The sequence below is a fragment of the Hallella multisaccharivorax DSM 17128 genome, from assembly GCF_000218235.1.
Taxonomy (GTDB): Bacteria; Bacteroidota; Bacteroidia; order Bacteroidales; family Bacteroidaceae; genus Prevotella; species Prevotella multisaccharivorax.
This window is the reverse complement of the sequence record NZ_GL945017.1, coordinates 1,361,269-1,476,611: the sequence shown is the minus strand read 5'-3', so window position 1 is coordinate 1,476,611 and position 115,343 is coordinate 1,361,269. Positions and strand designations below refer to the sequence as shown.

109 protein-coding genes and 1 other RNA gene (2 of these 110 only partly in view) are annotated in these 115,343 nt (G+C 46.7%); 52 read left to right on the top strand and 58 right to left on the bottom strand.

Features of this window, described 5'->3' with window-relative positions; genetic code table 11:
* A protein-coding gene (pheT, locus tag PREMU_RS06410; RefSeq protein ID WP_007574020.1) for a phenylalanine--tRNA ligase subunit beta crosses the window boundary here: on the top strand, positions 1-916 show its 3' portion. Its footprint begins 1,553 nt before the window's first position; 916 of the gene's 2,469 nt are visible here — the last part of the coding sequence; the start codon falls outside the window, past its left edge; its stop codon occupies positions 914-916.
* Between the two features lie 23 nt (positions 917-939).
* Complete coding sequence (locus PREMU_RS06405) at positions 940-1,683, top strand: YebC/PmpR family DNA-binding transcriptional regulator (protein ID WP_007574019.1); 744 nt, start codon at positions 940-942, stop codon at positions 1,681-1,683.
* A 63-nt stretch (positions 1,684-1,746) separates the two neighbouring features.
* Here PREMU_RS06405 and truA read toward each other — a convergent pair whose 3' ends face one another.
* From truA to PREMU_RS06370, 6 genes are all read right to left on the bottom strand, one after another.
* Complete coding sequence (gene truA / locus PREMU_RS15330) at positions 1,747-2,535, bottom strand: tRNA pseudouridine(38-40) synthase TruA (RefSeq protein WP_050796461.1); 789 nt, start codon at positions 2,533-2,535, stop codon at positions 1,747-1,749.
* 773 nt (positions 2,536-3,308) lie between these two features.
* Positions 3,309-5,276 carry a YgiQ family radical SAM protein gene (locus tag PREMU_RS06390; RefSeq protein WP_007574017.1) on the bottom strand — a complete coding sequence of 656 codons (1,968 nt, stop codon included), beginning with the start codon at positions 5,274-5,276 and terminating at the stop codon, positions 3,309-3,311.
* A gap of 5 nt (positions 5,277-5,281) precedes the next feature.
* Positions 5,282-5,620: a hypothetical protein gene (locus PREMU_RS06385; RefSeq protein ID WP_007574016.1), complete on the bottom strand. Its 339-nt coding sequence runs from the start codon at positions 5,618-5,620 to the stop codon at positions 5,282-5,284.
* Between the two features lie 100 nt (positions 5,621-5,720).
* Positions 5,721-8,690: a golvesin C-terminal-like domain-containing protein gene (locus tag PREMU_RS06380; protein WP_040558705.1), complete on the bottom strand. Its 2,970-nt coding sequence runs from the start codon at positions 8,688-8,690 to the stop codon at positions 5,721-5,723.
* Positions 8,691-8,740: 50 nt separating this feature from the next.
* Positions 8,741-9,295: a 1-acyl-sn-glycerol-3-phosphate acyltransferase gene (locus tag PREMU_RS06375; protein WP_007574014.1), complete on the bottom strand. Its 555-nt coding sequence runs from the start codon at positions 9,293-9,295 to the stop codon at positions 8,741-8,743.
* A gap of 10 nt (positions 9,296-9,305) precedes the next feature.
* The gene (locus tag PREMU_RS06370) at positions 9,306-9,578 is read right to left on the bottom strand and encodes a hypothetical protein (protein WP_007574013.1); all 273 of its coding nucleotides are present in this window, start codon (positions 9,576-9,578) and stop codon (positions 9,306-9,308) included.
* A gap of 185 nt (positions 9,579-9,763) precedes the next feature.
* Between PREMU_RS06370 and PREMU_RS06365 the strand changes: the two genes are divergently transcribed.
* Together PREMU_RS06365 and PREMU_RS06360 are read left to right on the top strand one after the other, a co-directional pair.
* Positions 9,764-11,413: a diphosphate--fructose-6-phosphate 1-phosphotransferase gene (locus PREMU_RS06365; RefSeq protein WP_007574011.1), complete on the top strand. Its 1,650-nt coding sequence runs from the start codon at positions 9,764-9,766 to the stop codon at positions 11,411-11,413.
* Positions 11,414-11,421: 8 nt separating this feature from the next.
* Positions 11,422-12,297 carry a glycoside hydrolase family 25 protein gene (locus PREMU_RS06360; RefSeq protein ID WP_007574009.1) on the top strand — a complete coding sequence of 292 codons (876 nt, stop codon included), beginning with the start codon at positions 11,422-11,424 and terminating at the stop codon, positions 12,295-12,297.
* Between the two features lie 19 nt (positions 12,298-12,316).
* Here the strand turns inward: PREMU_RS06360 and hisB are convergent, their stop codons facing one another.
* The 5 genes from hisB to PREMU_RS06335 all read right to left on the bottom strand — a co-directional run bounded on the left by hisB (position 12,317) and on the right by PREMU_RS06335 (position 17,378).
* Positions 12,317-13,390 (bottom strand): bifunctional histidinol-phosphatase/imidazoleglycerol-phosphate dehydratase HisB, encoded by a 1,074-nt coding sequence (hisB, locus tag PREMU_RS06355; RefSeq protein WP_007574007.1) that lies wholly within the window; start codon positions 13,388-13,390, stop codon positions 12,317-12,319.
* A 27-nt stretch (positions 13,391-13,417) separates the two neighbouring features.
* Complete coding sequence (locus PREMU_RS14115; RefSeq protein ID WP_156803972.1) at positions 13,418-14,047, bottom strand: hypothetical protein; 630 nt, start codon at positions 14,045-14,047, stop codon at positions 13,418-13,420.
* A 328-nt stretch (positions 14,048-14,375) separates the two neighbouring features.
* Positions 14,376-15,143: a radical SAM protein gene (locus PREMU_RS06345; protein WP_007574005.1), complete on the bottom strand. Its 768-nt coding sequence runs from the start codon at positions 15,141-15,143 to the stop codon at positions 14,376-14,378.
* 121 nt (positions 15,144-15,264) lie between these two features.
* On the bottom strand, positions 15,265-16,641 hold the full coding sequence (locus PREMU_RS06340) for an LUD domain-containing protein (RefSeq protein ID WP_007574004.1): 1,377 nt from the start codon (positions 16,639-16,641) through the stop codon (positions 15,265-15,267).
* Positions 16,638-17,378: a (Fe-S)-binding protein gene (locus PREMU_RS06335; RefSeq protein WP_007574003.1), complete on the bottom strand. Its 741-nt coding sequence runs from the start codon at positions 17,376-17,378 to the stop codon at positions 16,638-16,640. The genes PREMU_RS06340 and PREMU_RS06335 overlap by 4 nt, the downstream gene beginning before the upstream one ends.
* A 145-nt stretch (positions 17,379-17,523) precedes the next feature.
* Between PREMU_RS06335 and PREMU_RS06330 the strand changes: the two genes are divergently transcribed.
* Both PREMU_RS06330 and PREMU_RS06325 read left to right on the top strand, forming a co-directional pair.
* Positions 17,524-19,515 carry a DNA topoisomerase 3 gene (locus PREMU_RS06330; RefSeq protein WP_007574002.1) on the top strand — a complete coding sequence of 664 codons (1,992 nt, stop codon included), beginning with the start codon at positions 17,524-17,526 and terminating at the stop codon, positions 19,513-19,515.
* A gap of 184 nt (positions 19,516-19,699) precedes the next feature.
* Positions 19,700-20,086, top strand: coding sequence for a fluoride efflux transporter FluC (locus tag PREMU_RS06325; protein ID WP_007574001.1), 387 nt, complete (start codon positions 19,700-19,702; stop codon positions 20,084-20,086).
* A 10-nt stretch (positions 20,087-20,096) separates the two neighbouring features.
* Here the strand turns inward: PREMU_RS06325 and PREMU_RS06320 are convergent, their stop codons facing one another.
* Genes PREMU_RS06320 through PREMU_RS06300 form a run of 5 tightly spaced genes read right to left on the bottom strand, consistent with a single transcriptional unit; the run spans position 20,097 to position 26,037 of the window.
* Positions 20,097-21,380: an ABC transporter permease gene (locus tag PREMU_RS06320; RefSeq protein ID WP_007574000.1), complete on the bottom strand. Its 1,284-nt coding sequence runs from the start codon at positions 21,378-21,380 to the stop codon at positions 20,097-20,099.
* Positions 21,381-21,383: 3 nt separating this feature from the next.
* A complete protein-coding gene (locus tag PREMU_RS06315) occupies positions 21,384-22,502 on the bottom strand; it encodes an ABC transporter permease (RefSeq protein ID WP_050796459.1) in 1,119 nt (372 codons plus the stop codon).
* A gap of 56 nt (positions 22,503-22,558) precedes the next feature.
* Positions 22,559-23,548: an HlyD family secretion protein gene (locus PREMU_RS06310; RefSeq protein ID WP_007573998.1), complete on the bottom strand. Its 990-nt coding sequence runs from the start codon at positions 23,546-23,548 to the stop codon at positions 22,559-22,561.
* 55 nt (positions 23,549-23,603) lie between these two features.
* Positions 23,604-25,133 (bottom strand): TolC family protein, encoded by a 1,530-nt coding sequence (locus PREMU_RS06305; protein WP_007573997.1) that lies wholly within the window; start codon positions 25,131-25,133, stop codon positions 23,604-23,606.
* Between the two features lie 31 nt (positions 25,134-25,164).
* Positions 25,165-26,037, bottom strand: coding sequence for a hypothetical protein (locus PREMU_RS06300; protein WP_007573995.1), 873 nt, complete (start codon positions 26,035-26,037; stop codon positions 25,165-25,167).
* Between the two features lie 204 nt (positions 26,038-26,241).
* Here PREMU_RS06300 and PREMU_RS06295 point away from each other — a divergent pair, with 204 nt between their 5' ends.
* Genes PREMU_RS06295 through PREMU_RS06285 form a run of 3 tightly spaced genes read left to right on the top strand, consistent with a single transcriptional unit; the run spans position 26,242 to position 28,459 of the window.
* Positions 26,242-26,952 (top strand): peptidylprolyl isomerase, encoded by a 711-nt coding sequence (locus PREMU_RS06295; RefSeq protein WP_007573992.1) that lies wholly within the window; start codon positions 26,242-26,244, stop codon positions 26,950-26,952.
* A 22-nt stretch (positions 26,953-26,974) separates the two neighbouring features.
* Positions 26,975-27,802, top strand: coding sequence for a TPM domain-containing protein (locus PREMU_RS06290; protein ID WP_007573991.1), 828 nt, complete (start codon positions 26,975-26,977; stop codon positions 27,800-27,802).
* 60 nt (positions 27,803-27,862) lie between these two features.
* A complete protein-coding gene (locus PREMU_RS06285) occupies positions 27,863-28,459 on the top strand; it encodes a LemA family protein (RefSeq protein ID WP_007573990.1) in 597 nt (198 codons plus the stop codon).
* 186 nt (positions 28,460-28,645) lie between these two features.
* On the opposite strand, the gene carB is transcribed toward PREMU_RS06285, so the two are convergent.
* The 4 genes from carB to PREMU_RS06265 are packed head-to-tail and all read right to left on the bottom strand — an operon-like array spanning position 28,646 to position 35,691.
* Positions 28,646-31,870 carry a carbamoyl-phosphate synthase (glutamine-hydrolyzing) large subunit gene (gene carB / locus PREMU_RS06280; protein WP_007573988.1) on the bottom strand — a complete coding sequence of 1,075 codons (3,225 nt, stop codon included), beginning with the start codon at positions 31,868-31,870 and terminating at the stop codon, positions 28,646-28,648.
* 4 nt (positions 31,871-31,874) lie between these two features.
* Entirely contained in the window at positions 31,875-32,954 is a 1,080-nt protein-coding gene (gene carA / locus PREMU_RS06275) for a glutamine-hydrolyzing carbamoyl-phosphate synthase small subunit (protein ID WP_007573987.1), read from the bottom strand.
* 12 nt (positions 32,955-32,966) lie between these two features.
* Complete coding sequence (locus tag PREMU_RS06270) at positions 32,967-34,865, bottom strand: amidophosphoribosyltransferase (protein ID WP_007573985.1); 1,899 nt, start codon at positions 34,863-34,865, stop codon at positions 32,967-32,969.
* A 46-nt stretch (positions 34,866-34,911) separates the two neighbouring features.
* Entirely contained in the window at positions 34,912-35,691 is a 780-nt protein-coding gene (locus tag PREMU_RS06265) for a polysaccharide biosynthesis/export family protein (RefSeq protein ID WP_007573984.1), read from the bottom strand.
* 434 nt (positions 35,692-36,125) lie between these two features.
* On the opposite strand from PREMU_RS06265, the gene PREMU_RS06255 reads away from it, so the two are divergent.
* Positions 36,126-37,154: an asparaginase gene (locus PREMU_RS06255; RefSeq protein WP_007573980.1), complete on the top strand. Its 1,029-nt coding sequence runs from the start codon at positions 36,126-36,128 to the stop codon at positions 37,152-37,154.
* A 407-nt stretch (positions 37,155-37,561) separates the two neighbouring features.
* Here PREMU_RS06255 and PREMU_RS06245 read toward each other — a convergent pair whose 3' ends face one another.
* The 4 genes from PREMU_RS06245 to PREMU_RS06230 form a co-directional block, all read right to left on the bottom strand.
* On the bottom strand, positions 37,562-38,671 hold the full coding sequence (locus PREMU_RS06245; protein WP_007573977.1) for a UDP-N-acetyl glucosamine 2-epimerase: 1,110 nt from the start codon (positions 38,669-38,671) through the stop codon (positions 37,562-37,564).
* Between the two features lie 9 nt (positions 38,672-38,680).
* A complete protein-coding gene (locus PREMU_RS06240; RefSeq protein WP_007573976.1) occupies positions 38,681-39,625 on the bottom strand; it encodes an SPFH domain-containing protein in 945 nt (314 codons plus the stop codon).
* 75 nt (positions 39,626-39,700) lie between these two features.
* Positions 39,701-40,144, bottom strand: coding sequence for an NfeD family protein (locus PREMU_RS06235; RefSeq protein ID WP_007573975.1), 444 nt, complete (start codon positions 40,142-40,144; stop codon positions 39,701-39,703).
* A 121-nt stretch (positions 40,145-40,265) separates the two neighbouring features.
* A complete protein-coding gene (locus PREMU_RS06230; protein ID WP_007573974.1) occupies positions 40,266-41,156 on the bottom strand; it encodes a M48 family metallopeptidase in 891 nt (296 codons plus the stop codon).
* A gap of 91 nt (positions 41,157-41,247) precedes the next feature.
* Here PREMU_RS06230 and PREMU_RS15840 point away from each other — a divergent pair, with 91 nt between their 5' ends.
* Positions 41,248-41,370 (top strand): hypothetical protein, encoded by a 123-nt coding sequence (locus tag PREMU_RS15840; RefSeq protein WP_262502453.1) that lies wholly within the window; start codon positions 41,248-41,250, stop codon positions 41,368-41,370.
* A 29-nt stretch (positions 41,371-41,399) separates the two neighbouring features.
* Here the strand turns inward: PREMU_RS15840 and PREMU_RS06225 are convergent, their stop codons facing one another.
* The 7 genes from PREMU_RS06225 to PREMU_RS06195 all read right to left on the bottom strand — a co-directional run bounded on the left by PREMU_RS06225 (position 41,400) and on the right by PREMU_RS06195 (position 51,266).
* Complete coding sequence (locus tag PREMU_RS06225; protein ID WP_007573973.1) at positions 41,400-42,638, bottom strand: ABC transporter permease; 1,239 nt, start codon at positions 42,636-42,638, stop codon at positions 41,400-41,402.
* A 19-nt stretch (positions 42,639-42,657) separates the two neighbouring features.
* Positions 42,658-43,413, bottom strand: a complete 756-nt coding sequence (locus PREMU_RS06220) for an ABC transporter ATP-binding protein (protein ID WP_007573972.1) — start codon at positions 43,411-43,413, stop codon at positions 42,658-42,660.
* Between the two features lie 5 nt (positions 43,414-43,418).
* Positions 43,419-44,654, bottom strand: a complete 1,236-nt coding sequence (locus tag PREMU_RS06215) for an efflux RND transporter periplasmic adaptor subunit (RefSeq protein WP_007573970.1) — start codon at positions 44,652-44,654, stop codon at positions 43,419-43,421.
* A 23-nt stretch (positions 44,655-44,677) separates the two neighbouring features.
* On the bottom strand, positions 44,678-46,024 hold the full coding sequence (locus tag PREMU_RS06210) for a TolC family protein (RefSeq protein WP_007573968.1): 1,347 nt from the start codon (positions 46,022-46,024) through the stop codon (positions 44,678-44,680).
* A 219-nt stretch (positions 46,025-46,243) separates the two neighbouring features.
* Positions 46,244-46,849: a riboflavin synthase gene (locus PREMU_RS06205; RefSeq protein WP_007573965.1), complete on the bottom strand. Its 606-nt coding sequence runs from the start codon at positions 46,847-46,849 to the stop codon at positions 46,244-46,246.
* 285 nt (positions 46,850-47,134) lie between these two features.
* Positions 47,135-49,651 (bottom strand): ferrous iron transport protein B, encoded by a 2,517-nt coding sequence (gene feoB / locus PREMU_RS06200; protein ID WP_040558697.1) that lies wholly within the window; start codon positions 49,649-49,651, stop codon positions 47,135-47,137.
* Positions 49,652-49,793: 142 nt separating this feature from the next.
* A complete protein-coding gene (locus PREMU_RS06195) occupies positions 49,794-51,266 on the bottom strand; it encodes a Do family serine endopeptidase (protein WP_040558074.1) in 1,473 nt (490 codons plus the stop codon).
* Positions 51,267-51,538: 272 nt separating this feature from the next.
* On the opposite strand from PREMU_RS06195, the gene rnpB reads away from it, so the two are divergent.
* From rnpB to PREMU_RS06175, 5 genes are all read left to right on the top strand, one after another.
* Positions 51,539-51,956, top strand: an RNA gene (gene rnpB, locus PREMU_RS14320) — RNase P RNA component class A.
* A 41-nt stretch (positions 51,957-51,997) separates the two neighbouring features.
* Entirely contained in the window at positions 51,998-52,429 is a 432-nt protein-coding gene (locus tag PREMU_RS06190; protein WP_007573961.1) for a hypothetical protein, read from the top strand.
* Position 52,430: 1 nt separating this feature from the next.
* The gene (locus PREMU_RS06185) at positions 52,431-52,835 is read left to right on the top strand and encodes a YkvA family protein (protein ID WP_007573960.1); all 405 of its coding nucleotides are present in this window, start codon (positions 52,431-52,433) and stop codon (positions 52,833-52,835) included.
* Positions 52,828-53,979 (top strand): DNA polymerase IV, encoded by a 1,152-nt coding sequence (dinB, locus tag PREMU_RS06180; RefSeq protein ID WP_007573959.1) that lies wholly within the window; start codon positions 52,828-52,830, stop codon positions 53,977-53,979. Before PREMU_RS06185 ends, dinB begins: the two co-directional genes overlap by 8 nt.
* A 21-nt stretch (positions 53,980-54,000) precedes the next feature.
* Entirely contained in the window at positions 54,001-56,205 is a 2,205-nt protein-coding gene (locus PREMU_RS06175; RefSeq protein WP_040558070.1) for a S9 family peptidase, read from the top strand.
* A 99-nt stretch (positions 56,206-56,304) separates the two neighbouring features.
* On the opposite strand, the gene PREMU_RS06170 is transcribed toward PREMU_RS06175, so the two are convergent.
* The 4 genes from PREMU_RS06170 to PREMU_RS06155 are packed head-to-tail and all read right to left on the bottom strand — an operon-like array spanning position 56,305 to position 58,438.
* Positions 56,305-56,592 carry a PqqD family protein gene (locus PREMU_RS06170; protein WP_007573957.1) on the bottom strand — a complete coding sequence of 96 codons (288 nt, stop codon included), beginning with the start codon at positions 56,590-56,592 and terminating at the stop codon, positions 56,305-56,307.
* Positions 56,593-56,639: 47 nt separating this feature from the next.
* The gene (locus PREMU_RS06165) at positions 56,640-57,104 is read right to left on the bottom strand and encodes a hypothetical protein (RefSeq protein ID WP_007573956.1); all 465 of its coding nucleotides are present in this window, start codon (positions 57,102-57,104) and stop codon (positions 56,640-56,642) included.
* A complete protein-coding gene (locus PREMU_RS06160; RefSeq protein ID WP_040558694.1) occupies positions 57,101-58,009 on the bottom strand; it encodes a hypothetical protein in 909 nt (302 codons plus the stop codon). The genes PREMU_RS06165 and PREMU_RS06160 overlap by 4 nt, the downstream gene beginning before the upstream one ends.
* 33 nt (positions 58,010-58,042) lie before the next feature.
* Positions 58,043-58,438, bottom strand: coding sequence for a hypothetical protein (locus PREMU_RS06155; protein ID WP_007573954.1), 396 nt, complete (start codon positions 58,436-58,438; stop codon positions 58,043-58,045).
* A 178-nt stretch (positions 58,439-58,616) separates the two neighbouring features.
* Here PREMU_RS06155 and hisH point away from each other — a divergent pair, with 178 nt between their 5' ends.
* The 16 genes from hisH to folK all read left to right on the top strand — a co-directional run bounded on the left by hisH (position 58,617) and on the right by folK (position 73,667).
* On the top strand, positions 58,617-59,231 hold the full coding sequence (gene hisH, locus PREMU_RS06150) for an imidazole glycerol phosphate synthase subunit HisH (RefSeq protein WP_007573951.1): 615 nt from the start codon (positions 58,617-58,619) through the stop codon (positions 59,229-59,231).
* Complete coding sequence (gene hisA / locus PREMU_RS06145; RefSeq protein ID WP_007573948.1) at positions 59,228-59,959, top strand: 1-(5-phosphoribosyl)-5-[(5-phosphoribosylamino)methylideneamino]imidazole-4-carboxamide isomerase; 732 nt, start codon at positions 59,228-59,230, stop codon at positions 59,957-59,959. Before hisH ends, hisA begins: the two co-directional genes overlap by 4 nt.
* Positions 59,941-60,708: an imidazole glycerol phosphate synthase subunit HisF gene (hisF, locus tag PREMU_RS06140; RefSeq protein ID WP_007573947.1), complete on the top strand. Its 768-nt coding sequence runs from the start codon at positions 59,941-59,943 to the stop codon at positions 60,706-60,708. Before hisA ends, hisF begins: the two co-directional genes overlap by 19 nt.
* Positions 60,705-61,343, top strand: coding sequence for a bifunctional phosphoribosyl-AMP cyclohydrolase/phosphoribosyl-ATP diphosphatase HisIE (gene hisIE, locus PREMU_RS06135; RefSeq protein WP_007573945.1), 639 nt, complete (start codon positions 60,705-60,707; stop codon positions 61,341-61,343). The genes hisF and hisIE overlap by 4 nt, the downstream gene beginning before the upstream one ends.
* Positions 61,344-61,378: 35 nt before the next feature.
* The gene (locus PREMU_RS06130) at positions 61,379-62,059 is read left to right on the top strand and encodes a cell division ATP-binding protein FtsE (protein WP_007573942.1); all 681 of its coding nucleotides are present in this window, start codon (positions 61,379-61,381) and stop codon (positions 62,057-62,059) included.
* 18 nt (positions 62,060-62,077) lie between these two features.
* Positions 62,078-63,394: an aspartate kinase gene (locus tag PREMU_RS06125; protein ID WP_007573940.1), complete on the top strand. Its 1,317-nt coding sequence runs from the start codon at positions 62,078-62,080 to the stop codon at positions 63,392-63,394.
* 44 nt (positions 63,395-63,438) lie between these two features.
* Complete coding sequence (gene lysA / locus PREMU_RS06120) at positions 63,439-64,596, top strand: diaminopimelate decarboxylase (RefSeq protein ID WP_040558691.1); 1,158 nt, start codon at positions 63,439-63,441, stop codon at positions 64,594-64,596.
* Between the two features lie 31 nt (positions 64,597-64,627).
* Complete coding sequence (locus PREMU_RS06115; protein WP_007573937.1) at positions 64,628-65,809, top strand: glycosyltransferase; 1,182 nt, start codon at positions 64,628-64,630, stop codon at positions 65,807-65,809.
* Between the two features lie 21 nt (positions 65,810-65,830).
* Entirely contained in the window at positions 65,831-67,006 is a 1,176-nt protein-coding gene (locus PREMU_RS06110) for a glycosyltransferase family protein (protein ID WP_007573935.1), read from the top strand.
* Positions 67,007-67,018: 12 nt separating this feature from the next.
* Entirely contained in the window at positions 67,019-69,019 is a 2,001-nt protein-coding gene (locus tag PREMU_RS06105) for a fructose-bisphosphatase class III (RefSeq protein WP_007573932.1), read from the top strand.
* 264 nt (positions 69,020-69,283) lie between these two features.
* Positions 69,284-70,168, top strand: a complete 885-nt coding sequence (locus tag PREMU_RS06100; RefSeq protein ID WP_007573930.1) for a cell division protein FtsX — start codon at positions 69,284-69,286, stop codon at positions 70,166-70,168.
* A 27-nt stretch (positions 70,169-70,195) separates the two neighbouring features.
* A complete protein-coding gene (locus PREMU_RS06095) occupies positions 70,196-70,474 on the top strand; it encodes a DUF3098 domain-containing protein (protein WP_007573928.1) in 279 nt (92 codons plus the stop codon).
* On the top strand, positions 70,474-71,349 hold the full coding sequence (locus PREMU_RS06090) for an undecaprenyl-diphosphate phosphatase (protein WP_007573926.1): 876 nt from the start codon (positions 70,474-70,476) through the stop codon (positions 71,347-71,349). The genes PREMU_RS06095 and PREMU_RS06090 overlap by 1 nt, the downstream gene beginning before the upstream one ends.
* A gap of 12 nt (positions 71,350-71,361) precedes the next feature.
* On the top strand, positions 71,362-72,051 hold the full coding sequence (gene truB / locus PREMU_RS06085) for a tRNA pseudouridine(55) synthase TruB (RefSeq protein WP_007573925.1): 690 nt from the start codon (positions 71,362-71,364) through the stop codon (positions 72,049-72,051).
* On the top strand, positions 72,048-73,241 hold the full coding sequence (queA, locus tag PREMU_RS06080) for a tRNA preQ1(34) S-adenosylmethionine ribosyltransferase-isomerase QueA (RefSeq protein WP_007573923.1): 1,194 nt from the start codon (positions 72,048-72,050) through the stop codon (positions 73,239-73,241). Before truB ends, queA begins: the two co-directional genes overlap by 4 nt.
* Positions 73,242-73,256: 15 nt before the next feature.
* Positions 73,257-73,667 (top strand): 2-amino-4-hydroxy-6-hydroxymethyldihydropteridine diphosphokinase, encoded by a 411-nt coding sequence (gene folK / locus PREMU_RS06075; protein WP_007573920.1) that lies wholly within the window; start codon positions 73,257-73,259, stop codon positions 73,665-73,667.
* Between the two features lie 127 nt (positions 73,668-73,794).
* Here folK and PREMU_RS06070 read toward each other — a convergent pair whose 3' ends face one another.
* From PREMU_RS06070 to aspS, 5 genes are all read right to left on the bottom strand, one after another.
* Positions 73,795-74,859 (bottom strand): mannose-1-phosphate guanylyltransferase, encoded by a 1,065-nt coding sequence (locus tag PREMU_RS06070; protein ID WP_007573918.1) that lies wholly within the window; start codon positions 74,857-74,859, stop codon positions 73,795-73,797.
* A 326-nt stretch (positions 74,860-75,185) separates the two neighbouring features.
* On the bottom strand, positions 75,186-75,605 hold the full coding sequence (locus tag PREMU_RS06065) for a hypothetical protein (RefSeq protein WP_007573916.1): 420 nt from the start codon (positions 75,603-75,605) through the stop codon (positions 75,186-75,188).
* 12 nt (positions 75,606-75,617) lie between these two features.
* On the bottom strand, positions 75,618-75,998 hold the full coding sequence (locus PREMU_RS14955; RefSeq protein ID WP_007573914.1) for a hypothetical protein: 381 nt from the start codon (positions 75,996-75,998) through the stop codon (positions 75,618-75,620).
* A gap of 149 nt (positions 75,999-76,147) precedes the next feature.
* Complete coding sequence (locus tag PREMU_RS06060; protein WP_007573911.1) at positions 76,148-76,438, bottom strand: winged helix-turn-helix domain-containing protein; 291 nt, start codon at positions 76,436-76,438, stop codon at positions 76,148-76,150.
* Positions 76,439-76,681: 243 nt separating this feature from the next.
* A complete protein-coding gene (aspS, locus tag PREMU_RS06055) occupies positions 76,682-78,451 on the bottom strand; it encodes an aspartate--tRNA ligase (RefSeq protein ID WP_007573910.1) in 1,770 nt (589 codons plus the stop codon).
* A 190-nt stretch (positions 78,452-78,641) separates the two neighbouring features.
* Between aspS and PREMU_RS06050 the strand changes: the two genes are divergently transcribed.
* Together PREMU_RS06050 and PREMU_RS06045 are read left to right on the top strand one after the other, a co-directional pair.
* Positions 78,642-79,034 carry a DUF1573 domain-containing protein gene (locus PREMU_RS06050; RefSeq protein ID WP_007573908.1) on the top strand — a complete coding sequence of 131 codons (393 nt, stop codon included), beginning with the start codon at positions 78,642-78,644 and terminating at the stop codon, positions 79,032-79,034.
* Between the two features lie 68 nt (positions 79,035-79,102).
* Complete coding sequence (locus PREMU_RS06045; RefSeq protein ID WP_007573907.1) at positions 79,103-80,569, top strand: SLC13 family permease; 1,467 nt, start codon at positions 79,103-79,105, stop codon at positions 80,567-80,569.
* A 60-nt stretch (positions 80,570-80,629) separates the two neighbouring features.
* On the opposite strand, the gene PREMU_RS06040 is transcribed toward PREMU_RS06045, so the two are convergent.
* Positions 80,630-81,490 (bottom strand): patatin-like phospholipase family protein, encoded by an 861-nt coding sequence (locus tag PREMU_RS06040; protein ID WP_007573906.1) that lies wholly within the window; start codon positions 81,488-81,490, stop codon positions 80,630-80,632.
* Positions 81,491-81,582: 92 nt separating this feature from the next.
* Between PREMU_RS06040 and PREMU_RS06035 the strand changes: the two genes are divergently transcribed.
* Complete coding sequence (locus PREMU_RS06035; protein WP_007573905.1) at positions 81,583-82,986, top strand: aminopeptidase P family protein; 1,404 nt, start codon at positions 81,583-81,585, stop codon at positions 82,984-82,986.
* Between the two features lie 26 nt (positions 82,987-83,012).
* Here the strand turns inward: PREMU_RS06035 and nspC are convergent, their stop codons facing one another.
* The gene (nspC, locus tag PREMU_RS06030) at positions 83,013-84,170 is read right to left on the bottom strand and encodes a carboxynorspermidine decarboxylase (RefSeq protein ID WP_007573904.1); all 1,158 of its coding nucleotides are present in this window, start codon (positions 84,168-84,170) and stop codon (positions 83,013-83,015) included.
* A gap of 117 nt (positions 84,171-84,287) precedes the next feature.
* Between nspC and PREMU_RS06025 the strand changes: the two genes are divergently transcribed.
* Positions 84,288-85,229 carry a ribose-phosphate pyrophosphokinase gene (locus tag PREMU_RS06025; RefSeq protein WP_007573903.1) on the top strand — a complete coding sequence of 314 codons (942 nt, stop codon included), beginning with the start codon at positions 84,288-84,290 and terminating at the stop codon, positions 85,227-85,229.
* A 60-nt stretch (positions 85,230-85,289) separates the two neighbouring features.
* On the opposite strand, the gene PREMU_RS06020 is transcribed toward PREMU_RS06025, so the two are convergent.
* From PREMU_RS06020 to rfbC, 5 genes are read right to left on the bottom strand one after another with little or no spacing between them, the layout of a single operon-like run.
* Complete coding sequence (locus tag PREMU_RS06020) at positions 85,290-85,835, bottom strand: RNA polymerase sigma factor (protein ID WP_040558689.1); 546 nt, start codon at positions 85,833-85,835, stop codon at positions 85,290-85,292.
* Positions 85,836-85,853: 18 nt separating this feature from the next.
* Positions 85,854-87,449, bottom strand: a complete 1,596-nt coding sequence (locus tag PREMU_RS06015; RefSeq protein WP_007573901.1) for a L,D-transpeptidase family protein — start codon at positions 87,447-87,449, stop codon at positions 85,854-85,856.
* The gene (locus PREMU_RS06010; RefSeq protein ID WP_007573899.1) at positions 87,421-87,729 is read right to left on the bottom strand and encodes a hypothetical protein; all 309 of its coding nucleotides are present in this window, start codon (positions 87,727-87,729) and stop codon (positions 87,421-87,423) included. The genes PREMU_RS06015 and PREMU_RS06010 overlap by 29 nt, the downstream gene beginning before the upstream one ends.
* Before the next feature lie 21 nt (positions 87,730-87,750).
* Positions 87,751-88,551 (bottom strand): DUF4738 domain-containing protein, encoded by an 801-nt coding sequence (locus PREMU_RS06005; protein ID WP_007573898.1) that lies wholly within the window; start codon positions 88,549-88,551, stop codon positions 87,751-87,753.
* A gap of 19 nt (positions 88,552-88,570) precedes the next feature.
* The gene (rfbC, locus tag PREMU_RS06000) at positions 88,571-89,122 is read right to left on the bottom strand and encodes a dTDP-4-dehydrorhamnose 3,5-epimerase (RefSeq protein ID WP_007573897.1); all 552 of its coding nucleotides are present in this window, start codon (positions 89,120-89,122) and stop codon (positions 88,571-88,573) included.
* Between the two features lie 123 nt (positions 89,123-89,245).
* On the opposite strand from rfbC, the gene PREMU_RS05995 reads away from it, so the two are divergent.
* From PREMU_RS05995 to PREMU_RS05985, 3 genes are read left to right on the top strand one after another with little or no spacing between them, the layout of a single operon-like run.
* Positions 89,246-90,313, top strand: a complete 1,068-nt coding sequence (locus PREMU_RS05995; RefSeq protein ID WP_083819221.1) for an HU domain-containing protein — start codon at positions 89,246-89,248, stop codon at positions 90,311-90,313.
* A 31-nt stretch (positions 90,314-90,344) separates the two neighbouring features.
* Positions 90,345-90,881: an FHA domain-containing protein gene (locus tag PREMU_RS05990; RefSeq protein WP_007573895.1), complete on the top strand. Its 537-nt coding sequence runs from the start codon at positions 90,345-90,347 to the stop codon at positions 90,879-90,881.
* Between the two features lie 3 nt (positions 90,882-90,884).
* Entirely contained in the window at positions 90,885-91,451 is a 567-nt protein-coding gene (locus PREMU_RS05985) for an AraC family transcriptional regulator (protein WP_007573894.1), read from the top strand.
* 131 nt (positions 91,452-91,582) lie between these two features.
* On the opposite strand, the gene cdd is transcribed toward PREMU_RS05985, so the two are convergent.
* Genes cdd through PREMU_RS05970 form a run of 3 tightly spaced genes read right to left on the bottom strand, consistent with a single transcriptional unit; the run spans position 91,583 to position 94,209 of the window.
* On the bottom strand, positions 91,583-92,071 hold the full coding sequence (gene cdd / locus PREMU_RS05980) for a cytidine deaminase (RefSeq protein ID WP_007573893.1): 489 nt from the start codon (positions 92,069-92,071) through the stop codon (positions 91,583-91,585).
* Positions 92,068-93,501: a choice-of-anchor Q domain-containing protein gene (locus tag PREMU_RS05975; RefSeq protein ID WP_040558062.1), complete on the bottom strand. Its 1,434-nt coding sequence runs from the start codon at positions 93,499-93,501 to the stop codon at positions 92,068-92,070. The genes cdd and PREMU_RS05975 overlap by 4 nt, the downstream gene beginning before the upstream one ends.
* A 45-nt stretch (positions 93,502-93,546) precedes the next feature.
* Positions 93,547-94,209, bottom strand: coding sequence for an HAD family hydrolase (locus PREMU_RS05970; RefSeq protein ID WP_007573890.1), 663 nt, complete (start codon positions 94,207-94,209; stop codon positions 93,547-93,549).
* 112 nt (positions 94,210-94,321) lie between these two features.
* On the opposite strand from PREMU_RS05970, the gene rsmG reads away from it, so the two are divergent.
* The 7 genes from rsmG (at position 94,322) to PREMU_RS05935 (ending at position 102,185) form a co-directional block, all read left to right on the top strand.
* Positions 94,322-94,948 carry a 16S rRNA (guanine(527)-N(7))-methyltransferase RsmG gene (rsmG, locus tag PREMU_RS05965; protein WP_007573889.1) on the top strand — a complete coding sequence of 209 codons (627 nt, stop codon included), beginning with the start codon at positions 94,322-94,324 and terminating at the stop codon, positions 94,946-94,948.
* A gap of 24 nt (positions 94,949-94,972) precedes the next feature.
* Positions 94,973-95,623 carry an MBL fold metallo-hydrolase gene (locus PREMU_RS05960; RefSeq protein WP_007573888.1) on the top strand — a complete coding sequence of 217 codons (651 nt, stop codon included), beginning with the start codon at positions 94,973-94,975 and terminating at the stop codon, positions 95,621-95,623.
* 53 nt (positions 95,624-95,676) lie between these two features.
* Positions 95,677-96,264 carry a crossover junction endodeoxyribonuclease RuvC gene (gene ruvC / locus PREMU_RS05955; protein WP_040558685.1) on the top strand — a complete coding sequence of 196 codons (588 nt, stop codon included), beginning with the start codon at positions 95,677-95,679 and terminating at the stop codon, positions 96,262-96,264.
* Between the two features lie 39 nt (positions 96,265-96,303).
* Positions 96,304-97,788, top strand: coding sequence for an ATP-binding cassette domain-containing protein (locus PREMU_RS05950; RefSeq protein WP_007573886.1), 1,485 nt, complete (start codon positions 96,304-96,306; stop codon positions 97,786-97,788).
* 21 nt (positions 97,789-97,809) lie between these two features.
* On the top strand, positions 97,810-99,546 hold the full coding sequence (locus PREMU_RS05945; protein ID WP_007573885.1) for a bifunctional metallophosphatase/5'-nucleotidase: 1,737 nt from the start codon (positions 97,810-97,812) through the stop codon (positions 99,544-99,546).
* Positions 99,547-99,549: 3 nt separating this feature from the next.
* Positions 99,550-100,365, top strand: coding sequence for an NAD(+) diphosphatase (gene nudC, locus PREMU_RS05940; RefSeq protein ID WP_007573884.1), 816 nt, complete (start codon positions 99,550-99,552; stop codon positions 100,363-100,365).
* A 128-nt stretch (positions 100,366-100,493) separates the two neighbouring features.
* On the top strand, positions 100,494-102,185 hold the full coding sequence (locus PREMU_RS05935; protein ID WP_007573882.1) for a putative transporter: 1,692 nt from the start codon (positions 100,494-100,496) through the stop codon (positions 102,183-102,185).
* A 265-nt stretch (positions 102,186-102,450) separates the two neighbouring features.
* Here PREMU_RS05935 and PREMU_RS05930 read toward each other — a convergent pair whose 3' ends face one another.
* From PREMU_RS05930 to tamL, 5 genes are all read right to left on the bottom strand, one after another.
* On the bottom strand, positions 102,451-103,182 hold the full coding sequence (locus PREMU_RS05930) for a helix-turn-helix domain-containing protein (RefSeq protein WP_007573880.1): 732 nt from the start codon (positions 103,180-103,182) through the stop codon (positions 102,451-102,453).
* 113 nt (positions 103,183-103,295) lie between these two features.
* Positions 103,296-104,099 (bottom strand): hypothetical protein, encoded by an 804-nt coding sequence (locus tag PREMU_RS05925; RefSeq protein ID WP_007573878.1) that lies wholly within the window; start codon positions 104,097-104,099, stop codon positions 103,296-103,298.
* A gap of 15 nt (positions 104,100-104,114) precedes the next feature.
* Positions 104,115-105,389, bottom strand: a complete 1,275-nt coding sequence (locus PREMU_RS05920) for a Na+/H+ antiporter NhaC family protein (protein ID WP_007573877.1) — start codon at positions 105,387-105,389, stop codon at positions 104,115-104,117.
* The gene (locus PREMU_RS05915; RefSeq protein WP_007573876.1) at positions 105,386-106,450 is read right to left on the bottom strand and encodes a LacI family DNA-binding transcriptional regulator; all 1,065 of its coding nucleotides are present in this window, start codon (positions 106,448-106,450) and stop codon (positions 105,386-105,388) included. Before PREMU_RS05915 ends, PREMU_RS05920 begins: the two co-directional genes overlap by 4 nt.
* A gap of 76 nt (positions 106,451-106,526) precedes the next feature.
* Positions 106,527-108,719 (bottom strand): translocation and assembly module lipoprotein TamL, encoded by a 2,193-nt coding sequence (gene tamL, locus PREMU_RS05910; RefSeq protein WP_040558060.1) that lies wholly within the window; start codon positions 108,717-108,719, stop codon positions 106,527-106,529.
* Between the two features lie 428 nt (positions 108,720-109,147).
* On the opposite strand from tamL, the gene PREMU_RS05905 reads away from it, so the two are divergent.
* Positions 109,148-109,420, top strand: coding sequence for an ACT domain-containing protein (locus tag PREMU_RS05905; RefSeq protein WP_040558059.1), 273 nt, complete (start codon positions 109,148-109,150; stop codon positions 109,418-109,420).
* A 40-nt stretch (positions 109,421-109,460) separates the two neighbouring features.
* Complete coding sequence (locus PREMU_RS05900) at positions 109,461-110,861, top strand: PFL family protein (protein ID WP_007573872.1); 1,401 nt, start codon at positions 109,461-109,463, stop codon at positions 110,859-110,861.
* A gap of 17 nt (positions 110,862-110,878) precedes the next feature.
* Here PREMU_RS05900 and PREMU_RS05895 read toward each other — a convergent pair whose 3' ends face one another.
* A complete protein-coding gene (locus PREMU_RS05895; protein ID WP_007573870.1) occupies positions 110,879-111,169 on the bottom strand; it encodes a DciA family protein in 291 nt (96 codons plus the stop codon).
* Between the two features lie 11 nt (positions 111,170-111,180).
* Complete coding sequence (gene recF / locus PREMU_RS05890; protein WP_007573868.1) at positions 111,181-112,284, bottom strand: DNA replication/repair protein RecF; 1,104 nt, start codon at positions 112,282-112,284, stop codon at positions 111,181-111,183.
* A 196-nt stretch (positions 112,285-112,480) separates the two neighbouring features.
* On the opposite strand from recF, the gene PREMU_RS05885 reads away from it, so the two are divergent.
* From PREMU_RS05885 to PREMU_RS05875, 3 genes are read left to right on the top strand one after another with little or no spacing between them, the layout of a single operon-like run.
* Entirely contained in the window at positions 112,481-113,173 is a 693-nt protein-coding gene (locus PREMU_RS05885) for a tetratricopeptide repeat protein (protein WP_007573866.1), read from the top strand.
* 2 nt (positions 113,174-113,175) lie between these two features.
* On the top strand, positions 113,176-113,649 hold the full coding sequence (ribH, locus tag PREMU_RS05880) for a 6,7-dimethyl-8-ribityllumazine synthase (RefSeq protein ID WP_007573864.1): 474 nt from the start codon (positions 113,176-113,178) through the stop codon (positions 113,647-113,649).
* Between the two features lie 22 nt (positions 113,650-113,671).
* Positions 113,672-114,061: a hypothetical protein gene (locus PREMU_RS05875; RefSeq protein ID WP_007573862.1), complete on the top strand. Its 390-nt coding sequence runs from the start codon at positions 113,672-113,674 to the stop codon at positions 114,059-114,061.
* A gap of 18 nt (positions 114,062-114,079) precedes the next feature.
* Here PREMU_RS05875 and PREMU_RS05870 read toward each other — a convergent pair whose 3' ends face one another.
* A complete protein-coding gene (locus PREMU_RS05870) occupies positions 114,080-114,613 on the bottom strand; it encodes a DUF4738 domain-containing protein (protein WP_007573860.1) in 534 nt (177 codons plus the stop codon).
* Positions 114,614-114,709: 96 nt separating this feature from the next.
* Between PREMU_RS05870 and PREMU_RS14950 the strand changes: the two genes are divergently transcribed.
* A protein-coding gene (locus tag PREMU_RS14950) for a DUF4230 domain-containing protein (RefSeq protein ID WP_007573859.1) crosses the window boundary here: on the top strand, positions 114,710-115,343 show its 5' portion. Its footprint extends 41 nt past the window's final position; the window shows 634 of its 675 coding nt (coding positions 1-634); it begins with the start codon at positions 114,710-114,712; its stop codon lies beyond the right edge, outside the window.

Below are 115,343 nucleotides of genomic sequence, written 5' to 3'. Positions count from 1 at the left end.
AGGCTGTGGCTTCAATGAGATTCTGAACAACTCTCTGACAAAAGAAGCTTACTACACGAAGGACGAGTTGAACGCTTATCCTTGGGCTAATACTGTCAAGGTGATGAACCCGCTCTCGGCGGACTTAGGTGTGATGCGTCAGACACTGGTCTTTGGAGGACTGGAGTCACTTGCGCGCAATATCAACCGTAAGCGCGAGAATCTTCGCTTCTTCGAGGTAGGCAATGTTTATCGCTATGATCCAGAGAAAGACGACCACATTACCCCCATCCCTGCCTATACTCAGCAGTATCATATCGCCTTGTGGTTGACAGGAAAGCGTGTGGAAGGATCATGGGCACATCCTGATGAGGATTCCTCTTTTTATGAGTTGAAGGCATACGTTAGCAATGTGCTGCAGCGAGCCGGTCTGGCACAAAGCCTCGCCATGGAGCAGGGGACCGACAATAATCTCTTTGCCTATGGGCTTTCACTGAAGACAAGACAAGGTTTAACTCTTGCTGAGTATGGAAAACTTTCAAAGAAGGTCGCCCATGAATGTGGTATAGACAAGGATGTCTTCTATGCGGAGCTCAATTGGAGTGCCATTGTGAAAGCTACCAAGAAGAATAAGATTGAGTTTAGAGAACTCTCTAAGTTCCCGTCAGTGAGTCGAGACCTCGCTCTGCTTGTCGACGACAATGTGGAGTTTGCACAGATAGAGCAGATCGCACGGAAGGCTGAGAAAAAGCTGCTGAAAAGCGTCACGCTCTTCGATGTCTATCAAGGCAAGAACCTGCCAGCCGGCAAGAAGAGCTATGCAGTTAACTTTGTGTTTGAAGATGAAGAGAAGACTCTGTCCGAGAAGCAGATAGAGTCTATGATGCAGAAGCTTATCACAAGTTTGAAGAAGCAGCTCAATGCAGAATTAAGATAAAACAGATAAAATGAACCAAACCAATGGGAAGAGCATTTGAATATCGTAAAGCTACAAAGCTGAAGAGGTGGGGTCATATGGCCCGTACATTTACGAAATTAGGTAAAGAGATTGCCATCGCTGTGAAAGCAGGTGGTCCAGAGCCTGAGAATAATCCGCGCCTGCGTGCTATCATCGCCACCTGCAAGCGCGAGAATATGCCGAAGGATAATATCCAGCGTGCCATCAAAAACGCTATGGGGAAGGACCAGAGCGAATATAAGGAGGTGACTTATGAAGGATATGGCCCTCACGGAGTGGCTATCCTCGTTGACACGCTAACCGATAATACAACACGCACAGTTGCAGATGTGAGATCAGTATTCAACAAGTTTAGTGGAAACCTCGGCACGACAGGATCATTATCTTTTCTTTTTGACCACAAGGCAGTATTCTCTTTCAAACCGAAGGCGGATACGGCGATGGACGAGCTGATCCTCGACTTGATTGACTATGGTGTCGAGGATGAGTATGATACCGATGAGGAGTCGGGTGAAGTAACGATCTATGGTGAGCCGACAAGTTTTGGTGATATTCAGAAGTATCTTGAGGACAATGGCTATGAGATCACTTCCGCTGAGTTTACTTATATCCCGAATGACCTTACGGATATCCCCGCTGACCAGCGCGAAACCATCGAGAAGATGGTTGAGAAGCTTGATGATTTTGATGACGTGCAGAATGTCTACACCAATCTCAAGCCTTCAGAAGACACTACTGAAGAATAACTCTTCTAAATAAAAATCGAGTAGGAGATAAGCAATCAGTGTTTACCTCCTACTTGATTTTTCTTAATATTCTATCTCCCAAAGGAAGAGCCCTTTAGCGGGCATAGACTCACCGGAGTCTGATCGGCTGCCATGGGCCACTACATCGGCGAAGTCTTCAAGGTTGATACGGTGACGCCCTACATCAAAAAGGGTACCGACAACAGCTCGAACCATATTTCTTAAGAATCGGTCTGCACTGATTTCAAAATACCACTCACTTGGTGATGTCTGAATCCACTGGGCACGGGTGACGTGGCAGGTCGTAGTTCGGCTGTCGTTGTCAGCTTTGCAAAAGGCTTTAAAGTCTGTGGTCTTCACTAACAGCTCTGCCGCATGATTCATCAGAGGGAAGTCGAGCTGATAATGAGTCTCCACCGAGAAATGGCGGTTGAAGGGATTCTTGTCGATGTGGATGAAATAACGGTAAGTACGCCGTGTAGCAGAAAAGCGCGCATGAAGCGTAGAAGGCACAGGAATGAGACGCTGGCAGGCAATATCCTTTGGGAGCAGTTGGTTGAGCCTGTAAATCATCTGTTTATCGTCGTACCCAGCCACATCGTCAAAGTGGCAGACCATGGTTTTCGCATGTACGCCAGCATCTGTCCTTCCCGCACCGGTCACTTCTATTTTATGCCGCAGTATTTTGGAGAGAGCATTTTGTAACTGCTCTTGTACGGATACCCCATTGGGTTGTATCTGCCATCCATGATACCCCGTGCCGTCGAAGCTCAACGTAAGGAAATAGCGTTGCTCATCAGCCGGAGAGAAGCGGACATAAGCACGGTCGTCAAAAGATACATTGCCTGTCATAAGCCCTTTGGTGGCCTTAAACGAGTGAATGTTGAAAGGATCTTCTTTCAGTTGTTTTCTTAGCTTCCGTTCACTCTTTTCCAAGGTCCTGCAGAGAAAAGGATAGCCATCAGTGGCCAATATGATATTCTTCCCTGCTTCTGAACCGTTGACATCAATCACTTTTATGCCATTCCTATAAATGGGATAGCCGTCAATGACGGCATAAGTTATGTTCTCTCCGTCCATAGACGAGATGAGGGCAGGAAGCACGGCATCGCGCGCATAATCGTGGACAATGTGTCCGTTGGAAATCATGTCAGGGTGGCTTGTGACCTGCGTTGCGAAGATCTCGGCACGCTCAGCTGCAATCTCAGCTTCTGACGGTTTACTGTTTGTGAACAGTTCGCCATCGACCATGCACTGACAGTCTCCAATCATCCAGATTTCCTTCCGATGATGACTGTAGATAACCGCAGAAGCACATAACCGGTCAATCGGGGCAATGGACCTTTGGAGAGAGGAATCAAGGACCCCGCTCTTTTCATAAATAGCATGAATAGTGGCGGTGATGCCTTCGCAAAATTGAGCAAGACTGATTGTTGCAGACATTTGTTGAATATAATGAGCGACGGCTAACATACAATATCTGCCATTGCTCATATTGGGATCCATCCGCTTGAGACCTTTACTTGTGCTCCCGTCGATGACTGCCACGAAATCCTTGTTGATTACGATTCCGTCTTCACAACTCTCTGCATCATGCTTACCTTGAATAAACTGCTCTGCGATAATCATCTTCTTTTCTTATTCTCTGGGTAGAAATTAGAATTGAAAGAGGTGTGTTTCTTTCTCTTTGGAATGTCCGGCGAACTACCAACCGCTTTGCTATCATACTTCACGCGTCCTTGATGGGGGCGTCCGTCATAGAGTTTGTTGATGAGATCAGGTCTTCCAATACGACGTAGCTCTCGCTCGATAGCCTGCCTCTCCTCGGGCTTATACCAGAAGAAAAACATGCGTTGCGCCAATTTCTCCTTTTGCGTCTTCGCACAGAAGACAGACTCCAACGTGTAGGGATCATAACCTGTATAGAAAGCGGTGGTAGAGACTGTCATCGGAGTCGGTGTAAAATCCTGAACCTGCTCCAAATGGAAGTCAAGCCCTTTTGTGATCACTGCAAGTTCCGCCATGTCCTCCTCCCTGCATGCAGGGTGAGAGCTGATAAAGTAAGGAATGATTTGCTGATGCAATCCTGCTTCCTTATTTATCTTGTCAAACAACTGTTTAAAGTCATAAAAGAGTTTGAACGACGGCTTTCTCATGAACTTGAGTACACGGTCCGATGTATTTTCCGGAGCCACTTTCAGCCGTCCACTAACATGCTTTATAATCAGCTCTCGCGCGTATTGTATTGCAGCCTTATTTGATTTTTCGTCTCTCGACTTGTGCAAAATAAGGTCGTAGCGCACACCGCTACCCACAAAACTTTTCTTTACTCCAGGCAGAGCATCAACGGCATGGTAGATCTCTAATAGTTTGGAATGGTCCGTGAAAAGATTAGGGCATACTTCAGGGTTGACACACGATGGACGCCGACAATACTCGCAGGCCTTCAGATTGCGCCCATGCATGCCATACATATTGGCAGACGGGCCACCTAAATCTGAAATATAACCTTTAAAGTCGGGCATAGCAATGATTTTCTTTGCTTCTTTGAGGATGCTTTCTTTGGAACGGCATACTACAAACTTGCCTTGATGAGCGGAGATCGTACAGAAGGCACACCCACCAAAACACCCTCGGTGCATGTTGATGGAGAACTTGATCATCTCATACGCCGGTATGGTCTTGCCTCTGTATTTGGGATGTGGCAGCCTCGTATATGGCAAATCAAAGGCAGCATCCAACTCTTCGGTTGTTAAAGGCGGATACATAGGGTTTTGCACGACATATTCGTTTCCAACCTTCTGTAGCATGCGCTGACCGTGCATGCGGTTGCACTCTTCCTCAATATGCCGGAAATTCTCCGCATGTGCCTTTTTGTCCCGCAGACATTCCTCATAAGAATGAAGCATAATATCATCTTCATGAATGCCTCCAGGAATCTCATCTTCTTTGCGCATAAAGGATGTTTGTGGGATGTCGCCAATCTCACAAATCTTTTTCCCGGCTGCCATCTCATTACAGAGTGCCACCGTGTTTTTTTCACCCATACCATATAGCAAGAAATCGGCCCCGCTAAGACAGAGAATTGGCTTGAGTAGTTTGTCTTGCCAATAGTCGTAATGTGTGAAACGCCTCATAGAAGCTTCAATGCCACCCAGCACCACTGGGATATCTGGAAAGAGCTGCTTGAGGATTTTAGTATAGACAACACTTGGATAATCGGGCCGCATATCGTGGCGCGAGTCTGGACTGTAGGCATCGTCATGACGCATACGGCGATTGGCAGTATAGCGATTGACCATACTGTCCATATTACCTGGCGATATGGCGAAAAAAAGTCTTGGTCGCCCAAGTTTCTTGAAGTCGCGATAATCGCCATGCCAGTCAGGCTGAGGTACAATAGCCACCTTATAACCGGCAGCCTCCATGATACGACCAATAACTGCAGCTCCAAAAGCCGGATGGTCTACATAAGCATCACCTGAAAAGATGATGACATCAAGCTGTATCCAACCTCGAAGCTCGCACTCTTTCTTCGTTGTCGGAAGGAAATCAGTAAGTATGGGTTGGGAATGTGGGTATGGATGCTGCATCATAATTAGTCGGTCACTTCGCCTGGATCATCGTTTTCTCTGGCTTTGGGTTGGATGGAATTCTTCCACTTAATGTAAAGCAGTACGAGCTCATGCAAACCAAATGCCTTCATATTGTTGTTGTAAACCACATCAAGGCACAGGTCGAGAAGGTCACGGTCAGATCCGGCTGTACCTTCCAGTAGCGAACGGACATTAAACTTGAGTTTGTCAAGCACCGCCTCGTCAATGATGCCATTGCTGTCGATAAGATTGCGAAGAAGAGAATATTTATCGATAGTTGCAAGGTGCTTCTCTGTTACTTCGATGCTTCTCGTTCCGGATGGATTGGCTTGAATTTTCATAGTATTTGAAGTTAATCGTTATTTGTAAATGAAGTTATTATTATCGGATGATGGAAGAGTAATTCTCAATTTCGGATAGCCTGGTAGTTTCGCTTTACCACTAATTACGAAAAAGGAAAGCAAGGATTCCTTTCATGATGACTGCACGAATTGGCTTATCCATGATACTTTCGAAAGGGAATCCCATCACGAAAGTTCGCGAGACTTGTCTTGATGCCCTTGATGTCTGATGTCCATCAAAAGCAACGGCAGCTGGACTGCCATCACCGTATTGCATTGCGCAGAAAGCATCAGAGGTAGGGGAGAGCTTATCCGCAAACTGCACACAATAGTGGTCAGCATTGGGTGTCTTATATATATGTAAGTTATCCAGCCCAAGTCCATTGATATCTTGAATAGTGTCTGTCTTAATAGTCCCACTCCAACTGACGTGCAGGGTCTGACTGAGCCATTGACTGTTATCAGATCGAGGCTTTGTGGTACCTTCCTCGTCATCCATTGAAGGAAGAATGCAATTATCTGATCCGATGTAGGCGCCACTGACAAGCAACTTTCCACCCTTTGCAGTATATTCCGTCAACTTTTGCATCATCTCTGGTGGGAATGTCTTGTAATATCGTGTCTGATTTGGAGTAAACTTTTCTAAACCTAAGATGAGATCGACAGCATCGTAATTGTTGAGATTGACAATACCTGTCTCAACAGCTTTAGACGAACAACTAACTACATTATATTGGTGGGCAGAAGCGATAGCTTCACAATGATCAATGATATAGTTAAAATCATTGCCAGCAACAAAGTGCCCGGCAAGCTCGTTTCCACTGTAGCCAAGACCGGAACTCGTTTCTTTGCCCATCTGCGTCATGTCAAATGAATATTGCTTGCTGCTCCATCCTGCTGTCAGCCCATAAGAAACACCTATGTCTGAATCCAAATCGAATCCCTGTTGTTTTCCATCATTAATAACGGCGGGTGCTGACAATCGATGGAAACCGTTGATGACCAATATCGTTTTTAAGGCTTTTGGCTCATATACGGCCGATACTGTCTCTGATGGGAAGCTCTCCCCGCCTCGGTTTCCTGCCGTGACTTTAAAATGATAGGGAATGCCGGGCTCAAGATCTATATGAAAGGTAGTACGATTGGTTTTAACACCATTATCAAAGCCACCATTACCTACTGCCGTATACACAATAAAGTATGTAGGGGTTGCAGTGGACTCCTGTGAGTCTTTTTGAGGAGACCAACTTAATGTGGCTTGGTCGCCTTTGAGGCTGATGGCCACATTCAGAGGCTGTAAAGGCTCAATAACAGTAGGATGACCATGCATGCCGTTAATAAAACGCGCTATGGTTTTGTAGAGCGAACGAGCAAAGTCAAACTTGAAATTGGGATCTTGTCCCAATAGCATATCTGGGAAATTCTGATGCGACATTGTCTCGATAATAGCAGAAGGAAAACCAGGGAGACGTGTCTCAGAATAGTTACGATCCCACAAATACCTTTTTGGCCATACGTCATATTTATTACTCAAATCTCTGACGGCGTTATTGAGAAGATTACCGGCAAATATCTTTGAAGCTTGCCGTGTGACACCACTTGCGAGTTGCCCATCATTGAAGTCGGTGGTGCAAATGGCCAGACTGCCCCAACGTGTTTTTCCATCTGAAGCATAGCCTGCATCACTGTGGACAGCGAGAGATAGTTCAATAGGAACACCTTTACCATCTTGCACGGGGTTATATACGGAGCCTCCCGACAACCAGTTAGACATCAAAGAGCGCGTATTGATGTCGTCTGAGTAATCATCTAACCCCTTCTTTCCTCCATAAATATCATAAGGAGCTCCAGCCCATTGCGCTGCGTATCTTGCACCCTCCAGCGTACGTGGATATCCGCTTATAGAGCCGCCCCTCTCAATATTTCCCATTCCACCGCCAAAGCGTACAGCATCCGCTGTAACGATGCCTTTAGTATGACTTTGGTTGGTCAACATGACACAGTTGTCAATACTGCTCCCTGCATCGAATGTAAATGTTCCAAGGTAGACCCAGGTACTTCCACCCATACGCTGATTAACTCTGAACTCTGTTGCGATCCCCTGATGAAACACGGTGTAATGGGCATCATCAATACTGTTGTCAAGTGTCGTGTAACTTACATAAACAGCATAGTTGCCACGCTTAATGAAATAAGGTTGCCATTTAATAAACGCTTTACCTGCTTTCTTTGTAGTTTTTATTTGTTTTGAGGAACCTGCAGCAAAAGGGTTCTCATTATCTTGATACGGACCATTGTGCGCTGCGAAACCTTGCTGTTGGGTCGACTCCCATTTGTTTATCCTGGAATATTCGCTGTAGCATGAGTTGGAAGTATTAAGTCCTCCATCCGGATCAACAATATATTCCATCTCCTGCCAGTCTCGTTCCCGTGGAGTGAAGACAACGGCTCCTGCATTTTGAAGCATAGGAATGAGATACGGGATAACAATAGTCTGCGTAAAGAGATCCTCTGTAGTACAGAAAAGGAAGGGACGTTGCCATTTCCACAGTTTGTGCTCGTTGTCGTAATATCTGCCATGAGAAGCCCATAATGAGATATGTCGCCCTCGCAAACCTTTGGAAGTATTAGCAGGAGAAGATATGTTAGCAGCCCATGGAGCGCCTTTATAATCAAGAGCTCCCCATAGATTCCAACTTTCATTTGGACTTAGCTTTGAGTCAGGAACATATTGCTCAAGCTGAATTCCATTAATGAATATACTGATCTTGAATTTATTAAGTGGCCGAGGGAGGACCTTCTGCACTCTATTATAGACTTTCCTCACGAGACTTGAGGTGAAGTCTTGTTGCGCAAAACTACTGGAGGCCGTAATGGTAACAGATTGACTATTGGTGTCAATAAATAGTTTTTCAAGTCTGGGTGGCTGAGACATACTTTCAATATGGGGATAAGTTGCAAAATACGCGTCCATCGCGTTTTTGGCCCTTGCCTCCAGGCTCGTCTTTTGTGCCTGCAAACCTTCTAAAGACAGAAAGAAACAGGTGCATATAGCAATAAAGTATCTCATTCGCTCACGAATTCTTGAGTCCAGCAGCTCATAGTTAAAAATTATTTTAGTCACACCTCACCAATTGTAAATTTCTCGGGGTGCTTTCCCTTGAAATCCTTGAAATAGAGTTTTACATCTTTCATTTCCCTATCAATGTCTCCGGTCGGGATGAAGCTCTTGGTACATTGAATGAGCTTCTTTTCGTAATCGATCCCATACAGAAGAATGGGGATGTTAGCCTTAAGAGCTATATAGTAAAAGCCATGTTTCCAGTCCGGATTAATTGATCTTGTGCCTTCTGGTGTGATACACAGACGAAACGCATCGTGCGAGCGCGCCTCTTCTGTCAAAAGATCTGTCAGGCTTGAATGCCTCGACCTGATGACAGGAATACCACCCAATCTGGTGAAAAGTGGATTCAATGGCCCGCAAAACCACTCTTTCTTCATTAAAAAGTTTATCTTGATTCCTTGAGAATACATATAGAGTACTCCCAGCACAAAATCCCAATTGCTGGTGTGTGGAGCAAGAGCAATGATAAACTTTTCTGGAAAGCCTACAGTGACATTGAGCTTCCATCCAAATAGTTTGAATAGAAGCCAACTGCAAATCTTTTTTATCATGCTAAGAATGTTAACCTAAATTATTGATTCTATCGATGATTTCCGACATGCTATTATTAAAGTCCTTAATGAGGGTCTTGAAATATTTATTGGGTGCCAAGCCTGGCTCAGGGTGTGAGACACGCTTAATAAAGTCATCGCGTGTAAGGATGATAGAAGCCAGAAGGTTATCTCCTGCCTCTTTATTGGTCTTGTCATTGTAAATCACAGCAGCCATTGTCTCTGCGAAAAGCTCACTGGTTATGTAATTAATAGTGCGCTTTAGATATCTTTTATTTGCCATAATTGAAAAGGTGGTGATTAATGTACTTTTATCAAGCCCAAAGATAGATAAAAAAAACGTAACCACAATGCGATGGGCTCTAAAAAAGATAAAAATAATGTTTTATTGCCTATTTCTTTTCTTATCTCATCAGAAAACGTTACTTTTGCAACATAGATTCATTCATTACATTCAATTTCAAATCAATGAAAACAAGTCTTTTGCAGAAAGCACGTGCACAGTACCAACCCAAACTCCCCAAGGGACTGCAGAGTGCCGTTAAAGTCAAGGAAGGCGAGCCTACTCAGAGTGTAGGAGACCAGGAGAAAATCAAGAAGCTTTTCCCCAATACGTATGGGATGCCGTTGATAGAGTTCGTGCCTGGTGACAAGAAAGCTAAAAATGAAATGAACGTCGGTATTATTCTTTCTGGCGGACAAGCTCCTGGCGGACACAACGTTATCTGCGGTATCTTTGATGCCGTAAGAAAGATGAATTCCAACAACAAAGTCTATGGGTTCTTGATGGGTCCGGGCGGACTTGTTGACCATAACTATATGGAGCTGACAGAGGACTTCGTGGATCAATACCGTAACACGGGCGGCTTTGATATGATTGGCTCAGGCCGTACCAAGTTGGAGAAGGAAGATCAGTTCGAAAAAGGATTGGAGATCATTCGCCAGCTTAACATCAAGGCTATCGTCATTATTGGTGGAGATGATTCCAATACGAATGCATGCGTTCTGGCCGAGTACTATGCAGCCAAGAACTATGGCGTTCAGGTCATTGGCTGTCCCAAGACCATTGATGGTGACCTCAAGAATGACCAGATTGAGACCAGCTTTGGTTTCGATACAGCTACCAAGGTCTATTCAGAGCTTATCGGTAACATTGAGCGTGATGCCAACTCTGCCCGTAAGTACTGGCACTTTATCAAGCTCATGGGACGCTCAGCATCACATATCGCTTTGGAATGTGCTCTTCAGACACAACCCAATATCTGTCTCATCTCAGAGGAAATCCAAGCAAAGGACATGACTCTCAATCAGATAATAGAACAAATTGCCTCTGCGGTTGCAAAACGTGCAGAAGACGGAAACAACTTTGGCGTGGTCCTTATACCTGAGGGTCTCATTGAGTTTATTCCTGCTATTGGTCGCTTAATAGATGAGCTCAACGACCTGCTTGCTGCTCATGGCAATGACTATAAGAATTTGGATAAGGACGCTCAGCGTGAATATATTCTTGCTCATCTCAGCAAGAAAAACGCAGAGACCTTCTCTACACTTCCTGAAGGTGTCGCCCGTCAGCTTTCCCTTGATCGTGATCCTCATGGAAACGTTCAGGTATCGCTTATTGAGACTGAAAAGCTGATCTCAGATATGGTTGGTACCAAGCTTGATGAATGGAAGAAGGCAGGCAAATACAATGGTAAGTTCGCCGCACAACACCATTTCTTTGGCTATGAGGGCCGCTGTGCGGCTCCTTCCAACTTTGATGCAGACTATTGCTATGCGCTTGGTGTGAGTGCTGCCAACCTGATTGCCAATGGTAAAACAGGCTATATGGCCATTGTTAAGAATCTGTCCGCTCCAACAGACGAGTGGAAGGCGGGTGGCGTGCCTATCACTATGATGATGAACATGGAACGCCGCAATGGTGAGATGAAGCCGGTGATCCGTAAGGCTCTTGTTGAGCTTAATGGAGCTCCATTCCAGGCCTTCGAAGCACATCGTGACGAATGGGCAAACAAGACCTGCTTTGTTTATCCAGGTCCTATCCAGTATTGGGGACCTGCAGAGGTTTGTGATCGTGATACCAGGACCCTATCTTTGGAAAATAAGACTAAGAAATAAGAGTATTAATGCGTAAAAAGAAGCCAGTACGTAGGCGAGCTGTATCTTCTCGACAGGTTCATAGAAGAGGCGGCTATCACCGGCACGGACTGGCTTCTCTTCAGTTTATCAAGAAGAAATACGGTAAGGCCTGGATTTTCGGCGGCATTACGGTGACAGTCCTCTATATATGGGCTTTTTGGTATTTCTTCGTAGGCCCCACTGGATTTCGGTGGCGTGCTTTTTATGGTGATGTCAAGTACCCAGAAGGATATGAGATACATGGGATTGACATTTCAAGGTATCAGGGGAAAATTGATTGGGACAGATTACGTTCCAATGCTCTGATAGACGGTTGTCCACTCCGGTTCATTATTATCAAGGCGACAGAAGGCTCTTCGAAGGTCGATCCTAATTTCAATGATAACTTTTATCAAGCACGCGAATATGGCTTTGTGCGGGGAGCATACCATTTCTGGAGTACGAAATCTCCGGCTCGGTCTCAGGCATATTTCTTCTTGAAAGAGGTACACCTTAAAGATGGGGATCTGCCACCAGTACTTGACATTGAGCATAAGCCCTCCGATCAAAGTATAGAAGATTTCCAAACCGATGTGCTTTCATGGCTCCACATTGTTGAAGACAAATATCATGTTAAGCCAATTATCTACACCTATCATAATTTCAAGGAAAAATATCTGTCAGATCCTGTCTTTGATGACTATCCTTATTGGATTGCTCACTATTATGTTGATAAAGTAGAGTATAAAGGCAAATGGAAATTCTGGCAACACACTGATACAGGTGTGCTGCCAGGAATCAATGGGCATGTTGACCTGAATATCTACAATGGCTCTTATTATGATTTATTACAATTGACTATTGGCCACGATGAGGAAGAATAGCTTCAAAGGAAGATTTCCCTTACAACATACCCTTTGATGAGGGTAAGTAAAAGTGATTGATGTCCCGTCTGACTGCCATTTTCAAACTATGTGCCAATGCCTTAAAGATACCTTCAATCTTATGATGTTCATTGGTCCCTTCAGCCTTGATATTAAGATTCATCTTCGCAGCATCACTCAGGCTCTTGAAGAAATGAAAGAACATCTCGGTGGGCATTTCTCCTATCTTCTCTCGTTTGAACTCTGCATCCCATACGAGCCATGGACGGCCACCAAAGTCCAATGCAATCCGGCAAAGGCAATCGTCCATTGGAAGACAAAAGCCATACCGTTCGATACCGCGCTTGTCTCCAAGCGCTTTAAGAATGCATTCGCCTAAAGCAAGTCCGGTGTCTTCTATGGTATGGTGCTCGTCCACATACAAATCACCTTTTGTGTGAACAGTGATGTCAATCATTCCATGATGGCCTATCTGCTCCAGCATGTGGTCAAAGAAACCGATCCCCGTAGAAACATCACTTTTCCCAGAGCCGTCAAGATTAAGTCGCACATAAACATCCGTTTCTTTTGTCGTTCTGCGAATTTCTGCAATGCGTTCGCCAGCAAATAGAATCTCTGCAATTTTGTCCCATGTCATGCCGTCCTTTCTTAGGATAAGTGACTTACACCCCATATTATTCGCAAGTTGCGCGTCGCTCTCCCTGTCTCCGATAACATAGCTATGAGCCATGTCGACAGCCGCATCTTTTATATATTTCTCCACCATTCCCGTTTCTGGCTTACGCATAGGCGAACCGTCTCTTGGGAAGTGACGGTCGATAAGGATATCGTCAAAAGCGATGCCTTCACCCTTCAGGGTTTCAATGACAAAATTTTGAACTGGCCAGAAATGTTCCTCGGGGAATGCTGAAGTCCCCAAGCCATCTTGATTGGATACCATAACAAGCTTAAAGTCGAGATGACGCTGAATGAAGCTTAAGTTGCGGAAGACAGAAGGCACAAACCTCAGCTTGGCAAAACTATCTATTTGCTCATCGAGAGGCTCCTCTATAAGGGTTCCGTCACGGTCAATAAAAAGGTATCGCTGTTTCATGTACAAAGGGCTATTGTTCTTTCCTTATTATCTTACTTCCTCGAAATCTACGTTATCCACCTGGAGAATCTTCGTCTCCTTTTGTTTTTTTCTTGCTTTCTCCTTTTCCTCTATACAGCCATAGGCATAATAGTATGAGAATAGCATCCAAGGCCTGACGAAGAGAGATAAAAACATACTGCCTGTACCGATGATAAAGGCGAGGATGCCAAGAGCTCCGGGCAATCCAGACGGATCACCTATTGCGATGCCACTGTCATTGAGAAAGTAGCAGAGAAAAATAATGCAGAGTGGCAGATAGAAGAACATGTTGAAAACCATGGCAATAAGTTCTGTCAGCAACACAATGAGAAAAAGGAATCCCCAATGACGAAAACCAACAATATATGGTCGCTTAAATATGGAAGCCACTTTTCTATCAGGCTCGATGCAATATTTCATACTGGAGAAGACAAGAGGCAGAAACGCCACTATGATCACAATAGTGAAAAGAGCAGAACTGAGCAGCAACTTCATGTTGGCATTCTTTAATTGCTCAGGTCCCTTAATGCTTGAATAATTAGCATAGATGCCCAACCCTGAAAGCACACAAACGACTACCGCAACACCTATCAGCAATAGAAAAAGCCGTGCTATACGTGGAAGGTTTACCTTCATGCTTTTTCCATTGAGTAAGCTGACAATAATTGAGACGATCCAAATACTGACAGCTATAGACGCAATGTAAAATACAAACGAAAATAAGGATGTCCCCCAAGAAATACTCAGATTTGAAGGGGATGACATATTCGGATGAGACAGTTCTATCATCATGACAGAGGAAAGAAGCAGGGACATCACAAGCACAGGCAACCATAACCTACGGAAGATAGTCCTGAAATTAGTTCTGTATAGGTCGAGGGCATCTTTAAGGCAACTGCCCAAACTGCGGTTATGAAACAGCTCTGAATCCATATGCTAAGGTTTATGATTGTACATCTTATTATTAATATGACGCGGTACAGGAAATCCCTGCATCGATGACAAGAGCCTTGATGCGGTCAAGCTCCTCGTGCGAGGCTTTGAGCAACTTTCGGTCTGGTGTCTCACGGTCAATCGTATAGACCATTACTTCCTGTGGCTTGATAGCTTTAACAGCCTCCAGCCATGGTAAAACATATTCGTCGCCGGTATTGTCTGTGCCGTCACCCTTCATGAACATGGTCTGGATGATGATATGACCATTGAACCACTTCATGTTCTCTATGATTTTATGCACGTCGTAGGTAGGCTGAGTAGGACGATCCACCCTTCGGATGTATTCGGCATTGACAGTGTCAAGCTTTAGAATGTTATTGTCCACCTTCATCAATGCCTGTCTTACCTTCTCACGTCCAATAAATGTAGAATTACTAAGTACACTGATTTTTGCCTGTGGACACCACTTGTCACGTAAGCGGACAGTATCATCAATGATTTCAGGGAAATAAGGGTTTCCCGTAGGCTCACCATTACCCGCGAAGGTGAGCACGTCAGGATGCTCATTGTTATTGTGCATCTTGATCAGTTGATATTCCAATGCCTCTGTAACGGCTTCACGAGTCGGATAGGCGCTGTGCGTGCGGCGGTCGGCATTAAAGCCACATTCACAATAGAGGCAATCAAACGTACAAATCTTACCATCTGCCGGCATAAGATTGATGCCAAGGCTCAAGCCTAAACGCCGACTGTGCACAGGACCATAAATAGGACTTGGATATATCACGGTACTCATAAAAATGTATTCGATTTACTTTTCTGCAAAGTTAAGGTGTTTCGTAGAATATCGATAATAAAAATCGCAAAAAGGTATCAATAAAGGCTTACATTCATTGAAATGCAAGCCTTCTTGTAGTCTATTTGCTTTTTTTCAATGTTTTCCATAATTGATGGAAGCTCTTCTCGGCGAACTCTGGTTTAGTGTGCCCTATTCCCCATGGATTGAGATTTGAGAAGTGGGTCATTGCGTCAGGAACATAATTGGCAAGTGGCGCAAACCATACAGCTGTATTATAGAGAGGAGGATGGCTGAACAGCAGGCTCATGCCTTCCGACATTGCTTTTTTGAGCTTATCAGCTTTGCCTAAGTTGTCAAGCTGTTGCCGCCACAGATAGATTTGTGAGCCTGGCGCAACCTCTGCAGGACACACGTTGTCGCAGCTCATGCAAAGCGAGCACGCGGAGACATTGTCGGAATACCGCCGTGGATTATTGAGCATGCCAAGGTCTATACCAATGGGACCGGGGATAAAATAAGTGTAACTTGCACCTGTGGAGCGGCGGTAGACAGGACAAGTGTTCATACAGGCGCCGCAGCGGATACATTTAAGTGTCTGCCAGTGTTCTGGATCGGCGAGGGCGTCACTTCTCCATCCATCGAGCAGCACGACATGCATTTCGCCTCCCGGACGTGCCTGACGGAAATGGGATGTAAAGGATGTGGTAGGCTGTCCCGTGCCACAACGGCATAGTAATCGCTGGAAGACGGCAAGTGAGTCATAGTCAGGCACCAGTTTCTCAATGCCCATGGTGACAATGTGCAACTTTGGCATTGAGGTGGTCATGTCTGCGTTACCCTCATTAGTGCATACCACGATGTCGCCTGTTTTCGCCACACCGAAGTTACATCCAGTGAGGCCAGCTTGTGCTTCATCAAACTCGTGGCGAAGGCTCTTACGTGCGCAGTAAGTGAGATAAGTCGGATCTGTGTTGCCCTTGTCTGCGCTGATGCCTTTCTCCTCGAAACATACCGCCACCTCCTCTTTGGTGATGTGGCAGGCTGGCACAACGATATGGGCCGGTTTGCGGTCCATCAGCTGAAGTATGCGCTCGCCAAGGTCGGTTTCCACAACATCAATGCCATGGCTTAAAAGGTAGTTATTGAGACCGCATTCCTCGGTGAGCATTGACTTCGACTTCACCATCTTTTTGACTTTATGGCTGTCAAGGATGCCGTAGACAGTCTCATTAAGTTCCTGTGCATCTTTAGCCCAATGCACGATGACCCCACGACTTTCCAACTGGGCAGTAAACGCCTCAAGATAGTCTGCGAGGTGGGTGATGGTATGCCGCTTGATTTGTGAAGCATGGTCACGCAATTGTTCCCACTCAGGCAAGCTATGCATCATGTTGTCGTGCCCTTGGCGGATGCCCCAGAAGGTTTGGTCGTGGCGCGTTACCTTGTCACGGCTTTTCAGTATTTCTTTTGCTCTTCTTGAATGCTCTGTACTCATAGTCCTGCTGCTAAAATTTCTGCTACGTGAATAAACTTGATATTCTTGTGCTCTTTTCTGGCTATGCCCTGCATGTGCATCAGGCAGGAAGAATCGGGGCCGGTGATGTATTCAGCTCCCGTAGCCATATGCCGCATGATCTTGTCCTCACCCATACGGATAGAGACATCGGGTTCCTCGACAGCAAACATACCTCCGAAGCCGCAGCATTCATCTTTCCGCTCCGGCTCAAAGACCTTAATGCCATCCTTAAGCTGCAGCAAGTCGATGATCTTATTATAAGAAGGGATATTCCTCTCCGAGGGTGCTGACAGTCCCAACTCGCGCACACCATGACAACTGTTGTGCACACTGACAGCATGTGGAAAGGCACCTGGCAGCTCCTTGACTTTAAGGATATCATGAAGAAACTCCACAATGTCTACGGTCCTTCCAGCCACAGTACAGGGATGGTTATCGCCCTTCAGCAAGCGTGGATAGTAAAAACGTACGTAAGCAGCACACGATGCTGACGGCGCGACAACATAATCGAAACCCTTGAACAGTGTCTCAAACTTGTCAGCGAGGGGTATCGCCATATTCTCGAAGCCCGCATTGCCCATCGGCTGTCCACAGCAGGTTTGCTTTTCCGGGTAGTCAATGTCGAGGCCGAAATGCTTTAACAACTTATATGTTGCCATGCCAACCTCTGGATAGAGAGCATCTACATAGCAAGGTATGAAAAGACCAACTTTCATAAATATACATGTGTTTCTTTTGCCAACAAAGTTACAAAAAATGTCAATATGAGGGCACTATTTCGCGATGTTTTTCTCAAAAATCGTTTTTTGTGCAATTTTGCCCGATAAATTGGGTAACTTTGCACAAAAGGAGACATCAAGCATGATAGTTTGCATAGCGGAAAAACCCAGTGTGGCACGTGACATAGCTCGCATCCTTGGTGCCACGTCGGCACGCGATGGCTACATGGAAGGCAACGGCTACCAGGTGACCTGGACGTTTGGCCATCTGTGTGAATTGAAGGAGCCTAACGATTATGAACAGAATTGGCGCTACTGGACGCTGGCTGCTCTGCCGATGGTGCCTCGCCGCTTCGGCTTAAAACTTATCCCTGACCGTGGAATTGAGAAACAGTTTCAGACGATAGCCTCGCTTTATGCAAGCGCTGACGAGATTATCAATTGTGGCGATGCTGGGCAGGAAGGAGAGTTGATACAGCGTTGGGTCATGCAGATGGCCCACGTCAAGTGTCCCGTCAAACGGCTGTGGATATCGTCGATGACGGATGAAGCCATCCGTGAGGGTTTTGCTAATCTCAAGGAGGAGAAGCAATATGAGCGGCTCTATCTCGCGGGACTAAGCCGTGCTATAGGCGACTGGCTTCTCGGAATGAACTGTACACGCCTCTATACACTTATGTATCGGCAGCAGCGAGGACAGGTGCTCTCAATTGGCAGGGTGCAAACCCCAACATTGGCACTGCTCGTCAAGCGACAGAAGGAAATAGACAACTTCAAACCGGAACCATATTGGATGCTTTCCACCATCTATCGCGACACGCTTTTTACAGCTACTTCGGGGAAGTTCACATCGAAAGAGGAAGGAGAGAAAGCCTTTACACTGATTGAGGGTAAGCCATTTGAAATTGTTTCCGTACAGAAGAAGCAAGGTCGGGAACCAGCTAAGCAGCTTTACGACCTCACATCGATGCAGGTGGACCTCAACCGCAAATACGGATTTTCAGCCGAAATGTCGCTTAACCTCATACAAAGCCTTTATGAGAAGAAGCTGACTACTTATCCGCGTGTAGACACCCAGTATCTTTCCGACGACATCTATCCCAAATGTCCTGCTATCCTTAATGGTGTAAGCCAATATGCCGTGACAGGACACAAACCTTACCTGGGCATGATTAAAGATCTGGCAGCTCTTGGCAAGACGCTGCCGAAATCGAAGCGCGTGTTCGACACTTCGAAAGTGACTGACCACCATGCTATCATACCTACCGGGCAGGTACCTGTCGGGTTGACAGATGTGGAAAAGAAAGTCTACGACTTGATTGCCCGCCGGTTTATTGCCGTGTTTTATCCTGACTGCAAGTTCTCCACCACTTCGGTCACAGGAAAGGTAGGCAAGGTAGAGTTTAAGGCTTCCGGCAAGGAGATTCTGTCGCCAGGTTGGCGCGCAGTATATTCTAAGGAGGAGCAACGGGCAGATGAAGGAAAGAGCTCTGCTGACGACAAGCTATTGCCGACTTTTGTAAAAGGAGAGTCGGGTACACACAAACCCACTCTCGCTGAGAAAATGACAATGCCTCCAAAGCACTACACAGAGGCATCGCTGCTTCGCGCCATGGAGACGGCAGGAAAACTCGTAGACGATGAGGAGCTGTCGGCTGCTATGAAGGAAAACGGTATTGGGCGCCCTTCGTCACGCGCAGGCATCATAGAGACTCTCTTTAAACGGCACTATATCAGAAGGGAGAAAAAGAATCTTGTAGCTACGCCAACAGGTATTCAACTGATCGACACAATACATGAAAGGCTACTCACAAGTGTAGAGCTGACAGGCATTTGGGAGAAGAAGCTTCGAGAGATTGAGCAGGGTAAGTATGACGCCGCGACATTCATCAATGAATTAAAAGAACAGGTGGCGAGAATCGTGAACGATGTGCTGCACGATAACTCAGGCCGGAGTATTGTTCTGAGTGATGCCAAAGCTCCCAAGAGAGAGTCAGGGAGGGCGAAGACGTTGCAGAAAGTGAAAGCGGGCGACGTCTGTCCTAAATGTCAACAAGGGCATATTATCAAGGGGAAGACGGCTTATGGATGCTCCCGATGGAAAGAAGGTTGCGATTTCCGTGCACCGCTTTGATCATACTGCACTGCAATCATATTGCCTTTACGGCGTAATCGCATTGCCTTTACAGCGTAGACGCATTGCCTTTACACCGTAGACGCGTTGCCTTTACGGCGTAATCGCATTGCCTTTACGGCGTAGACGTAATGGCTTTCTGAACAGTAAAATGAGATGATGGGGCACTAATTAATAATCAAGAATGCATTTATTCAAGGATTTCTTAATCGTAGGACTTGGCAGTTTTCTCGGTGGAGGAAGCCGTTTCCTGTTTTCAAAACTTGCGGGTGTACTGTTTATCTCTACGTTTCCACTCGGTACTTTTTTCGTGAACCTGTTAGGTTGCTTTCTGATAGGTTTCTTCTCAGGTTTGTCCTCCGTGCGTCTCGCGCTGTCACCTCAGACAAAACTCTTCCTTACCACAGGATTCTGCGGGGGACTTACCACATTCTCTACGTTTATGAACGAGAGTCTCTCTCTGGCAAAAAACAGCAACAGCGTGCTCTATCTATATCTGATAGGAAGCTTTGCCCTCGGTCTCTTATTCGTTTGGGCAGGTGGAGCCCTTGCCAAGACGGTGACAGTGTAATGGACGCAAATTAAGCTGAGGGCAGGGCTGCAGACTCTGTATTCTGTGATGTTTCCCTATCTTTAGTCTCCTCCATTCGTTTCAGTCTTGCGCGGGCACGCTTATGTGAGAGGATTATCTGATAGCGATAGACAAGGCATGCCGTAAAGAAATAGACAAGGGCCTGTATCCATAGTGCTTGGTACTCTATCTGAATATCCGGCAATGTGGCGCCCATGGAGGAGATGCGCAGGAAGCCTCGTATGCCAAAAGTAGAAGGGAAAAAATATGAGAATACTTCCCAGAACCATGGAATATTTGTTTGAGGCCAACTGATGCCTGTCATAAAAAGCAGTGGCACAGACGTAAAGACAACGAGCAGCATCACATTCTCACGATAGCGAACAAAGCATGATAAGGTCATACCAAAGAAAATGACAGCAAGCAGATAGGGAATCATCAGACCGATGAGTGTCTGTGCGGTTACCAGCGAGACAAAGTGGAACATACGTGGCACGCAAAGCGTGATGTAAGTGCCCATGACCATGTAAAGTGCGAAATAGGCGGAGCTCTTGCCCAAAACGATACGGAAGATGCCGTTGTAATGTTTCTCTATCGGCACCAAGTTTTGAAATTTATTCTTTTCGCGCGCTGTACCTGCGGAAAGACCAATACCCAAAAGTAAAGTCTGCTGAAGGATAAGAATCAGTACGCCCGGAAGAATGGCGTTGCCATAACCGACAGGGGTATTGAAAATAGGAACCTCATCAAAGTCGAGAGGCTTTGCTGTTATCTCATCATCACGGTCGGTAAAGCCATTCCCCTTACTGATCTGAATGCCTGAACTCATTTTTAAGGCGACTGCTTGAGCTGTCTGATAGATAGCCTTATAGGTAAGCATCAGACTCATGTCACAGTAAACACTAACAGTGGCCTGCTCACCTCGTCCAAGACGTTCATCGAAGTCCTTTGGAAAGAAGAGAGTGCCATGAACCTGCTGCTTTCCCGTAAGTTCTTTGGCCTCATCGAGGGATGTACAATAGTAGGCAACCTTTGTGTCAGCGCTGCCATCGAACATCCGAATAAACTCGCGGGAAGAATGGCTATGACTCATATCAATAACGGCTACAGGAACATCCCGAACTACTTCATTATTATATATCCATGAATAGAGGAGAGGATAGAACAGGGGTACCAGCACGCAAAAAATGAGTAGACCCTCATCGCGAAACTCGTTCTTCACCTCTTCCACCATGATATAGCAGGTGTCACAGATGCCTTCGTGTATTCTAAAAAGGAGACCGTCTCTCTTCATGTCTTAGGGAATATATACGTAGAGGAGCATGGCTTTCTTGATATTCCGGATGGAAAATATCGGAAGGAAAGCAAAGATAAGCAACGCCATGAAGTTGAACCATGCATAACTCATCGGATAACCGTTGAAAATACACATCTGGTAGATCATGTAATAGTGGCGCAAAGGAAAGAGCTGTGCTAAAGACTGGATCATCGGGTCCATGGCGAAAACGGGGAATGTGGCTCCGCAGGTTGAGAAGCTGACTACTGACCACAGTGAGCATACGGACATGGACATTCGGAGAGAAGGCATGAGCCCAAAAATGAAAATGCCAAAGCATTGACAGGCAAAGACAGAGAGGAAGCCCAATAACAGGATGGGAACCACACCACCAGGATGAGGGAAGTTGAGCCCATAAAAAATATAAAACTCAAAGCACCACATCACCAATGTGAAAAAAATGGTTTGTGGCAGTATTTTTCCCGCAATGGCTATATGAATATTGTTGTTGGCCAGCTTCATCCATTGTTTGGAGCGATGAAATTTCAGCTCAGTGCCGATAGAGTAGGGGGTAAGCAGAAATACGAAAATCATCAAGACTCCAGGCACCATTGCAGTGCTGAGATAGACATTGTAGTTAGACCATGGATTACCTATCATGTGCAAGTCTATATTGATAGGCTGCAGGAAGGAGCTTATCTCCTTTGAGGTCTTGCCAAGCGCAGACAACTTTGCTGCACCGACGGCTGCAGATCCTAAGGTTGAAACCGTCTTTAGATCACGGAAAAGCAATGAGCCGGCCAAGAGCGTGACATTGCTATAGTAAAATGAGATTTTGGGCTGATCAGAGCTGAGTAGCTTATCAGTTGTGCCTTTAGGTATGAGCAGGAAGGCGTAGATCTTGTTTTTTTGAATGGCTTCGCGTGCGTCATTCATATTGGCGTAATGACCGACTACATCCGTTGTCTGGAAGCTGTCAAGTTGCCGGATAATAGATCGGCTCACATGAGTATTGTCCTGATCAACAACACCCACAGGCATTTCCACCGGTTCGCCGCCGTTCATCAGCGTCGTAAAGAACGTTACAACCATCAGTGGAAACACTATAGTGCAGAAGCCGAAGATGGGATTCCGCCACATAATGACCAACTCACGGACGAAAATGTGGTAAGTACGTTGTATGATTTCCGTCAGATTCACTTCTTTTTGACTATCAATGACATTCCAGGTCTCAGTCCTTCAAATGGGTTGATGGGACGTGCTTTGACTTCAAAAGTCTTGAGGTCATACTGACCATTGGTCTTTGTGGCTTTCCAAGCAGCATAAGAACCTTCATCTTTGATCTCGTAGACTTTCATCTTCAACGTCTTGTTGAATGCAGGCGAGAAGGCTGTAAAGGTATCACCGATCTTCAGACCATTAAGCTGATCCTCTCGGACATTGAAGGTGCCCCACATGTCCTGCATCATAGAAATGCTCATAATGGGAGAGCCCATGCCCACAAGTTCACCTTCTTTCGGATAGATATCGCTTATCTCGCCGTCGACAGCAGCCACTTGCACCGTCTCCTTAAGCACAGAACGCACTACGTCTACAGCATGTTTGGCAGCATTGGCTTGATTCTGCGAGATCTCTTTCTGTTTCTCTCTTGCGCCATTCTTTGCCATCTCATACTGGCTCTTCATGGCGTTCTCGTGTGCCTGCGCCACTTCCCATGCGGCCTTCGCCTCATCACGCTTCTGCTGACTCATTACTCCCTCAGTGAATAAGTTCTGCATGCGGTCATAAGTCTTCTTCGCTACGTCGGTTGCAGCTTGGGCTTGAATGACCAATTGATAAGCGCTTTGGATGGCTTCGCGGCGAGTACCTTCCTCGGTGAGATCGCTTAAAGCCTGCGTGGCAGCCTCTGTTGACTGTGCAACCTTTTCTTGAGCGTTTATTTCAGGAATCTCTAAGATGGCAAGAGTATCTCCTTTATGGACAAAATCACCTTCTTTGACACGTATCTCAACTACGCGCGCAGGCAGTTTGCAACTGACCCTGTATTCGCCGACTTCCACTTCTCCCTGGATGATTTCATCGGTCTTTCCTAATGTAAAGAAACCTATTATAGCTACGATGAATACGGCAATGGCAAATCCCAAAACCGCAAGCAATATGTTTTGATGCTGACTCTTTGCGCTCATTTCTAAGTGTTGTATTAACGTTATTACGTATTAAATAAACGTTTCTTGAAATATATTATTGCAAAATACCCAATGCTTTCTCAAGGTTTACTTGCGCGAGTTTCACCTCCACTTGTGCATCGATCTTTTGGCTTTGTGCCTTTTCCCAGGCTGTTTGTGCAGCGAGTACATCGGTTGACTCCATCACACCTTCCTTGAAACCGACTTGGGCACAGCGGAGGTTTTCTTCGGCACTTGCAATATTCTTCTCAGCCATAGCGAGGCGTTTGCGCGCTTCCTTCACCTTGAAACGGCTCTGGGTGATTTGGAGATTTATTTTCTCCTGTGCGTCGGCAAGCTCAAGGCGTGCCATCCCAGTGGCAGCCTCAGAAGCCCGCACTTTGTAGCGTGCCTCAAACCAATTCCAAACAGGCACTTGAAGCATCACCCCTACATTCCATACGCCAGAGAAAGTCTTTTGGAAACCATTGAAGACGTTGGGGTTGGCGATAGAGTAGCCTCCCGTAAGCGCCAGATGGGGCAGAAATGCAGACCGCACGAGTTTGGTGTTTTGTTCGCCCAATGCTACCGATTGCTGCAACAGCCTCACTTCCGGACGACTGCTGACATCTTTGTCAGGAGTATAATTCTCTGCGGTAACAGATTCATCAATGTCAATTTGGCTTTTGTTTTCATCAGCAAGCGTAATGTTGTCGTCCATCGGTAATCCGCACAGTTGGCAGAGAAGCATCTTTGAGAGTACCAGTCCATCATCGACCTGCGTGATCTGCATATCGGCCTCATTGACACGCACTTGTACTTTCAGTCCGTCAGCACGTGTTGCCACCCCTTGCCTGATCATCTTTTGCACGTCGTCATCGAGCTTCTTCACCAAGTCGCGGAAGCTATAGGCAAGCTTCTGCTTCTGTCTGAGAGAAACGACCATCCAATAGGCTTGGTCTATATTAAACAAGGTGGACTGATCCTTCAATGTAATATTGTCGTCAGCCATCTGTGTAGCAATGTCAGCCATACGGTTGGCAGCGGTGATGGCACCACCCATAAAGATTGGCTGGCGTACGAAAATGGAGCCAGCAAAAATATTGTGCGTGTCGGTACGAAAAGCATCTACAACTTTCTTACCGATGGTATTGCCGAGTCCTTCCACATATTGCGTGACAGGACCATTAGCAAACTGCTGCATCAGCCCACCGACCTGCTGAGCTTGTTGTGGCGTGATGAGCCCTTGCTTAACCATATTGGTAAGATGATTACCAATGTCAGCAGAAAGGTCACTATTGAGTTGGCTCACCCCTGTTGTGCCTATATTGCTCAGAGCATTCTTTTGGCCTTTACTCAACAAGCTGATTTCACGGCTAAAATATGAGTAACCCGCCATGGCGTCAACTTTTGGCAAGTACTGTGTCCTGGCCGATTTCCTCGCATACTCCGTCATTTCCCTGTTGATGCGCGACACTTGGAGCTGCTTGTTGTTTCTCAACGCCAAAGCGCGGCAACTGTCAAGCGTGAGCACCTGCTGAGCAATGGCTGGCGGAAAGTAGCCTGAGAAGCAGACAAAAAGTATGGCTATCGTTGATTTCCTCATTTCTATTAATATTTGTTTGACAGCAGTCCTTTCAATTGAATGAGAAGCTGCGGCTGCCAATCATATTGCCATCTGCAAAGACACTGACATTAAAAGTTCCTCCTTCAAGCGACTGGTCAATATCGAGGTAAAGGCTCATTGGGGTTTCATTGCCTGTATATTCCACTGAGCGTTTAGCGGAGCAGGTCAGCGAGCGGTTCTCATAGTTGAAGTTGCCTGCGCCACCAAGAAGTGCACCCGTAGGAGTCGTCACCCTAATATAGATTGTCTTCATGCCACTCTGTGCAGTTACATTACGTGCAATGGCAAAACTTACCATGAAGCGTTTAGCCTTTTTCAACTTGTCCGTACTCTTGCCCCGCTTGTTGAGTGCGGTCATTTGAATACCGGTGGCATCGAGTTGGGCAGCAATTGCTACTTTTTCCGACAGACTTGCCCTTTCAGTATTCAGCCCTTCAATCTGCCGGTTAGCCTCTGCATATTGTCCACGAATGCGGGAGTTCTCTGCTGTAAGGTGTTGATTGGCGCGGTTCAGTGAGTCAATCTGAATGACATAGCTTCGCAGCACCGCTCTGACAGTAGTGAGCTCTCTCCTCAGACGGGCTATTTCTCTGGCATCAGTACTTTTAGTGTTCCGGAGTTCAGACAGCAGACGTTGTGTCTTCTTCTGTTCTGCAGTGAGTTGAGCCACGATGGAGTCATTGTTGATCTGTGTCTTCATCTCGCTGTATTGGTTGGCAAACTGCTGATACTCATTCTCCATCTCTTTCTTGTCGAGGGCGGCAAGCTGCTCCATATCAGCATTTTCCTTACGCTGTTGATGCAGGCTATGGTAAAGTAATCCAATACCGCCTAAAAGCAGGACGATGGCGACAATCAATGGAATCAGAATTTTTTTATTCATCTTTTGTATAGTTCGTTTTTGAATAATCCGTTTTTAAAAGCCTAAGTAACACAAGTCCCAGACGATAATTACTGCAAAAGTAATCAATTTTTCTTATACCGCCATAACTTTATACTTACGTAAAACTTATTAATATTTAAATTAACTACTTTTGGGAATAAAAAGAGCAGTACTTTAATGAATAATTAGTAACTTTGGCATGCCATGAAAAAGTATATTCTGTTTTTTTTAGGCATGATTGCCCAGCTGTCCTATGCCGCTACTCAGGATTTCCTGGTTGTCAAAACCGATTCTTCAGCCGTGCGTCATCAGGTACTTCTGCAAACCACTATGGGTGACATCACTGTTGAGCTCTATAATGAGACTCCCCGCCACCGTGATAACTTCCTTAAATTGGTGCGACAGGGCTATTATGACGGCAATCTGTGGCACCGTGTCATCAGCGATTTCATGATCCAAACTGGCGATTCCACGACACGCCATTCCGTTGCAGGCTCAGCTGTGGGTGAGTATGATCCAGGCTATCGCATTCCCGCAGAGATTCATTTCCCCAAGTACTTTCATAAGCGTGGAGCGTTAGGAGCCGCGCGTGAGGGAGACGCTGAAAATCCCAAGCACGAGTCATCGGCGTCACAGTTTTACATTGTTTGGGGTTTCCCTTATGGTCCCAAAAGCATGGCAAAATTTCAGTCCAGACTTGACTCCGCAACTCATGGAACCGTGAAGTATCCACCCGAGATGTGTGATTATTACTGGTCTCATGGAGGCACTCCATGGTTAGACGGACAATACACTGTCTTCGGTGAGGTTGTGAAAGGACTGTCTGTTGTCGGCGACATTGATGCTGTGGCAACAGATGATCACGCACGCCCGTTGAAAGATGTGCGCATCATCAAGGCCATTGTCATTAAATAGCCTTATGTCAGCCTTATAGTCCATGAAAGCAAGAAGCTCCATTCGGCAATGGTTGTTGCTGCTCATAATGTGTGCCGCAACACTCTGTCTGCAGGCCAAAACCTGGTCGGCCGATGATATTCCCATGGTGCATCTGCAAGACCGTAACCGGTACGTGTGCGATCCTGAGAATCTCATCAGTCCTGCCGATCTCGACTCAGCGGATGCCGGTCTGCGCCGACTTCAAACAGAGTGTGGCATACAGACAGTGTTCGTGGTGGTGAGTCATGTCAAGAATGGAGATTGTTTCAGAGTAGCTGAGGATATTGGCAACAAATACGGTGTAGGTGACAAAAAGACTCGAAGAGGGCTTGTCATCGTTATCGCTGTAGAGGACCGTAAGTATTTCATTGCGCCAGGCAAAGGGTTGGAAGGTGACCTTACCGATGTAGAATGCGATGACATCGCCCGCACGTGTATCGTGCGCAACATGAAAGAAAACAATCTTGATGCGGCAGTGCTGTACACTGTCAGAGCGCTATACAGTAAGTTCAAGACAGGGCATGCTACCGTAAACGGTGAGGAAATTGACACAGAAGGCGACGATGCAGGATCCTTGATAATGGGGATTGCAATACTCCTTTTTTGTTTTGGCTATCCTGTCTGGCGATTACTGTTGGCAATTCTCTCAAAGTTAGGTCTTTACCATGCCAAGCCGACATCCAGGCGCAAGCGTCGCAACGATGATGATTGGTTTCCGCCATTCATCTTTGGTGGTGGCGGTGGATTTGGGTCTTCCGGTGGCGGATTCAGCGGCGGCAGCTTTGGAGGTGGTAGTTTTGGCGGTGGCGGCGCCGGAGGAGGATGGTGATGAATGAATAAAGAGATAGGAAAAATGATATAACATGTTAAGAAAACTCCATTTTCACTTATGAAGAAAAGCAACATTATTATTTTGGCCGCCGTTGTAGTCGTCGTTCTCGCCTGCTTTGGTGGATGCAGTGCCTACAATGGGATGGTTGACAAGCAAGAGGCCGCTACGACAGCCCTCGCTGATGTACAGGCAACTTACCAGCGTCGTGCCGACCTTATCCCCAATCTTGCCAAGACCGTACAGGCTTATGCTAAACATGAGAAAGAGACCTTTGAGGCGGTGACTAAAGCGCGTGCATCGGTAGGACAAATCAAGCTTGATGCGGGAAACCTCACTCCTGAAAAGCTGCATCAGTATGAGGCCGCACAGGGAGAACTGTCTGCTGCATTAGGTAAGCTTATGGTTGTGGCAGAGCGCTATCCTGAATTAAAAGCGAATGAAAATTTCCACAGCCTGCAGATTCAGCTTGAAGGTACCGAAAACCGTATCAATGAGGCTCGGCAGAATTACAATGCAGCCGTACAGGATTACAACCAAACAGTACGCCGGTTCCCCAATGTCCTTTTCTCGGGAATGTTTGGTTTTGATCGAATGGAAAAGTTCGAGGCAGCAACCGGGGCCGAGAAAGCTCCAGCGCTGAATTTCAACGAATAATACCTGTCTTAGAAGACGCATCACGTTTACAGTGTAAAGGCGATACGTTTACAGTGTAGAGGCGTTGCCTTTACAGTGTAAAGGCGATGCGTTTACAGTGTAGAGGCGATACGCTTACAGCGTTAAGTGACTTAAGGGCGACCATACGGCCACCCTTAAGTCTTATGTAATAGTTAATAAGAGGCATCAATATTCTCCCCAAGCCTTAATATCAATGTCGGCAGGCTTAAGCGTGGTGAAGGAATTGATGAACGCTGAAGCAAGACGGCTATTGGTGATCAGCGGCACATTGAGGTCAATGGCAGCACGGCGAATCTTATAACCGTTGGTAAGCTCACCGGCTGTAAGGTCCTTAGGAATGTTAACCACCATATCAATTTTTCTCTCATGCAGTAAGTTCAGAGCCTGTGGTTTCTTCTCTGGTTCCGATGGCCAGTTGACAAGTGTGTTGGCCACACCGTTCTCAGTGAGGTAGCGTGAGGTGCCTGGCGTAGCATAGAGTTCATACCCATGCTCCACAAGCCTGCGTGCGGAATCGAGCATGTCAGCTTTCTGCTTGGCTCCACCCGTAGAGAGCAGCACGGTGTGCTTGGGAATGCGCTGGCCCACAGCAAGCTCCGCTTTGAGCAGTGCCTGATTGGTGTCATCGCCTAAGCATCCTACCTCTCCAGTGGAACTCATATCCACGCCGAGCACAGGATCGGCCTTCTGTAAGCGGTTGAACGAGAACTGCGAGGCCTTGATACCCACATAGTCGAGGTCAAAAAGACTCTTAGCCGGCTTCTCTACTGGCACTCCAAGCATAATCTTTGTAGCGAGCTCAATAAAGTTGAGCTTAAGCACTTTGCTCACAAAGGGGAAAGAGCGGGAACTGCGCAGGTTGCACTCGATGACAAGAATATCATTTTCCCGCGCCATGTACTGGATGTTAAAAGGACCGTTAATGTGCAGTGCCGCAGCGATTTTGCGACTGATGCGTTTGATACGTCGCACGGTCTCAACGTATAGTTTCTGAGGTGGCAGCTGCAACGTAGCATCGCCGGAGTGCACACCAGCAAACTCAATGTGCTCAGAGATAGCATAAGCCGTAACCTCGCCATTGCGTGCGACAGCGTCAAAGTCAATCTCCTTGGCATGCTCAATGAATTTTGATACGACCACAGGATGATCCTCGCTCACGTTAGCAGCCAGTTGCAGGAAACGGTGTAGTTCATCGTCATTGGAGCACACATTCATTGCTGCGCCAGAGAGCACGTAAGATGGCCTGACAAGTACGGGAAAGCCAACTCGACGCACAAAGTCGTCAATGTCGTCCATGGTCTTCAACGCACTCCATTCAGGCTGGTTGATACCCAACTCGTTAAGCATTTGTGAGAACTTGGCACGGTCTTCTGCGCGGTCAATGTCTTTTGCCTGAGTACCGAGAATAGGCACATTCTGCTCATCGAGATACATGGCAAGATTATTGGGTATCTGGCCGCCCGTGGACACGATGACACCATAAGGCTGCTCCGTATCAATGACATCCATTACGCGCTCAAAAGTGAGTTCATCGAAATAGAGGCGGTCACACATATCGTAGTCAGTCGATACGGTCTCTGGATTATAATTGATCATAATGGACCGATATCCTTGCTTGCGAATTGTTTGCAATGCCTGAACTCCACACCAGTCGAACTCCACCGAGGAGCCGATGCGATAGGCACCTGAACCCAACACAATGACCGAACGGTGATCACGCGCAAAATCAATGTCACTTTGCACTCCGGCATAAGTGATATAGAGGTAGTTGGTCTGTGCGGGATATTCTGCTGCAAGCGTATCTATCTGTTTCACTACTGGCACGATACCGTAGTTCTTGCGGAGACTCCGTATCACGAGCATGGCTTTGTGCATGTTGTCAATTTCCTTCTCCAGGCCAACGGCGCGTGCTATCTGGAAGTCAGTGAATCCGTAGACTTTCGCCTCACGCAACAATGCCTTGTCAAGAGTGTTGACATTGCATTTCTTCAGCCGCTCATCAATGTCGATGATGTGCTTGAGTTTATAGAGGAACCACCGGTCAATCTTTGTCAGATCGTGAATCTCGTCGACGGTGTAGCCTTTATGCATGGCCTTGGAAATGACAAATACGCGCTTGTCGGTGGGTTCCCTGAGTGATTTATCGATGTCTGGAATTTCCAATTCCTTGTTTTCCACAAAGCCATGCATGCCCTGTCCGATCATACGAAGACCTTTCTGAATGGCCTCTTCAAAGTTACGGCCAATGGCCATTACCTCACCTACAGATTTCATGCTGGAACCAAGCTCCTTGTCTACGCCACGGAATTTGCTCAGATCCCAACGCGGTATTTTACAGACCACATAGTCGAGAGCAGGCTCAAAAAATGCAGAAGTAGTCTTGGTGACCGAGTTTTTCAGCTCGAAAAGACCGTAACCCAGACCAAGCTTGGCGGCAACGAAGGCGAGAGGATAGCCTGTAGCCTTGGAGGCAAGGGCAGAAGAGCGCGAGAGACGCGCATTAACTTCGATGACACGATAGTCTTCAGAATTAGGATCGAAAGCGTATTGCACGTTGCATTCGCCGACAATACCAATATGTCGTACAATCTTGATGGACAGTGCACGGAGCTTATGATATTCGGAGTTGGTAAGTGTCTGCGAAGGCGCAATAACGATGCTCTCGCCAGTGTGAATGCCGAGAGGATCAAAATTCTCCATGTTGCAGACAGTGATGCAGTTGTCGTATCTGTCACGCACAACTTCGTATTCTATCTCTTTCCAACCTTTAAGGCTTTTCTCCACAAGCACTTGCGGGGAAAAAGAGAAAGCTTTCTCGCAGATCTTTCTAAGCTCGTCATCGTTATTGGCAAAGCCTGATCCCAGTCCGCCAAGCGCATAGGCGGCACGGATGATGACAGGGTAACCCAAGTCCTTGGCAGCCGTGAGAGCTTGCTCCATGCTCTTGCATGCCTCGCTCTTGATGGTCTTTACGCTGATTTCATCGAGTTTCACCACGAAGCGTTCGCGGTCTTCAGTGTCCATAATGGCACGCACGGGAGTGCCAAGTACCTTTACTTTGTACTTCTTGAGTACACCGCTCTCTTCGAGTTCTACGCCACAGTTGAGCGCCGTCTGTCCACCAAAAGAGAGCAGAATGCCATCGGGATGCTCCTTGGCAATGACCCGCTCCACGAAATAAGGTTGTATGGGAAGAAAATATATTTGGTCTGCTACACCCTCCGATGTCTGCACCGTAGCAATGTTAGGGTTGATGAGGACAGTCTTGATCCCTTCTTCACGAAGTGCCTTAAGTGCCTGTGAACCGGAGTAGTCAAATTCTCCGGCTTCTCCAATCTTCAGTGCTCCGGAACCTAACAGAAGGACTTTCTTGATATCTTGATTTTTCATTTTATCAACCTTTCAATGTTTCAATGAATTTGTCAAACATAAACTCTGTGTCCACTGGGCCGGAACAGGCCTCAGGATGGAATTGGGAGGAAAACCAAGGATTGGTCTTGTGGCGGATACCTTCATTGGAACCATCATTCATATTGACAAAGAGCTCTTCCCAATCATTGCTCAATGTGGTCGCGTCAACCGCATAACCGTGATTCTGTGAAGTGATGTAGCAGTGGTTGGTGCCCACAAGGCGTACTGGCTGGTTATGGGAGCGATGACCATACTTAAGTTTATAGATGGTGGCTCCTGCCGCTTTACCAAGAAGCTGGTTGCCCATACAGATGCCACAGATAGGCTTGCGGCTTGTGCTGATTTGCTTCTTGATAACGTCCACTGCGGCTTGACAAGTATCAGGATCGCCAGGTCCGTTGGCGAGGAAAAGGCCATCAAAATCCATCGAGGTGTAGTCATAGTCCCAAGGCACTCGGATGACTTCAACACCTCTGTGAATAAGGCACCGGATGATGTTAGCTTTCACGCCGCAGTCCACAAGCACGACTTTCTTGCCTGCACCCTCATGATAACGGATAATCTCCTTGCATGAGACTTTATCCACGAAGTTCACGCCAGAATAGTCAGCATGAGTGATCTTATCCGGCTCATCATCGAAAACAATAGACCCCATCATCACGCCATGTTCGCGCAACACCTTTGTCAGCTGCCGCGTATCGATGCCTGTGATCCCGGGAATGTGCTCTCGTTGAAGCCATGAAGCCAGCGATTCAGTTGCGTTCCAGTGGCTGTATTGCTCGCTGTAATCGGAGCAGATCATGGCAGCAACATAGATCTTACCACTCTCCATGAAAGTCGGAAGACCATTAGGCTCCATAGTAAATGGGGGAACGCCGTAGTTGCCTATGAGTGGATAGGTAAACGTTAATATTTGTCCGGCATAGGAGGGATCGGTCAGTGACTCAGGATAGCCCATCATAGCTGTGTTGAAAACAACCTCGCCGGCTACTGGCGCCTCATAACCGAAAGAACGGCCATGAAACTTAGAACCATCGGATAATATCAAGGTAACATTCTTCATCTGATGCTGTTTTTAGATGCCTAAATTCATTTTCCCATAGACGTTTTCATAATAGTTAATGAACGCCTGAATACACATTTTCTTACCACCTGGAGTGGGGTAGTGTCCGGAGAAATACCAATCGCCACGGTTCTCAGGTATAGCGCGATGCAGTCCGTCAAGGGACTGGAAGACAATGTTCACGGGCGTAGTCATGTCTTTGGGCTTTAACATCTCTACGATTTTACAGTTGATCTCGTCCACCGTAAAAGGTTGGTAGATATCGCGTACACGATTGTGCATATCCTCAGCAGGTTTTCTCAACTCTTCTTTACAAGCTTTGTAGATGTCGTGGATTAGATACTCCTTTCCCTTCTCGCGTATGAGAGCTATCGTCGCCCTGAACGCACAAAACTCCTCCAGGCTTGGCATGTCAATGCCATAGTAGTCTGGGTAGCGTATCTGGGGTGCAGAGCTTACAATGACAATCTTCTTCGGATGGAGCCGGTCAAGGATGTGCAGGATACTCTCTTTGAGTGTGGTGCCGCGGACAATGCTGTCATCAATGATGACAAGGTTGTCCTTGTAGGGCTCAATGGAGCCATAAGTGACATCATAAACATGCGCGGCGAGGTCATTGCGCGCCTTGCCCTCAGTGATGAAGGTGCGCAGTTTGATGTCTTTCCAAGCCACTTTCTCTGACCTAACGTCCCTGTTCAGAACGGCTTTCACTTCATCGTAAGACGGCTTGTGATCTAATCCTATCAGGTCTCTGATATTCTGCTCCCGTTGATAGCCCTTAAAGCCATCAAGCAGCCCGTAATATGCTACTTCCGCAGTATTGGGAATGAAAGAGATGACCGTGTGCTCCGTGTCACCACCAACTGATTCAAGAACTTGAGGAGTGAGTTGCTCTCCGAGTTTTTTGCGCTCACGATAGATATCTCTGTCAGAACCGCGTGAGAAATAGATATGCTCGAAAGAGCACTTGAAATTCTCTTCCTCTGGCAAGATCTGCTTTTCGAGTGTCTCACCATCGGCCCTGACAAGAAGTGCCGCTCCTGGCGTCAGTTCATGGATGTCATCATACTCTAAATCAAATGTGGTCTGCAGGACGGGACGCTCCGAGGCGAGCACTACGACCTCATCATTCTTATACCAAAAAGCGGGACGAATGCCATGGGTGTCTCTCATAGCAAACATCTCGCCGCTTCCAGTAATGCCACACATGACATATCCTCCGTCGAAATGACTCATTGTAGTCTTGAGGACATGCTCCATGCGCACATGACTATCGATATATTTAGTGATTTCCGTATCTTGGAGACCTCGCTTTTGTGCCTCAGCAAAGTTGCGTTCAACTTCGCGATCCAACCGATGCCCCATCAGCTCAAGGGTGATATAGGTATCGCTGTAGATGCGTGGACACTGTCCTTGGGTGGTTAATGCTTTGAAAACCTCCTCAACATTCGTCATATTGAAATTACCGCAAATGCAAAGGTTTTTTGCTTTCCAGTTGTTTCGTCTGAGGAAGGGGTGAACATATTTCACACCGCTCTTCCCTGTTGTGGAGTAACGTAGATGCCCCATATAGAGTTCACCGGCAAAAGGCAACTCATCATAAGACTCTGTGTTCACATCCTCTTCTTTCATCACTTGCTTAATCTGCCGGTGTGCCTCACCGAAGATTCCAGTGATGGCATTGGCTCCTTCTGCCCTTTCCCTGAACATATACTCGTGGCCAGGTTTGCTATTGAGCTTTACCGATGCGATGCCCGCGCCTTCCTGGCCGCGATTGTGCTCTTTCTCCATCATCAGGTAAAGCTTGCCTAACCCCCATTTCCAGGAACCGTATTTCTTCTGGTAATAACTCAAGGGCTTCAGCAGACGTACCAATGCCACACCGCAGTCCTCGTGGATGCTGTTTTCCATTTATAATATTGTTAAACTTCGCCTAAGAATAAAGATCCGTGATACCTTATTTTAAGATCGTCAAAACCAGGGAAGCAACCGACGTGACCCAACCCAATACGGTCACCCAAAGCGTGGTCCATGAGCCTGTAGAGGCCTGAACAGTCTTCTGCTTAGTAGGCTGGACATAGACAATGTCATTTTGCTTGAGGTAATAATAGGGATCATTGAAGATATTTGCGTCGTTCATATTATAACGGTGAGTGTGCTTTTCACCCGTGGAATCTTCGCGTACAAGAAGGACATTGGTGCGCTTGCCATACATTGACATATCACCCGCCTGAGCCAACGCCTCTATAATGTTAATTTTTTCATTAGGTACATCGATGACTTTTGATCCTAACTCACCAATCATTGTAACCCGAAAGCTCTTCAAACGGCAGATCACAACAGGTTTCTCATTCTGTGCAAGATAAGGCTTCAGCTTCTTGGTAATAGTGTCCTCCACTTCTGGTCGGGTAAGGCCACCCACATGGATCCGTCCCAAGACAGGAAAATTGATGGCGCCTTCATTGTCAACGAGATATCCACGCACATTTTCATACCCATTGTTATATCCACTTTTGGTACCGAAGAGATTGAAAGGCTCTGACGCATCTGGATTCGTGGTCTTTACAATGATAGTGAGTTCATCATTGGGCATCACCTTCGTTTCAGGAAGACCCTTTGACGGTGACAGATCAACAGAGTCGATGTTCTGGAAATAGGTGAAATGTCGCATACTCGTGCAACTCCCAATAAGCAAAAGAATCGCACACACAAACGGGAAAAAGAGGATTTTTTTCATCTCTTAAGATAATGATACTTTATATTTGCAAAGGTAAGACTTATTTTTCAAAGTATAAAGGATTCAATGAAAAATAATTGCCTCTCAAGCTAAAATGGTCATAGAAAATAACTAATTTTGCACGGAAGAACTGACATTCGTACATCGATACTCATCATTTTAAATGATTTTTCAACGATGACATTCAAGGAGCATTGGCTGATGGTGTGGCACGGATACATGTCCTATCTTGAAGAGCATAAACGATGCCTATCCAAATGTCACCTTGATAACAAGGAACTGGTCAAACTGGTTGAAGTACAATCAGAAGTTGGCCAACAAAGGGAAACTCTGTGCTGAAAGAGCTGAGAAACTACACTTCCTTCTCCTTGAGACAGAAAAATATAGGCGTAAAAACCAACACATGTATTTCTATTTAAAGCAAAGCTCTGAGCATGAATAAAGTATTATTGATCTATACCGGAGGCACCATCGGGATGGGGCAGAATCCTCAGACGGGGACTTTGGAGCCACTCAACTTCAACCACCTCGAAGACTCTATGCCGGAGTTTAATTTGATACGTGCCAATGTAGACGTGGACGTATACCAGTTTACGCCTCCTATTGATTCCAGTGACATGATACCGAAAAACTGGGCACAAATTGTACGTATCATTGCACGCAACTATGACCAGTACGACGGCTTCGTTATCCTCCATGGTACCGATACCATGGCCTATACGGCCTCTGCTTTGTCGTTTATGTTGGAGAATCTTACGAAGCCTGTTATCTTAACGGGATCGCAACTGCCTATTGGCCAGCTCCGTACCGATGGTAAGGAAAACCTCATCACGAGCATTGAACTGGCGGCGATGAAAGATGAGAACGGGCATGCACATGTGCCGGAGGTCTGTATCTACTTTAGCGGCAGGCTGCTGCGCGGTAACCGTTCAACGAAGATCAATGCTGATGGCTTTTATGCGTTCGATAGTTTCAACTATCCGCATCTGTGCGATGCTGGAGTGAACTTCACGTTTGCCGACCATCATATTCTGAAGCCCGACTTTTCCAAACGCATGATGCCACACTATGCCATGGACGAAAACGTATTAGTGTTCAGCATCTTCCCCGGCATTCAGGAACGTATCTTCAGAAACATTTTGAGTTCGAATGCTTTGCGTGGCATCGTTATGCGTACATATGGAAGTGGTAACGCGCCTCATATCCACTGGCTCATGCCGCTGCTTAAAGAGGCTGCACAACGGGGTGTCGTCATCGTGAATATTTCTCAGTGTGTGGCAGGCAGTGTGGTGATGAACCGCTACGACACCGGGTATCAGTTGATGGATATTGGGGTAGTATCAGGCCATGACGGTACGGTGGAGTCAGCCATCACCAAGCTCATGTTCCTGCAAGGGATGTATTCGGATGCGAATATTATCCGTGGACTGATGAACCAGTCTTTGGCTGGAGAGATCTCTTGAAGGAAATCGTTGCTGATTTAAGGCTATTTTGTCTTTGGGAGAACCTTCACATCTTTGTTAGATACAAAGACGTGGGGGAGCTCAATGCTCGTTGTCGCGTTGCCGGCTAAATCACTCGTTTTATACTCTAGAATACAGTGTCGAGAAGGTGCTTTTTTATGCTATAAAAGTTTACAAATCCGCATCATGAACTTTGCCTCACATGGTATTGCACTCTCCCGTATGTCCGTGGGGAAAGTTGGGGATGAAAAAAAAACGATTGCTCCCGTTGAGATAGAACATAAAGCCGTGAGTTTTTCGGCACAGGTCGCAAACACACGGCAAGTAAAAATATGGCCTAAATATGGGAAGGTTACGCAAACTCTTGTGATACATCCTTGACAGGGGTTAGGGACTTATCTGCTAACTTAATCTTTCTCCCCCCTGAGTATCCTAAGCATACGCTCGGCACTGCGTCCGTCCCATCGGTCGGGGAGTGCTCCTTCTTTCCAGTTGCCGACAACAACATCAGCCACTGCCTTGCCTAACAACTGTGCGTCTTCACCTACGAGGATATTGGTACCGATCTTTATGGTCTCGATGTGCTCCGTATAAGAATTGAGCGTGATGCAAGGCACATGGTTGAATGTCGCTTCCTCAGCTACGTTTCCCGAATCGGTGATAATAGCTTTCGCATTTGCCGTAAGCCATGAAAAGCTCAGATAGGGCAGGGAGTCCACGACAAGAAATGTCTTCAGATGGTCTTCGTTCAGACATTCGCTGACTACCTGTGAAGCCGACTGACGCAAAGGTGCGATGACAGGAATGGGCCCTGCGTTGCTAATGATGGCTCGTATCATACGGCTCAGGTTCTCTTTGTTTGCGATGAGCTTCCTGCGATTCAGTGTGAAAACGATATAATCGTTGCCTTTGAGACCTGATTTCTCAATGATTGCCGGCTTTTGCAACTTATCGTGAATGAACCTTAGGTTGTCCATGAGGATATTTCCTACCATATAGATCTTGGAAAGCTCGGCTCCCTCGCGGTTCGCGATGGAGCTGTTGCTTGCTCCGGCAGTGAAGAGTATGTCCGACAGTCCATCGATAACGAGGCGATTCACTTCTTTAGGCATATTGATGTCGAACGACCGTGTCCCTGCTGCGATGTGAGCGAGCCTGATGCCATGCTTCTTCGTCACGATAGCCACAGCCATTGTTGAAGCGAGGTCGTCCACAACCACCACTGTATCAACCGGATGCTGTTGGAGATAGATCTCAAACTTTTGCATCACCTGACCTGTAATATCACTGAGGTTGGTTGCTGTAACCCCAAGAAACGTGTCGGGATGGGGAATATCCAGATCCCTAAAAAGTGTCTTGTCAAGAGTGGGGTCGTCTTCCGCACCTGTGTAAACGAACTGCATGTCAACTGCCGTCTCAGCAGATGGTTGGCACTCCTTATCGGTCTTGATAGCTCTGATAAGCGGTGCCACCTTGATGAAGTTGGGGCGTGCACCACATACAATACATAATTCCATTCTTTTCTTCTATTTGAACAGCTCTCTTATTCCTCCCAGGCTCCCCATGAGGTTGCTTGCTTCGTAAGGCAGGAAAACCGTCTTCGATTTGTCACCCGAAGCCACTTGCTGGAGCATCTGGATGTAGTTTTTGGCGAGTAGATAATTGGCAGGATTTGTCGATTGTCCCACTGCCTGTGTAATCTTCTCGATAGCTGTTGCCTCCGCCTCCGCTTTGCGGATACGTGCCGTGGCTTCACCCTCAGCTCGAAGAATTGCCTGCTGCTTGTCGGCTTCGGCACGGTTGATCGTCGCGGCTTTCTCACCTTCCGACTGCAGAATCTGGGCTTGCTTCTGACCTTCAGAGGTGAGGATGGTGGCACGTTTGTCACGCTCAGCCTGCATCTGTTTCTCCATGGCCTGAAGCACACTCTGCGGAGGAGTAATATCTTGAAGCTCTACTCGGTTCACTTTGATACCCCATTTGTTGGTGGCATCGTCAAGCACACCGCGCAGCTTGGTGTTGATGACGTCACGTGAGGTGAGCGTCTGGTCAAGCTCCATTTCGCCGATAATGTTTCGCAGTGTAGTCTGGGTCAGCTTCTCAATGGCATTGGGAAGATTATTGATTTCATAGACAGCCTTGAATGGATCCACGATCTGAAAGTAGAGCAGGGCGTTGATCTGCATCTGGATATTATCCTTTGTGATGACATTCTGCTTGTCAAAGTCATACACTTGTTCTCTCAGGTCGATATGGTTACTGTAGGTATAGCGTCCACGTTGGTAGGTGACGATAACCTTAGCCCTGTCGATAAAGGGGATAATGATGTTGATGCCAGGCTTAAGTGTTGCATAATACTTGCCGAGTCGTTCAATGATTCGGGTCTCACTCTGAGGGATAATGACAATGGCCATCTTAGCAAAGAGGAGCACGAGGACAACGATAAACGTCAATACATAGAATCCAATCATATGTGTCTGGGTTTGAATGTGAAAAGATGTTTCTTTAATTTTATGGCATGAGTCAAGAGAGGCTTCGATAGTTCTTTAAGCTTTAACCACTCTCATGATGATACTCTCCCGCGAAATAATGCGCACCTCAGTACCAACGGCAACAGGCTCGTCAGATATCGCCTTCCATTCGTCACCGTCAACTTTCACGTATCCCGGCTTTCCTGGAGCTATTGCCTCAATGACGACCCCCTTGCGTCCAATGAGCGCATCAGCATTACTTGGGCGGTCGTCATGATGCGAATGCAGGTATCTGACTGCAAACGGACGAACGCAGAACACACAGACAGCTGATATACCGGCAAAGACTAAGACTTGCAGCCAAAGGGGAGTGCCAAAGAGCGAGACGACGATAGAGGCTGCTGCACCCAATGCAAAACACATCAGGTAAAAAGTGCCTGAAGACACTTCAAGAATCAAGGCCAGTACACAAACTGCCGTCCAAACAAGCCAAAGGTTGGAGGAAAAATATTCAATCATTGAGTCAAAGGCGTATAATAAATTGATGAACTGCGAGTTGGAAGGTAGAAGGCAAACCACACGGGGCTACATATCACGAGCCTTCCGTGTGGTTGTTGTTCTCAATAGGAGAGCCGTGGGGTTACTTCCTGCGCTTGGTGGACGTGCGTTTCGTTGATGTCCGCTTTGTAATGGTCTTGCTGCTCATCGTCTTAGGAGCGTAGCCGGAAGCCTCGTAGTATTTCATAGCTTCTGGAATTTCCTTCCGCAAGGCAGCAATGCGTTTGGCATCGGAAGGGTGGTCGGAGAGGAAATCACTCTGGTTACTGTTGCTCTGCGACATACGCTGCCAGAAAGGTATGGCGGCTTCCGGATTGTAACCTGCCATAGCTGCAAAGATCAGTCCCATGTGATCGGCCTCGCTCTCATCGTTACGGCTGTACTTTAGGTTTGCAAGACTGAAGCCGGTCTGTGCTATCTGCGTGGCGATAGATGCTGCGTTACTGCCAACGACCTGTCCCAAGAGCGCGCCGCCGATTTGTGTACCATATTGCTGACGGATCTTTTTCGATATCTGCTCTGCTGAATGCTTTGCAACAGCATGAGCTATCTCATGACCAAGAACGATAGCAAGCGATGCTTCGTCTTTCGTGATAGGCAGCAAGCCCTCATAGACCACAATCTTACCGCCGGGCATGCAGAAGGCATTAGCCTCCTGGTTTTGTATAAGGTTGAACTCCCATGCGTAGTTCCGGATCTCAGAGGACATGCCGTTATTCCTCAAGAAGGTCTCTACAGCATTGGCAAGCCGTTGCCCTACACGCTTTACCATAGCCGTGTTTTGGGCATTGGTGGATACCTTAGCCGACTTCATGAATTCCGAGTACTGCTGATTACTCAGACTGAGTACTTCTGCATCAGATAGGAGAAGAGTGTGCTTGCGTCCTGTAATAGGTACTGTCGATGTTGTACCGCATGCTGCAAACAACAGGGCGGTAACGGCTGACATAAGAATTAACTTGAGATGTCTCATTTCCTTTAATCTATATATTACTTAAATCTTTTGCAAAGATAGAGAATAAAGACATTCCATCATACTGTTTTAGTGTTTTTAACGCATATAAATGATGCGGGCAATTGGCACTGAAAGCATCATCCACACACGCTTCAGCCTGTTGGCTGGGCGCGTGTGGATGAATCGGGTCCATCAGAAGACTGGCTGTCGAGAGTGTGGCAAGAAGCATTAGCTGTCTTGCCTCTGTGCGGCATGGCCGATTTATTCGTATCGAATGGCCTCTATCGGGTCGAGCATGGCTGCTTTCTTTGCAGGATACCATCCAAAGAAGACTCCAGTAAAGGTGCAGACCGCAAACGACATGAGGATCGTCCAAGGCTCAATATAGATAGGCCACCCTGCAATGAACCTCACGACATAGCTTGAGCCAATGCCGATGAGAATGCCGATGAGGCCACCTGTAACCGACATCATGATGGCCTCAATGAGGAACTGATTAAGAATGTCAACTCCACGTGCGCCGACACTCATGCGCAAACCTATCTCACGTGTGCGCTCCGTGACACTGACATACATGATATTCATAATTCCGATACCACCGACGACAAGCGAGATGCCAGCCACACAACCGAGCAGGATGGTCAGCATATTGGTGGTGGAGTTCATCATCGTGGACAGTTCTTCCTGAGACCGGATGTTGAAGTCATCGTCATCAGCCTGTTGGGTGTCGGTGGAATCCTTTAGCTTGTGGGTGCGGCGGAGGATGGAGGTCATCTCATCCACAGCCTGATCTGTCACTCCCTCGGTGATGGCTGAAGCTTGAATCTCGGAGAGATAAGTCTGGGCAAGGATACGCTTCATCACCGTGGTATAAGGGGCGAGCACAAGGTTGTCCTGGTCCATACCCATGGAGTTGTAACCTTTTTTCTTTAATACACCCACGACACGGAAAGGTGTGGAGTTGAACCTGATAACTTTCCCGATAGGGTCGCCCCCATTGGGGAAGAGGTAGTCAACGACGGTCTGTCCAAGGATGCAGACTTTGGCGTTCGCCTTGATGTCCTGGTCGGTGAAGCACTCGCCATCGGAGACTGAGAGCTGGCGGATGTCGAGATACTCACGGTTGACACCGTAGATAGTCGACTGTGTGTTGTTGTTCCCGTAGATAAACTGTCCCGAACTGCTCACCACGGGAGAGATGCCTTTGATGTAGCTGCACTCGTTTTTCAACGTCTCATAGTCGGAGAGTTTGAGCGTCTCCATTGAGGAAGCGTCTTGACGTACTCCGCCTCGCATGTCCTGACCCGGATGGATCATGATCATGTTGGAACCCATCTCTGCGATGTTCGCCTGGATGCTTCGCTTAGAGCCTTGACCGATGGCGAGCATTGTGATGATGGAGGCCACACCGATGATGATGCCGAGGGCCGTAAGGAACGACCGCATCTTGTTGGCACCGATGGCGCGAAGGGCTATCTTGAATAAGTTTGTATAGTTCATGAAAATAATCTAATATGTGTCATTCATCCGTGTCGGCAGGCAATTCAGCAAGAGCTTTTGCCGCATCCTTGATGTTGTCGTTGTAGTCGTTGCTGATAACTCTTCCGTCACGAATCTCGATGTTGCGTGAGGAGTAGTTGGCGATGTCGGGGTTGTGGGTGACGAAGATGATGGTGTGCCCTTCAGCATAGAGCTTTTGGAAAAGTACGAGGATCTGGAAGCTCGTGCGGGTGTCAAGGTTACCCGTGGCCTCATCAGCGAGAATGACGGCTGGGTCGTTGACCAAGGCACGTGCTATGGCGACGCGTTGCATCTGTCCACCCGACATCTGGTTCGACTTATGGTAGAGCCGGTCGCCAAGCCCCACAGCCTCCAACGCGTCGATAGCGCGCTGGTGCCGCTCCTTGGCTGACACGTCCGGGTTGTACATCAGGGGAAGTTCTACGTTCTCTACGGCAGTGGTCTTCGGCAGAAGGTTGTAGTTCTGGAAGATGAAACCTATCTTACGGTTGCGGAGAATGGCACGCTGTGAGTGTGTCATCTCTCTGACAGGCACCCCATCGAGAAAATACTCGCCGCTCGTTGGTGTATCGAGACATCCAAGCTGGTTGAGGAGCGTTGACTTGCCGGAACCGGACTTTCCCATGATGGTTACGAACTCACCCTCAAATATCTTGAAGGAGACTCCGTGCAGGGCATGCACTGTCTCGTCACCAACCTGGAAATCGCGCTTGATATCCTGGAGTTCGATAACGACTTTCTTGTCCTTATCCATAGTCTTTACTTCTTTTTGTTGTTTCCCTTCGGTCCAGGTGCAAACGGGCTTTGCTCGTTGTCCGAAGAATTGTTTGCATCGGTGTCATCCGTCACGGGCGTAGCAATGCCTGTGATCACTTTCTGACCTTTCTTGATACCGCTGAAAATTTGTGTATGAGTGCCGTCGGTAGAGCCAATCGTCACCCTGTGAGCTACAAGCGTGTTGCCTTCCAGCGTCCATACCTTGTTCTTGGCATTAGAGATGTCCTTGATCTTCCTTCCTCCAACAGCATCCTTCTCTGGTGTGAAACGCAGTGCCTTGGAAGGAACGCTCAGCACACCTTTTGTCTCTTGCGTATAGATGTTGACGTTGGCAGTGAGGCCTGGCTTCAGTTTCAGGTCCTGATTTGGAGCGCTGATCACCACCTCATAGGTCACAACATTGTTTGTGGTCGTAGCCTCTTGGCGTACCTGCGTGACCGATCCCTCAAAGGTGTCATCAGGATAGGCATCAACCGTGAAGGTCACGCGTTGTCCCACTTTCACACCGCCGATGTCAGCCTCGTCCACATCCGCAATGACACGCATGTCTTTCAAGTCTTTAGCGATGGTGAAAAGGGTAGGAGTAGAATAGCTTGCCGCTACGGTCTGTCCCTCCTCAACGCTCTTGGAGATGACGATGCCATCAATAGGCGACGTAATGACGGCATAGCTGAGGTTCGTCTGAGCACGGTTGACCTCTTCCTTGGCAGAAGCTTTGGTATCACGACGCTGAGCCACAGTGGCAACAGCCGTCTGCCAGTTCAGGCGTGCCTGTTCATAGTCGTTGGCAGAGATCAAGCCTTTGTTGTAGAGCGTTCTGTAGCGCTGGTAGTTGGCTTTCTGATAGGCAAGGTCACTGAGCGCGCTTGCCAATGCAGCCTGTGCCTGTGAAAGGGTAGCCTTGGCGGAGTTGAGCTGACTCTGGAGGTTCTGCTTGTCGAGCTCCGCGATGACCTGACCTTTCTTCACAACACTATTGTAGTCGACGTAGAGCTTGTCAATGATACCGGAGACCTGGGTGCCCACAGTGACAGTCTTCACAGCTTCGATTGTACCTGTAGCTGTGACACTGTTTTCAATATTGGCGGGAGCCGCAGCTTCTGTGGTGAAGTTGACGGTGTCGTTCTTCTTACTGCGTGAAAGCAACCATGCTATCACGGTGATGGCGACAACCACTCCGACGATAATCCAAACCCCGCTAATTTTTCTCTTCTTCATTGTATATATTATTTCTCTGTTTCTTATTTTTTGAGTGTGCCATCCTTGTAGAAGTTCAGCAGGTCGATGTTGAGGATAGCGAGATACTTAGCTTGAAGCTCACTCTGCTTGGCTTTGAGGAGCTGGTCCTTTCCATTGAGCAGTTCGATGACGTTCTTCAGATTCTGTTTGAACTGTTCCTGCAAGAGGCCATAGCTCTCCTGAGCACTCGCCGTAGTGACCTTCGCGCTCTTGTATTGAGCCTGATTGTTATAAGCCTGCAACCAATAGTTCTCAATAGTAGAATAAAGTTGCGTCTGTTTGTCTTTTAAATCAAGCTGATAGCTCTGTTTTGAGAGGACAGCCTTGTTAATGGCCGTCTTAGCTTGGCGGTTATCAAAAATAGGAATACTCACCGTAAAGCCTGCACCACCGATAAGATTGTTTTTCATCTGCAATGACCAGGCATTGTTATTCATGGAGGTGGTGTTCGTACTGATACTTGCGTTCAGGCCAATGGTCGGCATGCGCTGACCTTTGGCAATCTTGATCTGTACATCGCTGCTCTGAATACCCAACATCGCGTTCTTGATCTCAGGGCGATACTGAAGGGCGGAGTCGTAGACGGAAGTGACAGAAGGTATAGAGGCTGTTGCCATGACATCTGTCGGCTCATCAGCGGTCACATCAAACTCCTCCTGATCAGTGATCTGAAGCAGTTGTTTCAACTGACGCTTATATTCTGCAAGCGAGCTTTGTGCCGACACGACACTGTATTCGTCCTGTGCCCGCTGAGCTGTGAGCTGTGCGAGTTCAGCCTTGCTCATGGGGCCAACTTCCATAAACTCTTTGCCGCGCTCTTCTGTCTTCCTGGAAGTCGTGAGTGTCTCCTCGTTGACCTTTACAGCTTCCTTGGAATAAAGGATCTGCACGAAGAGCTGGGCTATCTGCTCCTGGAGCGTGTTTGCGGTCTGTGCTGAGTCGAGTGCGGCCTGCTCTACAGTGAGCTTGTTGAGCGCGATCTTGTTGTGGTTCTGATTGCCGTTCCACACCGTCCAGTTGGCATTAATGCCATAGGAGCCATTGTAGTAGGTCTTATCCACTTGGGTCTGAACCCGTGAGCCTTGCACGGAGTAAGTGCCTTGCTCAGGCCATGGGTTGTAAGCGACATTCTGCGAAGTGGAAGCAGAGAGAGTAGGCAGTAAAGCGGCCTGGCTCTGCTTGATGTCCTCAACAGCGGTGAGTTTGGAAATACGGTTCTTCTGAAGTGTGATGTTGTTGGCCAGCGCATAATCGATGCATTCCTGCAAGGTCCATTGCCGGGCAGAGGCATGCAGGGAGAACAATGCGAGGCTTGCCACAATGAGGGTGGCAGATGCTTTGTTCGTCATAAACACTTGTATAAACTAATTTATTTCTCGTTTTATCTACGTTTAGTGATTTGATGAAAGAATGAACAAAAGGTTTATCCAGACTTCAGATTGTTAACAATAATTGACTGCAACTTTGCAATTAATTACAAAAAGAGGCAATCCACTTACGGATTGCCATCATAACTGTTTAGCCATAAAGGAAGCAGACAAACTTTAACAAATCTCTAACTGTCCCAACTAATTATCAAAATGTCTGAGTCGCGCGATATATTTTCCAAGGATATCAAACTCGATGTTGACCTTTGAACCAATTGTGATGTCGTGGAAGTTGGTATGCTCGCGTGTGTAAGGAATAATGGCAACCGTGAAGGAGTCATCGGTCGGAGAAATGACGGTGAGTGATACACCATTGACTGTCACCGACCCTTTGTCAACACAGAAATACCCCCTGCGAGCCATCTCTTTATCGGTACGGTAGCGGAATGTAAAGTAGGTGCTTCCATCGGCGTCTTTCATGTCCACACATTCTGCGGTTTCATCGATGTGTCCCTGTACGATATGTCCATCGAGCCTGCCGTTCATCAGTATGGACCGCTCCACATTGACCTTATCGCCTACAATGAGCATGCCGAGGTTAGAGCGGTCGAGAGTCTCTTCCATGGCCGTGACCGTATAGCAATCCTCGTCAATACTGACAACAGTGAGACATACACCATTGTGACTGATGCTCTGGTCTATTTTCAACTCCCCTGTAAAAGAGCAAGTGAGCGTAAAGTCCATATTACCACCATACTGCTTCACAGCAACAACTGTCGCCATATCTTCAACAATTCCGCTAAACATAATATCAATGAAAAGAATGAAAAGAAAGGGGTTGCCCTGAGGATGTGATGAAAACTCCAGCTATAAAAGTTGTGAGCGCTCTCCGTCTTTGTAATCCACCGGCCTTACGGCTTAGGCTGCTTTCGCAGGCTTATGTGGCCCGCCATTGGCAAGAGAAGCTACTCGGTTTTCAACGTAATTTGATGAGTATCCCGATCGAATCAGGACAACCCCCGATATTTACTCTCCTTTATATTTGCAAAAATACGATGTTTTCATGAGTCCACAAAATATTTTGCGAATAATTTACAGGAAAAGACATCCAATTTGAAATACGACCGCAGAGACGATCCATGCCAACACTGTTGTGTAGCCTGCGGCGAAGAGTGCCCATTTCCAGGAACCTGTCTCACCCTTGATGGCTGCGATTGTAGCGATGCAAGGGAAGTAGAGCAACACGAAGAGCAGGTAACTATAGGCTGTGAGATTGGCTGTCGGTCCAATCTCACTCACTGGCTTCTGATGCAGCTCGGCAAAATCCTGACACATGTCGTTGTGTATGCGTTCGTATTTGCCGCCCTCATCATTGTACCCTGTATCATCGCCGAAGCTGTCGTCACCCGAATAGAGGATACCCATTGTGGAGGCCACGATCTCTTTGGCACCTACACCGGCGATAAGACCTACGTCAAGTTTCCAGGTGAAGCCTTGCGGATAGAACACAGGTTCCACGGTCTTACCGATAGTAGCGAGATAGCTCTGCTGCTGTTGCTCCTGCTGGGCCATGCCCTGCGGATGGGGGAAGTAGCTCAGCGCCCACACAATGATGGAAGCCACGAGGATGATACCACCCATTTTCTTCAGATACATCTTACCTTTCTCCCATGTATGACGGCCCAGCGCCTTGGCTGTCGGGAAACGGTAAGGTGGAAGCTCCATTACGAACGGTGTGTCTTCGCCTTTGAATAGTGTCTTGGTGAAGATACGGCTGATGATGACTGCGAGGAACATACCGATGAAATAAAGTGACATCATGATGAACGGCGCCGCATTGCGGGAGAAGAACGTCGCGATGATCATAATATAAATAGGTATACGTGCCTCACAACTCATGAGCGGGATGATAAGCATCGTCACGATGCGGGAGCGACGGCTCTCAATGGTACGTGTTGACATCACGGCAGGCACGTTACAGCCGAAGCCCATGATGAGTGGGATGAACGACTTACCGTGGAGACCCATCATGTGCATGATCTTATCCATGATGAATGCGGCACGTGCCATATAGCCTGAATCCTCCATGAATGAGATGAAGAGATAGAGGATCAGAATCTGCGGGAGGAACGAAGCTACACTGCCCACACCTCCGATGACACCATCCACAAGCATGGCTTTCACGGGTCCGTCGGGGAGCGTATTGCCAATGATGTTACCAAGCCAGCCGAAGAACGCATCGAGCCAGTCCTGGGGATAAGCTCCAAGCCAGAACGTTGCCATGAACATGATGGCAAGGACAAGAATAAAAATGGGGAAGCCGACAAAGCGGTTGGTAAGAATCTTATCAAGCAGATGCGTGATCTGATAGGTGTCCTCCTTGTTGCCTTCTTTGTATTCAGCTTCTTTGAGTGCACCGTGGATGAATCCATATTTGGCATCCATGATAGCGGTCTCGGAATCGACCTTCGTCTCTTCCATCACACGCTTTGCAGCCTCGTCACGGTGCTTGAAAATCTCATCGGCATCGGGGAGCTGACGGATATAGTTCTCCACTTCTTTATCACGCTCCAGAAGTTTAATAGCGAGATAACGGGTGGAGAAACGCTCGCGCAGAGCGGGCTCTTTCTTCAAGTGCTCCTGAATCTCCTTGATGCCATGCTCCAGTTCATGTCCATGGTTGATATGGATATGCCGGTAGTGGGAATCGGAGTCCTCTGTGCCTTCATAAATCTCAATGACTTTATCGTAGAGGTCATTCACACCTTTACCCGACTTGAAGACTGTTGGTACCATCGGGAGACCGAAGAGCTCTGAGAGCTTGTCGATATCCACATTGTCGCCGCGTTTTACCGTCTCGTCGAACATATTGAGAGCTACGACGACACGGAGGTGCATGTCGATGAGCTGTGTCGTCAGGTAGAGGTTACGCTCGAGGTTACTGGTATCAATGACATTGATGACCACATCCGGAGTCTTCTCCACGAGTTGTTTGCGCACATAGAGCTCTTCGGGAGAATAAGCTGAGAGTGAATAGGTACCCGGGAGGTCAACAAGGTTGAAAGTGTAACCTTTGTACTGTGCGTGTCCTTCCTTGGCATCTACCGTCACGCCGGAGTAGTTGCCAACACGTTCGTGAGAGCCGGAGGCAAAGTTGAAGAATGAGGTCTTGCCACAGTTAGGGTTACCTACGAGAGCCACATTGATAACTTTACGCTTCTCTTCAGCAGCCTCTTTCAGCTGTTCATCCGAGATACGGGGCAACGGCTGATCGTCGGAATCTTTCGATTCGATGGTCTTGCCCGCAGGTTCAGCCTCATTTGGTTGCTTTTCTGCTTCTTGTGCTTTTTGCGCAGCATTTTCTTCTCTTAATTGTCTTGCCTCTTCCTCTGTCACGACCTCAATCATGTCAGCTTCTGAGTGCCGGAGGCTCACCTCGTAGCCCATGACACGGTATTTCACGGGGTCTTTGAGCGGAGCGTTGAGCATGACCTCCACTTTCTGTCCTTTGATAAAGCCCATCTCAATGATACGCTTGCGGAATCCGCCATGGCCAGTTACCTTGACGATGACACCACTCTCACCGGTATGCAGTTCTGATAACTTCATCTTTACAATCTTTGTGTTTTTCACGTGCAAAGGTACAAAAAATCCTTTGCAATGAGATTGCAAAGGATTCATATCTTAAGAATATACCTACAAATAGGGATAGCAGTGGACAGTCCAGGAGGCTGTCCCTGCAGCAGGTGCCTTATTCTCCGACCTTGATAGCCTTGTAGTCAGTCTTTCCAGATGGCCAGACACCTGTGATAAAGAGCACAGGGTTCTTGCTCAGTGAAGCCTCCTTAACAGCCTCCTGCAGATCAGAGATGGTCTTCATGGGTTTGTCATTGGCGGTAATGATGATGAAGCCATCCTCAATACCACCATCCTTGAAGGCACCCTTCTTGACGTTCTTCACCTGCAAGCCATAACTGATACCGAGCTGTTTCTTCAAACTCTCGCTCACCGGCAATACGTTAGCTCCGAGCACCGCGAAATCGGCCGTCTTCATGAGTTTGGTGTTGCCCTGCTTGTTTTTCAACTCTACGGTCTTGGTCATCTCTCTCTTGTTACGTAACCACGTGATAGTGGTTTTGTCGCCAGGTTTCTTATTATTGATAATCTCTTGAAGTTCAGCCATCTTTGAGATGCCTCTGCCGTCAATCTTCGTGATAACGTCGCCTTCTTTTAGTCCTGCTGCTGCAGCAGCTCCATCATCTTCAACCGAAGCGACATACACACCGGTGTTGGTACCATAATCAGGTACATCTTTATTTTGCTCCTTCAGATTATCAATTTGATTATGAAGATCTGTGCCGCGGATACCGATGTATGCGCGCTGCACGGTACCGTATTTCTTCAGGTCGCTGATTACTTTATTCATAATGGCCGTAGGAATAGCGAAGCCATAACCGGCATAGGAACCTGTTTCGGAATAAAGCATGGCATTAATACCCACAAGCTCTCCGTCTGCAGTTACCAGGGCACCACCTGAATTACCGCGGTTGATAGCAGCATCCGTCTGGATAAAGCTCTCCACGCCATTAGCTCCCATAGAACGTGCCTTGGCTGAGACGATACCGGCTGTCACCGTATTGTTAAGGCCGAAAGGGTTACCTACGGCAATGACCCATTGACCCACTTTCAACTTGTCGGAATCGCCGATAGGAAGGGTAGGGAAGTCCTTGCCCTCGATTTTGATGAGTGCCAGATCAGTAGTAGGATCGGTCCCGATGAGCTTGGCATTAAACTCGCGATTGTCCTCTAGGGTAACTGTCAATTCGTCAGCGCCCTGCACCACATGATTGTTAGTTACGATATATCCATCGGGGCTGATGATGACTCCCGATCCTAAACCCTCCTGCTTAGGGGTGCGCACCTGTCGTTTCTGCTTCCCACCATTGTCCTGTCCCGGATTGCCGAAGAAACCAAAAGGGTCAGAGAAGAAATCATCAAAAGGGCTGCTGTCCACCTCCACAGTCTTTGTCTTTGAATTTTGGACAGTTTTCACACTAACTACTGCAGCTAATGCCTTCTTAGAAGCGTAAGTCAAGTCAACAGGCTGACCAGCCTGCTCGACAGCCGCGCTGGTAGCCGCATTAACTTTCATTAGGGATCCCGCGGAAAAGGTCAGAGACACAATGCAAAGACCTCCCATAACATAAGAAGAGATTTTTTTCATGATCTTAATATTTAGTTATAATTCAATTCTCAATCTATCAGAGTTTTTCTTTCTTTTCTGCAAATATAGGAGCTTAATTTGTAATGTTGTCATTCTGTCAGTGATGTTTATTCGATTTTAACACTTTGATTTTAACACTTAACGCTTCTTTAGTAGGTGTGGATGATAATTTGCATTCGTTTAAAAACTTGCAAAAACTTAAGCGATTCTCTTGTTTGATAATTGTTTTTATTAATTTTGCGGAGAAATAATACATTAGCTCATATTGTAAGACAGTGCCCCGGCCTGTCGCTGGCATCCGCAAGAGTGCAAGAGGAAAGTCCGGGCAGCGCAAGGCGCTCCACTTCTGAAAATGGAAGCTGCCGGTAACGGTAGGTGAAGGTAGAAGAAAACAACCGCCATTCTGTGAAACTGCAGGCATCCTATGATCCTGTAAGTCGGAAGAGGCAAGGGTGAGAAGGTGGTGCAAGAGACCACCAGCCGGCGGGTGACCGCCGTGGCTGTACCGTCTGGAGGCTGCAAGTTCGCGTAAACCATCGTCATGTCCAGGGCCGCCTGCCCGATGCTTCCTCGAAAGCAACGATGGAGGGTAGAATGCTGAAGCTGTAGGGTGACTTACAGATTAGATAAATGACAAGGCTCCTCACCATAGTGAGGGTACAGAACCCGGCTTATCAGGGCACTGTCTTACTTTTCTATATTATAAGGATCTCACACCGCAGATTGCCATTATGAAAGATTTAAAGCCGAATATTCTCAACGACTATGAGCACCTCATCACTCGAACTATTGAGCAGTGGGGAGATAACCCCGACTTCCCCAAAATGATGAGCCTTGACTGCAAAGACTTAGAAGATTATCTCTTCGAATACCAAAGTATTCTCGACAGCGAGGGCAGCCAGAAGGCTCAGCTTACCAAGTACGGCATTATCGCCGTTATACCCGTCATCATCCTCAGTGCCTTCCCCGAGACAATGCTTCCCTGGGGCAAGTGGTCACTCATCGCCGGCGTGGTGCTGGGGGTGCTGACCGCACTCCTGCTGAAAGGCCTCATGATGCTGGGGGTGAAGTCAAGAATCAGTCATCTCAAAAGCAACAATCCTCAAATAGCGGCTTTTACCGACAAAGTAAAGTCTTATCATGAGGCTAAGAAAAAAGTTTGATATGGAAAACAGCTCATTACCCGATTTCATGAAGTATAAGGACGACTATTCGTCGCAAGGCTTCATCGACAAGATTTCGCACATTGCCAAGCGCGCAGGTGCAAAACTTGTCTATGTGGCCCTTATCCTTTATTACACCCTCCAGAGCAGTGACGTCTCCGTAAAAGACAAGGCTATCATCATCGGAGCCTTGGGCTATCTCATCAGCCCACTCGACATCATTCCCGATGCCATTCCCATTGCAGGGCTGGGCGACGACCTCGCCGTGCTGCTCTTTGTGCTGAAAAAGGTATGGGGGGATGTGCCCGACGCTGTCAGGGAGAAAGCCCACGCCAAGTTGTCGAAATGGTTTGATGAAGACGAGATCACCGAGGCTGACGACGTCTTTGCTGACAACAATGCCTGATTTACGGAAAATCATTCACGTGGATATGGATGCCTTTTTTGCGTCCGTAGAACAACGCGACCGCCCCGAGCTCAAAGGCAGACCTATTGCGGTGGGCTATGATGGCCCGCGGGGAGTAGTGTCTACGGCAAGCTATGAGGCCAGACAGTTCGGCGTGCACTCGGCAATGTCCATGGTAACTGCCAAGCGACTTTGTCCACAGCTTATTGTAGTGGAAGGCAACCACCATCATTATAAAGAGGTCTCCGCCCAGGTACACGCCATTTTTCAAGATTATACCGATCTCATAGAACCAATCTCTATTGATGAGGCCTTCCTCGACGTCACCGTCAACAAACAGAAGATAGACTTCCCTGCTGACATAGCCCTCGAAATAAGATCACGGATTCGCGAGGAGCTACATCTCACAGCCTCGGCCGGCATCTCCTACAACAAGTTCTTGGCCAAGATAGCCAGCGACTGCCATAAGCCCGATGGACAGCTTGAGATCCGATACAACGACGCTCTCGAGTTCATCGCCAAGCTCCCCGTAGAGAGATTTTGGGGAGTGGGCCCGAAGACCATGGAGCGGATGCACAAAATCGGTATCTTCACCGGCCGGGATCTGCGGACAGTATCGCTCAATCATCTCAAAGAGGTGTTCGGCAAGGCCGGAGAAATATACTTCAACTTTGCCCGCGGCATTGACAACCGTCCTGTAGAGCCCTCGGAACAACGAAAATCCGTTGGATGTGAGGAAACCATGGAAAAGGACATCACTATGCGCTCACAGATGATCATCGAGCTCTACCACCTCGTGCTAGAGTTGGAGAGACGCATCACTAAAGCCCGATTCGAGGGTAGGACACTTACCTTAAAAGTGAAATACTCCGACTTCTCGGTCATCAGCCGGTCACTGACATCCCACAAAATGGTGACAAAGAAAGAAGACATCCTCGCCCTGGCCAAGCAGCTCTTAACCAAAGTGGATTGCTCTGCCACAGATTCCGTAAGACTGATGGGACTGTCGGTCAGCAACCCGCCAATCGAAGGCAACCTGAAGCCGCGCTGGATACAAGGCCGGCTCGATTTTGGCGACGATTTCTGGGGGAGCAACGCAGAAACACAACCATATAAACATATTTTTAACAATATTATATCCTAATGTTTTACTATACTTACGCCTATGAATAAATTATTTGCCATTTGTATGTCAATGCTTTTATCAACAAGCACTTTGACAGCTTCCGAACCACTCAGCCTTAAACAGGTGGCTTCGAGCGAGTTTGCCGGAGAGCGGGTCTCAGGTATCAACCCACTCAAGGGCACCGATCAGTATGCCCGTATCTCCGCTGACGGAAAACGAATCGAACAATATTCGTTCAAAACCGGAAAGCTTACCGATGTGCTCTTCGACGCGGACAAGACCCAGGGAGAGCACATCGATGCCTTCGACGGCTATATCATGTCGCCCGACGACACACACATGCTCATCTCCACCAAACGCCAGTCCGTTTACCGACGCTCCTACAAGGCTGTGTTCTACATCTACACCATCAAAAGCCGAAAGTTGGAGAAACTCTCCGACAGCGGGCCGCAGCAATGCCCCGTCTGGTCACCTGACGGACAGCAAATCGCTTTCGTCCGAGACAACAACATCTTTCTTGTCAAACTGCTCTACGACAACAGTGAGAGCCAGATAACCAAAGACGGAAAGTTCAACGAGGTCATCAACGGCATCCCTGACTGGGTCAACGAAGAGGAGTTCGAATTCAATAAGGCACTCACCTTCAACGTCGATGGTACCATGCTTTGTTGGATCAAGTACAACGAGAAAGCTGTCAAGGAGTATTCGCTACAGCTCTACAAAGGAAGCCATCCCGAACACAACGACTATGCAGTCTATCCGGGCTACTACAGCTACAAATACCCAAAGGCAGGGCAAGACAACTCGAAAGTAACCGCGTGGAGCTACGACATCAAGAGTCACCGCACACAGCAGCTGCAGATTCCCCTCGATGCCGATGGATACATGCCCAGAATCCTGCCAACACCCGATGCCAACAAAATTCTCATCTACACCATGAACCGCCATCAAGACGCACTCAACCTCTACACCGTCAACCCGCGTAGCACCGTAGCGCACCTGCTGCTCAAGGAAAGCGTTGGTAAGTACGTCAAAGAGAACGCCATGGCCAACATTAAGATGGGCAGCAACTATCTCATCGTGCCTTCCGACAGAGATGGATTTCTGCATCTCTACGTCTACAACCACAACGGACAACTCCTAAGAAAAGTAGCTCCGGGCAACTACGACATCACCGAGGTCTACGGCATGGACGAGACCACCGGTGATATCTACTACCAAGCCGCGGCCCTCAATCCGCACGACCGGCAAATCTTCGTCATCCACAAAAACGGAAAGACCGAGCGACTCACCTCGCAGGAAGGATGGAATACAGCCGTCTTCTCAGGTGACTATAGATACTTCATCAATGCCTGGAGTGACTACAACACCCCATTTGTTTACACCACGCGTAGCAACAACGGAGCAGTCATCTTCACCAACGTGGACAACAAAGCCCTCAAAGACAAGACTGTACAATACGGCTGGGTGAAGAAAGAGCCCTTCTCCTTCACCACCTCTGAGGGCGTAAAACTTGACGGATGGATGATGAAACCCGCCAACTTTGACCCTACTAAAAAATATCCGATCATCATGTTTCAGTACAGTGGTCCGGGTAGCCAGCAAGTCGTCAACTCCTGGAATGCAGGCTCCATGGGACAGGGCGGCGCCTTTGACGAATACCTCACACAGCAGGGTTTCATCGTAGCGTGTGTGGACGGACGTGGCACCGGCGGACGTGGTGCCGACTTTGAGAAATGCACCTATCTCAAATTGGGCAACCTCGAAGCTAAAGACCAGGTTGAGACAGCACTTTATCTGAGCTCCCTATCTTTTGTCGACAAAGACAACATCGGCATCTGGGGCTGGAGCTATGGAGGCTTCTGCACACTGATGAGCATGAGCGAGGGGCGGCCCATCTTCAAAGCCGGTGTGGCCGTGGCTCCACCGACAAGTTACCGCTATTATGATACCGTCTATACCGAGCGATATATGCGCACGCCACAAGAGAATCCCACCGGCTACGATGACTGTCCCATCTCACGCGCCTCGAAGCTGAGCGGAGCCCTGCTTATCTGCCACGGATCAGCTGATGACAACGTCCACCCGCAAAACACGTTTGAGTATACCGAGGCACTCGTGCAAGCCGACAAGGACTTCAAGGAAAACATCTATACCAACCGTAACCACAGTATCTTCGGTGGCAACACCCGTAACCATCTACTCCGGCAGATCACCCAATGGTTTGAGGAGCACCTGAAATAATGTTCGACAGATAAACTTCGGTTGGGACGTTGTTTTAAGGTGGGGGGGCACACAAGACATTCACGCCATCGATGGACATCCCATCGATGGCATATTGTCTTACTCCGTGACAATGCCGGCCTTGATCCACTGCTTCGCTACTTCCTCGGCATCCGCCAAGGCCTGTTCCATAGGCAAAGGAGCGTGGTCGTCCAACTCATAGTTAGATACCAACAGGCCAGCAAGATCCTCAACGGTGAAGTCTTTGCCTTGAATGCTGTTCCATAGCAGTAAAGCGCTGTCGTTCAGGCTGATAATATTGCTGAAATCAATATTTTCTTTACCCGAAGCCACGATGATATGCGACCCACAGACATCGGTCACGCTGAATCCAGTTTTTGCTTTCATAGGATACGCAAAATGATATATGATATATGATGTATAATGTTTTTCGCTCAAAGACTTCCGAACAGAGGGATCCATATCTTTCGGTAAAATGCTAACAACCAGCGTCTTACGGGGAGAAGCTGCATCCATAGGGCGGAGTAGACCTTCCACTTCCGCCCGTCGACAGCATCGAGACGGGTGCGCCCCTTCCTGTAGAATCCAACAACGGATGCCACGACGTCCTTCATGCGACAGTGCTCTGTGGAGAGGTTACCATCACCCAATAGCGTAAGACAATCACCGTCTATCCGCACAATGCGATGCAGGACGTATCGTTGATGGTCAACTTTCGCCAGAACAGGGTCTCCCACATGGAGCTTGCCCACCTGGCACAGCAAGGCCTTGTCGCGCGCATTTTCGAGAAAAGGCCTCATGGAAAAGCCTTTCAAGGGAATCGTTACCGTGTGCCCCTCGTTGACAAGTTTGACGACAGCGGGAATGAAGACCGAATTTTGTACAGATATCTCTTTCATTGTTCTGATGAGATAGACTTTCGGATTACCCGATTGCACACAATTGCCGACTCTTTGTCAGGCAGACAATGGAGTGTAAAGATATTGGTGTGTTCGACGATTTTCGTCACTGTCTTACAAATTGTCTCATAAAGTGAATCCTCCCATTTCATCGAGGAGACGGAAGGCAGCAGAGAAGTGAAGGCCTCCACAGGAGACACCTTCTCCACAGCGTTTTCGTGCGCGCGATCTATTCGGGTCACAGCGCCTAAGGGGGCTTTCACATTTCGATAACACGGCGTCTTTCCGCTCCATGGGCTCCCATAAATGTAGCATATCTCGTCAATCACTCTGACTACCGGATTATCATCGTTCATTAAGTCGCATCCACGCAGATACTTCAGCCAGTTGCTCACCTGCGTTGACTTTCCCGTTCCACTTTTGGCAATGAAGGCATAACCGTAGCCATCCTGCCTCACCACGGACGCATGTATGAGTACTGTGCTGCGCCACGCCGCCGCGAAAGCATAGACGAGCATGAGTGCGTTGTTTAGGCCAAACGACCGCATCAGAAGATCGCCATTGAGCGCACAGCGGCAAATCGTGAAGCGGCTATCGGTAATTAGCAGACAGCACTGGCCGCCGCCTACGTCCTTGATGATATACTGGTATCCGCCGTCTTCGAGCCTGTCAACGATAGTGATGCCATTGCCGGTGTCGAACTCGCGGATGCGCTCACGTTGATTTTTCGGCATTGGACGTAAGCTGTCGTCCACCGTCAGCGTGAACATAAGCGGCTCGCAGGGCTTGTCGCCAGTCCGGAAAGGCAGGAAAGAGGGCAGCAGCTGGAAGCCATTCTCATAGCCAACGAATGAGATGGCGAAGGGTAACTCCGCTACCCGAAAGAAACGCTTATCGACGTGCATGATGGAATCGCTGTACACAACAGGCCTCACACTTTACTCCTCGGGCCTGATGACCTGGAAATGAAACTGTGGTGCCTTGACCTCTTTCACGATGAACTTGCCATTAGCATATTTTTTCCTCAAACGGGCGTACTTTTCCTCCACAACCTTGCGTTTAAGCGCAAAGCAGGTGATGCAAGTCGGCGTGTTGAATCCCAGCCCTGTAAGATGGTTACGCAGCTGGTAGGAATAGTTTTCGCGGCCGTAGAGGAACTTCGTCTTTGAGTCTATATAAGCCGAATCCACCTCCTGTATCTCAGTGAAACACACCGTGGAGTCGTTGAACGAGGCCGCGAATCCAAACATGTAGACCTTCGCCGGCTGGTTGGCTGACCAACCGCATAGGCTGACCACGGCCAACACGCAAAAAAGAAAGTATTTCTTAATCATTGTTTTTCTTTATTTATCATATCGATGGATGGAAAACGGTACAAAATTATAAAATAAATGTCGCTTTTCGAACGAAATGTTCATTTTTATCTTTATTCACCCAAAAAAAGTTGGGCTTTTGCGACTTCCCCCTGATATTTTTAGTAAATTTGCATGATGAATAAGCTTATCAGAGGTTATGAATGTATCCATCATCCAATATAATGCCGGCAATATCTTTTCTGTCGCCAACGCTTTCCGACGCATTGGCGTGGAACCAGTCATCACCGACAAGGCTTCGGTCTTAGCGAGCTCTGACTGCGTTGTTTTTCCCGGGCAAGGTAGTGCCCACACGACGATGGAGTATCTGCGGGAGCATAGTCTTGACCGCGTCATTCGTTCGCTTCGCCAGCCCATTCTTGGTATATGCGTCGGTCAGCAGCTTCTCTGTGCCCACTCCGAAGAAGGCGACGTGGATTGTGTCGGAGTCTTTCCAGAGAGCGTCAGGAAGTTCTCGCCAAAGAGTCACGAGCTCAAAGTGCCCGAAATGGGATGGAACTCATTGCACGACATCTCTTCTCCGTTGTTCAAAGGGGTGGACGATAATGATTTCGTGTATTTTGTCCACAGTTACTACGTGCCGGTCTGCCCGTACACGATAGCCACAGCCAACTATGGCTTGTCCTATTCGGCAGCCCTCCACAAGGATAATTTCTGGACCGTTCAGTTTCATCCAGAGAAGAGTGGGAGAGTAGGAGAGCGGATTCTTGAGAACTTTCTGAATATCAGTCCCACTGAAAAACTTACCCTATGAAAATAGAATTGATACCAGCCATAGACATCATCGGCGGCAAGTGCGTCAGACTGACAAATGGCGACTATGGTCTCAAGACGGTTTACAATGACGATCCCGTGGCTCAAGCGCGGGGATTTGAGCGATTGGGATTCAAGCGCCTGCATATAGTTGACCTTGATGGGGCCAAAGCCAAGCACATCGTCAATGCAGAGACGCTGGAGAGAATCGCCCGGGAGACGAGTCTGGTCATTGATTTCGGCGGCGGCATCAAAAGCGAGAAGGACCTACAGAAGGCTTTTTCAGCAGGCGCGGACATGGTGACAGTGGGCAGTATTGCCGTCAGTCAGCCACGAACATTTCTGGACTGGCTGGGGGCTTACGGCCCCGGAAAACTCATCTTGGGTGCCGACGTGCGGAATGGATTTGTGAGCATCAACGGATGGAAAGAGGACTCCCAAGAGGCTTTACTGCCCTTCCTCTCCAAATACATCGATGCTGGTGTCATCAACGTATTGTGCACGGATATTTCAAAGGACGGCACCCTGGCGGGTCCCGCCGTCGACTTATACAGTAAGGTGATGGGCGCTTTCCCCCACATTCACCTCATCGCCAGTGGGGGCGTCAGCGGCAATGAAGACATCATGAGGCTGGAGGAGGCGGGCATCCCCGCCGTTGTCTTTGGCAAGGCATGGTATGAGGGAAAGATAGACATAGAGAAATTGAACAAATGGAGAACAACGGATTAGCAAAACGCATCATACCGTGTTTGGACGTCAAAGACGGGCAGACAGTAAAAGGTACCCATTTCGTGCGCCTGCGGCAGGCCGGCGATCCTGTGGAGCTTGGCAAGGCCTACAGCGACGCGGGCGCCGACGAGCTGGTTTTTCTCGACATCACGGCAACGATCGACGGTCGGAAGACTTTCACCGAGATGGTAAGCAGAGTGGCGCGGGAGATTAACATTCCCTTCACCGTGGGTGGAGGCATCGATGCCATTGAGGATGTGGACCGGCTGTTAGATGCAGGCGCCGACAAAATCAGCATCAACTCCGCGGCTATCGGTCATCCCGAGCTCATCGATGAGATAGCAGCCAAATACGGCTCTCAGGTGTGTGTCTGCGCCATCGACGCCCGCAACGACACCGACGGATGGCACTGCTATATAAAAGGTGGAAGAGAGCGCACCGAGCGCCGCTTGATGGACTGGGCGCTGGAAGCGGCCGATCGCGGCGCGGGCGAGATTCTGTTTACAAGCATGGATCACGACGGAGTGAAGCACGGCTTTGCCTACGAGGCTCTGGCCGAGATGGCCGACGTGGTGCCGGTGCCTGTCATCGCCAGTGGCGGTGCGGGGAAGATGGTCGATTTTTATGATGCCTTCACTTTGGGAAAAGCCGATGCCGCGCTGGCCGCAAGTGTCTTCCACTTCGGTGAGATTCAGATTCCCAAGCTCAAGCACTATCTGAAAGACAAAAAGGTAAACGTCAGATTATGAATATAGATTTCAAGAAAATGGGCGGGCTGGTGCCTGTCATCATACAAGATGCAGTCACGGCCAAGGTCTTGATGCTGGGCTTTATGAATGAAGAAGCCTACGAGAAAACAATGGAGACGAAGCTCGTCACCTTCTGGAGCCGTACACGACAATGCCTCTGGACCAAGGGCGAGACATCAGGCAATTATCTCCACCTGGTCTCCATTAAAGAGGATTGCGATCACGACACGCTGCTCATCCAAGCTCACCCTGACGGTCCTGTGTGCCACCTTGGTACCGACACGTGCTGGGGCGAGGAGAATGATGTTAACCCTATCCTCTTCCTGACAGAGCTGCAAGACTTTATCAACGTGCGCCACAAAGAGATGCCTGAAGGCAGCTACACCACAAGTCTTTTCCGGAAGGGAGTCAACAAGATAGCCCAGAAAGTAGGGGAGGAAGCCGTCGAGACCGTGATCGAGGCCACCAACGGTACCGGAGAAAAACTCATTTACGAGGCCTCCGACCTGCTTTATCATCTCATAGTGCTACTGACCTCAAAAGGGCTACGCATCGAGGACATCGCCTCGGAGCTTATCAAGCGCCACAATCCGGACTGGGATAAGGCGCGGAGGATAAAGAAAAGTAAAGAGTAATCAAAAAAGGTGTTCATTCTTAGATCAATCTCAATATGCTCATAGATTATCATCACGTAAAAGTTTACCAGCAAGATACCCTGATTCTGGACGACGTCAGCTTTCACGCCAACGAGGGGGAGTTCATCTATTTGATAGGAAAGGTGGGATCCGGTAAGAGCAGTCTGCTGAAGACCTTCTATTGCGAGCTGGATCTGTTTCCGGAAGAGTCGGAAACAGCCGAGGTGCTTGGCAGAGATCTGCTGACACTCAAACGCCGTGACATACCCGCGCTCAGAAGAGAGATGGGAATCATCTTTCAGGACTTTCAGCTTCTGCGCGACTGCGATGTGTGGCAGAATCTTTGCTTCGTGCTTCGTGCCACGGGATGGAAAGACCGCAAGAAGATCGACGAGCGTATCAATGAGGTGCTGTCAGCCGTTGAAATGACGAACAAGGTCCACTCCATGCCCCATGAACTTTCAGGCGGAGAACAGCAGCGCATCTCCATCGCACGCGCATTGCTCAACAACCCCAAGGTGGTCATAGCCGATGAGCCGACGGGCAACCTCGATCCGGAGACGGCCGACAACATTGTGCGACTGCTGAAAGAAATCACCGCACAGGGCACCGCCGTCATCATGTCCACCCACAACATTTCCATGATCGACCGTTATCCAGGATTCGTGTATCGATGCGAGGACGGCAAAGTAATTGAAATAAAAAACAAAGAGTAAGACCAACAATACATTCATATGAACGTAATGAAATTTGGAGGCACTTCCGTTGGAAGTGCCGAGCGCATGAAAGGCGTTGCCCAACTTATCACACGATCCGGCGAGCCCACCTTCGTAGTGCTCTCAGCAATGAGTGGCACGACCAACAGTCTTGTGGAAATCTGCAATTATCTCTACAAGAAGAATCCCGATGGCGCCAACGAGGTCATCAACAACCTTGAGGCCAAATACATGGAGCACGTAGCAGAGCTTTACTCGAATGAAGACTGTAAGAAAAAGACATGCGATTTTCTGCGCGACAGATTCAGCTATATGCGCACATTCACCAAAGGTATTTTCACGAGCTTTGAGGAGAAAATCATTGTCTCGCAAGGTGAGATCATGTCAACCAACATGGTGAACAATTACCTCAGGGAGCAAGGCATCAAGAGCGTACTCATAGACGCGCTTAGTTTCATGCGTACAAACAAGAATTCAGAACCCGATCTGCCATACATCAAAGAGCACTTACACGATGTCATGGACCGAAATCAAGGTTATCAGATTTATATCACTCAGGGCTTCATCTGTCGCAATGCCTACGGGGAAGTCGACAATCTGCTGCGTGGCGGATCAGACTATACGGCTTCTCTTGTCGGAGCCGCATTGCCCGCTGACGAGATACAGATCTGGACCGACATCGATGGTATGCATAACAATGATCCCCGGTTCGTTGAGCACACCTCGGCTGTTCACCAACTCAACTTTGAGGAGGCTGCCGAGTTAGCCTATTTTGGCGCAAAGATTCTCCATCCCACCTGCGTACAGCCAGCTAAGTTCGCGGGGATACCCGTGAGACTGAAAAACACAATGGAGCCCGACACCCAAGGCACTATCATCAACAATGAACTCGCCCACGGCACCATCAAAGCCGTGGCGGCAAAAGACAACATCACCGCCATAAAGATCAAATCCTCGCGTATGCTACTGGCCACCGGCTTCCTGCGCAAAGTGTTTGAAATCTTCGAAAGCTACCAGACACCCATCGACATGATTACCACGTCGGAGGTCGGCGTGTCCATGAGCATTGACAACAATGCCCATCTCGACGAGATCGTTGACGAGCTGAAGAAATATGGCACGGTTACCGTGGACACCGATATGTGCATTGTCTGCGTGGTGGGCGATCTCGACTGGCGAAACATCGGATTCGAGACCATTGCTTCTGAAGCTATGAAGAACATCCCCATACGTATGATCAGCTATGGGGGCTCCAACTATAATATTTCTTTCCTCATCCGTGAGGCTGACAAGAAGAAAGCGCTGCAATCACTCAGCGACACATTATTTAAATAGCAGCATTCTAAAGATAGCGAAAGATTAGAATATTGATGAAGACCATGAATACGTCTTTTCCAATTGATAAGTTACGTGCTACGCGCACGCCCTTCTACTTTTATGACTCCGGTCTCCTGAGAAGGACCTTGAAGGAGGTTTCAGCTGCGGCGGCAGCTTACAAGGATTTTATCGTACACTATGCCGTCAAGGCCAACGCCAACCCTAAGGTCTTGAGAATTGTCTCAGAGGCGGGGCTGGGAGCCGACTGTGTAAGCGGCGGAGAAATTGAAGCCGCCCTGCAATCAGGTTTCAACCCCACAAGCATTGTGTTTGCCGGGGTAGGGAAGGCTGATTGGGAGATCAACGCTGCGCTTGATACCGGCATTTTCTGCTTCAATGTTGAGAGTGTGCCGGAGCTGGAAATCATCAACCAACTTGCCGAAGCCAGAGGTATGACAGCCAGTGTTTGCTTTCGGATTAATCCCGAAGTGGGTGCGCATACGCATGCCAATATCACCACAGGCCTTGCTGAGAATAAGTTCGGCATTGCCATGAGTGACATGGTCCCAATCATCGAAGAGACCAGCCGACTGAAGAACGTGAAGTTCATAGGCCTGCACTTTCACATTGGCAGCCAGATCCTTGACATGGACGATTTCCGGCTTCTGTGCTTGCGCATCAACGAATTGCAGGAAGCGCTTAGTGCCAGACATATCGAGGTTGAGAATATCAATGTAGGAGGAGGTCTGGGCATTGACTATGACGATCCCGATAAGAACCCGATACCCAACTTTAAGTCCTACTTCAAGGTCTTTGCTGAAGGACTTAGACTAAAGCCCGACCAGAAAGTTCACTTTGAACTTGGACGGTCTATCGTCGGACAGATGGGCAGTCTCATCACGAAGGTACTCTATGTCAAACAAGGCGTGAACAAGCAGTTCTGCATTGTCGACGCAGGAATGACCGACTTGATACGTCCGGCTCTTTACCATGCTCACCATTATATTGAAAACCTCACGGGCCATGGCGAGCCCGTAGCTTATGATATAGTGGGCCCAATATGCGAGTCAAGCGATGTCTTTGCCAAAGACACGAAGATAGCCCAATGCAAACGCGGTGACCTACTTGCAATTCGTTCAGCGGGGGCCTATGGCGAAATTATGGCCAGTCAGTACAATTGCCGGCCTTTGCCAAAAGGATTGTTAAGTCAAGAGCTCTGATATAGACAACCGTAAAAGGTTTTTACTCAAGATGATTAATTTGCCTCATATTGATGACCTGACCATTATCAGCTGTGCCGTATTGCTGGTGATTGTGATAGTTTCTTCATTGATCAGTCCCTTTCTGAGATTCAAAAAGAGGAAATGGGAAGAGCGGGAGAGGGATGTCGCTGATCCTCTTCCCACGCTCTCCATCATTCTCACTCCACATGACGAGGCAGAAGCCTTGGAAAAGAATTTGTCAAGCCTGATGGGACAGAAGTACCCGTCTGGATTTCAAGTGATTGTGGTCATTGAGAGGGGGGAGAATGAAACCGAGGAAGTGCTCCAGCGCTTTCAGAAGACGTTGGAGGGCCAGACGGTTGACGGTAGTCTTTACTTCACGTATATCCCTGAGACATCACGTTATGTGAGCCGTAAGAAGCTTGCAATGACCTTAGGCGTCAAAGCCGCCAGGACTGAATGGCTCCTCTTCACAGAGCCCACTTCAAGACCTGCATCCGACACATGGCTTCAGACCATGGCAGAGAACTGTGTCGATGCCAACAGCCTTGTCATGGGATATGGATGCTACGCAGGTGGAGTGTCCTCCTTCAAGCGCTTTGAACGGCTCTGCTTTTCTTATTATCTCATGCGTGAGGCTGCACGAGGCACAGCTTATGCCACTGTCAGTCCAAACATCATGATAAGAAAAACAGAGTTTATGAAGCAGGAGGGCTTCCGGGGCAACCTCCATCTGATTCATGGAGAGTACGACTTTCTCATCAACAAATATGCTGTCAAGGGGAGAGTCGCACTGGAGACAAGAAACGAGGCGTGGATCATCGACGATGCACCTTCGCACAGGGAATGGATGGCACAGCACGTTGTTTACCAGGAAACGAGGAAGTGGCTTAAAAGAAGCTTCAGCCATAGGCTCTGGTTCAATCTTGACCAGATAGCATTGCACTTTCCACTCTTGCTCGTCATTGTCGCTATTTTTTGGGGCGCATTGACAACCAACCTCATTGTTCTGGCGGTCTCTGGCGTGTCACTTATCACCCTTTACCTAATCCATACCCTCATAGGCTGCAAGGCGATATCCGCATTTCAGGAGCAGGTCCCCACAATGCTGATTTATCCTTATCAGCTGTTAATGATCTGGCGGAAGCTCTTCTACTGGCTACGCTACAAGGCTTCTGACAAACTTGACTTCACCACACACAAGCTATAAATTAGACCACAACCGGTTATCATGCTGAAGATATTGCTATACGTACCTCATTCCGTCAATGTTGTCGGTATTCATCACGACCTTGTACAAGGGCTTGCCAACAACTTCTCGACAGACGTCAACATCAAGTTAGGTGTAGACGGTGCCCGTCATGCTATGGCTGATATAGCGGATTATGACCTGATTCATTTTTTCGGCTGTTGGAATCACAACTCTTGCCAAGTGGCTTCAAAGGCTTATGCCCACGGCATACCTTATGTTTTGACACCACTTGGAGGGCTACAGCCTTGGGAAGCGCAGCGCCATCAGCACTCCATCCTCTTTACATTGCAGCATCAAATGGTAGAGCGCGCCGCCGCGGTGCATGTCTGTGGCACTCTCGAAAAGACTAATCTCGCAGATCTCAACTGGAATAAGCGGGTAGCTCTGGTGAAGAATCCAGTGCTGACAAGTCAGCTTTCATTTGCCACGGCTGCTGCCATGATAGAGAAACTCTACAGAAAAGTCATTGATTCAAACAGCCAACTGTTTTTCTCTGCAAAGATTCAGGAGACCATAGGTGTCCTTCTGCAAACCGGAATAGACCCGCAAGTAGCCAGCATGAATAATGAGCAGCAAAACAAAATCATCGCGGAAGTATCCCAGACCCTTGCCGGTTTTACCGAAGAAGACTGGAGACGCATTCTCCTTTATGCTGAACAAGAGCTGATTGTGGCACCACTCCACCAAGCCTTTGACGCGTTGCAAGCCTCTTGCCCGAATCTGGATGCCTCCGCCATTGAGCGCTTTGAGAGCAAACGCAAATACACGAAAGAAGAACTCGCCACAGAGACACTGCTCTCAAAGAATCTGCTGCTCCGTAATAAGGTCAAAGAAGTGTTTGCTGACAATGGCAAGGCAGAGCAACGTTTCTGCCTGGCATTGCTCAATCTCCACTATGAATTGTCTCGACAGACTATGCCATTGGCTCATCTTGCTGACATATACAAGATGATGAGATTCACCGACGTCGATGAGGATCTGATCAGGGACATGATTAAACGACTGGGCCTCGATGACTTTGCCTCAAGGCTTACCGATGTATTGTTCAATTTCCTTGGTCTGCCAGAAGGCTTCTGGATCTTTACCCCGAAAGACGGTAAGAAAACAAGGAAAATGCTGACAGCCATAACTAAATTTGGTTTGTATAACTATTAATTCTACCCAATCATGAGCACAACCAATAATTACGACATTAAGAAAGACATGCGTTATCTTCAGCTTCTATCGAAGTCTTTTCCGACTATAGCTGATGCGAGCACCGAGATTATCAATCTTCAGGCGATACTCAATTTACCGAAGGCTACAGAACATTTTGTCGCCGATCTGCATGGTGAGTACGAGGCTTTCCAGCACATACTCAAAAACGCTTCTGGAAATATCAAGCGCAAGGTCAACGATCTTTTCGGCAACACCTTGCGGGAAACGGAGAAGCGTGAATTGTGCACGCTCATCTATTATCCAGAGCAGAAGCTTGAACTTGTCAAAGCTTCGGAGGCAGACATCAACGACTGGTATCACATCACACTGCATCATTTGGTGGCAGTCTGCCGCGATGTATCGAGCAAATACACCCGCTCAAAGGTACGCAAGTCGCTCCCGCACGATTTCTCGTACATCATTCAGGAACTTCTGCATGAGCGGCCGGAAGACAAGAATAAGGCGGATTATGTCAATGTCATCATTGACACGATCATCTCCACAGGCCGCGCTGACGACTTCATCGTGGCTATCTCCAATGTCATTCAACGCCTCGCTATTGACCAGCTGCATATCTTGGGAGATATCTACGACCGCGGTCCTGGGAGCCATCGCATTATGGACCTCCTTGACAGCTACCATTCGTGGGATATTACATGGGGCAACCACGATATTCTTTGGATGGGAGCTGCCGCGGGCAACGATGCCTGCATGTGCTCGGTCATCAGGCTCTCTCTGCGCTATGCCAACCTAATTACCCTTGAAGACGGCTACGGCATCAATCTGGTGCCGCTGGCTACTTTCGCCATGGAGGCCTATGGAGATGATCCTTGTACAGAGTTCCTGCCAAAGACCGATGGAGGTACAGGAGCAATAGATGAGAAAACCCGACAGCTGATCGCCAAAGAGCATAAGGCCATTGCCGTGTTGCAATTCAAACTGGAGAGCCAGCTCTATCAGAAACATCCTGAATGGAAGATGCAGGACCGCTGTCTTTTCAACTTCATCGACTACGACAAAGGGACCATCAAACTGGACGGTAAAACATATCCGCTGACAAGTTGCAGCTTCCCGACCGTTGACCCCAAGCATCCCGACCAGCTCACGAAGGAAGAGGCCGGCTTAGTGGCGAAACTACACCACAGCTTTGAAGTGAGCGAAAAACTGCATAAGCATATCAAGCTCATGCTCTCGCATGGCTGCATGTTTGCCATTTGGAATAACAACCTGCTTTTCCACGCGTCTATTCCGCTCAATGAGGACGGTTCACTGAAAAACGTTGAGATCTATCCAGGCCATTCCAGCAATGGGCAGCAGCTCCTTACAGATATCGGTATGCTCATTCGCTGCGCCTTCCAGAACGATTCGACAATAGAGATGCGAAATTATGCCATCGACTATTTCATGTATCTCTGGTGCGGACCTGACAGCCCCCTCTTCGACAAGTCGAAGATGGCAACCTTTGAGCGATATTTCATTCAGGAGAAAGAGACCCATGAAGAGAAGAAGGGCTGCTACTTTGTTCTGCGAGACAACGAGGCCATCTGTGATGCCATACTCAAGGCTTTCAACATCACCGACCCCAACAGGCATATCATCAACGGGCACGTACCCGTGAGGGCCATCAAGGGGGAAAGCCCCATCAAGGCCATTGGCAAGCTGATGGTCATCGACGGAGGCTTTTCACAGGCCTATCATCGGGAGACAGGTATTGCCGGCTACACTTTAGTCTACCACAGCCGCGGATTCCAACTCGTGCAGCATGAGCCTTTCACCAGCACTGAGGACGCCATACTCAGGGGTACCGACATCAAATCGACAACCCAAATCGTGGAGATGTCATCGCGCAGAATGCTCGTCGCCGACACTGACAAGGGAATAGAACTGAACGCTCAAATAGCTGATTTAGAGGAACTTTTATATGCCTACAGACATGGTTTCATCAGCGAGAAAGACACAAACGGCAAGTAGTCCCATCCCTTAACGCTATGACGGCATTGCCTATACGCCGTAAACGCATTGCCATTACACCGTAAACGCATTGCCATTACACCGTAAACGCATTGCCATTACACCGTAAACGCATTGCCATTACACCGTAAACGCATTGCCATTACAGTGTATAGGCAGCGGGGGAGTAATAGCCTATCATGTTAATGCCAGTTAATCATTCGCACGTTCAGTCTACATTTTGTAATTTTGCAGCAAAACTGGATATATATCGCTGATTCGATAATGAAGAAAAAACATGTTAAGAGCACCAGGCGCACAGGCCGCCTCCAATCCGTGACACTTTGCATCAGTACGGCATTGGTGCTCATCCTCCTCGGTTTAGTAGCGTTTTCCACACTCGGCGGCCGCAATCTTTCTGCCCTGGTGAAGGAAAATCTGAGGGTCACCATGATGCTCGAACAAGACATGGCTGACAATGAGGCGCAAACCATCACCCGCAGTCTGGCTCGTCGTCCATACATCAAGACCATCCATTTCATCAGCAAGGAATCCGCCCTGCACGACGCTGCTAAGCAGATGGGGACCGATCCTTCGACATTTACTGATGGCGTGAATCCATTTTCCTCATCTATCGAGCTCACGTTGAAAAGTGACTATGCCAATAACGACTCACTGGCATGGATCACGAAAGAGCTAAAAAAATATCCGAAGGTCTCAGACATCACCTATCAGAAGGACCTCATCGACGCAGTCAACCGCAATCTTGCCAAGATCGGCGTAGCCATGATCGTGCTCGCTATACTTCTTACATTCGTCTCTTTCTCACTGATCAACAACACGGTGAAGCTTGGCATCTATGCCCGCCGCTTCTCCATTCATACGATGAAGCTTGTGGGAGCCTCATGGGGATTCATCCGCCGCCCGTTTGTTTGGAACGCGGTCCTCATCGGCATCATCGCAGCAGCCCTGGCCTGCACTGCCTTAGGGTTTGGCATGTATGCGCTCTATCGCTATGAGCCAGAGATACTCACGGTTATCACCTGGCGCGAGATGGCGATTACAGGAGCCTCTGTATTTTTCTTTGGCATTGTGATTACTGTCATCTGCGCTAATATCTCCGTCAACCGATTCCTGCGGATGAAGGCCGGAGACTTGTATAAAATCTGATAATAACATTATTAATCATCTGATAATATGTCAATTAACAATCAATCAAAGCAGGTTCCCGATACCCAAGGAAAACAAATTGGGGGAGGCCGAAACTATGCATTCGACCGCACAAACTTTATCCTGCTTGCCATCGGGTTCGCCATTGTCATCCTTGGCTTTGTGCTGATGAGCGGTTCAAGCTCTACCGAACAGGCATTCAACCCTGATATATTTAGCGCCCGTCGAATCAAGGTAGCGCCCGTAGTATGCTTTCTGGGCTTTATCTCCTTGATATACGCCATCATCCGTAAACCCAAAGACTGATGACGCTTCTACAGACCATTATCATTGCTATTGTTGAGGGGCTCACCGAGTTTCTCCCCGTATCGTCTACGGGACATATGCTCATCGTAGAGAATCTCTTGGGAGTGGAGGATTCTGACTTTGTTAAAGCCTTCACCATTATTATCCAGTTTGGTGCCATTCTGTCTGTCGTTGTGCTTTATTGGAGTCGTTTCTTCCGACTCGACCACACACCGGCACCAGCAGGAAGCAATACGTGGCAGAAAATCAAGCATAAGTGGTATTTCTACTGGCTGTTGCTGGTAGCTTTCATTCCTACTGGCGTCATCGGCTTGATAGTGAAGAAAAGTGGAATGCTCGATTTCATGCTGACGCCTTCCAATGCCATTTGGATCGTACCTGTCATGCTCGTGGTGGGCGGTATTTTCATGCTCTTCTGCGATCGCATTTTTAATAAAGGCACCGAAGCCAACAAGGTGACGGAGCGCCGTGCTTTCTGGATCGGCGTGATTCAGTGCTTCTCTCTGATTCCGGGTACTAGCCGATCGATGACCACTATTGTGGGAGGCATGAGCCAAAAGTTGACTCGTCGCCGTGCGGCTGAGTTTTCTTTCTTCCTTGCGGTGCCAACCATGGCTGTGGCTACTGGCCTGGATGTTCACGAATTGTTTGTCGGGCACGATGTTGTCGGCACAGGTTGGGATATATCCCACAATCTCATCATGCTTCTCGTAGGTTGTGTGGTGGCATTCATCGTAGCACTGTTGGCAATGAAATGGTTTGTGAGCTTTCTCTCCAAATACGGATTCAAGTGGTTTGGATGGTATCGCATCTTAGTGGGTGCCTTTATCCTCGCTTGGATGCTCAGTGGCCATAGCATGGTGATGTTTGATTAACCCACGCGATAAATGGACTTCATCAAGGGAGAAATAATCGCTATAGACAAGCCTTACCGAATGAGCAGCTTCGGCGCACTGGCTCATTGCCGCTATCTCTTGTCACAGGCTGTGGGGCAGAAAGTGAAAGTTGGACATGCCGGCACCCTTGACCCTCTGGCAACAGGAGTGCTGGTTCTTTGCACAGGACATTGCACCAAGCAGATAGAGCAGCTCCAGAGCCATATGAAAGAGTATACTGCAATCTTGCAGTTAGGCGCCACAACCGCCAGCTATGATCTCGAGCATGAGATCAATCAGACTTATCCCTGGAAGCACATCACACGTGAGATGATCTTAGAGATTCTGAAGAAGTTTACCGGCGACATCGAGCAGATTCCTCCTACCTACAGCGCCGTTAAGATAAGTGGCGACAGAGCCTACAAATTGCGACGTCAGGGCGAGGAGGTGAAGCTGAAGCCTAAGCACATCCATATTGATGAGATAGAGCTAACCAGCTTCAATGAGGATAATGGCCAGCTGTCCATCCGCGTGGTGTGCGGCAAAGGCACTTACATCCGGGCACTTGCCAGAGACCTTGGAAGAGCATTGGGAAGTGGAGCCTATCTGACAGCTCTGAGGCGTACTCGTGTAGGAGACATCACTGTAAACAAATGTATAGATTTCGACCACTTTGATGAGTGGTTAAAAGATAAGATATGAAGTTATCACAATTCAATTTCAATCTGCCGCAAGATCTTGTGGCATTATATCCTCACAGCATCGAGCGTGAGTTTGTGAACGATGAGGGCGCCAAGGAGTCTTTTCGTGTCTTCCGCCGTGATGAATCTCGACTGATGGTGCTCCATCGTACGACAGGAGAGATAGAGCTTTTCAAGAAAGATACCAAGGGGCAGCCGGTTGAAGGTGATTACCTCGACTTCCGTAATGTGCTCGATTATTTTGGTGAAGACGACACGTTTGTGCTCAATGACACCAAGGTTTTCCCTGCGCGGCTCTATGGGACAAAGGAAAAGACGGATGCAAAGATTGAGGTATTCATTCTTCGGGAACTCAACGAAGAGACTCATTTGTGGGATGTGCTTGTAGAACCGGCCCGAAAAATTCGTATTGGAAACAAACTCTTCTTTGATGATGCCGGTGTTATGGTAGCTGAGGTCTATGACAATACAACAAGCCGTGGGCGGTCGCTTCGCTTCCTATACGATTGTCCACACGACCAATTCGTACACGACCTCTATGCCTTGGGCGAGTGCCCACTTCCTACTTATATCCTTAATAATAGGCCAGTAGAGCCTGGCATGGAGAACATGCATGTCCACTCACATGCAACAAAAGAAGATATGGAAAATTTCCAGACCATCTATGCCAGGAATGTGGGAGCGGTAACGGCTCCGGCAACAGGCTTGCACTTTAGTCGCGAGCTCATGAAACGTATGGAAATCAAGGGAATCAATACGGCCTTTATCACTTTGCATTGTAGTCTGAGTAATTTCTCAAAGATCGAAGTGGAGGATTTGTCAAAACATAAAATGGATTCAGAAGCGATGATCGTCAACAAGGAATGCTGTGATATTGTAAATAAGACCAAAGACGCAGGGCACCATATCTGCGCAGTTGGATGCAGCGTAGCAAAAGCTACAGAAACTGCCACCGGTACGGACGGCTACTTAAAGGAATATGATGGCTGGACCTCAAAGTTTATTTTTCCGCCTTATGACTATCAATTGGCAGATACCATGATCGCCAATTTCTATCATCCGGAATCCACCTTGGTGATGGCAACAGCTGCTTTCGGCGGCTATGAAAATGTGATGGAATGCTATCGTCTGGCCGTTAAACACGGATATAAGTTTGGTTGTTTCGGCGACAGCCTTCTCATTGTCGACTAAGATTAAAACAGACTCATGCATTCAGTGTATTTAAGCTTAGGATCGAATATCGGCAACAGAAAACGGCTCATTAGGGACGCTGTCGACTTGATTGACGAAAGAGTAGGGCACGTCGTAAAGAAATCCTCGCTTTATGAAACCACTCCCTGGGGGTTTTCCTCACCCAACAAATTTATCAATGCCTGCGTTTGCTGTGAGACTATGTTCTCGCCACGAGAATTGCTTACAGCAACGCAAATCATTGAGAAAATACTTGGACGTACAGGAAAAAGCATTGATGGTTGCTATAACGACAGGGTAATCGACATCGACATTTTGCTCTATGATGACCTCCATGTAGATGATTCAGACTTGAAAATTCCCCATCCATTGATGGAGCAACGTGACTTTGTGATGAAACCTCTAAGCGAGATCTTGAATAAATAGTCGTCGGAAAGAGCGCTGAAGACAATTGTAGCCAGCATTATTTATCATAAGCGCGCTAATTCTATAAAAGCCATTGCTTTAGGGAGCTACCTCGAAGTCAGTGGCAACCATATCGTTAATAAGGAATCTACTGTTCGAGAAAACTCTTGATTCGTTGCTCTTCAGAAAGGCGACATACCAAAAGTCTGTTATCATGCTCCGCAACAATACAATCGGATAAGCCCTGAATGACAACCTGACGCTCTTGAGTAGTATGAATAATACATCCATGAGTGTCATAGGTTTTAATATCACTGCCTATGCAGGCATTCCCATTCAGATCATGCTTAGTCTGAGTAAGCAATGAACCCCATGTGCCCAAATCACTCCATCCGAAGTCGGCAGGAAATACAAAAATTTCCTCAGCCTTTTCCATAACTGCATAGTCGATGGAAATATTTTCACAGTCAGGATAGCAACAGTCTATCGCTGATTGCTCTTGAGGAGTACCATATATACTTTGCAAACGCTCAAAGATATTGTTGATGCGTGGAGCATAAATACGAAGAGCATTAACGATAGTCTCAACATTCCAAATGAAAATACCCGAATTCCAATAGTAATTGCTCATGCCCATATAGCGAGTAGCTTTTGCAAGGTCTGGCTTCTCATGGAATGTATCAACACGGTATATCTCCTTATTTCTCAATGTTTTAGAAGATAAATCAGCCTCAATGTATCCGTACCCTGTTTCTGGACGAGTAACTCTCATACCTAAAGTTACGATAGAGTCGGACTCCTGGGTAAAGCTTAGACTCTCGACAATTACTCGTCTGAACTCTTCCGTATTCATTACGATGTGGTCGCTCGGAGACACCACGATATTGGCATGTGGGTCGGTAACCTTGATACGCCAACTGACATAAGCGATGCAAGGCGCTGTGTTGCGGCGACACGGCTCCGTCAAAATATGACTTTGAGGGACATCAGGCAACTGCTCATGGACAAGAAGAGCATATTTTTTATTGGTAACAATCCATACATTCTCGTCAGGACAGATATCGTGAAAACGGTCATAAGTCATCTGAATCAATGTACGTCCTACCCCCAAAACATCAATAAATTGCTTCGGCTTCTCCTCGGTACTCATTGGCCAAAAACGGCTCCCTATTCCACCTGCCATAATGACTAAATGATTGTGTTGGTGTGTCATAAACAGTTGTCTTTATAAATCTCTTAAGTTGCAAAAATAAGAAAAGAATACCGAACAAACGAATAAAAAAGCAAAATATTTGTTTTTGGCATGATTTTAGTGGTCAATAGATATGGATTACTTTACATTTAATCATATCTCGTATAACATGCACATTCAATATATTATTATCGCCGCGATCCTCATTTCATGTATAATATATGCTGCTATAAGGGTTAAAAAGGTCTTAGGCGTGAAAACTGGGGACCCATGTTATGGATGCGCTTTAAAGCAAGTTTGTAAAAAACAACAGCGCCAGGAGTCGAGAAAGAGGTCGTCTTGTAAGACTACCTCCGCATCATCTTCTTGAAAATCTGACGATGGAAACGCTCATCTGCTTTTATTACGCGGAGTACCTTGCTGGCCGGCAGCACTTTACAGAATTTCATGTGATACTGACTTTGAAGTCTTTTTATCTCAATATCTATATTGTCCATAGCCCTAATAGCTTCTAAACAGGCATGATCGTCCTGCGTATTCGTATGCATATACGTGCGAAACTTGTCAAATAGTGGACGTTGCTTAGCATGCATTTCATCAAACAGCGGAAAGAAGACGGCGGCTTCTCCCGGTGTTAATCCTGCGTCAGAAGCTATAAACTGATGCAGCTCCTTTTCAAACTGTTCCGGATTAAACTTATTAGGACCTTGCGCCATTACTCCCAAAGAGAGGAAAAACACGCAGAATACAAGAAGTACCTTTTTCATTGAAACACCATTTTATTCAGAATCCGACATATAAGAGTACATATCGCCGGTATCCATCATGGAATAGTTCATCACATCGTCCATCGACATAGAACTGACAAAGTGGCTCACACTTGTATTTGTTAAAGCCTCGCCACTTGAAGACACCGATAAATGCTTATGTGACAATGAACCAAATACTAAGACCCCAACCAATAAGCAAGCAGCTACGGAAGAGATGCCTGCTGCACGATAGCGATACCAAATTGAATGAAAATGGGCCTGGAAGCCACTTGCCTCATAGGATGAACGAATTGAAAATTTATCAAAATAGCCCTTGGGGACAAGGAAATGCTCCTTATTCCCAAATTTCTTCTTGATGAACCTTTCGTCTTTAAAAGTCGAAAATGCCATTGCTTTTGCTTTTCATATTCTTTGTTCTATAACATTAGACGAAACTATGATTTATTGGTTTAAAGGGGGAATAAAAAACAGCCCAATAATTAATTCATTGAGCTGCATTTATAAAGATAATGAGTTTTTCCTAAGAGGTGCAGAAAATATTAAGCGAGAACGACCTTTCCGCCTTCTCCCTTCAGCTTGCCTTCTTTAAGAAGCCAACCTATGCCCAAGAGTACCTCAACAGTAGTCTTGCCTGTCAACTTAACAAGCTCTGCAACGGACTTAGCCCCCTCGTTATCATGCAGTGCATTGTAAACATCGCCAGCACGAAAACCAGCATTCTCTGCATCAACGAAAATTTCTTCTTTCTTTGAAGCCTTTTTCTCTGTCGTCTTCTTAGGAGCGACTGCCTTCACTGCGGCCTTCTCTTCTGTAGCTTTCTTCCTTGCCATAATTTAGTAATTTTTGTTGAAAATAAATGAACTTAAACTTCTTCTCTATTCTGGCTGCAAATGTAACAAATTAATTTTAAAGGAGATAGATAAATGCAAGAGAAAAGTCATTAAAAAATGAGAATAAGCCACATTTTCTCATTTTATTGATTTATATCAATTCTATAAGTGCTTTTATTTGATATAAATCAAGAATAGAGGTTTGGATATTTGTTCCTAACATCCAAGCCTCAATCTAATGTATCAACTGTTTGTCTTTACCGGATTCACCGCCAAATGAAGCTCATCCAACTGTTTCTGATCCAACTCTGACGGAGCATCAAGCATCACATCACGTCCACTGTTATTTTTCGGGAAAGCAATGCAATCGCGAATGGAATCGAGACCGGCGAGAATGCTCACAAAACGATCGAGACCGAAGGCAAGGCCAGCATGAGGTGGAGCGCCATACTTAAATGCATTCATTAGGAAGCCGAACTGGGCTTCAGCCCGCTCTTTGGTGAAACCAAGTACCTCAAACATCTTTTCCTGAAGATTGGTATCATGGATTCTCAAAGATCCGCCACCTACTTCTATGCCATTACAAACAAAGTCATAAGCCTTGGCGCGTACTTTTTCCGGATGTTCATCCAAAAAAGGTATATCATCAGGGTTTGGCATCGTAAATGGATGGTGTGTAGCCATAAGCCGTTGTTCCTCATCACTCCATTCAAAGAGCGGGAAATCTATAATCCATAGGCACTTAAAGACATTCTTATCACGAAGTCCAAGTCGGTCACCCATTTCCAAGCGTAGTGAGCAAAGCTGAATGCGGGTCTTGTTTGCATTGTCTCCGCTTAAAATCAAGACCAGATCACCATCCTTTGCACCTGTCGTCGTCTTTACTTTCATCAGTTGCTCTTGGGTATAAAATTTGTCGATTGAGCTCTTGACCGTGCTATCATTATTAAATTTAATATAGACCAAACCCTTGGCGCCTATCTGTGGTTTCTTAACAAAGTCGGTGAGCTCATTAAGTTGTTTGCGGCTGTAGTCAGCACAACCAGGAACAACTATTCCCCCAATGTAAGTAGCTTCATTGAATACCGAGAAAGAACCTGTTTCTTTTAAGTCATCCATTAACTCAACGAATTCCATGCCGAACCTCAGGTCAGGCTTATCAGAACCAAAGCGTTTCATAGCTTCCTTCCAAGTCATTTGTTGTAATGGCTGAGGAAGCTCTACCCCACGGATTTCTTTAAAAAGCATACGGCACATGCCCTCAAACAGATTGATAACATCGTCTTGATCAACGAAACTCATCTCACAGTCCACCTGAGTAAACTCTGGCTGACGATCTGCACGCAGATCCTCATCACGGAAACATTTCACTATCTGAAAATAGCGGTCCATGCCAGCTACCATCAAAAGTTGTTTCAAGGTCTGCGGGCTTTGCGGAAGCGCATAAAACTGCCCGGGATTCATGCGTGAGGGAACGACAAAGTCACGCGCGCCCTCCGGAGTAGAGCCTATCAACATGGGAGTCTCTATTTCCATGAACTGACGTGCATCCAAGAAATTACGGATGAGAATTGTCATGCGATGACGCAGCTCAAGGTTTTTACGTACACATGAACGTCGAAGGTCAAGATAACGATATTTCATACGGAGATCGTCACCACCATCCGTGTTATCTTCAATGGTAAAAGGAGGAGTGAGTGAAGGACTAAGAATCATTAATTTACTAACGATAATCTCGATGTCACCCGTACTCATTTTGTCATTTTTGCTCTGACGCTCGGAAACGACGCCCTTTACCTGTATACAGTATTCCCGCCCAAGCCTGTTTGCCTGCTCCCACAAATTCTTACCGGCTGCCTCATTGAAAACTAACTGCGTGATACCAAATCGATCACGAAGATCGACAAATGTCATTCCTCCCATTTTACGGGTACGCTGCACCCAACCTGCAAGTGTAACCTCGCGGCCAGTGTCGGAGAGGCGAAGCTCTCCGCAAGTATTGGTTCTATACATAATAAATATAGTAAGTCTTTCTTGGACGCAAAATTACAACAAAAAAATTGAAAAGAATCATGTCACGATAAGAAGCAGTAAAAATAATGTTAAAAGACATTCTTTTCATAACAAACATATAAAAGTTTTCTTATTTTTGCAGTGTTTAAAGATGAAAAAGAGAAAATAAAATAACAAATGAATCTCTAAAATGAAAAGATTTCTTTTAACTACACTTATGTTTGTAGCCGGTCTTACGCTGACTTTTGCGCAAGCAAAAATCACGTTTGACAAGCTCTCGAGCGACCTGGGGACATTCTCTGAGAATGACCCTGTACAGCAATGCACATTTACTTTCACAAACACTGGCGACAAGCCGCTTATCATCAATCAGGCAGTGGCAAGCTGTGGATGCACAGTACCAAAGTACACGAAGACACCCGTCAAACCAGGAGAGAAAGGAACCATTACTATTACCTACAACGGTAAAGGAAAGTTTCCCGGTCACTTCAAGAAAACCGTAACGGTGAGAACCAATGGCATTCCGGAAATGACCCGTCTCTATATTGAAGGAGTCATGACCGAAGCTAAAGATTCAAAGTAGTCTCTTCTGCTTCTTCTCCAACTGTTTCATCCTAAAAACTAACTTTTTACCAAAATATTATTATACCTATGCAAGAGACAGTCAAAAACGCCTTGACCGGACATTTTAACAAGAAAAAAGCCTTTTGGTTTTTCCTGACCGCATTGGTGACACTCATCGTTTGGAATCTGCCATCAGGTGTTTTCGGAATCGAAGGCCTTACAATAGTACAACAGCGTGTCATTGCAATTTTTGTCATGGCTGTTATGCTATGGCTCACAGAAGCTATTCCGGCATGGGCTACATCTGTCACAATTATATTTGTCCTCCTTTTCTTTGTCAGCAACTCTTCGTTCAAGTTCATGCAGGGATCAGAGGGTAAATATGGCCAGTTTCTCGATTCAGTGGGCATCATGGCTTGCTTCGCAGACCCCACAATTATTCTGTTTCTTGGTGGTTTTATTCTTGCGATAGCAGCCACCAAATCTGGTTTAGATGTTTGGATGGCCAAAACAATGATTAAACCTTTCGGAAAAAGAAGCGAGAATGTTCTTTTAGGGTTTCTGCTCATTACTGGAATCTTTTCCATGTTCATTTCCAATACTGCCACCGCAGCCATGATGCTAACCTTCCTTACCCCCGTTTTCAAGGCTTTGCCAGCTAACGGAAAAGGACGCATAGCCTTAACGATGGCTATTCCAATAGGAGCCAATCTCGGTGGTATGGGAACTCCTATAGGCACTCCTCCAAATGCCTTTGCTTACAAGGTATTGAACGATCCTACAGGCATGAATATGGATATCAGCTTTGGACAATGGATGGCAGTAATGGCCCCGTTGGTGATCATTTTACTGATTATTGCATGGTTTCTGCTTCGCAAGCTTTTCCCTTTCTCTCAGAAGACGATTGAATTGAAGATTGAAGGCGACATGCAACATAATTGGCGCACGGTAGTTGTAGGCATCACATTCATACTGACTATTCTCCTTTGGATTTTCGGTAAGAAAATCGGTGTCAATGCCAATACCACTGCCATGCTTCCCATCGCCGTGTTTGCATTCACTGGTGTTATCACCGCCAAAGATCTGCAAGCAATTGATTGGGGTGTCATCTGGATGGTTGCAGGAGGCTTTGCCTTAGGTTTGGCCATGAACGGAACCGGCCTGGCTAAAGCAGCAGTAGAATCAATACCTTTCGGAGAGTGGAGTCCAATTGTCATCCTGATGATCGCAGGACTCGTTTGCTACTTCCTCTCTAATTTTATCAGCAACACGGCTACAGCAGCCTTACTCATCCCTATTCTTTCTGTCGTATGTGATGGAATGGGTAATAAACTGAGCTTAATCGGGGGCAGCTCAACCATCCTGATAGGAATAGCCGTTGCTGCATCGGCTGCCATGTGTCTTCCCATTTCCACACCACCTAATGCCATCGCCTATTCAACGGGACTTATCCAGCAAAAGGATATGGCAAAATCTGGAATACTGATTGGTGTCATTACACTCATCTTAGGATTCAGTTTGCTAATCGTCGCTGGAAAAGCAGGAATACTTTAAGGCTATATATAATAAAGGTATAATAAAGGGAGGGAAAGGAAATGCTATTATTGTGTATCCCTACCCTCTTTTTAGAATTTCATTCTGAGTACAGAATTCTTCTCCAAGTTTGAAACCTTCCTCATAAAGATGCTCAAGCTTAACAGTATCCTTTTCTATTCGATGAACTTCCATGGGATTCATTGGGCGGATCACAGTTATCAGTCCGTCACGCTCCATATCTTCAACCATCTGAAGCTGTTTGTTATAGGCTTCTATCCGATGGCTCAAAGCTACACGTAAGCGCGGATAACTACGATAGATGAAAGGAGGCTGTTTACGGTCTCTCCCTGATTCCCTGAAGCCGTAATTTCGTGTGGTGACAACTACATTGAAGGCATGTCCTGTCTCCTGCGCTCTCTTTATGGGGATAGAGTCAATGATACCTCCATCCAGCATCGGCCGTCCGTCAATCCATGTCACTTTACTCACATAAGGCAGAGAGCTGGATGCTCGCGCAAGGTCACAGGTGCGTTGGCGGTCATGAGTTTCAGTAAGATATTCACTACGTCCAGTAATACAATTTGTTGTAACCACCTCAAATCCAGCAGAATGCTTGAAGAACTCGTCGTAATCGAATGGGATAAGCTCGTTGGGGAAACGGTCATACAAAAGTCTCTGGTCAAAGATACAACCCTGAGTCACAAGATGACGCAAGCCGATGTAATCGTATTTGGCAAGAAAATCTATGTTTGATAGCCGTGCTCGTCGAGGTTGATGAGAGACATAGCTCATACCATTGCATGCACCTGCCGAAACGGCAACAATATAGTCAAAGTACACACCGTGTTTCATAAAGGCGTCCAGTACTCCACTGGTGAATACACCACGCATGCCGCCACCTTCAAGCACCAAGCCCATAGAATGAGGATCAATCTGCATATAAAAAGTGTTATTTTGTTTGCAAAGTTAAGACTTTTCTATTGAAGTTTCGTAACTTTGCCACGAAAACTATTAATAAAAGCATTCATATTATGTTCAGCAAAGAAACCTACATCAATCGCCGCGCAAAGCTGAAGAAGCTTGTTGGCAATGGCGTAATCCTTCTTTTTGGTAATAACGGAGCTCCTGCCAACTTCCCCCACAACACATATTATCCCTTTCGTCAGGACTCCTCATTCCTTTACTATTTCGGTCAGCAGCGAGACGGCCTGGTCGGAGTAATCGATGTCGATAATGATATTGAGACTCTCGTTGGCGATGACATCAGTATTGACGACATCGTATGGTATGGTTCGGTGGACAGCGTTCACGACATGGCAGAACAAGTTGGCGTAAAGAACTCTGTCCCCATGAAAACACTGAAGACTCTCTGTAACGATGCCATGCGTCTTCACAGAAAGATTCATTTTCTCCCACCCTACCGCGCTGACATCAAGATCCAAATCTTCGACTTGCTTGGTATCCATCCTAACCAACAGAAGGAAAGTGCTTCTATGGACCTTATCAAAGCCGTCGTTAAGATGCGTTCCACAAAGACCCAAGAAGAGATTGACGAACTTGAGAGAGCTGCCATCATTGGGTACAAAATGCATACCACAGCTATGAAAATGTGCCGTCCGGGAGTCGTGGAGAAGGAAATAGCCGGTGCCTTAGATGGGATTGCCAACAGTATGGGATCTATGGTTAGCTTCCCCACCATTCTTTCACAACATGGTGAGATTCAGCACGGAGCTCCGTCCATGAGCAAGCTGCAGGCAGGAAAACTAATGCTGTGCGATGCCGGTGCCGAAACCATGGATCACTACTGTTCTGACAATACACGTACAACACCTGTCAGTGGTCATTTTGACCAAAGACAACTTGAGATCTACTCCATCGTTGAGGCTGCTCACGATTATGCACTCTCTGTTGCAAAGCCAGGTGTCAAATGGTGGGATGTGCATTTCGGTGTTTGCCGACTGATCACAGATCGCCTCAAAGAGATCGGACTGATGAAGGGCGATACAGAAGAAGCAGTAGCAGCCGGTGCTCACGCCATGTTTATGGTACACGGTTTAGGACACATGATGGGAATGGATGTTCACGACATGGAGTCGTTCGACCAAATCAATGTAGGTTTTGACGATGAGGTCCGCCCCAACCTCGAGCAATTTGGTACTAACTGCCTGCGTATGGGTCGCCGCCTGCAAGAGGGCTTCGTCGTGACTGATGAGCCAGGGATCTATTTCATACCTGCACTCATTGACGATTGGAAGGCCTCCGGGCATTGTAAGGAGTTTATCAACTTCGACAAGCTCGAGACTTATAAAGACTTTGGTGGTATCCGCTTGGAGGACGACCTGCTTATCACTAAGGATGGATGCAGATTTATTGGAAAGGATCGTATCCCCTATCATCCAAAGGATGTAGAGGAGTTCATCGCCCAATATAGATAAACCATAATATTCGGGAGCCGGTTGGTTTAATCCATCCGGCTCTTATAGTCTTCATAGGTATACTGACGGAGAAGGCTAAGGCTTCCGTCAGCCTTAGCCAACATAATGGATGGATGTGAAATACCATTAAACATATTCGTCTTCACGGTAGTATAGTGGAGCATATCCTCAAAAATGATATTCTCCCCAATCTCCAACTCATGATCAAATTGCCAGTAGCCCATGAAATCACCGCTAAGGCATGAGTTTCCACCTAATCTATACACATGCTCGCCAATGTTTTCATCTATAGTTTTGGCAAACCTCACAGTAGGTTTGTACGGCATCTCAAGACAGTCTGGCATATGGCAAGTAAAACTGACATTGAGAATAGCTGTCCTTATCCCTTTATCCTCAACGATATCAACAACTTGGCTCACTAATGATCCAGCCTGCCAACCGAAAGCACTACCCGGCTCCAGTATGACCTTCAACCAAGGATACCGTTTGTGAAAACCATGAAGCGTATCGACGAGCAGTCTGGGGGCGTAATCATGTCTTGTCATGAGATGCCCTCCTCCAAAATTTATCCATTCCAGTTGGCAGAACCACTTTGAGAAAATTAGCTCGATATGATTGAGTGTCCGTGCGAAGACGTCAGCTCCACTTTCACAATGACAATGACAATGGAATCCTTTTATACAGCTTGGCAGACGTAGCGGAAGCTTGTCGGCAGTAATGCCAAAGCGGGTACCCGGGGCACAAGGATTATAAATAGCTGTCCCCACCTCACTATATTCAGGATTGACTCTAAGGCCAAGACTCAATGAGGGATTAGCGTTTAGTGCCTTTTCGACATAACGCTCCATTTGCGTCAAAGAGTTGAAGGTCATATGACTGGAGCACCGCGCTATCTCTGCTACCTCATAGTCAGTATAAGCAGGGGAAAAAGTATGAGTAGGACTTCCGAATTCTTCCCGTCCGAGCCGTGCCTCATAAAGAGAGCTTGCAGTCGTTGCATCAATATATTCCCGAAAGATAGGGAAAGTCTTCCACAACGCATATGCCTTAAAAGCAAGGATGATTTCTACGTCAGCGGCCTGTGCAACACTGTGAATCAGTCTCAAATTTTTTCTTAATCTGCTTTCTTCTAAAATGTAAGCAGGAAATGACAATCCTTTAAAAGTATTCAAGTCAAAGTTCATATATTCTATACCATCATCCGTTTTTTGTGCAAAGATAATTTTTATTTTCCTATTTTATTGCTAATTTGGTGAAAAATTAATACTTTTGCAGCACACTTCTATTATAATACCACAACAATGAGTGAAGAAAAAAACTCTTTCCTAGTGTTCTCCGGCACTAACACCCGTTATTTGGCAGAAAAGATATGCCAAGAGTTAGGATGTCCTCTGGGAAATCTTGTCGTAACCAGGTTTTCTGACGGAGAGTTTGCAGTTTCGTACGAGGAGTCTATTCGTGGAAAAGATGTATTCCTTGTACAGAGCACATTTCCTAATTCCGATAACCTCATGGAGCTACTTCTGATGATCGATGCTGCCAAGCGGGCTTCTGCAAATCATGTTATTGCCGTCATCCCTTATTTTGGATGGGCACGGCAGGATCGGAAAGATAAGCCTCGTGTAAGTATCGGCGCTAAACTCGTTGCCGACATGCTGTCAGCCGCAGGGATTGACCGATTGATTACCATGGATCTCCACGCAGATCAGATTCAAGGCTTTTTCAATGTACCTGTAGATCATCTCTATGCAAGCAACATTCTGCTCCCATACGTGCAGAGCCTTCACCTTGAAGATCTTGTGATAGCATCTCCCGACGTAGGCGGTTCGAAGCGTGCCAACACATATGCCAAGTATTTAGGCTGCTCACTTGTTTTGTGTAACAAGACACGCGCACGCGCCAATGTGGTAGAGAGCATGCAGATCATTGGTGATGTAAAAGGTAAAAATGTAGTTATCGTGGACGATATGGTCGATACTGCCGGCACCATAACCAAAGCCGCGAATATCATGTTGGAAGGTGGCGCAAAGAGTGTGAGGGCATGTGCCTCACACTGCGTAATGAGTGGTCCGGCCTCCGAACGCGTTCAGAACTCTGCGTTGGAAGAAATCGTGTTTACTGATTCCATCCCTTACACACAACGCTGCTCTAAAGTCAAGCAACTCAGTGTTGCAGGGCTTTTCGCTGAGACCATTCGCAGAGTTGTAGACAAGAAGAGTATCAGCTCACAATATTTAGTATAACATATTCCACCACTATTTGTCAAGAAGCCACAGTTATCCTTAACTATGGCTTCTCGCATTTCAAGAATCTTCAATCATACTTCTGATTTTTTTCATGGCAAGATGATAGCTCGCTTTTAAGGCACCCTCTGATGTGCCGAGTATTTTACTGATTTCTGAATACTTCATCTCATCATAATATCTCATTGTGAAAACAGCGCGCTGCACTTCCGGCAGACGGGCAATAGCCTCTTGAAGACGTGCTTGTGCTTCGTCGCCGTCAAAATACTCATCGGCCATAAGCTGGTGGGCAACATGACTGGCCTGTGGAGAATCCAGGGGATCCGTACTTCTCGAACGCCTCAGGAAATCAATGGCTTGATTGACGGCTATACGGTATATCCACGTTGAGAACTTTGCTTTCCCCTCATATTTATCAAGATTGGTCCAGGCCTTTACCAGCGTCTCCTGCAGGATATCGTCAGCATCCTCATGAGACAAGACTATATGCCGAATTTTCCAGTAGAGAGATTCCACTATGCCCCCTACTAAACTTGAGAATGCCCGCTCCCGCATTTTGGGATCTGAAAGCAGACTTATTAACCGCTTGTCTTCATTTTTCTCCACGTGCGCTGAGCCCAAATACTATAAATAGTTCTTCAAGTAATTATAGATGATGGCATCATAGCTGTAAATGTCCTTATACGAATGCAGAACACCATCAAGATCTGGATAAAGCGTATAATACCAAAGATAGACCGGAACCGCTGGCTCAACTTTAATATTTCCGATGAGCATACCACGCTTTAGCGTATCAGAGACCTGTCGCTGATGTGGCGACAAGTCACCTTTCTGCTTACCCAAAGGCGACACATCAGCATTCATCGAATACCAAATCCGACTCTTAATCTTACTGTTACCCTCCGTTAAAAGAAAGACGGCAAGCTCATAAGGCTTCTCAACCCTAACGCAGCCATGACTGACATCCCTGTCATCTTGCCCAAAAATCGCTTTTGAAGAAGTGTCATGGAGATAAATCGATAAACCATTATTGAAACGGAAAATGATTCTTCCAAGGGCATTGCCTTCTCCACCTTCCTGGATAGCAAGCAACCTGCCACTCAACAATTCGTCAGCCGACGCATTCGCCGGACTCACATTCTTCCCTGTGGCACGATCCCGAATAAAATAGTGGCGCGAGGCAAACCATCCTACGTTACCAAGATGGGGTACGATGGCCTTCCTCACGATGCTTTTGGGCATCACCCATTGAGGATTAATATCCATTCTGGCAATAAAACTGGAGAGCAGTGGCGTCTTTGTTTTAACGGCTCCACATCCTATCCGCATGGACAGGGCACGATCCTTATCGACTGCAGTAAGATGGAGAGAGGGCAGATTAACGAGCACATATTTGTCATGTTGCCAAGGATAATCATGAAGGCGCCACCGGCTCCGTTCAAGATTCACAAGCAATAATCGATTTCCGATAACGCGGGCAGAATCATTGTTAAGTGTTTTCTTGAACTTCTCATAAAGCACCGATTGAGGCTCACAAGCGTTGAGAAATTCGGAAAGATTCTCATTACGAACCTGATACAGAGCCTTACGAAAAAAGCGTGATTCCGGCCTCGGACTCTCAAGTGCATAAAGTTGATGAAAGGAACCGGCAGACTCGGCTGTTTCTTCAATCGGATCAAGCCGATTGAGAAGATTGTTAGGATTTGTATATCCAAACCGCTGACCGGCAGCAAAGCGAAATAGTGCCTTTGTGAGATTATATTCCAACCGTGCATAGACCTTACTCGAAGGGTTCTCCTTGTCAAAAGAGAGCCTATGAACCCGCTCTAAATCATGTTCTATCTCCGGAATCCGGAACTTCTTCGGGTTGAATCCAATGCTCTTGATTTCCTGCAGCCTGACGAACAGGCTGTCTGCTTCATTACTGACCCCTCTACGGCTAATCCATACAAAAGCCCCGTGCCCATCGTAATACTTCCTTGCATAAAAGTCGCTTAAAGTACTGTCGCTGTCATTGCCCACCATTGTCTGCACTTCCCGCTTGATCTTGGTATAAGACAATCGAGAATAAGGGACAGACAATGAATCATAATAAGAAAGTGATAGTTTTTTGTTTGGATTATGTAGCCTGTCATGACAGGACGACAAGCAGACTGCCACCATCAGTCCTACTGTAGTAGCCAACAATCCGTCACGCCACAGCGATTTTCCTGACCACATTACCCACTTTTATAATATAGCAACCATGCAGGAGATTTAAATTCCAACTTTTATCATCACTGTCAATCTTTTGGCACATCACCCTTACTCCTGTGATGCTATATACGGACAGCGTGAGACCTGCGCCTCCCGTTACCTTAAGTGTTGAGCCAGAAAAATAGACGTTGACAACAGAAGCCGTGCTTTCTATCGACTGGAGATTGAACATTGTCTCGGCCTTCACTCCACAAGGCATCAGAATCAATCCCAACAGAATTATTATCAGTAAATGTTTTTTCATAAGCATTCATTTTTAATTGACTTACTTCAAGGAAATCTTCAAATGTCCATTATATGTAACCATGACATCAACCTGATAACTACCCATGCTATCTTCCGGTTTGATCAACGAGGCGGTGTAATGAATACCTTTTTCATCACAACGGTCAAATGTCATGTCACTCAAAATGCTTTCTTTGAGAAACTGAGGTGGAACCCATTTAGAGAACTGCCGTTTGTTGAAATCGCCTCCAAACAATTTTGTAGCATTATGGTACACATTTAAATTGATGATATTGTCGTAATAAATATTGTCCACCTCTACCCCATCATCATTATAAGTTGGACTGATCACTTTATAAGTCGTAGGGTTCACTTGAACATAACAGTGATAGCGCTCACCATTTTCTATAACAACGGTATCCCGTTTGATGAGTTGGTTTTGATTGATTGGCAACGGGCGCTTCGCCGAGAAGGAAGAGGCATCATCGGGATCATCACTCAAGACGCACCTTACCTCATCACCATTCTGGTTCTTAAAAATAAAGAGATGACGTGTCTGTTTGACAATAGGATATTTTGCCAAGTTGGCACCATGCATAACCAAGGTGTCATTTATAATTTGGAAATAAACCGGCTGAGAAGTGGAATCTGGATAAAAGATCGTATCGCCCTGGGCTTTGAATGCCACATCTTGTTCATCCTCATCCACCCAAATGCCTTGAAGCATTTTCTTGGCGGCAAAATCTTCTTCTACCGTCTCTGGCTTTCCACCACCCTTTCGACAGGACGCCATCCCCAGCACACAAAGCATTGATATCAGTATCAATCCGGAATATCTCATAGCTTCTTATCTACCGCGTTTATTCAAAGATATCAGCATCGGAAAAGCTTTTGCCCCTCAGGTCCTTCTCACTGGTAACGACATCCTTAGGGGCTATGGGCCAATCAATTCCCACCGTCTCGTCGTTCCACCTGATGCTTGCCTCATACTGAGGAGCATACACATTGTCAACCTTATACGTGAAAATAGCCTCTGAACTCAAGACAAGGAAGCCATGGGCAAACCCTCGGGGAATAAACAGCTGCCGCTTGTTCTCTTCAGACAGCTCAACCATCACATACTTACCGAATGTCGGTGATGACTTTCTTAAATCCACAGCCACATCCAGCACACGACCTTTTATCACACGGACAAGCTTGGCTTGAGAAAACTCGCCTTTCTGATAATGAAGTCCTCTGAGTACGCCATAGGATGACTTTGATTCATTGTCCTGGATAAACTCCACATGATAGCCTATATGGGCGTCAAAGTCGGCTTGTTTCCACACTTCAAAGAAGTAACCCCGCGCATCGTCAAAGACCTTTGGACTGACAGTCCAAACTCCCTCTATTTCAGTCTCCTCGTAAATCATCTATTATAAAAATACTCTCAGTCTTTTAGAATTGGTACAAAGATAACAAACTATTTCCTAACTAACAACTCTTGACGATATTATTTTTTTTTTAATAAAAATGGCATCTTTTTTTTGGATGTTATGCCTCTTTTCCCTAATTTTGCAACAGTGAATGAGATTAGCAGACATATTGAAATATTGCTTTTGAGCAACGATTGTGTCATTGTACCCGGCTTTGGCGGGTTCATGGCTTATGATGTCGATGCGCGGAAAGATTCGTCGGACGGAAGCATTCTTCCGCCTATACGGAGCATTGGTTTCAATCCCAAAGTTACGTTTAACGACTCTCTTCTGGCCCAGTCATATGTGGAAGCCTATGATATCAGCTATCCAGAAGCCGTAAAGCTGCTCGAACATGATACCGACGAGCTTAAGCAACTCATTTCCAAAAACGGTTCTTTTGAATTCAATGGCATTGGCATCGTCAGCTTAAACGCTGACGGAAACTATGAGTTCGCACCATGCGAAGCCGGACTGCTTACACCACAGCTTTACGGACTCGGAAGTTTCAAGATCAAGACGCTTGAGAAAATAAAGACCATGTCAACGGAATCCAAAGCAGGATTCTCCCTACCTGGGAAAGCATTGCCTTCAGATCTTGACAAGGAAGAAGAGAAAAACGAAGACAACATACAACATAGTGCACGCCTTGTCGCTCTGTGGAGAAATATAGCCGTGGCATGCATTGCTGCCATGCTTTTTATTCTCATTCCCTCGCCTCTCGTCAACAATGCACAATTAGCGGAAAATCACATCGACTACCAGTTGCTTGATAAAGTAATGCCCCAAGAAATGACAGAAGGGCATGCCGCTGTCAAAGAAGCCATAGAGAGTAAATCAGAGAAAAGCAAGATAGCTGCTCGTCAGACGGAAGAGGACAGCCTACAGGTCAAACAGCATAGCACTTCTTCCTCAAGCAAAGGCAGATTTTCAATCGTCGTAGCAAGCCATGTGACACGACTCAATGCAACATCTTATCAATCAAATCTTTCCAAGCGTGGCTTTAAGGATGTCTTTATACATCGTGGAGCTCATTTGAAAGTACTGATGGGACACTACATTTCACGTGAAGCGGCAATAAAAGCCCTCAATAAGCTCAATGATAAAGAGGAGTTTGCGGGTGCATGGGTGATTGAATTAAATAGTTGAGCCTTGCTCATTTCCATATAATTAGTTGATAATGAAACGCGTGCGATGCCCCAAGTGTGATGAATTCATCACATTTGATGAAACGAAATACAACAGTACGTCAACACTCATTTTTACTTGTCCCTATTGTGGTAAGCAATTCGGCATACGCCTGGGCTCATCAAAAGTGCGCCCGCGGCAAGATGATGAGAACCCTGAAGAAACAGCCAAAGCCAATGGTACAGGTTGCGGAAGTATCACGGTTATCGAAAATGATTACTGCTACAAACAGATCCTTCCACTTAAAATGGGAGACAACACTATAGGGCGATACATGAAAGGCAACAACATCAGCATACCCATAGAGACCGGTGACCTCACCATGGACATGCTTCACTGTATCATTAATGTATCTCGCAACAAACGGGGAAAACTGATATACGTGTTGCGTGACGGGCCTTCCAATCATGGTACTTTTCTCAACGGTGAGCGCATCGCCCCGAAGGAAAGACGGACCTTGGACAATGGTGCCATTTTCAATATCGGTGTTACCACCATCATTTTGAATACAGAGCAGAAAGAAGATTAATATATGATCTCAACCATCTATGTGAAAAACATGGTCTGCGACCGGTGTATCATGGCTGTGGACAAGACACTCAGAAAGCTGGGATTGGATCCGGTCGATGTCAGGCTTGGCAGTGCAGATATCAACGGCTCATTGAGCGATGAGCAACGGGAACAGCTCAAGAAAGGCCTGCAAGCTATAGGGTTTGAATTGCTTGACGACCAAAACAAGCGCACGATAGAGCTGATAAAAAAGGCAATCATTGAGCTTGTACACTACAATGACAATTATTCCACCGTCAATATCTCCGATTTCATTTCCGACAAGTTAAGGCAAGACTATTCCTCTCTATCCAAGCTTTTTTCCGAATACGCTTCCAAAACGATTGAAAGATACTACATGGAGATAAGAATAGAGCGGGTCAAGGAATTGCTGACCTACAGAGAGCTCACTCTGTCACAGATCGCGCTGAAACTGAATTATTCAAGTGTAGCTTATCTTTCAAGCCAGTTCAAGGCTGTCACTGGGATGACCACCAGTCAGTTTAAGAAGCTTCAGGGCGACAAAAGAAAGAAACTCGATGAAATCTGATTTATGATAGCCGCAATACCTTTACGGTACAGGCACGGTGTGTCTACGGTGTAAGGGTAACGCGATTACAGTGTAAAGGCAATGCGATTACAGTGTAAAGGCAATGCGATTACAGTGTAAAGGCAATGCGATTACGGCTCAACTTGCAAATCTTCGTCTACGAACGACAGGGGCAGTAAGTCTCTGATCGATTCAAAACGATAAATACGACTGGTCCCCGAAAGCAGGATTTCAACCGGTTGGTGGTATCGAGACTCTATCTGCAGAATGACCTGGCGGCAGGAGCCACACGGCGAAACAGGCATCTCACGCAGTCCCTTGGCATCGCTTGCTGCAATGGCGAGCATCACGATAGGCTGATCAGGGTAATTGGCCTGAGCCGCAAACACTGCCGTGCGTTCAGCGCAAAGCCCTGAAGGAAAGGCGGCATTCTCCTGATTGGCACCGACAACCACCTGTCCGTTCTTCAATAAGACCGCTGCCCCCACATGGAAATTGCTATAAGGCGCATAAGAGTTTCGGGTAGCCACGCGCGCTTTTTCTACAAGAAGCTTTTCATTGTCTGTAAGCTCATCAAACGAGCAAGAGTCATAGCTGCTCTCAAAATGTAATCTGTTCATTTGGCCTTGTGTTTATCGGTTTCGTATGCACCAATATCCGGCTTATCATCTCTTACGTTCCCGTCATGGTCATCGACTGGAGAGGTGGAAGCGTCTGCCTTGTCGACAGCCGCCGATGTCTCTTTCAGATGAAAGTCATATATCAGTTTGTCTATATTTATCAGTTTAAACTGGCTCTTCCCCATCGTGGTCGTATCCTTAAGGTTTTCAAACACAACATCCACGAATCTTGTACTATCGGCCAATACCGGCTCCTGCATCCGCAATATACTGTGACTGAACCGCCAGTCAGCAAGTGAATCGCTGATAGTCAAGTCAACAACTCGATCCGCATAACCCGTGATGAGAGAATTGTTGACGTGAAGTCTTCTCAGATCTTTGCTGACATCGGCATAGAAGGCAACTCCCCGTCCGCTGTCAAAGGGATAAAATTGTGCAATGGTAGAACTGTTGATATCTACAATGCCACCATCAATACTGACACAATCACCCAGCGTATTCGTTATCTGAGAGTTAATAATTGATGCATCTGCGTGAGACACCTTCAGCCCTACTCCCTGACAATTATGGATGGTCGAATGGCTGATGAGAATCTTCTCTTTGTCAAGATCAGAAGAATCAGCCACCACACCATTGAAGGTGCCGTGAATGTCAGCATGCAACAGTCGATTGCCAAACGATGAAGGGAAGAATCGGATGCCCTGCCATTGTCCAGGGGTACGGTCGTAAGGCAGGTCACCAAGCATACGGTCAATGCGATCCCCCCGCATGACGACATTATTTCCCGCGACTCCCTGACAGAGCAACCGACCATAAACAGAAACACCGGCATTGTTATGGAAATAGAGCGTGGTGCCTGCTGCTATTGAGAGCACTGCGCCGCTATCCACTTTCAATCCATCATAGATGACAATGGGCGTAGCACTGCTGATCGTAGTGTCTTTAGTAACTGTGAGACCATGCAGCAGTTCGGCATTCCATGCCCACGCGTTAAGACATATCTTCTGCTCCGTTCCATTCTGCAAAGTAAAGGTGAGAAAATCCTCTTTCTGTTGAGGAGCAGATTGCGAAGCTGTTGGCAAGGTTACCTCTACATAGATTCTCAAGCTATCCTTATTCCTCAATTCCAGTTGGGATACCTGCCATTGATTTGCCTCACCGAGGTAGATGCCATCGACATTCACCCTGAATCCAGATGTGCCTCCATTCTCCTGCCTGACATCACAAAGAAGTCCATTGCCCGACTTGTTATAGATCCACATAGACCTCGCCGACGACGGGACATTACTAAACACCGTGTCAAGCTTCAGTGTATCGGTGGAAAAAGAGAGTTGGTCTGTCTTAGAAGCCGTAAAAACACTGTCGTCGGCACAGCCATACAACAAGGCGACGACAAGAGACGACAACAAAAGATGGATGGTTTTTCTCATAATCAGGTCAACTGGTCCTTAAGAAGATTCTTCTCGAAAGTCATATCAGAGAACGAAAAGAGAGCTCATTTTATTGTATCTTTCTTGAGCTGTCTTGTTTTCAGAAGGCAAATAGTCGCGGACCACGATGTCAGCATATTTGGCTACGACCTCTTCAGAATTAGTCGTGGCAAGTCCTACACAGTACAATCCGGCACGCCTAACGGCTTTCAACCCATTGATGCTATCCTCGAAACCAACACACTGATTCGGCTGTAAGCCAAATCGTTCCGCAGCCTTCAGATAACAATCCGGGTCTGGTTTACTGCGCTCGAAATCCTCACTCGTCAAGATAACGTTGAAAAAGTCTTTAAATTCAGGATGTACTTTATAGACATTTTCCATTTTCTGCATATTACTGCTCGTCACCACTGCGGTCTTCACACCGGCTGTCTTCAGCTTACTGACAAAAGTTGTGATCCCGGGCACATAGTCGTAAGTCATGGCACTTTCAAAGTCATTCAGCGCTGCTGTAATGACTGATTGCGTCTCAACCTGGTTTGAAAAATATTTGTCATAGATTTGAACAAGGGTGGAGCCTTTAATCTCATCCGCGAAGTGAGGATGAGATGGAAAATAACGCTTCCCCACTCGCCCCCAAAAGACCGTGTATTGAGCCTCGGTATTGACTACCACTCCATCCAAATCAAACAATGCTGCTTGATACATATTATTATAGATGCTTTTTTCTTTCGATGCTTACAAAATCAACCTTTCGCTGCAAAGTTACGATAAAAAATAGTAACTTTGCATCAATAAGCAGAAAAACAACCCTCAGGTTATGGATTTAATCACAAAATATTTTTCCAGGCTCAGTGAGGAGCAACAATGGCAGATAGACGCTTTAGACAAACTTTACCGTGACTGGAATGCGAAGATCAATGTCATTTCCAGAAAGGATATCGATAACCTTTACCTCCACCATGTCCTCCACTCCCTTGCTATCGCCGAAGTCATCCGCTTTCGTCCCGGCACACACATCCTTGACTTCGGATGCGGAGGCGGTTTTCCTGGGATTCCACTCGCTATTCTTTTCCCGGACTGCTCGTTCAGGTTAATCGATGGAACCGGCAAAAAAATCACTGTGGCAACAGAGGTCGTCAAGGCTATCGGCCTGAAGAATGTAAGCGTTGTCCACCGCCGCGGTGAGGACGAGAAAGACGATTTCGACTTTGTTGTCTCCAGAGCTGTCATGACCTTACCTGAAATGGTGAAGATAGTAAGGAAGAATATTTCCAAAAAAAATCAGCATAATGCCCTGCCTAATGGTATCATTACTCTAAAAGGTGGACAATTGGACAATGAATTGAAACCTTTCCGCAAGATCGTGCAGGTAACACCCATCTCTGACTTCTTCGAAGAGGACTGGTTCAAGGAGAAGAACATAGTCTATCTGCCAGTGTACTGACCTTTCTGCCAAAATAATAAGAAGATGCTAAATATCCAAAGATTTATCTGCAATCCGCTGCGCGAGAATACCTATATAGTTAGTGACGAGAGCAAGGAGTGTGTCATCATTGATTGTGGAGCATATTATGAGCCTGAAAAAGAGGCTATAAGAGAGTATATAAAAAGTAATGGTTTAATGCCGAAGCACAATATCGCCACCCACGGACATGTCGATCACCATTTAGGCGACAAGTTCATTTTCGACACATGGGGTCTGAAGCCTGAGGTAGCTACTGCCGATCAGACCTTCATCAAGCGGATGCCTGAGCAGGCTCAAGCCATCTGCGGATTGGAGGGACTGACCGACGACGACTTCGTCTCGGTGGGCAGATGCCTGGACGGAAGCGACACCATAGACTACGGGAACCATTCATTCACTATCTTAGAAACCCCTGGTCATTCCCCTGGAGGACTCACTTTCTATTGTGAAAATGAGAAAGTGGCATTTACCGGCGACACTCTTTTTCGCGGCTCCATCGGCCGTACTGATTTTGAGGGCGGATCAATGTTCCTGATGGTGATGAGTCTGCGCATGCTTTCCCAGCTCCCCGACAATGTTCGTGTTCTCCCCGGTCATGGACCGGAGACGACTATAGGCCTCGAAGTGGCGGGCAATCCTTATCTGGACAGATAACTTATCCACAAATTAGGCAACACATTCATGAAGAGGGAAAAATTGTGAATAACATTCGTGGTGAGAAAATCATATTAGGCATTGATCCTGGTACCAATGTAATGGGTTACGGTCTGTTGAGAGTCCTGGGAAACAAAGCTGCCCTCATGGCCATGGGGGTCATCGACATGAGACGGGAACGCGACCCTTATCTGCGACTGGGAAAGATTTTTGAGCGGGTAACCGGAATCATTGACGAGTACTTACCTGACGAAATGGCGATCGAAGCTCCATTCTTTGGAAAAAACGTGCAGTCGATGCTTAAACTGGGTCGTGCACAGGGAGTAGCTATCGCGGCGGCTATCCACCATGACATACCCATTCATGAATATGCGCCGCTTAAAATTAAAATGGCGATTACTGGTCAGGGACAGGCCTCCAAAGAGCAGGTGGCAGGAATGTTACAACGACTGTTACAGATCAAGAAGGAGGAAATGCCGAAATTTATGGATGCTACCGACGCACTCGGCGCAGCTTACTGTCACTTTCTACAATTGTCCTCTCCGGAGACCTCCGCAATGCATTACGGATCGTGGAAAGACTATGTGAGAAAAAATAGAGAGCGGCTATCATCAAAGAATATTATAACAACTTCAGAATGACATGTGACGGTCTCTTCTTGATAAAATAATTTTTGAATAATGTGCAGATCTATTATCCAGATTAAGGATGGTGTAGTTCGTATGCCTGCATGGCGCATGGCCGAGCCCGTGAACTTCACGACAAATGCCGGTGAACACATAGCTATCGTAGGACCCAATGGTGGTGGAAAGACTATGTTGGTCAATATTCTCACAGGAAGTCACCCGCTGCTGATGCAGGACCCCGTTTATGATTTCACGCCAAGCTCCAAGAAAAGCGTGGCAGACAATATCAAATACATTACTTTCCGCGATGCCTATGGCGGAGACAATGACCGTGCATATTATCTTCAACAACGATGGAATCAAACCGAAATTGATGATCAAACTCCAACCGTTGAAGACAAGCTTGATGCAGCCTACACCATGACAGGCGAAGACAACAGCAGCCGACAGGCACTCAAAGAAAAACTTTATGACACGTTTCAAATGCGCCCATTGCTTGACAAGCACATCATATTACTGTCAAGTGGAGAGTTGCGGAAGTTAAAGCTTACGGAGACACTTCTTTCCCAGCCACGCGTACTTATCATGGACAATCCTTTCATCGGTCTTGACGCAAGTACGCGCGAACAATTGAAGCAACTCTTCGCCAATATCGCCAAGGAAAATAAGATACAGATCATTCTTGTCCTTTCTAAAACGGACGACATTCCACAATTCATCACGCACGTTGTGGAGGTGAGAGATATGAAGGTAGGCCGGAAAATGCCACGTGACCTCTACATCGCCTCACAGCCATCCATCCCCCCATTCATACTCAGTGAAGGAAAGGCCAAAGCCATTATCAACCTACCCTATAATAATCATGAATATCACACCTGCGAAGTGGCAAAGCTACACCATGTCTGTATCAGTTATGGCAACCGTACCATTTTGAAAGACCTTGACTGGACGGTACTCAATGGTGAGCGATGGGCACTCAGTGGGAAAAATGGCACTGGCAAATCAACACTCTTGAGCCTTATTTGTGCAGACAATCCTCAGAGCTATGCCTGTGACATCTCCCTTTTTGGTATTCCCCGAGGGACAGGAGAAAGTATCTGGGATATCAAGAAACACATTGGCTACGTCTCCCCCGAGATGCACAGAGCGTACCAGAAAGACCTTTCTGCCATACGAATCGTGGTAAGTGGGTTGAAAGATTCTGTCGGACTCTACACCAAGCCCACCAAGGATGACATTTCTATATGTCAATTCTGGATGAATATCTTCGGACTGGAAGGCAAAGAAGAAACTTCTTTCCTAAAACTTTCAAGTGGAGAGCAACGCCTTGTGCTGCTGGCCCGCGCATTTGTCAAGGACCCCGAGCTGCTGATTCTCGACGAGCCTCTGCACGGACTTGACAACAGCAACCGAGTACTTGTAAAAAATGTCATAGATACTTTCATGCAGCGGCAAAACAAGACACTTATCATGGTGACTCATTACGAAGAGGAACTGCCTACTTGCATTGACCATCGAATTAAACTGATCCGACATTAATTCATCAAGAAGCATTATAAAATGAAGAAACTTATCTTTTCACTCTTGCTTTTCTCAGCAGCTTTCTGCTCTGCTAAACCGAAAACTCTCAAGCTACGCATTATTCAGACAAGTGATGTGCATGGATCTTTCTTCCCTTATGACTGGCTTGAGCGCAGGCCAAAGGCTGGCAGCATGGCAAGGGTGTCAACCTATGTAAATCAGTTACGAAAGCAATACGGGAAAAACATCATTCTCCTTGACAACGGAGACATCTTGCAGGGTCAGCCTGTAAGTTATTTCTCCAATTATATTGATACTACCGATATGAACATCGCGTCCCAGGTGGTCAATTACCTCCATTATGATGCCGTGACCATTGGCAATCATGACGTGGAGCCTGGACACAAAGTCTACGACAAGTGGATATCTGAGCTCAATATGCCAGTGCTTGGTGCCAATGTAGTCAATACCGCTACAGACCAACCTTATCTGAGGCCCTATACGATCATCAAGCGACAAGGTTGCAAGATAGCAGTCATGGGATTGCTAACTCCAGCTATTCCCAATTGGCTGTCAGAAAATATATGGAGTGGTTTACGCTTTGACAATATGGTGACTACGGCAAAACACTGGATGAAGGTCATCAAGGAAAAAGAGAAAGCAGATATTGTAGTCGGCCTTTTCCATTCCGGAAAGTCTGGAGGAATCACTACACCGACTTATGAGGAAGATGCCTCTGAGAGAGTGGCAAAAGAAGTCGCGGGCTTCGATCTTGTGCTCTTCGGGCATGACCATACTCGTCATCTTGATCGCGTCGTGAATGTGGCCGGAGACACCGTACTCTGCATAGATCCTGCAAATAACGCCATCACGGTAGCCGACGTCAACGTCACACTGGAAAAGGTAAAGGGTACGTGGAAGATTATCCGCAAGGACGGTCAACTGAAAGATATTACCAAGGAGCCTATAGACAAAGACTTCATCTCACACTTCCAGCCATATATCGAAAAAGTAAACAGCTTCACGAGCGAGAAAATTGGAGAATTCAAGCATACTATCACAACAGCTGACAGCTATTTCGGGAACTCTGCGTTCAACGATCTCATCCTCAATCTTGAGCTTCAAGTCACCCAGGCAGACATAGCCTTTAACGCTCCCCTCTCTTTCGACGCCACAATCCACTCTGGGCCAGTATATATGAGTGACCTGTTTAAGCTTTATAAATATGAGAACCTGCTCTATGTCATGCGCCTCCAAGGAAAGGAAATCAACAAGTACTTGGAAATGAGCTATGACTTATGGATGAATACTATGAAAAAACCTGACGACCATCTCTTACTTCTCGACAGTACCACTAACGGTGATGCCCAAAGAATGGGATTTAAAAATTTATCATTCAATTTCGACTCTGCAGCTGGTATTGATTATACAGTAGACGTGAGTAGACCCAATGGGCAAAAAGTCAAGATACTTAAGATGAGTAACGGTGAGCCTTTTGACCCTAACAAATGGTACAGAGTCGCAGTCAATAGCTACCGTGCCAATGGAGGTGGCGAATTACTGACCAAAGGGGCCGGAATTCCAAAAGATTCATTAAATAGCCGGATCATCTGGCGGTCAAGCCACGACCAGCGATATTACATCATGCAAGAAATAAAGCGGCTCAAAGTGCTTGACCCACAGCCTAACCACAACTGGAAAATCATACCCGAGGAATGGTCGCGCGTAGCAGCTGCGAGAGATAGGCAATTGCTTTTCGGGAACAAACACTTTTAATCCATGACCTATTATTTTATTTTCTCTAAGACCGCCCTACTCCTCGAGCGACAGGCTGACGGCAGTTACACCATTCCCTGCACTGAGGATATACCTGTCAAGACGCAGCCTTGGCCTCACATCTTGACTGTCAGTCCCATGGAAGATGGAACGGAGGTCAAGACTTTCAATGTCAATGACCTTGAGCATTTAGTGATAATCTCCGAAAGCTTGAGAAATGATGGTTATGATTTCATAGGCTTGCGCGAATCATTCTACCTCATCCCCACAGAACTTTATCTCAAGGCTGGCAAATGTCAGGAACTGCTATATTGGGATTACAACACACAGTTTTGCGGCGTTTGTGGTGCACCTATGAAAATGCACACCGACATATCCAAACGATGTACACAATGCGGTAAAGAAATTTGGCCACAACTTGCCACAGCCATCATTGTATTGATCCATAAAGATAATAAGGTATTGCTTGTTCATGCCAAGAATTTCAAAAGCGACTTTTATGGATTAGTGGCAGGCTTTGTAGAGACAGGGGAGACGTTGGAGCAGGCTGTTAAGCGAGAGGTAATGGAGGAAACTCAACTTACCATAAAGAATCTTACCTATTTCGGCTCGCAGCCCTGGCCTTATCCCTGCGGCTTAATGGTGGGCTTTATGGCTGAATATGCTTCGGGAAATATCAGACTGCAACACTCAGAGCTCTCAACTGGCGCATGGTTTCGTTATGACCAACTGCCGAAAATACCACAGAAACTGAGCATTGCACGGCGAATCATCGATAAGTGGCTTGAACAATATGGAGTAAAAAGCTCTCAGCCTTAAGAAAAAGAACCATTTTCAACGATGGTTACGATAAAAAGGAGTAACTTCGCACTAACTTTTATCAAGCTTGTTTCATCTTTATCCAAAAACAAATCATCAATTGATATTATTTTTCTATTTTATAAGACATGGACTGGTTTATCAATCTTTTCACGACACAGGACACTGTCGCTCACATTGTGTTGCTGTATGGCATCGTAATAGCATGCGGAGTGTTGCTTGGAAAACTAAAAATCGGAGGCATCTCTCTCGGTGTGACCTTCGTCTTGTTCTGTGGCATTTTGGCAGGGCATGTAGGTTTCACCGGACCGACATCTATCCTTAACTTTCTGCAAGATTTCGGACTTATCCTGTTCGTCTTCTGCATCGGCTTACAAGTTGGTCCTGGATTCTTCGAGAGTTTCAAAAAGGGAGGCATAGCACTCAATGGATTGTCTACGGTGATAATCCTCCTTAATATCCTCGTGATGTTTGCGTGCTATTACATTTTCTTCGACACGTCCAACAAGATGAACCTTCCCATGATGATTGGCGTACTCTTCGGTGCCGTAACCAATACGCCAGGTCTCGGTGCTGCTAATGAGGCTCTCAATTCAGTATTCACCAACGGGCAGGTCCCCCAAATAGCCAATGGTTATGCCTGTGCTTATCCTCTCGGTGTCCTTGGCATCATCGGTGCCACCATTCTTATCCGCTACATTACAAAGACGGACATCAAGAAAGAGGAAGAAGAGCTTGAAGCAGAAGAAGCCGCCAATCCTCACGCTAAACCAAAAGTTCTTACACTTGAGGTTAGCAATACATACCTTGCCGGCCGCACACTCATGCAAGTTTGCGAATTCCTTGGCCGCGATATCGTCTGTACCCGATTACTCCACAATGGCAATATAACTATTCCCAACAAGAATACGACGTTTGAAGTTGGCGATAAGGTTCATATCGTGTGCGCTGAGGCCGATACAGAAGCCATCAAAGCTTTTATAGGTCCAGAGACAGATTTTGAATGGGATAGTGCAAAAGACACACAACCGATGATCTCTAAACGTATCATTGTCACGAATCCAAAGATGAATGGAAAGACGCTTGGCAAAATGCACTTCTCTTCTGTTTATGGAGTCAACATCACGCGCATCACCCGACAAGGAATGGATCTTTTTGCCTCTCGCAATCACCACTTCCATATCGGAGACCGCATCATGGTAGTAGGCCGGGAGGAAAATGTGAACCGAGTAGCGGAGCTCATGGGAAACTCTGCCAGAAGGCTCAACGTACCAAATATCGCCACCATCTTTATTGGTATCGTCATAGGCATTCTCTTTGGTAGCATTCCTATCGCTATACCGGGGGTGCCTGTGCCTTTGAAGCTCGGTCTTGCTGGCGGTCCTTTAATTATCGCCATACTCATTGGCAGGTTCGGTTATCGCATCAAACTCGTCACTTATACAACAACTTCCGCCAATATGATGCTACGTGAGATGGGACTGGCTCTCTTCCTTGCCAGCGTTGGTATCAAGGCTGGAGCCGGATTCGTAAATACAGTTGTACAGGGAGACGGACTTCTTTATGTACTCACGGGCTTCCTCATAACCATTATCCCCATTCTGATCATTGGTCCGATCGCAAGATGGAAATTTAAGTTTAACTACTTTACTATCATGGGAATGATAGCCGGCACTTACACTGATCCCCCTGCATTAGCATACGCCAACGCAAGTTGCTCTAAAGAGGCCCCTGCTATCGGCTACTCTACTGTTTACCCGTTATCAATGTTCCTACGCATCTTTACCGCTCAGATTTGCGTACTGTTCTTCTGCGGATAACTTAGCAGCACGATCCTAAATTCAATAAATAGACAGGCACAATCATCAAAGATGTGTCTGTCCATTTATGATTAACATTCTTGCACTACCCCGTTGTAGCCTCTGAATCTTCCTTATAACTTTGCACACCAAAATGCAAAATATGAGGATTACTCCGTTTGTTATTGCATGACCACGCCTTGGTCACTTGATGACCACGCCGTGGTCATACCTTGACCAAAGCGTGGTCACGTTACCAATCTTACGTGTACTGGTTTAGTTGATATCAGTCTGACTGACTCAACCGGTAGTTTTGCCCACGTCCAGACGCTATTTTCAGTTTCCCCTGCTCTTCAATGATGGGTCTTAGTCTTTTGATGAGCGTGTAGAGCGTTGCGCTGGCGTCTGGTTTCTTCGGCCAGAGACAGTCGCAAATCTCCTGCTTCGTCAGTTCATGGGTCTCAGAACGGAAGAACATCTGCATGAGTTGGTTCTGCATGGGAGTGAGCCGTATGGCGTCATGCCTCAGTGTGTAGAAGCGCTTGTCGTCCTCGCACAGCATCATCTCGCCAAGCACCACCTTCCCTCTTCTCTGCCGCATGAAGAGAAAGACAGAGAACAGTCCCCAGACTACAGCCAACAAGGACAAAGCTGCGGACAGGCGCTGGTCTGACAGCAAGAGGACCGACGCAAAAGAGACATGGGCATAACCCTGCACGTTGAAATCGTTATGCCGCCATCTCATCTTACAGCTGCGCAGTCCGTTCCCCTGATCCTCCACTGCATAATATTGGACGGTGGCGTAGGGTCGTAAGGCAGCCATGGTCAGGTTGCGGCGATAATCCCTGATAGTGTCGGGCGTGATCCATTCTTCTTGGCATTGCGCCACGGTCTTGCTCAACGCACGGTTCATGTCGGCAACAATGGCATCCTCTGCACGACGATAGTTATAGTGCCCGCTCATGATAGCACCTGCGACAATTGCCATAAACAGCAATATGGAATGGTATGGCTTCATATTAGTTCCTCTTCGTTTTCTTTTGTGGCAAAATGAAATAAAAATTGCTATGACCGCCCAGAGACAGATATACAATAGAGAGGCGTACGAATGTTTACATTACTTTTTTATGGTTACTCTTCTATCTCCTGTAACGAACGGGCAAAGTTGCTGAAATAATTACTTACGGTTTCAATGGGAGCGTATACAAGATACCTTAGACTACGCCGAAGACTGCGCCGTAAAAGCTGTGAGTTATTCGTAACAAATCCCGTTCTGCTCTGACGGAAATGCCATTCCTCAGCAGTATCACTCGCCGTATGATAGACAGACCGCAAAACCAGTTTGTAAGCAGAAGTCTCAAAATGCTGGACGAACGGTATTTCGTCTGCCTCAAAATGGAAAACCGCAACAAGCATACTCCCCTGCAGCTGTGCCATTCGTCGCAGGTGAAGCTTTGAAAGCCAAGCATCCAATTTCACGAAATCCACTTGGTCCCCTTTAGTGCGAAGATAGCAACCCAAATCGATGACACCTTTCATCATGATGCCCCTATTGAGCATCGTCGAAACTGTGCCAACAATAATTTTCAAAAGATCAAGAGAGGCTACATTGGTGTCAATGGCATGAAGCTCATGATTGACGATATGATGATAACGAGCATTCAGGAAGCGATTGCTCAGTTGAAGATCAAACGGGGCACCGGTATCCTCCCTCAAATAATCAGTCATGAAGCTTTCCGGAAGATTTGTCCACACGGCACCTCCTACCCGATTAAGCCCTGTTCTGACTATACTCTCCACTCGTTGTACATGAATCATCTGTCCGAGCCTTTCCCACTTAAAATGAGACATTGGCTCAAGACTTTCATCCTCTTGCAAAGCACCCGATCGCAACAGTCTGAGAAAATTACGTGTGATGATGTCTATCTCCTGCATATACTTTAGCTATTATCAGGAATATCTCTTCGGGTAGCGCAACCATATTGAAAACGATGCTGCAATGCCGAGAGCAAATGGATAGTATAGGAAAGGAACGATGTCAACCGGCTCAACATGAGCAAGACCTGCTGCAAGCAGCATCTGTACACCATAAGGAATAATTCCTTGTACCGCACAAGAGAAAGTATCAAGAATACTTGCCGTCTTGCGGGGATCAACTCCATATTTCTCACCGATTTGCTTTGCGATATTACCCACTGTAAGGATAGCGACCGTGTTATTAGCCGTGCAAACATCAACAAGACTAACAAGAGCTGCCACAGAAAACTGCGCACCACGTTTCCCATGTACTCTTGCTGAAAGTTTCTCTATAATATAGTCAATACCTCCATTAACACGAATTATCTCCAACATTCCTCCTGCCATCATCGCAATGATGATGAGTTCACCCATACCGATAATACCACTGCCCATAGCATTGAGCCAACTAAAGAAGTTGTAGGAGCCACAGACAATGCCAATGGCCCCACAGAGTAGAACTCCCAAAGCAAGCACAGCCATGACATTAAGTCCAACCACGGCCATTACAAGTACAGCAATATATGGAATGACTTTTAGAAAATCCGTCTGGCCAACGTGAGCAGGAGCCTGCATGCCATAACCCATATATGCATAAATAGCAAGTACTATGATGACAGCAGGGGCAACAATAAAAGAGTTGACCTTGAACTTGTCTTTCATACTCACCTCCAAGGTTTGTGTCGCTACCACTGTAGTATCGGATATAAATGACAAATTGTCGCCAAAATAAGCGCCACCCACAATAACAGCAGTCATCAAAGCCACATTGCTTCCCGTCTGTGAAGCAATTCCTGCAGCTATAGGTACCAGAGTTACGACCGTACCAACACTCGTTCCAATCGATATAGAAATAAAACATGCCGCAATGAAAAGCCCTGGCAGAATCATACTGGGGGGAAGTATGCCCAAAGCAAGATTTACAGTGGCATCAATAGACCCCATTCCTTTTGCCGATTGTGCAAAAGCACCCGCCAATACGTAGATCCACAACATCAAAAGCAGGTTTGGCGTGGAAGCTCCCTGACCGTAAATGTCAATACGCTCTTTGAGTGAGAACTTCGTAGAAGTAGCCACAGCATAGATGCTCGCAAAGAGAAAGACCACCGTCATCGGAACGCGACTGAAATCTCCAGCTAAGAGACTGAGCAAGAGATAAAGCGAAATAAAAACGATGAGCGGAGAAAGTGCAAGAAAACCTTTATTCATATCTGCAAACGACGATAAAAGTCCACATTCTCTGGTGTCAACAACTCAATAGGCATATAATTGACAGCCTGAACATTAGTCTTAAGAACAACTGCTTTAAAGAGTGCGTCAATACAGAAATAGCCCTGTTGATAAGCATGTTGCGCGATTAGAAAAGAGATACTTCCCTTCCTGAGACATTCCACATTTTTCTCTACCATGTCGTAACCCATAATCTGAACATCACGACGGTTAGTACGCAACAAGAAGTCGCCCAATACGTGCGCCTTAGAGCCCATAGTGATACAATGGTGAATCATCGGCTTCATCTTAAAGAAATCCTCGAAGATTGCATCATATTGTACTTTATTGCCATAGAAAGGCAGTTCTAAGGTACACATCTTTGTTTTAGGGAAGTGATCGTGCATATAATGCCGGAAACCCACCTCACGGTTCTCTTGCTGTTTACTAACTATTCGGCCGCCTTTCGTCATTTTCATCAGCATGATCTCCGACTCATTCCTTGCCAAAAGCATCAACATGCGTGCGGCAAAATAGCCACTGGCAAAAGAATCTTGACCAAAGAATGCAAGTGGGTGTAAATCCGGCATATAGGAATCGAGCAAGACAAAAGGAATGCTCTCACCGTGCAATCGGTCCGTCACCTGCTTTGTGAGCTCCAGTGTTACAGGCACAATCACCATTCCATCAGTCTTCCCGTCAATACAAGCCATTGCCTCAACAAGGAATTTGTCATCGTCAAATCGATCATAATAACAAACGCTCACCGAGACATTAAAATCCTTACGCACTTCTACAGCTTTCTTCACACCCAACTCCACTTCCTCCCAATAGGCTACTTGGTCATGACGGGGAATGAGAACATGGAAATGGTATGATTTATTATACGCCAAAGCGGAGGCATAAATATTGGGCTCATAATTCTGCTCCCTAAGTACTTGCTCAACTTTACTTCTGGCTTCCTCCGACACATTCGGCCTTTTGTGAAGGACCCTGTCCACAGTGCCTACCGATACTCCTGCTTTCAGTGCGATGTCCTTTATCCTTATTCTTTCTGGCATATCATGACTGACTTATAATGAATGCTAAACTGATGGCAAAGATATTAAAAATACCCAACATACCCAAGAAAAAAGATTAAAAAGGCATTCCAACTGCAAAATGGAAGTTGAAATCACGGCTAAAGTCAGGATGGAGAATTGCATAATGCTCCTCACGATTGCTATATGCAGGGTTAATAGCTTTCATACCCATATCGAAACGGAGAATGAAATATCCGAAATTAAGTCTAAGGCCCAAACCATAAGACACTGCTATCTGCTTAAAAAAGGTCTGCCATTTAAACTGACCGCCCGGCTGATCAGGATAATCACGCAATGTCCAAATATTGCCAGCATCAATAAACGCGGCACCATTTAACTTCCAAAAAAGATAGCTTCGATACTCCGCATTGAAGTCAATCTTCATATCGCCTGTCTGATTAATAAAATCAATGCGTCCACCTTTCCCCTTAAACGATCCCGGTCCTAACTCTCTAACACTCCATCCACGCACACTGTTGGCACCCCCAGAGAAATATCTCTTTTCAAAGGGAAGTATCTTGCTGTTCCCATAAGGATAGGCAATGCCAAAATCTGTATGCAGAGCAAGGGAATTGTGAGAATCAAATGTGATAAGGCGTGTATAGTCAAAGTCAAACTTGGCGTACTGGGCATAAGCAATTCCAAAGAGCGTATGCTGTCCATTGTCATTTCTATTAAAGCGCAGCCCATCCGACAAGGCATTGAGAAGATTTCCGGCTGTTTCCACATTGAAACGGAATGCATCGACTCCATTATTGAAAGTAAGACCAAATCCCACCTTCATAATCAAAAGATCTTCATAGTTGTAGCGAAGGATGGCATTCCGATTACTGACACTATCAAGGTAGTCATGTTTAAATGTCTCACTTATCCAAGGCATGTATACATAGTTAAGGTCTGGCACATCAAGACGATAACTGGTGCGGCGGTCTGATGATGTCCAGCGATAGCGCCATGCTGCAGAAAAGACTCGACGGTGAAATTCCGGCCGGTTCTGCATATCCCAGGATAGTGACATCTCAGAGGTAGCCGTGCTCCGGCGCCGAAAAGCCTTGGAAACGAAAGGGGCTATAAATCGAGGAAATTGCAGCTTTGTTTCTGCACTCCACTCCATAAAATTCTCATCTCTATAACCTTCCAAACCTGTGATGGCCTCAAAGGCACCGCGAAGTTCAGTACTGAAAAGCTCGGATCCATGAAATAAATTCCTATTTTGATAAGTCACCGACATAGCAGCTCCCAAATCACCAGCTGTGTTGGTTCCTTCTGGCTGAAGCGCAATTGTAGAAGGTTTACTCGTATCCAGCAAAATGTCACAGTCAAGGAGTGCCGTATCAGGCCTCTCGTGAAGCTGAATGCTGGTATATCTGACTGCTGATAGACGCCCTAAGTTCCGATAAGTGTTTTCCAATGCGGAAGAACTATAATAGCATCCCTCTCTTAGTTGTGTTGCAGAGTTAAGCACACTATTGCTCAAATGAAGTTTACCTGCTTCCCTAGAGTAATTAATTGAGCCAATTTTATAGCGTGGGTGCGAGACTTCAGAAGAATTGTCATTTGCTCTGTACCGCAGCAAATGAAGAGTTATGTCAACATCATTTTTTTCTGAAGCTGTATCCGCGTCAATCTGAATGAAGTCCTTATGGAATTTATAATATCCTGAATCGAGGAGTATCTCTGTAATGCGTTTTCTTTCATTCTCAAGCGACTGAACCGTAAAGGCCTCTCCAGAAACAAGAAAATTCTTTCTGTCTTGTTTTTTTAGATGTTGATTATTGTAGCTTTCAAGTACTTTCTCGATCTCTTTATCCTGGATATCATATGTGATGTTGCGCAGATAGTAAAGATTCCCAGGATGTAAAGTATAGATAGCTGTCAGCTTTTTGCCTTTCTTCTTTGTGGAAAAACTGACAGTAGCATGCATGTACCCCATGTTCTTCATGGCATTGCAAAGGTCGTTCACAGAGAGACGAGCCTGGACACTATCGAAAATCACAGGAGCCTCACCTATTTTTTTCAATGTCCGGTTAATCCACCGTGTACTGTCACGACCTGAAATGGAATAGGTCCCCAATGGGATCTTGAAAAGCGAAAACCATTTGGAGTTAGCTTTCTGCCTTACATAAGGAATAAAACCGGATACATCAAAATTTGTCGTGTCAGCATGTATCTCCACTCCCTCTAACAAGTACCTGTTCTCAGGTACATATTTAGACGCGCTACAACCCGCGATAAGCAAGAGTATCATCGCAAGGGCAAAAAGTCTAATTCTACTTCTCAATGGCTTACTTATTTGCCTGCAAAGTTAAACAAAATACCTAAATAAAAAAGGCTGCACCAAGAAAAACTTGTGCAGCCCTCAATCGTTGATTGCCTCCAAAGTGGGCAACTCATAAACTTTACTGTGATTACTCATACCAAACTTCTCCACCTAATTTATGTTCAACTGGATGTGGATCGTCACTGATCTTCTGGAATTCTTCCTGAAAGATACCTGCCAGATTCTTTAAAGATTCTACACTGTTCATAATGAATACGGTTTAAGAATTATACTTTTGTTCACGTGGCAAATATAAGAAAAATATTTGAAAGTTGCAACTTTTCCCCTGGCTTTTTTTGATAATTTAATAATATAGTATTAACTTTGCAATGAAAATGCAATTAGGAACTGATAATATGACAAAAGCTATCATTACTGTAGTAGGAAAAGACACTGTGGGCATCATTGCCCATATTTGTACCTACCTTGCCAGCAGCAACATTAACATTCTCAACATCACGCAGAACATCGTCAATAACTACTTCAACATGATGATGATCGTTGACCTCACACAAACAGAGAAGACTTTTGAGACCATCAGCACTGAGCTCGAAGATGAAGGGAAATCCAAAGGCGTACAAGCTAAAATTCAACTCGAAGAAATCTTTAATAAGATGTATAGAATCTAAAGAGGTGCATCCTGTCAAACTTTAACGATTATTATTGAGTATGATTACAGCATCTGAAGTTCTTGAGACTAAAAGAATGGTGGAACAGGACAACCTTGATGTCAGAACCATTACCATGGGCATTAGTCTGCTCGATTGTGCCTGTTCTGGTCTCAAGGAAACCCGTGAAAAAATCTATAAGAAAATAACCACCTTGGCAAAAGACCTTGTCAAGACGGGCGAGTCCATCTCACGTGAGATCGGCATTCCTATTGTGCACAAGCGCGTCAGTGTGACACCCATTTCCCTGATTGGAGCTGCCTGCTGCAAAACGACCGATGATTATGTTGCCATTGCCAAAACGCTTGATGATGCCGCAAAAAAAATTGGTGTCAATTTTTTAGGTGGCTATTCGGCCATTGTCAGTAAAGGTATGACCCACAGCGAAGAGCTTCTAATAAGGTCAATCCCCAAGGCTCTCGCTACGACCGATGTGGTATGTTCCAGCGTAAACGTAGGATCTACAAAAACGGGCATCAACATGGATGCAGTGCGACTGATGGGGGATATCGTCAAGTCTTGTGCCGAAGAAACGAAGGAAAAGGATTGTATTGGACCAGCGAAACTTGTGGTTTTCTGTAATGCGCCAGATGATAATCCCTTCATGGCAGGCGCCTTTCATGGTGTGAGTGAAGCTGATGCCATCATCAATGTCGGTGTTTCAGGCCCAGGTGTCGTTAAAGCGGCTCTGCAACAAATGGACATCGATTGTCAAAAAGCGAAGAGTGACAACAGCGCCACCGCCAACTTCGAAACGCTTTGCGAAACCATTAAGCGTACCGCCTTCAAAATCACACGCGTTGGACAATTCGTTGCACAAGAAGCCAGCCGCCGCCTCAATGTGCCATTCGGAATCATTGACCTCTCCCTTGCCCCCACCCCAGCTGTAGGTGACTCGGTTGCCGACATTCTCAAATGCATCGGAGTGGAACAGCCTGGTGCTCCCGGCACGACCGCAGCACTTGCCTTGCTCAACGACCAGGTGAAAAAAGGAGGCATCATGGCCAGTTCATACGTCGGCGGTTTATCCGGAGCCTTTATCCCTGTCAGTGAGGATCAAGGTATGATCGACGCCGTCAATGCCGGCGCATTGACTATAGAAAAATTGGAAGCCATGACGTGCGTTTGCTCAGTAGGCCTCGACATGATTGCTATACCTGGTGACACTCCTGCAACAACAATCGCCGGTATCATTGCAGACGAATCAGCCATAGGGATGGTCAACCAAAAGACAACTGCCGTGCGCATTATCCCTATCATCGGGAAGCACGTAGGCGAAACCATTGAATGGGGCGGTCTGCTTGGACATGCTCCCATAATGCCCGTCAACAGCTTCTCAAGCCAAAGACTTGTGGACAGAAGAGGACGTATCCCTGCCCCCATCCATTCTTTCAAGAATTGAGAAGCCGGGCAGACAGTTCAGTGCACGCGGACATCTGAGATTACCATTCCTCCCACTGCCTCATTGAGGCGTCGTGTAAGTTGGGACCTCATCATACTTAAATCCTGCCTTAAAGCAGGATTTGTTATTTTCACATGTAATACCTGATTCTTTATGTGCTTTTCTTCCGTATAATCCGCAACCATCTTGCCGGTCACTTGCTCCCAAGCATCCATAATGCGTTTTTGAAGAAGCGGCGTCTCCAGACCTTCATCACGGATGAATTGTTGTAATAAATCATCCAAAGACCTCACATTGCGTCTAAACATAACTCCGTCATTTAGTTCCTTTCTGTTACCTCTCCCTCATTCACATCAAACACTTTATATTCGTTCGCAGAATGACTCAATATCTTGTCCAGATGCTCTCGGTTGGTATCTGTAATGAAAATCTGCCCGAAGCCCTTGTCTGCCACGAGGCGGATGATCTGCTCTACCCGCTCAACATCTAATTTGTCAAAAATATCATCTAAGAGCAAAAGTGGAGTTTTCTCACTGAATGTGCGGCGCAGGAAGGTAAACACCGCAAGTTTCAACGCAAGAACATAAGTCTTTGTCTGTCCCTGGCTTCCCTCTCTCCGAATGGGATAACCATCTATCAGCATCTCAAGATCGTCACGATGAACGCCATGCAGACTATATCCCACTGCCACATCCTTCGCTCTGTCATGCTGAATGACTTCAAGCAATGGACCACGTTGACAATGAGAGACATACTTCAAAGACACCTGTTCACGGCCGCCGGATATACGGGTATATACATTTTGGAAATCCGGCACAACGTTTTCTATCAGCTCATTTCGTTTTCCGAACACGATTTCGCCCTGGCATGCCATTTCCTCCTCTAAAAGCTGCATGAGAGTTAAGTCAAACCCTTGCTCCGCTTTCAGGAGAGCGTTTCGCTGCTGCAAGGCCTTGTTGTATCGATTCAATGCCTCAATGTAAGTGGGATCAAGTTGTGAAATCACCACATCCAGCAAGCGTCTCCGCTCATCTCCTCCACCGGTCACCAAGGTGTTGTCTGAGGGTGAGACAAAAACAAGCGGAATCAAGCCGATATGCTGAGACAATTTCTTATACTCCTTGCCATTCCGTCGGAAATGCTTATGCCGTCCACGCTTCATTCCTGCATAGACATGCTCCGCGGCCCCTGATTCCGTAAGGTATTTGCCTTCTATAACGAAGAAGTCCCGTTCATGATTGATCACCATACTGTCGAGATTGGAAAAACAACTGTGGCAAAACGACAAATAATAAACGGCATCCAGGAGATTGGTCTTCCCCTCTCCATTGCTGCCGACGAAACAATTCAGTTTTCGTGAAAGCTCAATGTCTGCCTGACGAATGTTTTTATAATTGATGATTGAAAGTCTCTGTAGTATCATAACTGTCGACAAAGTTAGCGCAAATAGTCGGAAAAACCTTACCTTTTATATGGCAAAATGAAAAAAAGAATCTTATAAATTTCAATGTTTGAACAAAAATGACTAATTTTGCCACGCAATATGCAATAGCGGCAAATTACCGAAAAGGAGAGTGCAGAAACAAGAACATAACACGAAAAACAACAAGTAAACAATAATGGCAAACAACAACGAAAAGGAGACTTTTGATGCAGCCGTGAAATCGGAAGCATTTTTCGAGAGAAACAAAAAGATGATCAGTGGCGTTATTATCGCCATCATTGTCGTCGTGGCAGGCGTGCTCTGCTATCAGCAATTCATCGGCCGGCCACGTCAAGAAAAGGCAAGTACGGCTTTGGCACGTGGTCAGGAGTATTTCAACGCCGACCAGTTTGACAAGGCTCTCAATGGCGATGGCGCAGGCTATACAGGGTTCGTGAAGATCGCCGACGATTATAGCAGTACGGATGCCGGAAATCTTGCCAATCTCTATGCAGGCCTCTGTTATGCTAATCTTGGCAAATGGCAGGATGCTGTCAAATACCTTGAGAGCTATTCTCCTAAAGGCGATGCCATGGTAAGCCCTGCCGCTATCGAGGCTTTAGGCAATGCCTATGCCCATGTGGGCCAGATTGACAAAGCCATCAGCACCTTGAAGAATGCTGCAAGCAAGGCAGACAGCAAGGCAGACAACAGTACCAACAACAGTCTCTCACCCACTTTCCTGCTTCAGGCCGGTGAGCTTCTTGAGTCTCAAAACAAGACCGACGAGGCCAATAAGATCTATCAAGACATCAAGAAGAAGTACGTCAACTCTGCTTTAGTTCAGAGCAATGACATTGACAAGTACATTGAGAGGACAACAAAATAAATATGGCAACAGCTCTTCATCTTGCAGACTTCCATCCCGTCGATATTCCTGACGCAAGCAACATGAACTTTGGGATTGTGGTCTCCGACTGGAACCACGAAATCACCGGATCGCTTCTTAAGGGTGCTGTCGACACTCTTGAGAAGCACGGCGCTCTTCCCGAAAACATCCATATCAAGCATGTGCCGGGAAGCTTCGAGCTGATTTATGGTGCCCAGCAAATGTCAAAGAACGATGGATTTGATGCTATCATCATCTTGGGAAGCGTCATCCGCGGAGAAACACCCCACTTTGATTACATCTGCCAAGGAGTCACCTACGGCATTGCTCATCTCAATGCCACACAAAACATCCCCGTCATCTACGGTTTACTTACTACCGATAACCAGCAACAGGCTGAAGACAGAAGCGGAGGCAAATTAGGCAATAAAGGGGAAGAGTGCGCTGCTGACGCCATCATGATGGCAAAGTTTTAGGTTAACTTTATTATCAGATCATATGCGGCTTTACGATTTGCTCCAAGCCTATGAGTTTGATGAGATTATGCCCGTCGTTGTCGACATGTTTCCCGGTACGGGGAAATTTCGCCCGCAACTGCGTAAGGCTTGGGACATGCTTTTGGAAATGACACCGGTACCATCCAAGAAGGGCATTAAATACAAACTGATGAAAGGCTCTTCTGAAAACGAACAATATGTAGGTGCAGAAGACCGCGATTTTGATGCCTCATGGGATGTGATTATAGGTAAGAACTTAAGTCGCGACAGAGGTGTGGACCTCAATGACGCAGAAATGCTTGCCAACTGTCTGGTCAATATTTGCCTCATAGGCAAGCATCCCAAGAGCTTTGAGAAAGCATATCAGATTCTATCCTTTCCCGACAGATAACGGATATGGACAATGAGATCACTCGTTGTCCATATCCGAACTTTTTTGTATAGACAATCCGCCTAAATGGCTGACGACAATTTCCAAAGGAACAAACTCGTCGCTGGACCTGTCTGGATTGCCAATGCTTGCAGCAAATTTCAGTGACTCGCCTTCAACCTTGTTGAAGACGATCCCCAACAAAGCACCGTCCTCAAAATAAGCCTTGTCAACATATCCACTAAAGTCCGACTTTGTAAATGTCCGGTCAAAGAATGATGAACCGTCTGAACGGCTGATATGGATGTTGACTCGGTTGTCGTAGTACTTGGTATCTCCATCGGAAGCCAGAGGAAGGGACGTATCGCACCTGACGGTAACTCGTACCGTGTACGTGCCTCCCACCCAATTGATACGGGTGTTTCTCACCGCATCACCTATCACCTGCGGTCTGCTCTTCTTAATGACCACCGGCTTACGTGCGATGATGATATCACTCTGTCTCTTCTCCTTACACGACGTAGCTCCAATAAAAAGCATTGGCAACAGACTATACAGTAAGACTTTCTTCATCGGCTCTTTTCGGATTCAGTATAAATAAATTATTCGCAAAGGTAATAAAAATGTAGATTATTTTTTAACTTTGCGGTAATAATATTACAAAAAAACATGAAGAACTCGATCAGACAAGCCCTGTGTCTCTGCCTGCCACTGTTAGCCATGATTGCCTCATGCAACAGAAATCATTTGTCCGGCACACGAAGAGAGACTCAGACTGACTCCATCCAACTGCTGGTAACAAGCATTTCAGCTTGCTCTAAACTGTACACTTCACAGTATGAGCTGCGGAAAATCCTGGTTTACAACGATACCACGACTATCGATGGTCATTTTCTGAACCACCACATACGCTTTGCCATGCCTCTGAGCGACAGACGCATTGCCATCCCTGTTTCCGCCACGGCAAAGGCCTGTATCGACTTATCCAAAATAAAGCCATCAGACATCAAAAGGCAGGGGGAACAGATCGAAATTGTCCTTCCTGACCCCGAGATAACTCTCACGGCAACAGAAATTGACCACAAAGGCGTAAAGCAGAAAGTGGGGCTGCTGAGACACGATTTCACCGACAACGAGATCACCGCTATTCAGCAACAAGGACGAAGAAGCATTCTCTCAAGTCTCTCACATACCGGAATCATCAAGGATGCACAGGCCAGTGCAACAAGACTCATTGTACCGGCAGCAGAGAAACTGGGCTTTAACGAAAGCCAGATCACTGTCACCTTCCGCAAAGATTTCA

Coding starts and splice junctions, on each gene's coding strand:
- PREMU_RS06405 (WP_007574019.1), top strand. CDS start 940: ATGGGAAGAGCATTTGAATATCGTAAAGCTACAAAGCTGAAGAGGTGG.
- truA (WP_050796461.1), bottom strand. CDS start 2,535: ATGACAGGCAATGTATCTTTTGACGACCGTGCTTATGTCCGCTTCTCT.
- PREMU_RS06390 (WP_007574017.1), bottom strand. CDS start 5,276: ATGCAGCATCCATACCCACATTCCCAACCCATACTTACTGATTTCCTT.
- PREMU_RS06385 (WP_007574016.1), bottom strand. CDS start 5,620: ATGAAAATTCAAGCCAATCCATCCGGAACGAGAAGCATCGAAGTAACA.
- PREMU_RS06380 (WP_040558705.1), bottom strand. CDS start 8,690: ATGAGATACTTTATTGCTATATGCACCTGTTTCTTTCTGTCTTTAGAA.
- PREMU_RS06375 (WP_007574014.1), bottom strand. CDS start 9,295: ATGATAAAAAAGATTTGCAGTTGGCTTCTATTCAAACTATTTGGATGG.
- PREMU_RS06370 (WP_007574013.1), bottom strand. CDS start 9,578: ATGGCAAATAAAAGATATCTAAAGCGCACTATTAATTACATAACCAGT.
- PREMU_RS06365 (WP_007574011.1), top strand. CDS start 9,764: ATGAAAACAAGTCTTTTGCAGAAAGCACGTGCACAGTACCAACCCAAA.
- PREMU_RS06360 (WP_007574009.1), top strand. CDS start 11,422: ATGCGTAAAAAGAAGCCAGTACGTAGGCGAGCTGTATCTTCTCGACAG.
- hisB (WP_007574007.1), bottom strand. CDS start 13,390: ATGAAACAGCGATACCTTTTTATTGACCGTGACGGAACCCTTATAGAG.
- PREMU_RS14115 (WP_156803972.1), bottom strand. CDS start 14,047: ATGAAGGTAAACCTTCCACGTATAGCACGGCTTTTTCTATTGCTGATA.
- PREMU_RS06345 (WP_007574005.1), bottom strand. CDS start 15,143: ATGAGTACCGTGATATATCCAAGTCCTATTTATGGTCCTGTGCACAGT.
- PREMU_RS06340 (WP_007574004.1), bottom strand. CDS start 16,641: ATGAGTACAGAGCATTCAAGAAGAGCAAAAGAAATACTGAAAAGCCGT.
- PREMU_RS06335 (WP_007574003.1), bottom strand. CDS start 17,378: ATGAAAGTTGGTCTTTTCATACCTTGCTATGTAGATGCTCTCTATCCA.
- PREMU_RS06330 (WP_007574002.1), top strand. CDS start 17,524: ATGATAGTTTGCATAGCGGAAAAACCCAGTGTGGCACGTGACATAGCT.
- PREMU_RS06325 (WP_007574001.1), top strand. CDS start 19,700: ATGCATTTATTCAAGGATTTCTTAATCGTAGGACTTGGCAGTTTTCTC.
- PREMU_RS06320 (WP_007574000.1), bottom strand. CDS start 21,380: ATGAAGAGAGACGGTCTCCTTTTTAGAATACACGAAGGCATCTGTGAC.
- PREMU_RS06315 (WP_050796459.1), bottom strand. CDS start 22,502: ATGTGGCGGAATCCCATCTTCGGCTTCTGCACTATAGTGTTTCCACTG.
- PREMU_RS06310 (WP_007573998.1), bottom strand. CDS start 23,548: ATGAGCGCAAAGAGTCAGCATCAAAACATATTGCTTGCGGTTTTGGGA.
- PREMU_RS06305 (WP_007573997.1), bottom strand. CDS start 25,133: ATGAGGAAATCAACGATAGCCATACTTTTTGTCTGCTTCTCAGGCTAC.
- PREMU_RS06300 (WP_007573995.1), bottom strand. CDS start 26,037: ATGAATAAAAAAATTCTGATTCCATTGATTGTCGCCATCGTCCTGCTT.
- PREMU_RS06295 (WP_007573992.1), top strand. CDS start 26,242: ATGAAAAAGTATATTCTGTTTTTTTTAGGCATGATTGCCCAGCTGTCC.
- PREMU_RS06290 (WP_007573991.1), top strand. CDS start 26,975: ATGAAAGCAAGAAGCTCCATTCGGCAATGGTTGTTGCTGCTCATAATG.
- PREMU_RS06285 (WP_007573990.1), top strand. CDS start 27,863: ATGAAGAAAAGCAACATTATTATTTTGGCCGCCGTTGTAGTCGTCGTT.
- carB (WP_007573988.1), bottom strand. CDS start 31,870: ATGAAAAATCAAGATATCAAGAAAGTCCTTCTGTTAGGTTCCGGAGCA.
- carA (WP_007573987.1), bottom strand. CDS start 32,954: ATGAAGAATGTTACCTTGATATTATCCGATGGTTCTAAGTTTCATGGC.
- PREMU_RS06270 (WP_007573985.1), bottom strand. CDS start 34,865: ATGGAAAACAGCATCCACGAGGACTGCGGTGTGGCATTGGTACGTCTG.
- PREMU_RS06265 (WP_007573984.1), bottom strand. CDS start 35,691: ATGAAAAAAATCCTCTTTTTCCCGTTTGTGTGTGCGATTCTTTTGCTT.
- PREMU_RS06255 (WP_007573980.1), top strand. CDS start 36,126: ATGAATAAAGTATTATTGATCTATACCGGAGGCACCATCGGGATGGGG.
- PREMU_RS06245 (WP_007573977.1), bottom strand. CDS start 38,671: ATGGAATTATGTATTGTATGTGGTGCACGCCCCAACTTCATCAAGGTG.
- PREMU_RS06240 (WP_007573976.1), bottom strand. CDS start 39,625: ATGATTGGATTCTATGTATTGACGTTTATCGTTGTCCTCGTGCTCCTC.
- PREMU_RS06235 (WP_007573975.1), bottom strand. CDS start 40,144: ATGATTGAATATTTTTCCTCCAACCTTTGGCTTGTTTGGACGGCAGTT.
- PREMU_RS06230 (WP_007573974.1), bottom strand. CDS start 41,156: ATGAGACATCTCAAGTTAATTCTTATGTCAGCCGTTACCGCCCTGTTG.
- PREMU_RS15840 (WP_262502453.1), top strand. CDS start 41,248: ATGATGCGGGCAATTGGCACTGAAAGCATCATCCACACACGCTTCAGC.
- PREMU_RS06225 (WP_007573973.1), bottom strand. CDS start 42,638: ATGAACTATACAAACTTATTCAAGATAGCCCTTCGCGCCATCGGTGCC.
- PREMU_RS06220 (WP_007573972.1), bottom strand. CDS start 43,413: ATGGATAAGGACAAGAAAGTCGTTATCGAACTCCAGGATATCAAGCGC.
- PREMU_RS06215 (WP_007573970.1), bottom strand. CDS start 44,654: ATGAAGAAGAGAAAAATTAGCGGGGTTTGGATTATCGTCGGAGTGGTT.
- PREMU_RS06210 (WP_007573968.1), bottom strand. CDS start 46,024: ATGACGAACAAAGCATCTGCCACCCTCATTGTGGCAAGCCTCGCATTG.
- PREMU_RS06205 (WP_007573965.1), bottom strand. CDS start 46,849: ATGTTTAGCGGAATTGTTGAAGATATGGCGACAGTTGTTGCTGTGAAG.
- feoB (WP_040558697.1), bottom strand. CDS start 49,651: ATGAAGTTATCAGAACTGCATACCGGTGAGAGTGGTGTCATCGTCAAG.
- PREMU_RS06195 (WP_040558074.1), bottom strand. CDS start 51,266: ATGAAAAAAATCTCTTCTTATGTTATGGGAGGTCTTTGCATTGTGTCT.
- PREMU_RS06190 (WP_007573961.1), top strand. CDS start 51,998: ATGAAAGATTTAAAGCCGAATATTCTCAACGACTATGAGCACCTCATC.
- PREMU_RS06185 (WP_007573960.1), top strand. CDS start 52,431: ATGGAAAACAGCTCATTACCCGATTTCATGAAGTATAAGGACGACTAT.
- dinB (WP_007573959.1), top strand. CDS start 52,828: ATGCCTGATTTACGGAAAATCATTCACGTGGATATGGATGCCTTTTTT.
- PREMU_RS06175 (WP_040558070.1), top strand. CDS start 54,001: ATGAATAAATTATTTGCCATTTGTATGTCAATGCTTTTATCAACAAGC.
- PREMU_RS06170 (WP_007573957.1), bottom strand. CDS start 56,592: ATGAAAGCAAAAACTGGATTCAGCGTGACCGATGTCTGTGGGTCGCAT.
- PREMU_RS06165 (WP_007573956.1), bottom strand. CDS start 57,104: ATGAAAGAGATATCTGTACAAAATTCGGTCTTCATTCCCGCTGTCGTC.
- PREMU_RS06160 (WP_040558694.1), bottom strand. CDS start 58,009: ATGCACGTCGATAAGCGTTTCTTTCGGGTAGCGGAGTTACCCTTCGCC.
- PREMU_RS06155 (WP_007573954.1), bottom strand. CDS start 58,438: ATGATTAAGAAATACTTTCTTTTTTGCGTGTTGGCCGTGGTCAGCCTA.
- hisH (WP_007573951.1), top strand. CDS start 58,617: ATGAATGTATCCATCATCCAATATAATGCCGGCAATATCTTTTCTGTC.
- hisA (WP_007573948.1), top strand. CDS start 59,228: ATGAAAATAGAATTGATACCAGCCATAGACATCATCGGCGGCAAGTGC.
- hisF (WP_007573947.1), top strand. CDS start 59,941: ATGGAGAACAACGGATTAGCAAAACGCATCATACCGTGTTTGGACGTC.
- hisIE (WP_007573945.1), top strand. CDS start 60,705: ATGAATATAGATTTCAAGAAAATGGGCGGGCTGGTGCCTGTCATCATA.
- PREMU_RS06130 (WP_007573942.1), top strand. CDS start 61,379: ATGCTCATAGATTATCATCACGTAAAAGTTTACCAGCAAGATACCCTG.
- PREMU_RS06125 (WP_007573940.1), top strand. CDS start 62,078: ATGAACGTAATGAAATTTGGAGGCACTTCCGTTGGAAGTGCCGAGCGC.
- lysA (WP_040558691.1), top strand. CDS start 63,439: ATGAATACGTCTTTTCCAATTGATAAGTTACGTGCTACGCGCACGCCC.
- PREMU_RS06115 (WP_007573937.1), top strand. CDS start 64,628: ATGATTAATTTGCCTCATATTGATGACCTGACCATTATCAGCTGTGCC.
- PREMU_RS06110 (WP_007573935.1), top strand. CDS start 65,831: ATGCTGAAGATATTGCTATACGTACCTCATTCCGTCAATGTTGTCGGT.
- PREMU_RS06105 (WP_007573932.1), top strand. CDS start 67,019: ATGAGCACAACCAATAATTACGACATTAAGAAAGACATGCGTTATCTT.
- PREMU_RS06100 (WP_007573930.1), top strand. CDS start 69,284: ATGAAGAAAAAACATGTTAAGAGCACCAGGCGCACAGGCCGCCTCCAA.
- PREMU_RS06095 (WP_007573928.1), top strand. CDS start 70,196: ATGTCAATTAACAATCAATCAAAGCAGGTTCCCGATACCCAAGGAAAA.
- PREMU_RS06090 (WP_007573926.1), top strand. CDS start 70,474: ATGACGCTTCTACAGACCATTATCATTGCTATTGTTGAGGGGCTCACC.
- truB (WP_007573925.1), top strand. CDS start 71,362: ATGGACTTCATCAAGGGAGAAATAATCGCTATAGACAAGCCTTACCGA.
- queA (WP_007573923.1), top strand. CDS start 72,048: ATGAAGTTATCACAATTCAATTTCAATCTGCCGCAAGATCTTGTGGCA.
- folK (WP_007573920.1), top strand. CDS start 73,257: ATGCATTCAGTGTATTTAAGCTTAGGATCGAATATCGGCAACAGAAAA.
- PREMU_RS06070 (WP_007573918.1), bottom strand. CDS start 74,859: ATGACACACCAACACAATCATTTAGTCATTATGGCAGGTGGAATAGGG.
- PREMU_RS06065 (WP_007573916.1), bottom strand. CDS start 75,605: ATGAAAAAGGTACTTCTTGTATTCTGCGTGTTTTTCCTCTCTTTGGGA.
- PREMU_RS14955 (WP_007573914.1), bottom strand. CDS start 75,998: ATGGCATTTTCGACTTTTAAAGACGAAAGGTTCATCAAGAAGAAATTT.
- PREMU_RS06060 (WP_007573911.1), bottom strand. CDS start 76,438: ATGGCAAGGAAGAAAGCTACAGAAGAGAAGGCCGCAGTGAAGGCAGTC.
- aspS (WP_007573910.1), bottom strand. CDS start 78,451: ATGTATAGAACCAATACTTGCGGAGAGCTTCGCCTCTCCGACACTGGC.
- PREMU_RS06050 (WP_007573908.1), top strand. CDS start 78,642: ATGAAAAGATTTCTTTTAACTACACTTATGTTTGTAGCCGGTCTTACG.
- PREMU_RS06045 (WP_007573907.1), top strand. CDS start 79,103: ATGCAAGAGACAGTCAAAAACGCCTTGACCGGACATTTTAACAAGAAA.
- PREMU_RS06040 (WP_007573906.1), bottom strand. CDS start 81,490: ATGCAGATTGATCCTCATTCTATGGGCTTGGTGCTTGAAGGTGGCGGC.
- PREMU_RS06035 (WP_007573905.1), top strand. CDS start 81,583: ATGTTCAGCAAAGAAACCTACATCAATCGCCGCGCAAAGCTGAAGAAG.
- nspC (WP_007573904.1), bottom strand. CDS start 84,170: ATGAACTTTGACTTGAATACTTTTAAAGGATTGTCATTTCCTGCTTAC.
- PREMU_RS06025 (WP_007573903.1), top strand. CDS start 84,288: ATGAGTGAAGAAAAAAACTCTTTCCTAGTGTTCTCCGGCACTAACACC.
- PREMU_RS06015 (WP_007573901.1), bottom strand. CDS start 87,449: ATGTGGTCAGGAAAATCGCTGTGGCGTGACGGATTGTTGGCTACTACA.
- PREMU_RS06010 (WP_007573899.1), bottom strand. CDS start 87,729: ATGAAAAAACATTTACTGATAATAATTCTGTTGGGATTGATTCTGATG.
- PREMU_RS06005 (WP_007573898.1), bottom strand. CDS start 88,551: ATGAGATATTCCGGATTGATACTGATATCAATGCTTTGTGTGCTGGGG.
- rfbC (WP_007573897.1), bottom strand. CDS start 89,122: ATGATTTACGAGGAGACTGAAATAGAGGGAGTTTGGACTGTCAGTCCA.
- PREMU_RS05995 (WP_083819221.1), top strand. CDS start 89,246: ATGCCTCTTTTCCCTAATTTTGCAACAGTGAATGAGATTAGCAGACAT.
- PREMU_RS05990 (WP_007573895.1), top strand. CDS start 90,345: ATGAAACGCGTGCGATGCCCCAAGTGTGATGAATTCATCACATTTGAT.
- PREMU_RS05985 (WP_007573894.1), top strand. CDS start 90,885: ATGATCTCAACCATCTATGTGAAAAACATGGTCTGCGACCGGTGTATC.
- cdd (WP_007573893.1), bottom strand. CDS start 92,071: ATGAACAGATTACATTTTGAGAGCAGCTATGACTCTTGCTCGTTTGAT.
- PREMU_RS05975 (WP_040558062.1), bottom strand. CDS start 93,501: ATGAGAAAAACCATCCATCTTTTGTTGTCGTCTCTTGTCGTCGCCTTG.
- PREMU_RS05970 (WP_007573890.1), bottom strand. CDS start 94,209: ATGTATCAAGCAGCATTGTTTGATTTGGATGGAGTGGTAGTCAATACC.
- rsmG (WP_007573889.1), top strand. CDS start 94,322: ATGGATTTAATCACAAAATATTTTTCCAGGCTCAGTGAGGAGCAACAA.
- PREMU_RS05960 (WP_007573888.1), top strand. CDS start 94,973: ATGCTAAATATCCAAAGATTTATCTGCAATCCGCTGCGCGAGAATACC.
- PREMU_RS05950 (WP_007573886.1), top strand. CDS start 96,304: ATGTGCAGATCTATTATCCAGATTAAGGATGGTGTAGTTCGTATGCCT.
- PREMU_RS05945 (WP_007573885.1), top strand. CDS start 97,810: ATGAAGAAACTTATCTTTTCACTCTTGCTTTTCTCAGCAGCTTTCTGC.
- nudC (WP_007573884.1), top strand. CDS start 99,550: ATGACCTATTATTTTATTTTCTCTAAGACCGCCCTACTCCTCGAGCGA.
- PREMU_RS05935 (WP_007573882.1), top strand. CDS start 100,494: ATGGACTGGTTTATCAATCTTTTCACGACACAGGACACTGTCGCTCAC.
- PREMU_RS05930 (WP_007573880.1), bottom strand. CDS start 103,182: ATGAAGCCATACCATTCCATATTGCTGTTTATGGCAATTGTCGCAGGT.
- PREMU_RS05925 (WP_007573878.1), bottom strand. CDS start 104,099: ATGCAGGAGATAGACATCATCACACGTAATTTTCTCAGACTGTTGCGA.
- PREMU_RS05920 (WP_007573877.1), bottom strand. CDS start 105,389: ATGAATAAAGGTTTTCTTGCACTTTCTCCGCTCATCGTTTTTATTTCG.
- PREMU_RS05915 (WP_007573876.1), bottom strand. CDS start 106,450: ATGCCAGAAAGAATAAGGATAAAGGACATCGCACTGAAAGCAGGAGTA.
- tamL (WP_040558060.1), bottom strand. CDS start 108,719: ATGATACTCTTGCTTATCGCGGGTTGTAGCGCGTCTAAATATGTACCT.
- PREMU_RS05905 (WP_040558059.1), top strand. CDS start 109,148: ATGACAAAAGCTATCATTACTGTAGTAGGAAAAGACACTGTGGGCATC.
- PREMU_RS05900 (WP_007573872.1), top strand. CDS start 109,461: ATGATTACAGCATCTGAAGTTCTTGAGACTAAAAGAATGGTGGAACAG.
- PREMU_RS05895 (WP_007573870.1), bottom strand. CDS start 111,169: ATGTTTAGACGCAATGTGAGGTCTTTGGATGATTTATTACAACAATTC.
- recF (WP_007573868.1), bottom strand. CDS start 112,284: ATGATACTACAGAGACTTTCAATCATCAATTATAAAAACATTCGTCAG.
- PREMU_RS05885 (WP_007573866.1), top strand. CDS start 112,481: ATGGCAAACAACAACGAAAAGGAGACTTTTGATGCAGCCGTGAAATCG.
- ribH (WP_007573864.1), top strand. CDS start 113,176: ATGGCAACAGCTCTTCATCTTGCAGACTTCCATCCCGTCGATATTCCT.
- PREMU_RS05875 (WP_007573862.1), top strand. CDS start 113,672: ATGCGGCTTTACGATTTGCTCCAAGCCTATGAGTTTGATGAGATTATG.
- PREMU_RS05870 (WP_007573860.1), bottom strand. CDS start 114,613: ATGAAGAAAGTCTTACTGTATAGTCTGTTGCCAATGCTTTTTATTGGA.